Here is a 112779-nt window from a genome sequence, read left to right on the forward strand (position 1 = left end):
GCTCGGGCCGCTTGAACAGCCGATCAGCGATCCTCGAGGTCAGCGCCGTGAGCTCGGTATCCCAGGACACGACCAGATCGTAGGTGAGGCACAAGATCACTCGCAGACCATCACCGATACACCAGCAGTCACGCTGGCGAACGACTTAAAGATCTACCGATGTAGTACAGGTACCGGGTCCTGCTCGGCAACAAGTTCTGGGTAGCGGTTCAATGACCTATTTCGGGGACGTCGTCGGAGCGGCGTCCCCGAAATACCGCCTTCCAGCAGGAGAAAATGAATGAGACAGTCGGAGAGGCTTTGGCACCTCGCCTACAAGTACCGCATGGGGATGTCTTTCCATGGTCTGTGGGTGGAGAACACCGACCTTGCCCAAGTTGCCGCGCAGATCGGCGCGGACCCCGCATCAGGAGTCATGTGCAAATGGGAAGACCTGGCCAGAGGGTTGGATATCGGCGAAAATACCCGTCTTGCATGGATGGGAAGTATCAACAACAGCTGGACGCAGATCGTGGGCGACCCAACGCCGTTCGACGCTTTGCCCGCCTTATCGGCTGGAAATCGTCGCGCTCTGCGGGTCGCCTGGACGGTTGATGGTGTCCACGACATCTACTATGCGGTTGGCGGACACTACGTCACCGCCTTCGGCGTGACAAAGCCGGATGCACGCAAGGGTCAAGACCCGCACGCGCTCGACAGTTACGCCACCGGCCTCCAGTTCGATATCCAAGACGCCTCCTGGGAAAGCGATCCCGATCTATTGCCGGGTTGGCATGAATACTCCGCCTGGAAGGAGACGCTCTACGACTTGCCAGACGACGACATGGTCGACGACGCGTACGAGAGCATGCCGCCAGAATGGAGCCACCTGCTGGATCTCTCTCTGAACGGCTACAGCCCGCAATTGGCCACATGTATCACGTCGGCGCTGATTCTCGTAGGGCGCGTAACCGGCCGGGAACTCGACGAGACGTGGATGGAGGGTCACCACACCCGATACACCATCAGCTGAACCGCGAGGTGCAAGGTGCCCGCGCTTGTCCTGAAGCGGCCAGGGCACCTGCACGATCTCATGACTCAGCAGGAGCAAGACCCGCCCAGGGGGCTGCTGGCATACTGGCGTGTCTCTACGGGCAACTTTCCCCAGCACTCCGGACACTTGGCGTGACCTCGTCCACCGATCGAGTGCAAGCCACAGCTGACATCCGTCGGCGCACACCGCGAAGGAGGGAATGCCACAGACGGCAGAGATTCATGTGCAGATCAGCAGGCGATGCGGCTTTGTCGATGCGGAGACGGCGCCGGTTGTCACCTGCGACCACGGTACGAATCCACGCCACCATGCAGACTGCGCTGAACGCAACGGTGCGCGCCCGGTTGGTTTCGGTCAACCCGGCCAACGATGCCGAGTTGCCCCATCCCCGGCGACGCATCCGGTGGTCCGGACCGCCGGGCGGACCGCCCGACGGCAGCAGCGCGAAGAGCGTCGACCGTAGCGGTCAGGACTAAACAGCAGTTTGCGACCTTCCTGGCCGGTGTCACGCAGGACCGCCTGTATGCCGCCTGGTGGCTGGCCGCGCTGCGCGGCCTGCGCCGGGATGAGCTGACCGGGCTGCGCTGGACGGACATCGACCTGCAGACTGCGGAGCTGGCGGTCACGTAGCAGCGAGTGCACGCCGACGGCCAGGTCGTGGTCGGGCCACCGAAAAGCGCCGCCAGTTGCCGGGTGGTGGCCCTGGATGCGGAGACCGTACGGGGGCTGACCCGGCACTATGAGCGCCAAGGGGAACTGAGCGCGGCGGCGGTCACCCGCTGACGAGACTCGGGCTACGTGTTCACTACCGTGGATGGGGTGCCGTTGCGGCCGGACTACCTCACTGGCCGGTTCCGCCGGCTGGTGGCCGCCTCCGGACAGCCACCTATCCGGCTGCACGACCTGCGACATGGCGCCGCCACCCAGGCGCTGGCCGCGCACACCGACCTGAAGGTGGTGCAGGCCAAGCTCGGGCATGCCAGCATCGTGCTGACCGCAGACACCTACGTCTCGGTGCTGCCAGAGGTGGCCCACCACGCGGCCCGGGAAACGGCCCCGGCTGGTGCTGAAAGCCGCGTCCGCGCTGGAGCGGCCACTCGGCGGCTGACTCAGCTTCGCCTCACATCTGCCCCAGGCCGCGCCGGCGCGCGGACACAGCTGAGGTTTCCGCTAGTGAAAAGCGCGCCCTGCAGGATTCGAACCTGCGACCGTCGGATTAGAAGTCCGGTGCTCTATCCAGCTGAGCTAAGGGCGCTCCCGCCTTATTGTGCATGATCCGGCGACATGTCACGCACACGTTTTCCTCGTGTCAGTCTGTCAGGCCGATCACACCCCACATGAGCAGCGTGCCGAGGACGGTGGCCGTGAGCGTCCAGCCGGTGGAGCGGCGGGGCGTGTGGGCCTCTGGGAGGATATCGGAGGTGGCGAGGTAGAGGAGGAAACCGGCGAAAAGGCCGAGGTAGGCGCCGAGGATGCCGTCGGGGATGGCGAGGAGGACGGTGAGGGTGGCGCCGGCCACCGGGGCCAGGGCGTCCAGGGTGAGGAGGGTGAGGGCGCGGCGGCGGGTGTTTCCGTACAGGGAAGTGATCGTGTACGTGTTGAAGCCGTCCGTGAAGTCGTGAGCGATTACTCCTATCGCCACTGCCACCGCCAGGGAGGCGTCGGTCTGGTAGGCGGCGCCGATGGCGGCCCCGTCCAGGAGGCTGTGGATGACCAGGGTCGTGCCGGCGGTCAGGCCTACGCCTGGGCGGTGGCGTGTATGGGTGGTGGTTTCCGTGGGGGCGTGGGCGTGGTGGTGGGTGGCGTAGTCGGACTCGTGGGTGGCGTGCATCGCGACCGAGCGTTCCACGATGTGGATGGCGAGGAAGGCCAGGGCGAGGGTCAGCATCGGTACGGGGACGCCGTGCACGTCGTACGAGTCCGCTGCCAGTGCCTCCGGGAGCAGGTCGAAGGCCACCACGCCGAGCATGATGCCGCCCGCGAAGCCGAGGACGAGGTGGCGGCGGCCGCCGATGCGGTCCGCGACGAACCCGCCCAGGAGTGTCATGACGAAGGCCGCCAGCGACAGGAGGATCGGCATGAGGTCGCAGGGTAGCGGGATCGGCTTGGGTGGGGCGGGTTCGGAGCGGGTCGGGCGAGGGTGGGGCGAACGGGACTGAGAAGGCAGGTAAGGGCTGAGGAGGTGCCCGCTACCGGAGTGTCCCGGCAACTCACCGACCCACCGGCTCGCCGGCTCACGCGGGTGGGGTCGTGGGTCCGGAATGAGCGGACGCGGGCGGGTGAGCTGGGTCGGAAAGTGGACGTGGGTGGGGTTACGGCCTCGGGGCAAGGCGGGCGCGGGTGGGGCAGCGGGTCAAAGCGCGGGGGCGGATGGGATTGCGGGTCCAGGGCAACGCGGGTGCGGGTGGGGTTGCAGGGGTGGGGTGGGTGGGGTGGTGGGGGCGGAAATGGGGGTTTCGGTCTGGGGGTTGGTGGGGAAAGGGCGGGCGGGGGCGTGCGGGCGGGGCTAAGCTGTCTTGGCATGGTCGCGACGCTCCTGCATGAGATTCCCCTGCAGGGCGGGGATGTGACAGACGGGGTGGTGCGCGTCGGAGACACCGTGCGCAGACCGGCCAGTACGTCGACGCCCGCCGTGCACGCCCTGCTCAGACACCTTGAGGCCGCCGGGTTCGACGGGGCTCCCAGGGTGCTGGGGTTCGATGGGTTCGGGCGCGAGGTGCTTACTTTTCTTCCTGGTACGACCGGGTTGCGGCTGGAGAGCGTGAGTGATGAAGCGCTGGCCGGGTTGGCGGAGTTGGTGCGCCGGTTTCATGATGCGACCGTGGGGTTCCCGCTGACCATGGAGGGGTGGGAAGGGGGGTCGAATGACGACACAGCGCCGGAAGTCATTGGGCATTGTGATCTAACGCCGGAAAACGTGATATTTCGCGCCACTGACCCTGCCTCCCCCTACGCGCTCATCGACTTCGACCTGGCAAGGCCCACGACCAGGCTCTTCGACATCGTCACCACCCTCCGCCATTGGGCGCCCATCGCCGACCCCGTTGACCGCACGCCGCTGCTCCGCGCGGTGGACGTAGGTGCGAGGTTGCGGCTGTTCTGCGACGCGTACGGCCTGCCGCCCCGCGACCGGCGGCGGCTGCTGGAGCTGGCCAGGCTGCGTTTCCACCGCTCGTACACGGTCATGCGCACCCGCGCCTCCTCCGGTGGCAACTGGGCCAAGATGTGGTCGAGCGGGGCAGGTGAGCGCATCCGGCGAGCCGCGGCATGGCTGGATGTGCACGAAGATGAGCTTCATGCGCATTTGGTGTGATCCTCTCGGCCTGGCCCTCGGCGTGGCTCTTGACCGGATTTTTGGTGATCCGAGAAGTTCCGCCCATCCCGTCGCTGTGTTCGGGCGGGCTGCGGGGCGGCTGGAAGGTGTGCTGTACAAGGACGACCGGGCACGCGGGGTCGTGCACGTCGCGGTGTGTGCCGGCGGGGCGGCGGCGCTCGGCGTGCTGGCGGTCCGGATTGCGCCGCATCGTGCCGTACGTACGGGACTGACCGCCCTGGCCACCTGGGCCGTGCTCGGCGGCACCACGCTCGCCCGGGAGGGCGAGTACATGGCGGACGCGCTGGAGGACGGCGACCTCGAACGCGCCCGCGAACGCCTCCCCCACCTGTGCGGGCGCGACCCGCGGCACCTGGAGGCGTCCGAGCTGGCGCGGGCCACGGTGGAGTCGCTGGCCGAGAACACCTCCGACGCCGTCGTGGCGCCGCTGCTCTGGGGGGCGGTGGCGGGGGTGCCCGGGCTGCTGGCGTACCGGGCGATCAACACGCTGGACGCCATGATCGGGCATCGTTCACCCCGGTACGAGCGGTTCGGCTGGGCGGCGGCCAAGCTCGACGACCTGGCCAACTACGTCCCGGCACGGCTCACCGGCGTGCTCACCGTGCTGACCGCGCCCGACCCCGGCGGGGCGCGAGCCGTGCTGCGCCGGGACGGGCACCGCCATCCGAGCCCGAACGCGGGCCGGTGCGAGGCCGCGTTCGCCGGCGGGCTGGGGGTGACGCTGGGCGGCACCAACGTCTACGAGGGCAGGACCGAGGAGCGGCCCACCATGGGTGACGGGCCGCGGCCGCAGGTCGAGGACATCAGGCGGGCGGTCAGGCTGACCCGGGCGGTGGGGCTCGCCGCCGCAGGAGTCGCCGTCGTCACGGCCTGGGGGCTACGCCGCCTCACCCGCCCTTGACCCCCGCCATCATCATGGCTTGGGCGCTCCGCCGCCTCACCCGCCCCCGAGCATCGCGGACCGAGGAAGGGCGCCCCCGCGGCCCGGGCAGGGGGCGCCGAACGGGTCACATGACGCGGTTGAGGTTGAGGACGAGCCAGACCACGAAGATCGCGATGAGCGTGATGCCGACCAACGACTTCGCGGCGTTGTTGGCGACGACTTTCCTGGCCGTGACCTGCTTGGCGCTCTGCTTCCACACCTGACGCATGAGGATCATCGTCTGGAAGCGGCGACCGAGGGCGAACACGGCGATGGCGATGAGGATGAAGAGGATGACACGGCCGTCTGCAGGTTCCACGGGCTTTCCCCCCTGTGGTCCTTTGGAACTCCCTGATCCCCCGAAACTTGAAGGCACAGAATACTCGCACGACCGCGTTTCGTGACGGTGATTATTCGTCGAGATCGACCACGATCGGCGCGTGATCGGACGGGCCCTTCCCCTTGCGGGCCTCGCGATCGACATACGCCGACCGCACCCGCCCCGCGACGTCCGCGCTGGCGTAGACGAGGTCGATGCGCATGCCCTTGTTCTGGTGGAACATCCCGGCCCGATAGTCCCAGTACGTGAACGGGTGCGGCCCCTTCATCGGCGTCGGCACCACGTCGTGCAGCCCCAGCTCGCGCAGGGAGGCGAGGGCACGGCGTTCGGGCGGCGTCACGTGGGTGGCGCCGGCGAAGAGGGAGGGGTCCCAGACGTCGGCGTCGGTCGGGGCGACGTTGTAGTCGCCGCAGGCCACCAGCGGGCCGCCGGGCAGCTCGGCGGCCAGCGCGTCTCTTAGCGCGGCGAACCAGGCCAGCTTGTACGCGTAGTGGGGCGAGTCGACGGTACGGCCGTTGGGCGCGTACAGGGACCAGACCCGCAGCCCGCCGCAGGTGGCGCCGATCGCGCGGGCCTCGGGACGGGCGGCGCCGACCCCGTCGAGCTCGCCGAAGCCCGGCTCACCGGGGAAGCTCGGCGTCACCTCGTCCAGGCCGATCCTGGACAGCACGGCGACCCCGTTCCAGCGGCCGTCGCCGTGCGCGGCGGCGGCGTAGCCGAGCGCGCCGACCTCCGCCACCGGGAACGCCTCCGCGGCGCACTTGGTCTCCTGGAGGCAGACGACGTCGGGCTCGACGGCGGCCAGCCAGTCGAGCAGGCGGGGCAGCCGTGCCTTGACCGAGTTCACGTTCCACGTAGCCAGGCGCATCCTCCCAGCCTGCCACGCCACCCCCGGATCAGGCGTCGAGGGCTTGCCGGATCCTGGCGGCCAGGGCGGCGGCCTCCTCGGGGGTGTGCTCGACGACGCCGTTCTCCGCCATCAGCGCGTGGTACTGCTGCCGCTCGTACGGCACGCCGGGCGGCAGGGCGGCGATGTGCCAGTGCAGGTGGGCGTTGCCCTGCTGGCTGCCCAGGGACAGCAGGTACGTGCGCTCGCAGGGCACGCTCGCCTCAAGGGCCAGGGCGACCCGGCGCACGACCCGCATCACGGCCAGGAACCGGTCCTCCGTGAGGTCGCGGACGACGTGCTCGACGTGGGTCTTCGGCGCCACGAGGACGTAGCCGGGCAGGGAGGCGAAGCGGGCGAGGAACGCGATGTGCTCGCCGTCCTCGTAGACGACCTCCTCGGGCTGTGCGGGGTCGCGGGCGACGATGCCGCAGATGAAACACGGCCCCGTACGGGAGCGCCGGATGTAACTCTCCACATCGAACGGCACCCGTTTGATGGGTTCTGTCATGAAGTGATCATGTCAGCAACAGGAGCCGGGCGGCAGCGTGGAGGGGGTACGCGGCCACCCGGCGGTCTCACGGCGTCAGCGGCTGGTCCAGAGCGGCTTGTTCGCCTTGGAGTAGATGATGATCCGCCCGTCGTCGGTCACCGCGAGCCAGGCGCCGGGGTTGCCGGCCGTCTTGGTCGTCCACAGCGCCTTGTCGTCCCGGCCGACGACCACCCAGTTGCCCTCGGCCTGCATGATCGAGCGCGCGCCGGGGTGCCCGGCCGTGGGGGTGGTGAACAGGCCGCGCTGCCCGTCGTACAGCACCGCGTTGCCCTCGTCCTGCTGGATCAGCCGGTAGCGGCCGTTGGCCGACTGCACGACCTCGCCCGGCCGCAGCACGTGGCCGGAGGGCAGCTTGCCGATGTACGCCTTCGACGACCACAGCGGCTTGTCGTCCCTGGAGTAGATCACCAGGTTGCCGCTCTGCTTGGGCAGCAGCAGGTACGCGCCGGGGTTGCCGGCGGTCGGCGTGGACCACAGCGGCTTGTTGCCGGGCCCGTAGATGACGAGGTTGCCCTCCTTCTGCATGGTGGCGCGCGCGCCGGGGTGCCCCGAGGTGGGCGAGGTCCACAGGGCCTTGGTGCCGTCGTAGAACACCAGGTTGCCCTGCGCCTGCTGGACGAGCTTGAACCGGCCGGAGGTCAGCGCCTGCCCGGGCAGCAGCCACTGGCCGGGCAGGAGCCGGTCCTTGGCGGCGGCCTGGACGGTGCCGGCGGTGGCGGTGGCGGTGGTGGCGGTGGTGGCGGCGGCGGTGGCCGGCTGCGTCAAGGCGGTGACGGCGACCGGTCCCGCGAGGAGCGCGCCGGCCATGGCGGCGATCGCGGCCTTCTTCGTGATCAACTTTCGTCTCTTCCTTGTATGGGCCTGCATCGGTGAAGCCACAGAACCTGGCACGGGGCGTTGGCGTTCCCTTGGTGCGCACCCTCTGAAGTCGTGTTTAGTCCGTATTTAGTGGGGTGCAGCATGCTGCTCTGGATGGATCGCATGGAGTTTCGCCTGCTCGGGTCCATTGACGCAGGTGTCGGGGGACGCCGCCTGGAGCTCGGGCCGCGTAAGCGTCGTTATGTCCTGGCCGCGCTGCTGCTGGACCTGAACCGTCCGGTGCCGGTGGAGCGGCTGATCGATGCCGTGTGGGACGGCGCTCCCCCGGACAGTGCGCGGATCACCGTGCAGGGACACGTGTACCGGCTGCGCCGCGCGCTCTGCGGCGCCCGGCTGGAGACCACCTCGTCCGGTTACGTCCTGATGGCCGACCCCGACGAGGTGGACGCGCTGCGCTTTCGCCGGCTGGTCGCCGCGGCGCGCGGGGCGGACGACGCGGCGGGGGCCGACCTGCTGGAGGAGGCGCTCGGGTTGTGGCGGGGGCCGGCCCTGGGCGGGCCAGGGGGCGGCAAGGAGCTGGAGATGGCGGCCATCGAGCTGGAGGAGGCGCGGCTGGCGGCCGTCGAGAACCTGGCCCGCCGGCTGCTGCGGCTGGGCCGGCCCGAGCGGGCCGTCGCGCCGCTGCGCTCGGTCGTGTCGGCCGCGCCGCACAGGGAACGGCTGGTGTCGCTGCTCATGACGGCCTTCTCCCGGCTGGGACGCCAGGCCGAGGCATTGGAGCAGTACGAACGCACCCGCCGCTGGCTGGCCGACGAGCTCGGCATCGACCCGACCCCCGAACTCCGCGACACCTTCACCACCCTCCTCAGCGCACAACCGTGAGCCCGGGGCCCGGCGCAGAGGCCAGGCGCGGAGGCCGCGGGGTCTGGCGCGGGGTGCTCATCCGAGCATGGCCGCAGCGGTCTCCGCGTCGAGGCGGTGGCCGTACGTGCGGTGCAGCTCGACCGCGCGGCGCGCGTCGCACAGGCGCTCGGGGCAGCAGCGGGCCAGCGCGGTCAGCGCCTGGCCCTCCAGCCGCCGCATCCCGTGCCGGACGGCGGCGTCGCGGGCCTCGCGGGCGTGCCCGGCCGCCTCCTCGGCCCGCCCGCCCTCCAGCAGGACCTCGGCCAGCCACAGGCGGGCGCGGGTGTCGAGGTGGGGGTGGGCCTGGTCGCGGTACTCGGCCAGCACCTCCGACAGCAGCGCGACCCGTTCGTCCAGGCCGGGCGTGGCGTCCACCCGGGCGAGCGTGGCGCGGGCCTCGGCCAGCTCGCTGCCCAGGCCGCGCTCGCGGGCGGCGCGTACGGCCCGCCTGGCCAGGTCGGCGGCGTGCTCGGTGTCGCCCTTGAGGTGGTACGCCATGGCGGCGCTGGACAGTGCCCCCGCGTTCCGCGCGCCGTGGGGGTGCTCCAGGCTCTGCTCGAAGAGCCGGACCGCCGCGTCCAGGTCGCCCAGCGCGAGGTGGACGTCGCCGAGCACCGCGTACGCCCTGGGCTGCCACCCGGGCGGCTGCCCCAGCGACCGGCGCAGGCCGATCGAGCGGACCTGCCGTTCGAGCGCCTCGCGCGGCCGCCCGGCCCACAGCAGCTTGATGGCGTAGTTCTCCAGCGTGGCGGCCAGCTTCAGCGACGGCTCGACCTTCTCCCACAGCCGGACGACCCGCTCGTGGGCGGCCATACTCTCCTGGAGGTCGCCGAGCCTGGCGCTGAGGGCGACGATGTTGGTCAGCGTCGCGAGCCTGCCGGTCTGCCAGCCGACCTCGTCATAGAGGCGGGCGGCTGCCTCGTAGTGGTGGATGGCCGGGCGGGGGTCGTCGAGCACGTAATGGGCGTTGGCCAGCGTGTGGTGCATGCCGGCCCGGCCGGCGGTGTCGCCCGCGCGGTCGGCCTCGGCCAGGGCGCGAGCGGCCAGCTTGACGATCACGTCGGGCGGGTGGCCGCCGTACATGAAGGCGCGCAGCGTCTCGGTGAGCCGCCACAACATGCGCCCCCGAGCGTGCTCGATCACGGCGAGCAGGTTGTGCTGCTCGGCGGTGAACCAGGCGCGGGCGGCGGCGAGGTCGGCGAACTCCGCGGCGGCGGCGCCGCGCGGCGGGTCGTCGGCGGTCAGCGGGAGCAGCTCGACCGTGGGCGCGAGCAGCGCGGCGGCGGCGCGGGCGGTGTGCAGATAGTACGCGTGCAGCCCCGCCGGATCGTCGGCGCCGCCGGTGCAGTGCTCGCGGGCGTAGAGGGCGACCAGGTCGTGCAGGCGGTAGCGGCCGGGCGCGTGCTCCTCGACGAGGTGGGCGGAGGCGAGCCTGGCCAGCAGCCGGGTGGCGGCGGCCGGGCCGGTGCCGGCCAGACCGGCGGCGGAGCGGGCGGTGAAGTCGCAGCCAGGGACCAGCCCGAAGCGCCGGAACAGCACCTGGGCGTCGGGCGGCAGCGCCGCGTACGAGCCGGCGAACGCGGTGGCGACCGTGGCCTGCGTGTCGCCCTCGACGGCCAGCGTGCTCCAGCGGTCGGCGTGCAGCTCCTCGATGTACGCACGCAGGCCGGCCCTGCCGAGCAGGTTGGCGCCGGCGATGGCCAGCGCCAGCGGCAGGTGGCCGCAGAGCTCGGCCAGCTCGGCGGCGGCCTCGGGGTCGGCGCTGATCGGGTCGCGGCCCACGAGGTCGGCCAGCAGGTCGCGGGACTCGGCCGGGGTGAGGGTGCCGAGGCGTACGCTCCGGGCGCCCTGCAACGCGAGGCCGCGCAGCGCGTCGCGGCTGGTCACGAGCACGCCGCAGGAGGAGCCGCCGGGCAGGAGGGGACGTACTTGGGCGGCGTCGGCGGCGTTGTCGAGCACGAGCAGCACGCGGCGGGTGGCCAGTGTGGAGCGGTACAAACCGAGCTGCTCGGCCGTCCCCGAGGGTGCGGGCACGCCGAGCGCGCCGAGCAGGCGGGGCAGCACCCGCTCGGGCGGCAGCGGCTCGCCCTGGCCATGACCGCCGAGGTCCACGTGCAGCTGGCCGTCGGGGTAGTCGGCGGCGACCCGGTGCCCGACGTGCACGGCCAGCGCGGACTTCCCGACGCCCGCCACCCCGGTCACCACCGCCACCCGGCCGTCCCGCAACAGCGCCAGCAGCCGCTCCACCTCGTCCCGCCGCCCGGCGAAGGCGGCCACGTCCCGCGGCAACTGCCGCGGCACGACCGGCCGGGGCCCCTCACCGACGCGCTCCGGCGGGCCGTCGGAACGGCCTCCCCCGACGGCGGGACGGCGCCGGTCAGCGGGATGACGCTCGTCGCCGACGCGCTGCGGGTCGCCGGGCGAACGGGGCGGCTCGTCGGGGCGGCGGCCTTCGACGATGCGCTGGTGGAGGTCGCGGAGCCGGGGGCCGGGGTCGACGCCCAGCTCGCCCGCCAGCAGCCGCTGCACCTCGTGGAAGAGCTCCAGCGCCTCGGCGGGCCGGCCGTCGTGCCAGAGCGCGGTCATGGCGAGCGCGTGCGGCGTCTCCCGCAGCGGCTCCTCGTCGCGCAGCTCCTGCAGCAGCGCGGACACCTCGCGGTGGCGGCCCAGCTCGATCAGCGCGGCGGCGTACTCCTCGACCAGGTCCCACCGCTCGCGTACGAGCGGCGCGCGGACGCGCTGCTCGACCCAGTCGGTGCCGAGCCCCTGCAGCGGCTGCCCGCGGAACAGCCCGAGCGCCCGCTCCCAGGCCGCGACGGCGTCGGAGGGCCGCCCGGACGCGCGGCCCTCGGCGGCCAGCCGCCGGAAGCGGACCAGGTCCACCTCGTCATCGGGCGTGACCAGCGCGTAGCCGGCCGTGCCGCTGGCGATGCGCTCCCCCAGGGTCTTGCGCAGCTGCGACACCTTGAGCTGGACGATGGTCTTCGCGGTCTTGGGCGGCTCGCCCTCCCACAGCGCCTCGATGAGCAGGCCGACCGGCACGTACGAGCCGTGCCTGGCCGCCAGCACGCCGAGCACGCACTGCTGCTGCGCCCCCTCGACGGGCACCGGAGCCCCGTCGTCGCACACCTCGACGGGGCCGAGCACGCGGATGTCCATCCCGACCGAGCATAATGGGCGCCCCCAAACTCAGGTCCTGGTGCGCTCGACCCCCACGGTGATCTCGTTGTTCAGCCGGCGGCCCAGCAGCAGCTCCAGGTCGTCGCCGCTCCAGAACCTGCCGGGGTCGTACCAGTTGGGCCGCCGCCCGGCGGGCAGCAGCCCCATCTCCTCGTACGTGATCGCCACGACCTCGGCGCAGTAGGCGCTCTCCAGGTTCCGCTGCTTCGTCAGCCGGCCCGGGATGCGCCCCCTGAACCAGCGGGCGGCCAGCCGGGCCGTGGACGGGAACGGCGTGCCGTCGAGCCTGGCGACCGTGCGCAGGGCGGCGTCCTCCATCTCGGGGGTGGCCTCGGGGTCGAGCTGGCGCAGCCAGGCGCGCTGGCCGTAGCGGTCGGCCCAGACGGTCACCGCGTCGCGCAGGTCGTGCAGCTGCACGCCGCGCTGGTGGGTGCCCGACCACAGGTCGGGCAGCGACCTGCCCAGCTCGGCGTGCCACATCATGGGGGGCAGGTCCTCGATGACGATCGCCATGCCCACGTGGTTGACCGGGCTGTTGGTCATCGTCTGGATGGCGCGGTCGGGGACGGAACGCCCGCGGAAGATCCACAGGTCGCCGGTCCGCGTCACCCGGACGGCCTCGTCGAGTGTCAGCACAGGGCTTAGCCTAGGCACCATGCGCTGGTGGAAGTGGCTGGGTTTGGCCGGAATCATGGGCGTCGCCGCCACGGGGGTGGTGATCGCGCGGGCCGAGCGGCGGCGCCGCGCGTACACACCCGAGGAGATCAGGGCGCGGCTGCGTGAGCGCGCCGGGGAGGCTCAGGCCGCTCAGCCCGACGGTTTGAGGTCGTAGACGAAGACCACGTCAGGGTAGGCGGGGTTGTCGTCGTAGCCCTGGATGCCGCCCAGGAAGGCGCGGCGCGACTTGACCACCCAGGGCATCGCGGCGGCGGCCCGCTGGTCGAGCACCCGTGCCGTGGCGCGCTCGTAGACGCGCTGCGCGGCCGGCTTGTCGGTCACGGTCAGCTCGGGCACGGTGTCGAGCATCGCGTCGAGCTGCTGGTCGTTGAGGTACGACAGGTTCATGACGGGCGGGTTGGCGCTGTGGAAGACCTGCCCGAAGTAGGAGTAGCCGTCGGCGTAGTCGGGCCACCAGTACATGACGAAGATGTCCTGGCCGCGTTTCTTGCCCAGCTCCCATTGGGAGTTCCAGTTCATGCCGCGCACTTCGAGGGTGACGTTGAGTGCGGCCAGCGCCTTGCGCAGCCGCCTGGCCAGCACCTCCTCGTCGGCCTCGCCCTCGCCGTAGGTGAGCACCAGCCGCAGCGGCTTGCCGCCGGGCCCGTAGCCGGCCTGCTGCAGCAGCCGGGTGGCGGTCGCGAGGTCCTGCTTGGGCACCCGGTTCGGCACGTGGCCGAGCAGCCCTTCCGGGACGACGCCGCTGGCCGGCATGACCGAGCCGCCGAGCGCCTTGACGATGCCCCGGTAGGGGACGGCCTTCTGGACGGCCTTGCGTACCCTGATGTCCTTGAGCGGCCCTGAGGCGGTGTTGAACAGCATCACGGCCGTGCTGAACGAGGGCCGGTCGGAGGTGCGCAGGCCGGGCGCGGCCTGGGCGCGCGCGAACAGCTCGGGGTCGAGCCTGTCGACGAAGCTGGCCTCGCCGCGCCGCAGCATCGAGTACGCCCGCTCGGGGTCGGGCACGACGCGGTACTTGATCGTGTTGTAGTGCGGTCTGTTCCACCCGCCCCAATAGCCGTCGTACGCGCTGAGCGTGAGCTCGTCCTCCTTGCCCTTGTTCCACCGCGTCACCGTGTATGGCCCTGACCCGGCGTCCCTGCCCTGCTGGAACCACTTGGTGAGGTCGGGGGCGGCCTTGGTGTCGTAGATGTAGGCGGCGTACCCGGCGGAGGCGACCAGGTCGAGCGGCACCGGATATTTCAGCGCGAACGTGACGGTCAGCGGCCCCTCGACCCGGATGGAGGAGACGGCGTCCCAGATGTAGCCGGCGCCGGCCTTGCCCTTGATCGTGCGCTCGATCGACGCCTTGACCGCCTCGGCGTCCAGCGGCCTGCCGGTGTGGAAGGTGACGCCGGAGCGCAGCGTGAACGTCCAGGTGCGGCCGTCGGCCGTGGAGCGCCACGAGGTGGCCAGGCGCGGCGCGGACTTCTTGGTGACGGGGTTCCAGTAGGTCAGGGTCTCGTAGACGTTCTGGAAGGCGATGATCTCGTTGGAGTAGGAGCGGCTCGGGTCCCACTCGGTGACGACGTCGGTGTTCTTGACGTAGACGAAAGGCGACTGGCCGGCCGGGGCCCGCTGCTCCTCCTGAGGCGGGGAGCAGGCCGCGAGCACCATCAGTGCGACGGCCGCTGCGAGTGGACGGCGCAACGCATCTCCCTCTGGTGGCCTGACGTACCCGGGAAACCTACTCCAAGATCAACCCGGAAGGCGCCACGGTGTCCAAAAGTGCCGAAAAATTGGGCATTCCGGTGATCGTATTGCTATCCTCGGGGCTTGTCCCGTCCGGGGTTGCCAGCAAGGGACCGACCGGAGTGAGGTGCCATGGGTCGTAGCCGAACGATCCGCATGAAGATCATCGGTCTCCTTCTGGTGCCGCTGGCCTCCATGGTGGTGTTGTGGGGGGTCATCACCGCCGTCACCGCTACCGAGAGCTTGGAGCTGCGACAGTACAAGACAGTCTGGACGAACCTGCGCCTTCCCGCGTACAAACTGATCAACGAGATTCAGCGTGAACGTCTCGTCTCGGCCCAGCTTCTCAAGAGCGCCGCGACCAAGACCGCCCTGGCCACGCAGCGCACGCGCACGGACGCCGCCCGGGAGTCGTTCAGGCAGCTCTCCAGCAACTCCAAGGACAGATCGGAAGAGATCCGCAAACAGGTGGACGCGGTGAACACGGCAATCGACAGGCTCGACGCGATCCGGGGAGAGATCGACACGGGCCTGTCCGACCGTCTGCACACCGTGGAGTCGTTCAACGCGATGATCGACACCCTGTTCGGGCTGCACCGGCGGGTCGCGCTGATCGACGACATCCCGATCTACGAGCAGTCGCGCGTGATCATCGACATGGGCTACGCCAAGGAGCTGCTGACCAGGGAGCAGGCCATCGGGCTCGGCACGCTGGAGCCGGCCGAGCGGCGGCTGTTCACGCAGATCGTCGGCAACCGGCGCTTCCTGCTCGACCAGGGCCTGGCCGAGCTGGACCCGGAGCTGCGCGACCCCCAGGTCGCCCTCATCACCTCGCCCGCCTACCAGCGGATGCGGATGATGGAGGACCAGATCATCGCGGGCGGGTCCGCCAGGAGCTGGCTGGGCACGACGGAGGTGCTGGCCAGGGCCTTCCACGAGGCGCAGATGCGGGCCAGCACGACGCTCAACCAGCGCGCCGACCCGATCGCGGACCAGGTGCTCGTGCGGGCGCTCGCGCTCGCGGGCACCGCGCTGGTGATGGTGATCGTGTCGATCGCGTTCTCGCTGCGGCTGGGCGACCGGCTGTCGAAGGAGCTGGCCGCGCTGCGGCTGGCCGCGCTCGAGGTGGCCCAGGAGCGGCTGCCGCACGTGGTGGCCAAGCTGCGCAAGGGCGAGAAGGTCGAGATGCCGGAGCTGTCGGTGGCGAGCACCACGGTCGAGATCGACGACGTGGGGCAGGCGTTCTCCACCGTGCAGCAGACCGCGGTCGAGGCCGCGGTCGGGCAGGCGCAGCTCAGCGAGGGCGTGGGGCACGTCTTCCGCAACCTCGCCAGGCGCAGCCAGACGCTGCTGCACCGCCAGCGCATCCAGCTGGCGGACATGCAGCACCGCGCCACCGACCCCGAGCAGCTCGACGACCTGTTCAAGCTCGACCACCTCACCACCCGCATGCGCCGGCACGCCGAGGGCCTGATCATCTTGTCGGGCGCCACGCCGGGGCGCGGGTGGAGCCGTCCGGTGCCGCTGCTCGACGTGGCGCGCGGCGCGGCGGCCGAGGTGGAGGACTACCAGCGCGTCGTCGTCGAGCCGATGCCCGGCCAGCGGCTGGCGGGGCCGGTGGTCGGGGACATGATCCATCTCATCGCCGAACTGATCGAGAACGCCACCGTCTACTCCCCCGCGCACACGTCGGTCATCGTGCGCGGCGAGGCGGCGGCCAGGGGCTTCGCCATCGAGGTGGAGGACCGCGGGTTCGGGATGGAGCCAGAGGAGCTGGCCGACTACAACGAGCGGCTGGCCAGCCCACCGGAGTTCGACCTGGCCGACAGTGACCGGCTCGGCCTTTTCGTCGTCTCGCGCCTGGCCGCCAGGCATGACATCCGCGTGACGTTGCGCGGTTCACCATATGGAGGGACCACCGCGATCGTGTTGATCCCGGAAGAGCACGTGGCCGAACCCGAACCCGAGGCCGAGGCTCCGAAGAAGGAGCCGGTCCGCCCGATGCGGGTGGTGCGAAGTGACTGAAGAGCGCTGGCTGGACGAGGACGCGGGTCCGATCGTCCCCGCCTATCTGCTGACCAGGGGCCGTACGGTGCCCGCGAGCGAGGCCATCGACCTCATCGCGGTGATCATCACGGCGGGCGGCCTGGCGCCGCCGCGCGGCCTCGACCCCGAACATCTGATCATTCTGCAGAAGTGCACCCAGCCCACCCGGCTCGTGGACGTCGCCGCCGAGCTGAACCTGCCGATCGGCGTGGTCCGGGTCCTGGTCGGCGACCTGCACGCCCAGCAGCTCGTGCAGGTCGAGCTGCCGCCGCCCGCGCCGGACGCGAAGGTGCTGCTCGAGGTCATCAGCGGCCTCAAAGCGCTGTGACGGCCGCCTGAACCCCTCACGGGGTCTCAGGCGGCTTCATGCTGCCAGGACGTCCTCGGCCCGGTGACAGGCCACCTGGCGGCCGCCCAGGTCCCGCGGCTCCGGCGCCTGCTCACACCTCTCGACCGCCATCGGGCAGCGCAGCCGGAACGGGCAGCCCGTCGCCGCCGGCACCGCCTCCGTCCTCCCCCTCGCCTGCGGCGGCTCCCCTCCCAGCTTCGGTACGGCGTCGCGCAGCGCCCTGGTGTACGGGTGCGCCGGGCTCTTCAGCAGCTCGGCGGTCGGCCCCGACTCGACCACCCGGCCCGCGAACAGCACGTGCGAGGTCCTGCAGAGCCGCTCGACGACGGCCAGGTTGTGGGTGATGAGCAGGCGCTCGGTGTCCAGGGACGCGAGCAGGTCGAGGACCCTGGCCTGGACGGTGACGTCGAGCGCGCTCGTGGGCTCGTCGAGGATGAGCAGGCGGGGGCCGACGGCCAGGGCGCGGGCGATCACCACGCGCTGGCGCTGGCCGCCGGAGAGCTGGTGGGGGCGGCGGTCGGCCAGCTCGGGGGCGAGGCCGACCTGTTCGAGCAGTTCGCCGGCGCGGGCGCGCTCGGCGCGCGGGAGCGCCTCGGCGATCGAGCGGCCGACGCGCATCCTGGGGTCGAGGGCCTCGGCCTGGAAGACGGGCTGAACGTCCTTCCTGAACGCCCTCATGTCCACTTTTTTCAGCGTTTGGTCGCCGTACCAGATATTTCCGGACATTGGGGTGAGGAGGCCGAGGAACGCGCGCGCCAGCGTGGTCTTGCCCGACCCGCTCTCCCCGATCAGCCCCACGCCGCCCTCGCTGATCTCCAGGCTGACGTCGTGGACGACCGGGCGGCGGGCGTACCCGAGGGTCACCCGCTCCGCCCTGAGCACGGGTCCTGTCACGGCAGCGCCTCCAGCAGCTCGCGGGTGTAGGGATGGGACGGCTCGGCCAGCACCCGTGCGGCCGGCCCCGACTCGACCACCGCGCCGTCCTTCATGACGAGCACCCGGTCGGCGATCGTCGAGACCAGGGCGAGGTCGTGGGAGACCAGCAGCAGCGCGAGGCCGCGTTCCGCGCGCAGCCGGCGCAGCACGCCGACCACCTCGGCCTGCACGGTCACGTCGAGCGCGCTGGTGGGCTCGTCGGCGAGGATCACCTCGGCGCCCAGGGCGATGGCGAGCGCGATGGCGAAGCGCTGCGCCTGGCCTCCGGAGACCTCGTGCGGGTAGCGGCGCAGGATCGCGGGGTCGAGCAGCACCGCCTCGACGGCCTCCGCCATGGCCCGCTCGGAGTCGTCGCGGCCGTGCAGCCGCAGCGCGCGGCGCATCAGCGTGCCGAGCCTGGTGGCGGGGCTGAGCGCGGCCTGGGGCGACTGCATGACCAGGGCCGCCCTGGCGCCGCGCAGCTCGCGCAGGGCCTTCTGCGAGGCCGTCATGACGTCCACGCCGCACACCTTGACCTGCCCCGAGACCTCGGCGTGCTCGGTGAGCCCGAGCAGCGAGAGCAGCGTCGTGGACTTGCCGGAGCCGCTCTCCCCCACGATCGCCACGCACTCCCCGGCGGCGACGTCCAGCTCCGGCACCTCGGCGACCGGCCGGCCGCCGTAGCTGACCCGCAGGTCGCGTACCTCGATCACCTGACCGCCCTCCGCGGGTCGAGCGCGTTGCGCAACCCCTCGCCCAGCACGTTGAACGCGAACGCCGTCACCAGGATCGCGAGACCTGGGAAGGTGACCACCCACCAGTTCGTGGTGAACAGCGTCTGCCCCTGCTGCACCATCAGCCCCCACTCCGCCGTCGGCTCCTGCGCGCCCAGCCCCAGGTACGACAGCGCCGCCGAGGTCAGGATCACCCCGCCCGCGTCCAGCGAGATCTGCACCAGGACCGGCGTGAGCGAGTTCGGCAGCACGTGCCGCAGCATGATCAGCGGGGCCGGCACGCCGAGGCAGCGGGCGGCGTCCACGTAGGGGCGGGTGGCGATCGAGGCGGCCACGGACGCCGACAGGCGGGTGTACCAGGGCCACCAGGTCGCCGCGATGGCCAGGATGACGGTGTTGACGCTGGGCTGCAGCACGACCGCGAGCGCCAGCGACAGCAGCAGCGCGGGGAAGGCCAGGAAGACGTCCGTGACCCGCATGATCACGTCCCTGATCCAGCCGCCCGCGTAGCCGGCGACCACGCCGAGCGTGACGCCGACCACCGCCGACACGGCCAGCACCGCCACGGCGATGAACAGCGAGGTGCGGCCGCCGTACAGGATCCTGGTGAGCACGTCGCGGCCGACCTGGTCGGTGCCGAACCAGTGCGCGGCGCTCGGCTCCATCAGCCGCTCCAGCGGGCGCGGATCGTCCGCCGGGTACGGCGCCAGCCACGGCGCGAGCACCGCGGCCAGCACGACGAGCACGATGAGCACGGCGCCGAACGCGGCGAAGCGGTCGGGGACGCGCGGCAGCGTGCGCCGCAGCGGCTGCGCGTCCTGAGTCTGCTCCTTGGTGCTCATCGGGTCCTCGTTCTGGGGTCGACGAAGCCCTGGAGGATGTCCACGACCAAGTTGGCGAGGACGTAGACCAGGGCGACGAGGAGGGTGACGCCCGCGATGGCCGGGGTGTCCAGCGAGCGGATCGACTCGGCGGCGTAGCGGCCCAGGCCGGGCCAGTTGAAGACGGCCTCGACGAGGAAGCCGTTGACGATCGCGTACGCGAAGACGAGGGCGATGAGCGACAGCACCGGGTTGAGCGCCGGCCGCAGGGCGAACGTGGTCAGGATGGACGTCTCGCCGAACCCGAGCGCCCGCTCCAGCCTGGCGTGGTCCTGCCCCGACTCCTCGATGAGCGCGGCCCTGGTCATCTGGGCGATCACGCCCGCCGGATAGGCGGCCACGACCAGGGCGGGCAGCACGAGGTGCTCCAGCGTGCTGGTGAGGATGGGCCAGTTGCCGGTGATGAGGGCGTCGACGGCGGTGATGTTCGTCCAGAGGGTGAGCGGGCTGGTGGTGTCGAGCGAGGAGTCGTACTCGCCGGCGACGGGGAACCAGCCGAGGTTGCTGGCGAAGACCGTCTGGAGTGCCAGGGCCAGCCAGAAGACGGGGACGGAGACGGCCAGCATGCTGCCCAGCCGTACCCCGAAGTCCGGAAATCTCGTCTTGTAGCGGGCGGCGAGCACGCCGAGCGGGATGCCCGCCGCGATCGCCAGCAGCAGCGCCGCCCCCACCAGCTCCAGCGAGGCGGGGAAGGCGAGATAGAGGTCGTCCAGCACCGGCTGCCTGGTGCGCAGGCTGATCCCCCAGTCGCCGCTCAGCAGGTCGCGTACGTAGGCCAGCAGTTGCATGGGCAGCGGGTCGTCCAGCCCGAACCGCGCCCGCGCCTCCGCGAGCTGCTCGGGCGTCGCCTTCGGCCCGGCGAAGGCGACCGCCGGATCGCCCGGCACCAGCCGCATGACCACGAACGTGAGCACGACCACGCCGGCCACGACCAGGAGGGCCTGGCCGAGCCGGCGGGTCAGGTAGCGGAGCATGGCCTAGCGCGTGAGGTCGTAGAAGAAGACCACGTTGGGATAGGCGGGATTGTCCGTGTACCCCTGGACGTCGGACGACAGCGCGCGCTGGTACGTCTGCACGTACGGCACGGCCACCGCCGCCTCCTCCTGGATGATCTTCCGCTGCAGCTCCTCATAGGAGTCCGCGGCGGCCGAGACGTCCGTCGCGGTCAGCTCGGGCAGCTTGTCGATGGCCGCGTCGATCTCGGCGTTCTTCAGGTAGGACAGGTTGAACTGCGGCTTGTCCGCGCTCTTGAACACGTTGAGGAACCACGAGTAGGCGTCCGGATAGTCCGGATACCAGTACATGACGAAGATGTCCTGGCCGCGCTTCTTGCCGAGGTCCCACTGCGCGCTCCAGTTCATGGGCTTGGCCTGGAGCGTCACGTTGAGCTTCTGCAGCGCCGAGCTGAGCAGCGTGACCAGCAGCTTCTGGTCCTCGTCGCCGATGCCGTAGGTGAGGCTGAGCTCCAGCTCGGGGTTGTCGGGGCCGTACCCGGCCTCGGCCAGCAGCTCCTGCGCCTTGACGAGGTCCTGCTTGGGCTGCATGTTCTCGGCGTGGCCGAGCAGGCCGGGCGGCACCAGGCCGCTCGCCTTGTGCCCGGCGCCCTCCAGCGCCGCCGCCAGGCCGTCGTAGTCGATGGCGAGCTGCAGCGCCTGCCGGATCCTGACGTCCTTCGCCGGGCCCTCGGCGGTGTTGAAGAGCACCAGCAGGTTCTGGAACGACTCCGTCTCCTTCACCTGCACGCCCTGCGTGTCGCGCGCCTGGTCGAACAGCTGCGGGTTGAGCCGCTCCACGAAGTTCACCTCGCCGCGCTGCAGCAGCTGCCAGGCGGTGGTGATCTCGGGCGTGACGCGGAAGGTCACCTTCTTGTACTGCTCAGGCTTCCAGCCGCCCCAGTAGTCCTCGAACGCCTTCAGCGTGAGCTCGTTCTCCTTGCCCTTCTGCCAGGAGTCGATCGTGTACGGGCCCGTCCCGGCGGTCTTCTCGCCGTCGGCGTCCACCGCGTCCACGTCGTAGATCCAGGCCGCGTAGCCGGAGGCGGCGACGAGGTCGAGCGGGGCGGCGTACTTGAGGTCGAAGACGACGGTACTCGCGTCGGGCGTCTCGATCTTCTCGACCGGGTCCCAGATGTAGGCGGCGCCGCCCTTCTTGTCCTTCGTGCGCTCGATGGCCTTCTTGACGGCCTCGGCGTCCATCGTGGCGCCGGAGTGGAACGTGACGCCCTGCCGCAGCGTGAACGTCCACTGCTTGCCGTCGCCCGACGACTTCCACTCGGTGGCGAGGCGCGGCTTTGCCTGCTTGGCCTGCGCGTCGTACCTGGTCAGGCCCTCGTAGATGTTGGACAGCGCGATGATCTCGTTGGAGTAGGAGGTCGCGGGGTCCCAGTCGGTGACCACGTCGTGGTTGGGGGCGTAGACGAACGTGCTGTCGTTGGTCTGCCCGCCCGCCGGGGCGCCCGTGCTCGCGCGGGGCTCTGGGGTGCCGCCGGCGCCGCGTACCTGGCCGCCCGCGCACGCCGACGCGGTCAGAGCCAGGACACCGGCCACCCCGGCGACGAACAGTCGCTTGTGCCAGCGCATGGGGGGATCCTTTCGATATTCACCGGGCGAGGGGTCCGGCTGCTTTGACGTGCACCCGCACGGCGGGCTCGGAGAGATAGCTCAGCGGCACCTCGAGGAGGTCCACGATCTCCACCGTGGAGGGGTCGGCCCCCGCCGCCACAGCCCGCGCCCGCGCCTCCTCTTTAGCGCTTTCGATGGCCTGTGTCCGGCTTTCTCCCGCAGGCAAGATCGTATCGACTCTGCCGCTCGCGAGCGCGATGGCGGCCCCCACCGCGTTGGCCACCTCGGCGTGCTCCGGCCTCATCACCCGGCTCACCCCGGGGATCTCGGCGGGCAGCAGGAACGCGCCGCCGCCCACCGCGACCAGGGGACGGTCGGCGCGGCCGAGCGTCATCCTGTCCACGGCGTCGGCGACCAGCTCGTCGGCGATCGCGACCGCACCCGTCAGCACGTCGTCACCTCGCAGGCGCTCCCGCCAATCGTCGGCGCCCGGCGGCACGCGGCCCGCCGCGACGGCGGCGTCCGTCATCGTCGCCGTCGTCCCGCCGAACACCAGCGCCTCCGTGGCGATCCGGTAGCCCACCGAGTCGGGGCCGAGCCCGCCGGGGCGCACCACGGTGCCGCCGCCGAGCGCGATGGCCAGGATGTCCGGCATGCGGAAGTTGGTGAGCACGCCGCCGATCTCGGTCGCCGCCGCCGACTCCCTCGGGAACCCGCCGACGAGCACCCCCAGGTCGGTGGAGGTCCCGCCGACGTCCACGACGATCGCGTCCGGCACCCCCGACAGGTACGCGGCGCCGCGCAGCGAGTTCGCCGGGCCCGAGCCGATCGTGGAGACCGGCAGGCGGGCGGCCTGCTCCAAGGTCATCAGGGTGCCGTCGTTCTGCGCCAGGTAAGGGCGTGCGCTCAGCCCGCGCTCGGCCAGCGCCGTGACCAGGGCGTCGGTGACGTGGGCGGCGACGCCGTACAGGGCGGCGTTCAGCACGGTCGCGTTCTCGCGTTCGAGCAGGCCGAGCGAGCCGATCTCGTGGCTCACCGACACCGGCAGCCCGTACTCTGCGGCCACCAGCTCCGCCACCCGCCGCTCATGGGCGTCGTCGGCCGGGCTGAACACGCCGGTGACCGCCACCGCGTCCGCCTCGACGCCGTCGAGGAAGCGGCGCACGGCGTCCAGGTCGAGCGGGCCGATCTCGCGGCCGTCCACGTAGTGGCCGCCCGGCACGATCGCCTCGCCGGCCGAGACGACCTTGCGCAGGTCGTCCGGCCAGTCCGACAGCGGCGGCACCGCCGTGGTGGCGGGCGCGCCGAGCCGCAGCACGGCCACCCGGCCGAGCGCGCGGCGCTCCAGGATCGCGTTCGTGGCGTGCGTGGTGCCCAGCATGACCCGCGTGACGTCGGAGCGGTCCTGGACCTGCTCCAGCACGGCGTCCAGCGCGGCGCGCAGGCCGTCGGTCACCTCGGGGGTGGTCGGCCGCTTGGCCTTGGCGAGCACCCGGCCGTCCGCGTCCAGCACCACGGCGTCGGTGTTCGTGCCGCCGACGTCGATCCCGATGCGCAGATCAGCCACGCGCGTTCAGCTCCTCAACGGGGACGTAGTCCAGGTCGTATCCGAAGGCACGCGGGCCGGCCGTCTCCAGGCCCTTGCCCGTACGCCAGAGCGGGTCGCAGGGCCAGGCGAGGACCGTCACGCGCTGGCCGTACCTGAGCGCCTCGGTCTGGATCGCGGCGGCCGTCTCGGTGTCCACGACCGTGATGAGGTCGGGCACCATGGCGCGGGCGCTGCCCTCCTCGATCGCGACGAGGTTCTCGTTCTGCAGCTCCAGGCTCAGGCGGCGGCCGCGGTCGTCGCCGGTGCCCTCGATGACGGCGGTGCCGCGGACGAAGCCGCCCGTCGTACGCCGCTCGACGTCGGTCAGCTTGCCGGTGATCAGCCGGACCGCGCCCAGACGCTCGCGCAGCGCCTCCAGGGGGTCCGACGCGCCCTGCGCGGCCCTGCCGACCTCCAGGGCGCGGGTCACCGTACCCTCGATGACCGCGCCCCTGGCCGTGGCGCCGGTGAGGATGAAGTCGGCCATCAGCGCGTGCGAGCCCACGGCCACGCACACGGCCCGCGCGATGCGCTCCGACCAGAGGCCGTCGAGCGGGCGGATGGTGACCACGTTGCCCGCGACGTCCGACATGATCACGATGTCGGCGGGGACGCCCGCGACGTACATGGAGATCATCTGGACCTCGGGGAACGCGCGTCCCATGCCGTCGGCGTCGAGCAGCGGCAGGCCGAGCTGGGCCGCCCAGGCGACCGGCGCGACGCCGTTGGCGCCGCCGATCTCCGACGACATGATCGCGCTCGGCGGGCGGCCGAAGACCCGCTCGACCTCCTCGGCGATGCGTTTGGGCTCGTCCTCGCCGTGGATCATCTCGTGGCTCACCGTCGGGGCGCCGATGCCGGACAGCGGCACCACGAGGGCGTCGTCCGCCAGGTCGTCCAAGGTGACGAGCGGGACGGGGCCGTGCTCGCGGATGGCGCGCATCGCGGCCAGCGATCCTGAACGGACGTCGCCCCCGCCGCCGGTGCCGAGCACGGCACAGCCACGGGCGAGAGCCTGGATGTCACTCACATCAATCCTCATTGGCGACACAACCAACCACATGGGCGCACATTCCGCCAGTCCAGCACGTTTCGCACGGGTGAAAACGATCCCCATGCACCGATTCCGTTGTCCTGGTATGTGTGGGGGCGAGGGATGGAGGTCCGCATGCGCATTTCGGTGGCCGCCGACAGCAAGGACGGCGTGGCCGAGCGGGTCGTGGCGGAGCTGCGCGGGCGCGGCCACGACGTCGTCACGCACGGCGCGCTCAACGACGACGAGCGCGACGACTGGGCGTGGGCCTGCGAGCTGACCGCGCGCGACGTCGCCGAGGGACGTGCCGAGCAGGGCGTCGTCTGCTGCTGGACCGGCACGGGGGCGTCGATCGCGGCCAACAAGGTGCCGGGGGTGCGGGCGGCGCTGTGCGTGGACGCGTACACGGCCGACGGGGCCCGCAAGTGGAACGACGCGAACGTGCTCGCGCTGAGCCTGCGGCTGACGTCGGACGTGGTGCTCGGCGAGATCCTCGACGCCTGGTTCGCCGGCCGTCCCAGCGACGACCCCGCCGACCAGGCCAACATCACCCACGTCGGCCACATCTGACCGGCCGCGGGCGTCAGGGCCGCCGTCGCGGAGAGGCTCCTCCCCGCATCTCCGGCCGGGAGGACGGCCGGAGACGGTCCTGTCACCACGGACGCCGGGAAATCGTCGGTCCCTGGCCGTAGGGTGCTGGGCATGACCCTCGTCCTGCTCCGCGGCGGGCTGGTGTGGCGGCCCCGCCGGCCGGCCCTCGAGCCCGCCGACCTCCTGGTGCGCGACGGGCGCATCGCGCAGGTGGCGCCGCGCATCGAGGCGCCGCCGCAGGCGCGGGTCGTCGACGTCACGGGGCAGGTGGTGCTGCCCGGCCTGGTCGAAGCCCACTGCCACCTCGACAAGACGCTCTACGGCGGCCCCTGGGTGCCCCACTCGGCCGACGACACGCTCGCCGGCCGCATCGGCAACGACCTCGGCCGCCGCGCCGAGCTGGGCGTCCCGAGCGTGCCGCGCGTCAGGGCGCTGCTGGAGCGCATGATCGCCTTCGGCACCGCCCACGTGCGCACCCACACCGACATCGATCCGCAGGTGGGGCTGCGCGGCGTCGAGGCGGTCCGCGAGGCCGCCGCCGGCCTGCCGATCGACGTGCGCCAGGTCGCCTTCCCCCAGCACGGCGTGCTCACCAACCCCGGCACGGCCGAGCTGCTCGAAGAGGCGCTGAAGAACGGCGTGGAGGCCGTCGGGGGGCTCGACCCCGCAGGCATCGACCGCGACCCTGTGCGCCACCTCGACGTCGTCTTCGGGCTGGCCGGGCGCTACGGCGCCCACCTCGACATCCATCTCCACGACGGCGGCACCTTAGGCGGGTGGGAGCTGGAGCTGATCATCGAGCGCACCCGCGTGCTCGGGCTGGGCGGCCGGGTGGCCGTCAGTCATGCGTACGCGCTGGGGCAGCTCGACGACGCCGCCCAGGGCCGGCTCATCGACGGGCTGGCCGATGCCGGGGTGGCGCTCGTCACCGCGGCGGTCTACAGCTTCCCCGTGCCGCCCGTGAAACGGCTGCGGGCCGCGGGGGTCACGCTCGCGTGCGGGCACGACGGCATCCGCGACCTGTGGGGGCCGTACGGCAGCGGCGACATGCTGGAGCGCGCCATGCATCTCGCCTACCGCAGCACCTTCCGCAGAGACGACGACATCGAGCTGGCTCTTGAGGCCGCCACCACGGGCGGCGCCCGCCTGCTCGGCCTCGGCTCCTACGGCCTGGCCCCCGGCGACCGCGCCGACCTGGTCGTGGTGCCGTGCGGGAGCGCGGCGGAGGCCGTGGTCGTTCACCCTGCGCGCACTCTGGTCATGAAGGACGGCGTCGTCCTGCACAATTGACCGGCGGGACCATCGAAAGGCAGGCAAGTGCTCTCTATTCACCAGCGGATCGCCGCAGAGCTCGGCGTGCGCGACGGCCAGGTGCAGGCGGCCGTCGAGCTGCTCGACGGCGGCGCGACCGTGCCGTTCATCGCGCGATACCGCAAAGAGGCCACCGGCGCTCTCGACGACGCGCAGCTGCGCACGCTGGAGGAGCGGCTGCGCTACCTGCGCGAGCTCGAGGAGCGCAGGACGGCGATCCTGGAGTCCATCGAGTCCCAGGGCAAGCTCGACGACGAGCTGCGCGAGCAGATCATGGCGGCCGAGACCAAGGCCAGGCTCGAGGACATCTACCTGCCCTACAAGCCCAAGCGGCGCACCAAGGCGCAGATCGCCCGCGAGCTGGGGCTCGAGCCGCTGGCCGACAAGCTGCTCGCCGACCCCTCGCTCGACCCCGCCGCCACCGCCGAGGGCTTCGTCACCGAGGGCGTCGCCGACGCGGGCGCGGCGCTCGAAGGCGCGCGGGCCATCCTCATCGAGCGCTTCGCGGAAGACGCCGACCTCATCGGCGGCCTGCGCGAGCAACTGTGGACCCGTGGCCGGCTGGTGTCGAAGGTCCGCGAGGGCAAGGAGGAGGCGGGGGCCAAGTTCGCCGACTACTTCGACTTCGGCGAGCCGTTCCCGAAGCTGCCCTCCCACCGCATCCTCGCCATGTTCAGGGGTGAGAAGGAGGAGATTCTCTCCGTCACGCTCGAGCCCGACGACAGCCCCGACTACGAGATGCGCATCGCCGCCAGGTTCGGCATCTCCGACCAGGGGCGCCCGGCCGACAAGTGGCTCAACGAGACCGTGCGCTGGGCGTGGCGCACCCGCATCCTCGTCCACCTGGGCATCGACCTGCGCATGCGGCTGTGGCAGGCCGCCGAGGACGAAGCGGTCCGGGTCTTCGCCGCCAACCTGCGCGACCTGCTGCTCGCCGCGCCGGCCGGCGCGCGGCCGACCATGGGGCTCGACCCCGGCCTGCGCACCGGCGTCAAGGTCGCGGTCGTCGACGCCACCGGCAAGGTCGTCGACACCGCCACCATCTACCCCCACGAACCCAAGCGGCAGTGGGACCAGTCGCTGGCGGTGCTCGGCGCGCTCGCCCAGCGCCACGGCGTCGAGCTGATCGCCATCGGCAACGGCACGGCCTCCCGCGAGACCGACAAGCTGGCCGGCGAGCTGGTCAAGCACATGCCGGGGCTCACCAAGATCGTGGTGTCCGAGGCCGGCGCGTCCGTCTACTCCGCCTCCCCCTACGCCTCGCAGGAGCTGCCCGAGCTAGACGTGTCGCTGCGTGGCGCCGTCTCCATCGCGCGGCGGCTGCAGGACCCGCTGGCCGAGCTGGTCAAGATCGACCCCAAGTCCATCGGGGTCGGCCAATACCAGCACGACCTCGCCGAGTCCAAGCTGTCCCGCTCGCTCGACGCCGTCGTCGAAGACTGCGTCAACGCGGTCGGCGTCGACGTCAACACCGCCTCGCCTCCGCTGCTCACCCGCGTGTCCGGCATCGGCGCCACGCTCGCCGAGAGCATCGTGCGCCACCGCGACGCCAACGGCCCCTTCCGCACCCGCTCCGCGCTCAAGAGCGTGCCGCGGCTCGGGCCCAAGGCGTTCGAGCAGTGCGCGGGCTTCCTGCGCATCAGGGGCGGCGACGACCCGCTCGACGTCTCCGCCGTGCACCCCGAGTCCTACCCGGTGGTGCGCCGCATCCTGACCTCGGCCAAGACCGACCTCAAGTCGCTGATCGGCAACACGGCGGCGCTGCGCTCGCTCGACCCGCGCGCGTTCACCGACGACACCTTCGGCCTGCCGACCGTCACCGACATCCTGCGCGAGCTGGAAAAGCCCGGCCGCGACCCGCGTCCCGCCTTCAAGACGGCCACCTTCAAGGAGGGCGTCGAAAAGCTGTCCGACCTGACGGCCGGCATGATCCTTGAGGGCGTGGTCACCAACGTGGCGGCGTTCGGTGCGTTCGTCGACGTCGGCGTCCACCAGGACGGCCTCGTCCACGTCTCGGCCATGTCCCGCACGTTCGTCTCCGACCCGCGCGACGTCGTCAAGCCGGGCGACATCGTCCGCGTCAAGGTCCTGGGGGTCGACATCCCCCGCAAGCGCATCTCCCTGACCTTGCGCCTGGAAGACGAGACCACCCAGGAAGGCACCGACGCTCCCCGCCGGGGCACCGGCCGCCAGGGCCCCCGCGACGGATCCCGCGACGGATCCCGCGGCGAAGGCGGACGCGGCGACGGATCTCCCGGCGCCGGCGGACGCGGACGTGGCGACGGCGGACGCGGTGAAGGCGGCCGCGGAGATGGCGGCCGCGGCCAGGGTTCACGTGGCGAGGGCGGCCGTGGCGACGGAGGCCGCGGACAGGGCGGACAGGGCGGACGCGGCCAGGGCGGCAACGGCGGCGGACGCGGACGCGGCGACGGAGGCCGCAGCGGCCAGCGCCGCCAGGATCGCCCGGCCCCGACGGGCGCCATGGCCGAAGCTTTGAGAAAGGCCGGCCTCGGCGGCGACTCCCGCTGACAACCAAACGGCGGTCCCGCCCCAAGCCCACGCTCCGGCCGGGACCGCCACCATGCAGCCCCTGACCAGCCCCAACCCACATCCACGCTGGTGCCCGCACTCAGGCTCGGGATTGGGCTCGGGCTTGTGGCTCGGGCCCGAGCCGAGTTCGCCGCAACGCAGGGTCGGCCCCCACCCACACACACACCCGCACTCAAGCCCGCGATCGCCCCAAGGTAGGGCTTGGCCGGCGAACCGTGGCGGGAAGTTGGGTGAGCCTGAGGTCTCTCGGCTGGTGGCGAACGTGGGGCTGGGCGGGCTGGTGGCAAGGCGCGTGGCGATACGGTCTAAGGGTGAGCAGCACTGCGTTCGATACGGCGATCACCCAGGCTCGCGACCTGCTCAGGTGGCGCTCTCCGTTGCGTACCGAGCTCTGGGCGGCCAGGCTCACGGCCGGGCTGGAGGGGCCGGGGCAGGTGGAGGAGTTTCTGCGGCGGGCGGCCGAGGACGGCGGGATGGAGGCTCGTCTCGCTCTGACCGCTCTCGCCGCGGTCAACCGCCCTACCGACGCCCCTGCCTGGGGTGACGAGGGCGAGGGCACGACTTCGCCTGGCGACGAGGCCGAGGGCTCGGTGTCTTCTGCTGCTGTAAGTGAGGGCTCCGTGGATTCGGCGGGAGGTGCTGAGGGCGCTCCGGACGTGAGTGGGCTGTTCGCGGTGGCTGGGCGTGGGGTGGCCGACACTTTGGCCGGGTGGGTGCGCCGGATGGGGCGGGTTCGGTGCGAGGGCGGCTGGTACGGGAAGGCCGATCCCTACGGCGAGCAGCTGCTGGCGGTGCTGTCGTTCCGGTACGACAACGGCAAGGAGCCGCACATCCTCGTCGTCGGCATCGACCAGCCCAGCGGCGGCCTGGCGGTGGACGCGCTGGTGGAGGAGGTGAAGTTCCTCGACGAGCTGGATCTGCGGCCGACGCCTCCCGAGAGCGTGGCGGCCAGGATGCTGGATGCGTTCGCGCTCACCGACCGCGTCATGGGGGCGCAGGTGGCCGACACCCTGCCGGAGGTGCGGCCGTTCGCGATCACACGGGCTCGCACCGTACTGGAAGGGGCGCGCCTTCGCGCCACCGGATCGGCTGCCGGCCCGCAGCATGACGTGTCCGGCTCCGGAACGGGTCCGACTGCCGAAACGGCCCACAGCACTGAGACGGCGGCACCCGCCGAAACCACCGGCTCGGCTGGAGTGGCGGGAGAGCCTGGGCCTGGGCCGATGCCGGAGGGGTCCGGCGCGCGGGAGGCGTTCGAGGTGTTGATGGAGTTCGTCGGTGAGCGGACGTTGTGGTGGAGTCCGGCGCGGGTGTCGCAGTTCCTGACGCAGTGGCTGCCTCGGGAGGCCATCCTGTCCGACGCGGCGATCGAGGCGATGCCCGAGGTGGTGCGGGCCTGGACGATGCGTCAGGGCGGCCACTCGGCCGTGTTGCGGCAGATCGACCTCGATGCTCCGCGCCTGCCGGCTCTCATGGCGGATGAGTCTCTCGCCTCGCTCAACAAGCGCCTCGCTCTGGCCGCCCGAGAGGGTTAGCCCATCAGCGAACGGTCCTTGCATGACAGGACAGTGTGGGCAGGCAAGAGCCGACAGGACAGTGTGGGCATGCAAAGGCCGACAGGACGGCGTGGGCAGTCAGAAGGCCGGCAGGACGGCGTCGGCTTGGGCAGTCAGAAGGCTGACAGGACGGCGTGGGCGGCTAGAAGGGCTAGAAGGCGTAGCGGATGGTGCAGTAAGGCAGGCGGGCGTTGATGAGGTCGGTGAGGGCTGCGACGTAGCGGCCCTTGTGGCCGGTGCGGTAGCGGACGTTCCAGCCGCCCGTCTGGGAGCGTTTGGGCTGCTGGAGGTCCGGGCGCCACAGCACTTCCTCGGCCTTGGGGTGCCAGCCCAGGTTGACCTCGTGCAGGCGGTCGTTGTGGGTCAAAAAGATGATCTCGGCGGCGAGCTGGGCGCGGGCCTCGGGGCTGAGGGCGTCGTCGAGGTGGGTGAGGAGTTCGGCCCAGTCGTCGAGCCACCCCTCGCGTACGACGACAGGGCTGAAGTTGACGTGCACCTCGTACCCGGCGGCCACGAAGTCGTTGATGGCCTCGATGCGGTCGGCGACGGGCGAGGTGCGGATGTCGAGCAGCTTCGAGTCGGCCGCCGGCATGAGGCTGAACCGCACCCGGGTGCCGCCGCGCGGCTCCCAGGAGAGCAGGTCGCGGTTGACGTACTTGGTGGCGAAGCTGGCCTTGGCGTTGGGCAGCCGCCCGAAGAGGTCCACCAGGTCGCGCACGTTGTCGGAGATGGTGGCGTCGACCGAGCAGTCGGAGTTCTCGCCGATGTCGTAGACCCAGTCGCGCGGATCGACCTGGTCGGGCTCGGGTTTGACGCCCTGCCGCCCGGCGTGGCGCTCGACGTAGCCGAGGATCTTGTCGATGTTGGCGAAGACGGTGATCGGGTTGCTGTAGCCCTTGCGGCGCGGCACGTAGCAGTAGGCGCAGGCCATGGCGCAGCCGTTGGCGGTGGACGGCGCGATGAAGTCCGATGAGCGGCCGTTGGGCCGGGCGGTGAGCGACTTCTTGACGCCGAGCACGAGCGACTCGGTCTTGATGCGCACCCAGCGGCTGACGTTGGTCTCGTCGCCGTACAGCTCGGGGATGCGGTGGTGGCTTTCGACCTCGATCAGCTCGGCCCCGGGGAAGCGGGCGAGGATCTCCTGCCCTCGTGGCAGCTCGGCTGCGGCCGGTTCGAGGTAAATGCGGCGGATATCCAGCAAAGAGTTACTGATCGTGATTGCCATTTCACTTCCAGGTTACCCGGGCTGGTCCACTGGACAGGCGTACGCGGTCCGGGAGGCGAGCTGCCAGGTCACGACGGCGGCGCCGCAGCGGCGGCAGTGCTCGCGCTTGTAGACCCAGCGCTCGTCGGGCGCCGCCGGGTCGCTCACCACCTGCCCCGCGTCGCGCCCCAGGGCCATGTACGTCCGCGCCGCCTCCCACAGCCGCCCGGCCGTGGCGGCGTCGAGGTCGCGGTCCCCGGGATGCAGCCCGGTCAGGAACAGCAGCTCCGCCCGCCACGCGTTGCCGACGCCCGCCCACACCTTCTGGTCGAGCACGGCCGCGCCCACCGGCCCACGGAACGCCCGCAGCCGCCGTACCGCCTCCTCCTCCTGGGCGTCCTCGCGCAGCGGGTCGGGGCCGAGGGAGGTGCGCAGCGCGGCGACGCCGTCCGCGTCGAGCTGCTCGCAGGTAGAGGGGGCGATGAGGTCGTACGCGACGTCGTCCGTGGCCAGCCGCAGCCGGGTGCCCGCCCGGGCCGGGGTGCCGGGGTCGGGGTAGCGCAGGAAGATGCCGCGCATGCCGAGGTGCACGTGGACGGCCGGGGCGCCGTCGAAGTGGTAGAGCAGGTGCTTGCCCAGTGCCTCGACCGACTCCAGCGCCCGCCCGTCGTACGGCCTGGCGTCGAAGCGCCCCTGCGGCCCGGCCGCGCGCACGACCCTCCCGCCCAGGTCGGCGTGCTGTTCGCGGGCGTGGCGGTGGGTCAGATGTCCTTCCGGCATGCCGGAGTGCCTACCCGGATCCCGGTCTCGCCGCGCCGGGCAGGCGGGCGAGCTTACCGGCCGCGCCGGACGAGCGGGCGAGCTGGTCGGCCGCGCTGGACAGGAGCATGTCCAGCGCTGTCGGGTAGGCGCTGTCGTTCATGCGGGCCACCAGCAGGGGTGCGGTGGCGGCGATGTGGGGGTGGGTGGCGGCGGGGAGGCGGGCGTACGTGTCGCGCCAGACCTCCTCGTCGGCCTCGCGGGCGGCCGGGGGCAGGGCCAGGGTGGCGGCGTCGAGGATGGAGAACGCCAGACTTTGGTCAATGAACGCGTGATAAATCCGGACCGCGTCCTCATCCCCGAACCCCGCCTCCCGCAGGATCCCCAGGATCATCTCGTCCCCCGCCACCTCGTTGGGCCGCCCCGTGACCCGCGACGCGGTCAGCAGCGCCGCCTGCGGATGCGCCAGATAGGCGTGGTGGATGCGCAGCCCCAGCTCCCGCAGGTCGCCCCGCCAGTCGCCGGTCGGCTCGAAACGGTTGACGGCGTGCCCGAACAGCTCGTCCGCGATCGCCAGCACCAGGTCGTCCATGCCGCGGAAGTACCGATAAATGGTGCTCGCGTCGGCGCCGAGCGCCAGCCCGAGCCGGCGCGCGGTGAGCCCGGCGGCCCCGTGCTCGTGCAGCATGCGCAGCGCGGTCTCGACGATGAGGCCGTGCGTGAGCACCTGCCCCTGTTTGGTGGGACGCCGCCGCCGGCGCGCCGTCTCGGGCACCACCCGCTTCGCCATCCAGGTCTCCCTCCTTATGCCAACGCCATTGACGTTGTTCAGCGTACGGGCGTTGGATGAGCGGACACACCCCCAAAAAGCTGTTAAAAGGGGATCTTTCGTCATGCGTATCCTTCTCGTGGGAGCAGGCGGTGTGGGCACCGCCATCACCCGGATCGCCGCCCGCCGCCCGTTCTTCGACCACATGGTGGTCGCCGACTACGACCTCCCCCGCGCCAAGGCCGCCGTCGCCGCCCTCGGCGACGCGGCGAAGAGGTTCACCCCGGCCAGGATCGACGCCGCCGACGCGGAAGCGGTCACCGACCTGCTCGCCGAGCACCGCTGCGACGTGCTGCTCAACGCCACCGACCCGCGTTTCGTGCTGCCGCTGTTCGACGCCGCGCTCGCCGCGAACGCCGATTACCTCGACATGGCGATGTCGATGTCCAGGCCGCACCCAGAGCGCCCGTACGAGGAGGTCGGTGTCAAGCTGGGCGACGAGCAGTTCGCCAGGGCGAGCGCGTGGACCGAGCGCGGCAGGCTGGCCCTGGTGGGCATGGGGGTGGAGCCGGGCCTGGCCGACGTCTTCGCCCGCCACGCCGCCGACGAGCTGTTCGACGAGATCGAGGAGATCGGCATCAGGGACGGCGGCAACCTGACCGTCGAGGGCTACGAGTTCGCGCCCTCGTTCTCGATCTGGACCACGATCGAGGAGTGCCTCAACCCGCCGCTGATCTACGAGAAGGACCGCGGCTGGTACACCACCGAGCCGTTCAGCGAGCCCGAGGTCTTCGACTTCCCCGGCGGGATCGGCCCCGTGGAGTGCGTGAACGTCGAGCACGAGGAGGTCGTGCTGGTGCCGCGGTGGATCCCGGCGCGGCGGGTGACGTTCAAGTACGGCCTGGGCGAGGAGTTCATCGGCGCGCTGAAGACGCTGCACGCGATCGGCGTGGACCGCACGGACCCGGTCGAGGTGCGCACCGGGGACGGCACGGTCGAGGTGTCGCCGCGCGACGTGGTGGCCGCCGTGCTGCCCGACCCGGCCGGGCTGGGCGAGCGCATGCACGGCAAGACGTGCGCGGGCACGTGGGTCAAGGGCGTCAAGGACGGGCGGCCGCGCGAGGTGTACCTGTATCACGTGGTGGACAACCAGTGGACGATGCGCGAGTACGGCAGCCAGGCCGTCGTCTGGCAGACCGCGGTCAACCCGGTGATCGCCCTGGAACTGCTGGCCGAGGGGGTCTGGAAGGGCACGGGGGTGCTGGGGCCCGAGGCGTTCGAGCCGCGCCCGTTCCTGGATCTGCTGGTCGCGTACGGCTCGCCGTGGGGCATGCGCGAGCAGTGAGGGGGCCGGGCGACGGCACGGAAACGGGACGTTGGATCATAAAGGGGCCTCGACCCGTACCTGGGAGGAAGACCCCTTGAGCATCGCCGACGACCCCGACCGCGCACCGGCCCGCTCCCACCTGTACGCCATGGGCCTGTCGGAGGAGGAGATGCGCCGCCCCGTGGTGGGCATCGCCTCCACCTGGACCGGCACCATGCCCTGCAACCTCAACCACCGCGACCTGGCCGAACACGTGGCGGAGGGGGTGCGCGCGGCGGGCGGCCTGCCGATGGAGTTCAACACGATCGCCGTCTCCGACAATCTCACCATGCACACGCCCGGCATGCGCACGTCGCTGATCAGCCGCGAGGTGATCGCCGACTCGATCGAGCTGATGGGGCGGGCCCACCAGTTCGACGCGCTGGTGGCCATCGTGGGCTGCGACAAGACCGTACCGGCCGCCATCATGGCGCTGGCCAGGCTGGACGTGCCGTCGGTCGTCCTCTACAGCGGCAGCATGATGCCGGGCCGCTGGCGGGGACGTGACGTGACGATCCAGGACATGTGGGAGGCGCTCGGCGAGCGCGAGGTGGGCCGCCTCGACCAGGCCGACCTGGACGACCTGGCCAGGCACGCCTGCCCCGGCGCGGGCACCTGCGCCGCCCAGTACACCGCCAACACCATGGGCGCGGTCGCCGACTTCCTGGGCCTCGCGCCGTTCGGGATCGGCGACATCCCGGCGGTGGCGGAGGAGAAGAACGCTGCGGCCCGCCGCATCGGCGAGATCGCCATGGACGCGCTCGCCCGCGACGCCCGCCCCTCGCGGGTGCTCACCGCCGACGCGCTGCACAACGCGATCGTCTCGGTGGCGGCCATGGGCGGCTCCACGAACGCGGTGCTGCACCTGCTGGCGATCGCCCGCGAGGCGGGGCTGCCGCTGGAGATCGACCGCATCGGCGAGGTCTGCCGCGAGGTGCCGATCATCACCGGGCTCAAGCCGAGCGGCGGCGACGCGACCGCGCTCGACCTGTGGCGGGCCGGCGGCACGTCGCTGGTGGTGCGCCGGCTGCTGGAGGCGGGGCTGCTGCGCGAGAACGTCACGCTGGTGGACGGCCGCACGCTGCCCGAGGTGGCCGAGGCCGCGGTGGAGACGCCGGGCCAGCGGGTGGTGGCGAGCGCGGACCAGCCGTTCAAGAAGCGCGGCGCGCTGGCCATCCTGCGCGGCTCGCTGGCGCCCGACGGGGCGGTGCTCAAGCTGGGCGGCAAGGACGACTTCCGGCACGAGGGCCCGGCGAAGGTGTTCGACTCGGAGAACGACTGCTACGTCGCGATCCAGGAGGGCCGCATCGTGCCGGGCGACGTCATCGTGGTCAGGTACGAGGGCCCGGCGGGCGGCCCCGGCATGCGCGAGATGCTGTCGATCACCGGGCCGCTGGTCGGCCGGGGGCTCGGCACCTCGGTGGCGCTGGTGACCGACGGCCGGTTCAGCGGCGTCTCGCACGGCCTGGTGATCGGGCACGTGGCGCCTGAGGCGTACCACGGTGGGCCGATCGCGCTGGTGCAGGACGGCGACCCGGTGGTGATCGACAGCGCGGCCGGCACGCTCGACGTGCTGGTGCCGGAGGACGAGCTGGCTCTGCGCAGGGCGGCGTGGCGGCGGCCTGAGCGGGAGGTCGAGCGCGGCGTCCTGACCAAGTACGTCGCCTCCGTCCGCTCCGCCTCGGACGGCGCGGTCACCGCCTGAACCAGGAGGGTGGGGGCACGCCCCGGGGACCGGGCAGCCGCCCGGGACGGCTATGCTGCGCAGTGACGTTTCGCGTGCCCTCACCTGAATGGAGACCTGCCCGATGATGAAGGAGTTCGCCGCCGAGGTCGTGATGTGGCTCGTCCCGGTCGTGGTGCTGATCGGGGTGGCACTCCTCGTCACCGCCTGAACCCCCGGCGAGTCCCCTCAGTAGATCCAGGCAGGCCCAGGAGAGCTTCACGACGCCCAGGCCAGCAGCGGCCCTCCTTGTCTGAGCCGCTTCAGCGCCTGTTTCTCCAGCTGCCTGATGCGTTCCCTGGTCAGGCCCAGATGCGCGGCGATCGCGGTGTAGCTCTGGGCCTGCTCGCCGCTCAGCCCATACCTCAGATTGATCACGAACGCCTCGCGCGGCGGCAGCGACGTGACCATCTGGCGCAGCTCGGCGCTGAGCGCGCGGCGCTCGGCCAGCTCCTGCACCTCGAGCCCGTCCTCGTCGGCGATCATGTCGCCGATCCTGCTCTCGCCGTGCTCGCCGACGGGCAGGTCGAGGCTCACGGTCTCCTGGCCCAGCCGGCGTAACGTGGCCACCTGCGCGGGCGTGCGTTCCGCCGCCGCGCTCAGCTCGGCGTCCGTCGGCTCCCTGCCCAGCTCGGTGGCCAGGCGCCGCTCGACGCGCAGCAGCCGCGACAGCTCCTCGGCGACGTGGGCCGGCAGGCGTACGGTGCGGCTCTTGTCGTGGATGCCGCGCTCGATGGCCTGCTTGATCCACCACATCCCGTACGTCGAGAACTTGAAGCCCCGCCGGTAGTCGAACTTCTCCACCGCCCTGATCAGCCCCAGGTTGCCCTCCTGGATGAGGTCGAGCAGCGGCAGCCCCCGGTAGGAGTGGCGTCTGGCGACCGCCACCACCAGCCGCAGGTTCGCCCCGATCAGCTTCTCCTTGGCGCGCCGCCCGTCAAGGACGATGTGTTCGAGCTCGGGCGTGCCCGCGCCGCGCTCGATGAGATGGCCCGCGTACAGGCCGGCCTCGATCCGCCGGGCGAGGTCGACCTCGTCGTCAGCGGAGAGTAAGGGGGTCCTGCCGATCTGCTCCAAGTACGTGCCGAGCAGGTCGGGCTCTTCTGCCGCCATGTACGGGCACTACCCGGTAAACGGCGGCGAATTCCCTGCTTCGTTGAGTTCGGCGATGGCCAGCTCGGCCGTGCTGCGGATGTCGAAGAACTTGTCGAGCGCGGTGATCGCGAACAGGTGCTTGCACCGGCCGTTGAGCCCGGACAGCAGCAGCCGCCCGCCGGAGGCGGTGACCGCTTTGTGGAGGTAGACCAGCACCGACAGGCCGGAGGAGTCGCAGACGCTCACGGCCTGCATGTCGATGACGAGCAGCGGCGGCTGGGTGAGATCGAGGGCCTTGGTCACGCGGTCTCGGACCTCGGCGGCGGAGCCGAAGTCGAAGTCCCCCGTCAACCGTGCGATGACGCAGGGTCCTTGGAGTCCGAGGCTTATCGACAAGGCCTGCTCCGAAGTCACCCAGTTCCACCTACCCGCGTCGCTCTCCCGATCCAACCACTCTATGAGAAGTAGCGCTTCGGGTTGAACACCAGCATCTGCTCAATCTGGTCGTCGGTCACACCCGAGTCCTGCAGTGCGGCCAAGACATCGTCGTGAATGTGATCGTAGCGCCAGTTGGGCGCGACCGCGTCGCGGGTCTCGTCCCAGGGCCCGCCGAAGTAGTCCATGAAGCAGGCCGTGTCGTGGCTGAGGACCATGCGGTCGGCGTAGCCGCGGGCGGCGAGCGCGGCGACCGTGGCCACCCGCTGCGGGGTCGGGTTGTAGAGGTCGAGGCCGAAACGGTCCATGCCGAGGACGGCGCCGGTGTCGGCGAGGCGCATGAGGTAGTCGAGGTCGTTGCTGTCGCCGGCGTGCCCGATGACCACCTTGGTCAGGTCGACGCCCTCCTTGCCGAACAGGTCGAGCGCGAGCAGCCCGCTCTGGGTGAAGGAGTTGGTGTGCACGGTGATCGGCGCGCCCGTGCGCAGGTGGGCCTGGGCCACGGCCTTGCAGATGCGCTCGACGCCGGGCGTGAGCCCCTTGGCCTCGACCACGCACTTGAGGAAGGCCGCCTTGATGCCGGTGCCGGCGATGCCCTCGGTCAGGTCGCGCACGAAGTCGTCGATCATGGGGTCGGGGCAGTCGATGAGCAGGCCGGGGCCGCGGTGCTCGTACTGGTGGGGCACCTCGTCGTAGGAGTAGAGGCCGGTGGCGGCGATGATGTTCAGCTCGGGCACCTGGTCGGCGACGCGCTTGACGCGCGGGATGTAGCGGCCGAGCCCCCACACGGTCGGGTCGACGATCGTCCGCACGCCCTTGGCCGCCACCGCGCGCAGCTTGCTGACCGCGTCCGCCACCCTGGTCTCCTCGTCCCACCAGGCGCCCGCGCCGTAGTTGTCCACGTGCTCGGTGGCGAGCACGAAAACGTGGTCGTGCATCAAGGTCTGACCCATCGTGTTGACATCGACGGGGCCGCGAAGGGTTTCGACAGTGGGCATGCGCGCCTCCATACCAGGTGGTCGGTTGCGCGCAAACCTAAGGCGGACAGTCAAGATCGTCAAACGCCGCTGCGCGGGAACAACGGGCGTGGTTTCGCCAGCCGTTCACCGCCGACCGCCGCGGCCACGCGGCGGGCCGCCGTCGGCAGGAAAGGCTCCAGCTGATCGGCCAGCTCCCTGCACGCTCCGACCAGCCGGCCCAGCGACACCTCCTGCCGGGCGCGCGGCTGCGCCCACGGCCTGGCGCTCTCGACGTACCGGTTGGCCTCCTCGACGATGCGCCACACCTCGATCGCCGCCCGGCGGAAGTCGAAGTCCGCGAGCGCCGCGTCCACCGAGACCTCGGCCAGCGGTTCGTCCTGCGGCGGTACGTGGCCGTCGAGGAAGCGGTGCACCATGGTCGCGACCCGGCTGACCAGGTTGCCGAGGCCGTTGGCGAGGTCCTCGTCGGCCCTGGCGCGCAGCCGTTCCTCGGTGAAGTCCACGTCGCCCACGCGCGGCACCTCGCGCAGCAGCCACCACCGCACCGCGTCCACTCCGTACACCGCCACCAGCTCCGCCGGATCGGCCGTCCCGCCCGCCGACTTGCTGATCTTGCGACCGCCCGCCGTGATGTAGTCGTGCACGAAGACGGCGGTGGGCAGCGGCCGCCCGGCCGACAGCAGCATGGCCGGCCAGTGGACCGCGTGGAACCGGATCACGCCCTTGCCCACGATGTGCACCTTGTCCTGCTCGCGCACCCACCACCGCTCGTACGCGCCGGGCTCGTCCAGCGCCGTGACGTAGTTGGCCAGCGCGTCCCACCACACGTAGATCACCTGGTCGGGGTCGCCCGGCACGGGGATGCCCCAGCCGCGGGCGCGGGCTGCCGAGCGGGAGACGCTGATGTCGGACAGCCCGGCCGCTACGAACGCCAGCACCTCGTTGCGCCGGGCCGCCGGCTCGACGCGCAGCCGCCCGCTGCCGATGAGGTCGAGCAGCGCGTCCTGGTAGCGGGAGAGCCGGAAGAACCAGTTCTGCTCCGAGACCGTCTGCAGCGGCCCAGGGTGTCCGTCGGGGCAGGGGCCCTCCTGGTAGAACTGCTCGCAGCCCACGCAGTAGAGCCCCTCGTAGTGGCGCCGGTAGAGGTCGTGCGCGATCTCCTTCCAGATCCGCTCGACGCCGGCGCGGTGCGCGGGGTGCGAGCTGGTCCTGATGAAGGCGTCGAACGACACGTCGAGCGGCCCGCGCAGCGCCTCGAACGCGGCGGCGTTGCGGTCGACCAGCTCGCGCACCGGCACGCCCGCCGCCTCCGCGGCCAGCACGTTCTTCAGCGAGTTGTCGTCGCTGCCGGTCTGGAACCGTACGGGCGCGCCGCGCCGCCTGTGGTGCCTGGCCAGAACGTCGGCCTGGACCAGCTCCAAGGCGTGGCCGAGGTGCGGCCTGGCGTTGACGTAGGGGATGGTGGTCGTGACGTACATCGGATGCCTCCCGAAGGGGCCCCGGACACGAAGAGAGGCCCCGGCTAGCAGGGCCTCAACGTGGACGTGCCGGTGAAACCCCCTAGGGGGCCATCATTCGGCGGCACGTCGCGATCATGCCGACACTATACGTCGTTTCACCCGTCCTTGCGGGGGCCAGGGACGACCAGCACGGGCCGGTGCGCGTGGTGCAGCACCCGGTCGGACGTGCTGCCCAGCAGCAGCGAGCGCACCCCGCCCAGCCCTCTGGTGCCGGTCACGATGAGCGAGGCGTCCAGTTCCTCCGCCACGTCCACGATGGTCGACCAGACGGCCACGGAGTCCACGTCGCAGCGCGGGGTGGCGTCCAGCCCCGCTTCCCTGGCCAGCTCGGCGCCCTGCATGGCCAGCTCGCTCATCGCCTGCCCGATCGCCTCGTCCTCGGCGCCCGCCTGGTCGATCGTCACCATGAGCCCGGCCGACGCGCGGGCCGAGGTCATCGCCAGCCGCTCCCACACGGTCAGCACCACGGCGTGCTCCCCCGGGAACATCCGGCCCGCGAACTCGATGGCGGCCTTGGCGTCGTCGGACCCGTCGTACGCGATCAGAATCGTCATCTCCTCCCTCTTCCCAGAGTGCGGCTTTCACGCCTGACAATGTGATCTAGGCGAGGGCCGGCACGCGGCGCACGGACGTCCGCAGCATCGCCAGACCGGCCAGCGCCAGCACGCCCAGCTCGGTGACGACCACCACGCGCTGGGTCAGCCCGGCGGGGATGTCGTCGTTGGACAGCGGGATGCCGAACATGCGCACCACGTACGGGACCACGACCAGCAGCAGCGCGCCGACGGCGACCACGCTGAGCACGCGCAGCGCCTTCGCGTAGCGGACCCGCGCCTTGGCCAGCAGCAGCCCGGCGAGCGGCATCATGACGAAAGCGGCGAACGCGGCATACCGGTGGATGCCCCCCGACATCGACAGCGGCAGCCCCGGCCGGTCGGTCGGGAACGCGCCCACCAGGAACATGCTCGCGCCCCAGCCCAGCAGCAGCAGGACGACCCAGCGGTTCGCACCGGCCCGGCGCAGCGCCTCCGCGATCAGCGCGGAGCCCACGGCGAACAGGGTCAGCGCGGCGGGCAGCAGCCAGCCGGCCGACTGCCAGACGTACTCACTGATCACGGCGTGCATGGGGTCCAGGTTCGAGGCGGCGTGCAGCGTGAGCATCGCGCCGCTGCCGGCGCCGATGGCCGCGAATCCACTGACGAGCAATCCCTTCATGCCTTCAAAGCTCGTGGAAAGCGGCTTTTCCGAACATCGGAGATCGGCCCGAACTCGCCCTGAAGGATCCCCTAATACCTTGGGTTGACCTGCCCCTAGCCGTGGCCGTTGAGCTGGCGTTTCATGACCCTGGGTAGGGCCGGCCCCCTCAGGGTGCGGGTGGGCGTCCCCACGCCCGGGCGGGGGTCAGGAGGCGAGGGTCAGGGGGCGGGGTCGAAGTACGCGCGTACGGTGGTGGCGCCCGGGCGGGTGTGGACGCGTACGAGGTCGCTGAGCAGGTTGACGATCAGCAGGCCCCGCGAGCCCGCCTGGCGCGGATCGACCGGGCGGCGGCCCACCAGCGGGTCGGTGATGTGGCCGCGGTCGCTGACCTCGCACACCAGCCGCCCGTCCGCCTGCCACACGCGCAGCAGCCCGGCGCCGCCGCCGTGGTCGAGGCTGTTGGCGCCCAGCTCGGCCACGGTGAGCCTGATGTCGTCGAGCCGGTCACCGGTGAACCCGCAGGCGGCGGCCTCGCGGGCGGCCAGGGCCCGCGCGGCCGACAGGTTGGAGCCGTCGAAGTGCAGCGAGACGCAGCTCTCCGGCTCGTCCAACGGCCGGTTGTGGCCCTCGATGACCTGCTCGGGCGCGTAGTCGGCGCTCGTCCACGACCCCGATGCGTCGCGCAGCACGGGGTGGGTGCGCGCGGCCTCGGCGATGACCTCGTCGTTCAGCGTCCGCACGTCGTACGGGCACATGATCGTCACGGGCCGCCCCGCGAACGACAGGTTGATCAGCGCCTCGTGCTGCGCGCAGGCGGGGTACTCGTCGCGCGTGCGCTCCGGCCAGATCGGCTCGCCGATGATCCGCACGTGGCGGCCGGGATGCCGGTCGGCGAAGCCGCGCAGCACGGCGGGGATGATGCGGCCCGGGTTGCGCCCCGCCTCGGTCATGTCGAGCATGAGCACGTCGCGGGCGGCGGCGCCGAGCGAGCCCTCGATGAGCGCGAGCCTGGCGCCGGGGACGGCCACCGCGACGGGGTCGCCCGCGGCCAGGCCGTCGGCCACGAAGGTCGTGGTGGCAGCCACATATTCCCCATCACTCCGATAGAGCAGCGCGGGATGGTGGAACGGGTCTGCCGGCATCAGCCACAGGCTACCTAAGGTTGGTGTCTTCAAAGCCATCCGATGGGTACCTATTGGGTGTGAAGAGAGTCCAGGTGATTCAGCGCCCCCGTCCAGGACACCGTCCGTTGCCCCTCGATCTCCGCACCCCATCAGGGCGGCAACTCCCCTTCTGAGTCAAGCGACCTATGCTCAGGACATGTCGGAAATGCGGATGCGCGTCTCGGATGAGGACCGCGAGCAGACCGCCCAGCGGCTGCAACGCGCGTTCTCCGAGGGCCGCCTCACCCACCCCGAGCTCGACGAGCGGCTTGAACGCGCGCTCACCGCGAAGACGTACGCCGACCTGCTGGCCCTGATCGACGACCTGCCCGCGGACGAACCGCGGGTCGGCGACGTCGTGGAGCTCTCGCAGGCCAACGGCGCCGTCAAGCGCTCAGGCGACTGGGCGGTGCCCCGCCGCCTGCGGGCCGGCAGCAAGTACGGCGCCGTCGACCTCGACTTCTCCGATGCCGTGATCCCGCACCAGGTGGTGGAGATCGAGCTCGACCTCCAGTACGGCAACGCGAGGATCACCGTGCCCGAGGGCGCGGTGGCGAACATCGACGGCTTCGAGAGCACCTGGGGCGCCACGCGGACCGACGACGTGCCGAGCAGGCCACGGCCAGGCGCCCTCTCCTTCGTGATCACCGGCCGGGCGAAGTACGGCGGGCTCACCGTGCGCTATCCGCGCAAGCGCTGGTTCACCCACTGATGGAAGAGCGAGATGTGGTGCTCGCTGGGCACGAGCACGCCTCCGTCCCGGTAGGCCCGTGACGACATGCCGGGCTGGGTGCGCTCGCACGCGTCGAAGTCCTGCTCGTTGACCCGGTGGAACAGCTCGACCGACAGCGACACGTCGGCGCCCGACGCGACCACGTCGGGGTGGTAGAGCCAGTCGCACTCGACGATCGTCCGATCCACCGCCATCGGGAAGATGCGGTGCAGGATCACGTGGTCGGGCACGAGGTTGACGAACACCTGCGGCTTGACGGTGATCGCGTAATAGCGGCGGTCCTGCTCCTGCGCCACGTCCGGCAGCTTGCCGAAGCCGGGGCTGCCGTCCACGGTGAACCCCGCGGCCCGCTCGGAGAACTCGGCGCCGTGGCCCACGTAGTACTGCGCCGCGTAGCCGCCGGCGAACTCCGGCAGCACGGCGGTCAGCTCCGGGTGGATGGTGGCGCAGTGGTAGCACTCCATGAAGTTCTCGACCAGGAGCTTCCAGTTGGCCTTGACGTCGTAGACGATGCGCCGGCCGAGCGCGAGGTCCTCGACGTGGTAGCGCTCGATGGCGGCGGGGTCGCCGAGCCGTTCGGTGGCGGCCTGGGTCACGGTCTCCTCGAACGAGGGCGGCTCGGCGGCCAGGCAGACCCAGGCGTAGCCGAGCCATTCGCGCAGGTGCACGGGGACCATGCCGTACGCGACCCGGTCGATGTCCGGCATCTTGGCCAGGTTGGGGGCGGCGGCGAGCCGGCCGTCCAGGTCGTAGGACCAGGCGTGGTAGGCGCACCTGATCGTCCGCTTGACCTCGCCGGCCTCCTCCAGACATAGCCGCGCCCCGCGGTGCCGGCAGACGTTGAGGAAGGCGCGCACCTGATCGTCGCGTCCGCGTACGATGATGATGCTCTCCCGGCCCACCTGAACGGTCCTGAACGCGCCCGGCTTCGCCAGATCCGCCGACCTGACGGCGCAGAACCAGAGGTTCTCGAAGATCTTCTCCTGCTCCTCGGCGAACGCCGCTGGATCGGTGTAGGCGCTGCCTGGGAGCGTGGAGATCAGGCTGGACGTGATGGTCAACCGGCACCGCCCTTGTTGCGTATTACGCACCGAGTTGCTCTATATGCGACATAGTCAGGCGGCCTCAGGGGGCTGTCAAGAGGTAGTTGCTGTAGCGGCGCAACAACAGGGTGTAGATGCGGGTCATGAGGCCGTCGGGCAGCAGTCCGGCGATCGGCCGCTGCATGTCGGTGGCCTCCGTGGCGGCCAGCCTCGCGGGTCTGCGCACCACCTTCGACCTGGCTTTTTCGTACGCCCGCAGGTCCCCGATCGACCGGCTGAGCAGCCAGGCGTCCTCCAGCGCCTGATTGGCGCCCTGGGCCATGGTGGGCGGCATCGTGTGGGCCGCGTCACCGGCCAGCGTGGTCGGCCCCCTTCCCCAGACCTTGGGGATCGGCTGGCGGTGGTGGGGGAAGAAGTCGATGTCCGCGATCGAGGCCAGCACCTTCGGCACCGGGTCGGCCCACTCCCCGAACCGCTCCCGCAGCCGCTCCACCACGTGCGGGTCGCCGGCCCAGAACGGCCGCCCCGGCGCCGACCTGACGTCGAACCACCACAGCAGCCGCCCCCTGCCCGCCGGGATCAGCCCGCACAGCCCGTGCCTGCCCGCGATCATCACCGCCCTGCCGGACTCGGTCAGCAGGGTCGGCTCGGTGGTGAACCCCTGCCAGGTGACCCACGGGCTCAGGGTGGCCGCGTCGGCGCCCCACAGGGCCGAGCGCACCGCCGAACGGCGGCCGTCGGCGCCGACCAGCACGTCGCCGCGTACCGTGCGGCCGTCGGACAGCCGCGCCTCGGCCCGTTCCGGCACCACGTGCTCGGCGCGGGCGCCGTACGTCACCGGCACGCCGTCGGCCAGCAGCTCCACCAGCTCGCTGCGGGCGACGTGGACGACGGGGTGGCCGAAGCGGCGCTCGGGGACGGTCAGGTCGAGGGTGAGCAGGCGGCGGCCGTCGGGGGCCCACGACTCCAGCGTCTCCAGGCGGCGGCCGACGCCGGCCCAGTCCACCTTGAGCTCCTCCAGGATGGCCGTGCTGCCGGGCCAGAGCGAGACGGAGCCGCCGGCCGTGCGCGGCTCGGGCGACTCCTCGTACACCTCGACGTCGTGGCCCTTGCGCAGCAACCCCCTGGCCAGGGCGAGCCCCGCGACCCCTGCCCCGATGACGACTACTCTCATAACGACCCCTGAATAGTGAGACGCTCGATATCGGATACTTGGAGTATCACAATGCCTGCGCGCGGTCGTAAACCCGACCCCTCGGTTGATCACCGCATCAGGCAGGCCGCTGCCACGCTGGTGCTCTCCCACGGCCTCGACTTCACCATGGACGACGTCGCCGCCGCGGCAGGCGTCGGCAGGGCGAGCGTGTTCCGCCGATACGGCGGCAAACGGGACATGCTCCTCGAAACCCTCGGCACCCTCATGGACGTCCACGTCGCCGTCCCCGACACCGGGACGCTCGCCGGCGACCTGCGCGTCGTGGTCGCCGACACGATCGCGCTGTGGCGGCGCCCCGAGGTGTCGCGCCTGGCCAGGCAGGTGTACGCCGCCGCAGGGCGCGACCCGGCGATCGCGGACGTCGTCCGCACCTCCATGCGCACCCGCATGGAGCGGTCGTGGGTCGTGTACGAGCGGGCTATCGCACGCGGCGAGCTGCGGCCCGACGCGGACCTGTGGATGCTGACTGACATGTTCGTCGGCTTCATCACCTATCGGGGGATTTTCGAGCTCCCGCTACCCGAACCGGACGAGATCGTGCGGGCTTTGCTGCACGGCTTTACGCTGGGTTGATACGGGTGGTGTTACTGGGGTGCAAGTGACGATCAAGCGATCGCCCATATGGTGCTTTTCGTAAGTTGAACCAACGAAGGGCACGTACATGACTCCCCCTCGTCGCCTCGCCGCTGTGGCCGCGACGCTCACTCTTGCCGCTCTCACCACCGCTTGTGGCGCGTTCGGCCAGGCCGTCGACTGCAACTCCGCGGCCCAGGAGGCCACCACGATCGTCACCGAGTGGAGCTCGGCGATCAGCGCGAGCGCGACCGACAAGGACGCGATCGGTGAGGCCTCCAAGACGGCGGCCACCAAGACCAAGGAACTGGCCGGCAAGTACGACGGCGAGGTCGGCGCCGCGCTGAACGACCTGGCCGACGGGTTCGCCTCGATCGAGGGCGGCGACCTGTCCAAGGCCAGCGAGTTCACCGGCAAGGTCAGCGGGTTCCAGAGCAAGATCGTCTCTGCCTGCTCCTAGCAGACTCGCGGTCGCCGTGAACACCTGTGGGGGACAGGTGCTCCGGCGGCCGCGTCCCGGCCCTGCCCGGAGGGCGGCGTGACGCCACGGGGGCACCCACACCCACCCTCCACCCCGGGCCTGGGGTAAGCCCGCCACTGAGGTGGCGGGCTTTCCCCGTTTCCACCCCTTTCCACCCCAAGGACACCCACCACCAGGGTGTGCGTTCGCTACGTGGCGCGGAGGGTGAGGGCGTGGGTGTAGGCGTGGTCGAAGCCGTCGAGGACCGCTTCCCAGGAGCCGGCGGTCGGTGGGGTGGTGCGGTTGTGGGCGGCGATCGCCGCACGCAGGTCGGGGTCGCGGCACAGGCGGGCGACCGCCCTGGCCAGATCGCCCAGCGTGCGGCCCAGCAGGCCCTCGACGCCGTCCTTGACGAAGTCCGCGACGCCGCTCTGCGCCCGCGCCACCACCGGCAGCCCGGCCGCGCGCGCCTCAAGGGCGGCGATGCCGAACGACTCGCGCGGCGCCGGCGCCACGAACACGTCGGCCGACTCCAGCACCTTGGCGATCTGCTCCCGGGTGTAGCGCCCGGGAAGGGACACCCAGGACGCCATGCCGTGGCGCTCCAGGAAGCGCTCCATCTGCCCCCGTGCGGGCCCGTCGCCGACGATCGTGGCCCGGATGGGGATGTGGGCGGGCACCTGGGACCGGGCCGCCAGCAGCAGCTTCAGCAGGCGTACCGGCTGTTTGCGCGGAGCCAGTCGTCCGACGGCGACCACGTGCACGCCGGGCCGGGAGTCTGGCGCGCCGGGCGGCGGCGCCCAGCCGGACAGGTCGAGCCCGTTGGGGACGACGCGGACCGGCACCAGCGGCCCGGCCACCGCGCGGATCGGGGCGGCCGCGGCATTGCTGACCGTGGTGGCCACCAGCCGCCACCGCTCCCACCCGTACGCCAGCCGCAGCAGCCGATAGAGCGCCCGCGTCACCGGATCCCACATGCTGTGCACGGTCACCACGCACGGCACCCCGGCGCGATGCGCGGCCCGCACCCCCATCCACGCGAACGGCGACACCGCCCCCGCGTGCACGTGGACGACGTCGGGACGCGCCGAGGTGATGCGCCGCGTGAGATGCCCCACCCCGAACGGGTGGACGGGCAGGTCGAACGGCATCGGGGCGACGATCCTGTGCACACCGGGCAGCGGCTCTCCCCTGGTCGCCGTGGCCACCGACACCTCGTGCCCGGCCTCCCGCTGCACGCGCACGAGATCGGCGACCTGGACCTCGATCCCCCCGAGTCGCGGCAGGTAACAGTCAGTCACGTGAAAGATCCGCACCCCTCCCAGACTAATCTGGGCCTGTGCCTCCACGTACCGCTGTGTTCTTCCATGCCCACCCCGACGACGAGGCCCTGCTGACGGCGGGCACCATGGCGATGCTCGCGGCCGAAGGACACCGCGTGGTGCTCGTGGTGGCCACCGCGGGCGAGCGCGGCCTGGCCGAGATGGAGCCGGGCGACGAGCTGGGCGAGACCCGGCTCAAGGAGCTGTACGAGTCGGCCGCGCTGCTCGGCTGCGCCCGCGTCGAGTGCCTCGGCTACGGCGACTCGGGCCTGAGCCCGCAGGGCGGCGTCGCCGACGAGCGCCCCGACAACGCCTTCATCGACGCCGACACCGAGGAGGCCGCCAAGGCGCTGGCCGCGATCCTCCAGGAGGAGCGGGCCGACCTGCTGACCATCTACGACCCGGCGGGCGGCTACGGGCACCCCGACCACGTGCAGGTGCACCGGGTGGGCAGGCGGGCGGCGAAGATCGCGGGCACGGAGATCGTCCTGGAGGCGACGGTCAACCGCGACCCGCTGGTCCGGCTGCTGAAGCTGGCGGGGAAGGTCTACCGGTTCCCGCCGGAGTTCGACGTCCGCACGTTCGAGAGCGCGTACTCACCGGGCGAGGCCATCACCCACCGCGTCAACGTCCGCCGCTACGCCCGCCAGAAGCGGGCCTCCATGGCCGCGCACGCCTCGCAGGCCAGCGGCGGCGACAGCGACCGCACGCTCGCCGTGATGCTCAAGGTCCCGCGCCCGCTCTACCGCTTCGTCTTCGGCACCGAGTGGTTCGTCCGCCGCGACCTGCCGCCGGGCGCCCGCCTGCGTCATCCCTTCGACGGGTGGCCCGCTTGATACCCACGCCTCATACCTGGGGGTGACGCGCGGCCCGCTGCCAACCGGCAGACTGGACCCCGATGAAGAACAAGTGGCTGCAGATCGCCTTGTCCGTGCTCTCGCTCGGCCTGGCCGTGCTGCTCGTGGTCTACCTGCCGGAGATCGTGCGGGCGCTGACCGGCAAGCCGGTCTCGTGGAGCGAGATCGGTGCGCTGTTCGCCACCCTCGGCGGCGGCGAGATCGCGCTGATGACGGCGCTGTGGCTGCTCAGCCTGCTCTCCTACACGTTCGTGCTGACCAGCTCGCTGCCGGGGCTCAACAACCTCCAGGGCCTGACGCTCAACGCGGCGGGCAGCGCGGTGAGCAACCTCCTGCCGTTCGGCGGGGCGGTGGGCGTGGCGCTGTCGTTCGCGATGACGAAGGGCTGGGGGTTCACCAGCCGGGCGTTCGTGGTGATGACGCTGGTCAGCGGCATCTGGAACACGTTGTTCAGGTTCGTCCTGCCGGCCGTGGGCATCATCGCGCTGCTCGCCGCGGGCAAGGCGCCCAACTCCACCGTCGCCAACGCGGGCTGGACGGGCGCGATCTCCATTCTCGTGCTGTGCCTGGTCGTGGCCGCCGCCCTCTACTGGGACCGCGCCGCGCGGGCGCTCGGCAGGGCGCTCGACGGCGTCACCCGGCTGCTGCGGCTGAAGGTGCACGCCTCGGAGGCGTTCCACCGGCTGCGCGCCGACACCGCGGGCGTCGTACGCACCCGGTGGCCCGGGCTGTCGCTCGGCATGGTGTTCTTCCTCGGCTTCCAGTGGGCCATCATGGCGGCCTGCATGTCGGCCACCGGCGCCTGGCCCGGCCTCGCCGAGTCGATCGCCGTCTTCGCGCTGTCGCGGGTGCTGACCAGCGCCCTGATCACGCCGAGCGGCGCCGGGATCATGGAGAGCGGGGTGGCCGCGCTCCTCATCGCCTTCGGCGTGGGCGCCACGCCCGCCATCGCCACCGCACTGCTTTTCGGCTTCTGGACTTACACTATCGAGATCCCGTTCGGCGGCCTGGCTCTCGGCGCCTGGGCACTGCTGCGCAGGCGCGGCGGCCGGGACGCCGGCGCGGAGCCCCCGTCCGCGATCTCGAAGGCCACCTAGTGACAATCCCAAACCCATCGCGTGCTAATCGACCACGGCCCTTGTGCGTGATTCGTAGGCCCGCATAGCGTGGCGGCTGACATGGTGGCGTTCCGAGTTCTGGGGCCAGTCGAGGCGTACGAACACGACGACGAACTCGACCTCGGCGGGTTGCGACAGCGGGCCGTCCTGGCCCGCCTGCTCGTGGCCAGAGGTCAGGTCGTGCCCGTTGACACACTTCTTTACGATCTGTGGGACGACGACGCGGCAAAGGGCGCGCAGTCGGGCCTGCAGGTCTACATCTCGCGCCTGCGCAGGGTGCTGGAGCCGGGCCGCCCGCGCGGCGGCCCCAACCGGCTGCTGGTGACGGTCGCGTCCGGCTACGCGCTGCGCGTGGCGTCCGACCAGGTCGACGCGCTCAGGTTCGAGCAGCTCGTCCGCGCGGCCGGCGAGCACCTCGAAGAGGGCGACCCGCAGGCCGCCAGAGGCCGCCTGGAGAAGGCGCTCGGGCTGTGGCGCGGCACCCCCTACTCCGACTTCGCCGACCAGGCGTGGGCGGAGGCCGAGGTCAACCGGCTGACCGAGCTGCGCCTGGTCTCCCGCGAGCGCCACGCCGACACGGGGCTGCGGCTCGGGCTGCACGCCGAGACCGTCCCCGACCTCGAGGCGCTCACCACCGAGCATCCGCTGCGCGAGGAGGGCTGGCGGCTGCTGGCGCTCGGCCTCTACCGCTGCGGCCGGCAGGGCGACGCGCTGGCCGCGCTGCGCAGGGCGCGCAACATCCTGGCCGACGAGCTGGGCATCGACCCCGGCCCCGCGCTGCGCAAGCTGGAGTCCGACATCCTGGCCCAGTCGCCCGAGCTCGACCTCGCCCTGCCCGCCCGCGCCGCCAGGCCCGCCGCGCCCGTCACCGACACCTGGCCGCCGCGGCCCGCCGCCCACATCGAGCCGCCGCCGCTGGAGCCCGAGCCGTTCGTCGGCCGCGACGCCGAGCTGGCGAGGCTCACCACCGCGGCCTCGCGCACCGGCAGGTTCCAGGTCGCGGTCGTCACCGGCGTGGCGGGCGCGGGCAAGACGACGCTGCTGCGCCAGCTCGAAGGCAAGCTCGCCGCCGACGGCTGGACCACCGCGTCGGGCGCCTGCCCCGACTCCAGCGCCACGCCGCCGGGCTGGGCGTGGGTGGAGATCCTGCGCACGCTGATCGACATGACCGGCGCGGGCGAATACGCGCAGCTGCTCGCGCCGCTGCTCGACGACGCCGCCCCCGACCCCGACGAGGACGAGGCGTCCGGCGGGTTCCGGCTGCACCGCGCGGTCGGCGGCTACCTCGCCGGCGTGGCGCGCCGGGGGCCCGTGCTGCTGACGCTCGAAGACCTCCACTGGGCCGACGACCAGACGCTCGCGCTGCTGCGGGCGCTGCCCAGCCTGCTCGCGACCAGCCGGGTGCTGCTGGTGGTGACGTGCAGGGAGAGCGAGCTCGACGACCGCCAGTCCGACGTGCTGGCCGCGCTGGCCCGGCTCGGTCCCGTACGCGTCGGCCTGTCCGGGCTCGACCCGAAGGCCGTGGCCGAGCTGGTCAAGGCCACCTGCGTACGCGAGATCGACGAGGACGCGGTCGAGTCCATCGTCGAGCGCACGGGCGGCAACCCGTTCTTCGTCCGCGAGACCGTGCGCCTGCTCGACTCCGAGGGCGCGGCCGACCGCGCCAGCGCCACCGAGGTGCTCTCCCAGGTGCCGTCCGGCGTGCGCGACGTGCTGCGGCGGCGCATCTCGCGGCTGCCCGCGGGGGCGCAGCAGATCCTGCTGCAGGCCGCGGTCATCGGCCGCGACGTCGACCTCGACGTGCTGATCGCGGTGGCCGGCGACGAGGACGCGGTCATCGAGGCCGTCGAGGCGGCGCTGCTGGCCGGCCTGGTGACCGAGCCTGGCCCTGGGCTGCTGCGCTTCGACCACGACCTCGTCCGCGACACGATCTACTCCGACGCCTCCCGGCTGCGCCGCACCCGGCTGCACGCGGCGGTGGCGGCGGTCATCGAGCGGCACACGCCGTCCGACGTGGCGGCGCTGGCCCACCACTACTTCCTGGCCGACGCGGCCGGCAAGGCCGTCCACTACGCGGGCCTGGCCGCCGAGCAGGCCGAGCGGCGCTTCGCCCACCGCGAGGCGGCCACGCTGTGGGAGCAGGCGATCGCCGCGTTCGACCGCTCACGCGCCGACGACCAGGGCGACCAGGCGCCCGAGCGGGCCAAGGAGCGGCTGCACCTGATGCTGCGGCAGATCAGGGCGCTCGCGCTGTGCGGCGACATGCACGCGGCGCGGCTGCTGCGCCGCCAGGCCATGGACGCCGCGCTGCCGCTGGGCGACCTCGAGATCACCGCGAAGGTGGCGGCGTCGCTGGCCGTGCCGCACAAGGGCATGGCGCGCGACTTCACCCGTACGGCGTGGGAGATCGTCGACGTCACCGAGAAGGCGCTCATGGAGCTGCCGGCCGGCGAACAGCGGCTGCGCGCCAGCCTGCTGACCACGCTGGCCCTTGAGCTGGAGGGCTCCTCCTCGCCGGAGCGGGGCAGGCAGGCCTCGCTGGAGGCGCTGGAGCTGGCCCGGCAGAGCGGCGACCCCGCGCTGATCGCGGCGGCGCTGAGCGGGCGGCTGCGGCAGTCCTACGACATCCCGGCCGTCGACTCGCGCGAGAGCATCGGGCGGGAGCTGCTCGAAGTGGCGCAGCGTTCGGGGCAGATGGCCACCCAGGCGCTGGCCCACCTGGTGCTGCTGGAGTGCGCGGCGGCCAGGGGCGAGTTCGCCGCGGCCGACGAGCACGCGGCGGCCGCCGACCAGCTCGCCAAGCAGTACGACCTGTCCGCGCCCGCCGCGGTCGTCGTCTGGTACGCCGGGCAGCGGCTGATGATCTCCGGCGACTACGAGGGCGCCGAGCGGGCCTACCGCGACGCGGCCCGCATGACCGAGCGGGCCGGCATGCTGGAGGGCCGCCAGGACCTGCCGCTGATCACCTCGTTCTGCCTGCACCTGGTGGCGGGGAGGGCGGCGGAGATGGTCGCGCCGCTGGCCGAGGCGCACCAGCGGGGCGCCAAGTGGACGCTCGACGCGTACGCGCTGGCCCTGGCCTCCGCGGGGCGGCTCGACGACGCCGGGGCCGTGGCCGCCACCCGGCCTCCGGTGCGGCCCGACTTCCTCTACGAGCTGGTCATGACCTGGCGGGCGCTGGCCGGCATGCTGCTCGACGACCGCGAGCGGATGGTCGACTGCTACGACAAGCTCAAGCCGTTCGCCGACCGGGTGGCGGGCGCCGGCACCGGCGTGGTCGCGCTGTGGCCGGTCGCGCTGACGCTCGGCGACCTGGCGATCCGGCTGGGGCAGCCCGACGCGGCCCGGCAGCACTACGAGAAGGCGCTGGAGGTCGCCGAGCGCATCGGCGTGCCGCGCTGGGTCGACGCGGCCCGGCAGTCGGTCAGCAGCTCACTGCGAAACGGCGGCTCTTGACGGTCTCGGCGCCCTCGGCCGACAGCTCGACCCGATACCAGCCCGGGGTGCCGTTGACCTCGGCGCGCCACTCGACGGTCCTGCCTGCCGTGGCGAAGCCGTCGTGATCCGACAGGTAGGTGCGCCAGGTCTTGGTGGCGGGGCTGTAGCGGGTCAGCTTCCAGCGGTAGAGGACGGTGTCGTCGGGGTCGGGGTTGGCGAGGAAGGTGCGGGCCACGTACGACCTGGCGCAGCCTTCCGTGGGCAGGGCGCTCACCGTGAGGGCGCCGGGCTCCCCTGCGATGCCGCCGGCCGGCTGCTCGGAGGCGGGCATGGAGGCAGGCATGGAGGCGGGCATGGAGGCAGGCATGGCGCGGGCGGCCAGGGAGATCGTGGCAGGCTCGGCGGCCTTCCGCTGCTCGGTCGTGCCGGCGTTACTGTAGGCGGAGAAGCCGACGTACGCGCTGGTGAACGCCAGAGCGGCCACGAACAGCTTCGCGGCGTTCGACGTTCCGCTGGTCAGGACGGTTGCGCTTCTCGTCGGCATGGTCAACACCCCTTTTGCTCACCCATAGAGTGAGACCGGGTGGTTGAGTAGCGGTTGTCGGTGAGTTGCACCCGTTGCGCGCTGCTTGCAACCCGGCATGGCGCCGGTCGGCGGCGTGAATTAAGGTAAGGCTGGCCTAAGGATTTCGGAGGGGGTGGGCCCATTGATGCGGCACGCGCTGATGTCCGTTCCCGCCCCTGCCGAGCCGTTCTGGTTCGGGCTGCCGTACTGGCTGGTCGGGGCCATCCTCATCCTTGCCCTGTTCGGCGCGTTCCAGGTCTACTACTGGGTCGGCCGCAGGCTCGGCGAGAAGCTGTACGAGTCGCGCGTCGGGGTCAAGCTCGGCCGCGACCGCATCGCGAAGATCGAGAGTGTCGTCGAGCGCTGGGGCGCGCTCGCCGTCTACGGCTGCTTCTGGGTGCCGATGCTGCGCCACACGCTGCCGTGGGTGGCAGGGGCGCTGCGCGTCTCCTACCCCTGGTACGTGGTGGCGAGCGCGCTCGGCTGCCTGACCTGGGCGCCTTTGTGGTGGTTCGGGCTTACCGCCGTCGTGTGGGGGTGGCTGGAACTGGCCGCGCGGTCGCCCATCACGGCCGCCGTCGTCGCGGTGGTGGCCGTCGCCGGGGTGACCTGGTTCATGATCCGCCGCCGCCGGCGCCGCCGCACCGCCGACGACCAGCCCTTGGTGGCGCAGGACTCGTAACTACCCGGTAGCGGCCTGACTCGTCGTACGGTCTTCGATCGCCGCCTCCGGGGCGTTCCTGCGGAGGGTCTCGATGCCGTTTACGCATGCCACTTTGCTGGGGTATCCCTCCCCCACCGCCAGGGTCTGCCCGTTGTTCGCGACGAGCGCGAACCGGTATCCGCCCTGCTCATCCTCAGTGATGACGAACTTTCCCGCCATGGCCACCGCCCCCCGCCATATCAGATCTATGAAGGATTTACCCCCATCTGAGGGCGACGCGTGGCCTGGTTAGGCAAACGAATCCTTGATCTCCTGTCACCATGATTGTCATGCGTATTGGGGGTTTGATCAGCTCTGCGGTGGTCGCGCTGGTTGTCGGGTTCGGCAGCACTCCGGCCCAGGCCGCCAACGAGCCCGCCGTCAAGGCGAAAGAGGCGTACATCGTCGATTCAGCAGGAACGGTCCACCTCGGCAAGCGGGAGACGAGGCGGGTGCCGGTGGCCAGCCTGGTCAAGGTCATGACGGCGTACGTCGTGCTGCGTGAGGCCGACCTCAGCGACGTCATCACGATCAGCGCCGCCGACGTCAAGTACGCCGCCAAGGGCGGCGCCGCGACCGCCGGGCTGCGCAAGGGCGAGCGGTTCACGGTCAGGGATCTGCTGTACGCGCTCATGCTGCCCTCGGGCGCCGACGCGGCCAACGCCCTGGCCCGCCACTACGGCCCCGGCAAGACGGCCTTCATCGCCAAGATGAACCGCACCGCCCGCTCGCTCGGCCTCACCGACACCCGCTACACGAACGCGGACGGCATGCCCACTCCCGCCAACGGCGGCTACTCCACCGCCGCCGACCAGGCCAAGCTGGCGCAGTACGCGCTGCGCAGCAGCATCTTCACGACCGTCGTCGGCACCAAGGTGCACAAGGTGTCGAAGACCGCCGTGCACCGGGCGCACACCTGGCGCAACACCAACAAGCTCCTGTCGCGGGCGGACGGGGTGCTGGGCGTCAAGACCGGGTACACGAACGCCGCCGGCTACTGCCTGCTGTTCGCGGGCGAGCGCAATGGCCTGCAGATCGTCGGCGTCCTGCTCGGCGACCAGAACGAACGCCGCTTCTCGACGGCGGAGAAGCTCCTGGACTACGCCGGCGAACAGGTCGCCTTCGGCTGACCGGCCGACACCATCACGAGGCTCTCGGCCGACCGGCTACGGGTCGGCGGCCGAAGGTGCTTGCGGGCGCTACGGCCGACCGGCTACGGGCTTGCGGCCCGAGGTGCTTGCGGGCGCTTCGACTGACCGGCGGGCGCCCGCCGGGGCCGGTCAGTCGAAGGTGATGGTGCCGTGGCCGGGGTAGGCGTGCAGGCCGCTGGCGGCGCAGCCGAGGATGGCGGTGGGCGGTGCGATGCCGCCCCTGGCCCGCCGCCCGGCCAGCCAGCCCGTGCGTACGGTGCCGGTGAGCAGCGTGTCGGCCGGGTGCCTGGCCACCAGGCGGTCGGCCTTGATGCCCAGCTTCGAGGTGCCCGCCGGGCGTCCCGTGGCGCCGAACCAGGTGATCCTGGCGGTGCCGCGTACCCGGCGGGCGGTGGCGCAGGACGCCTGGGCGGTGGCCTTGACGTTCACCCAGCCCGACCGCAGGAACGTGGCCGAGCCGTCGGGCGAGGTGCACCCGGTGAACTCCAGGTAGCCGCGCGCCGAGATGCGCCGCGTCGTCAGCCCCACCCGAGGCGCGAACGTCAGCGGCCGCCCCGATGGCGTCGACACGGCACAGGTCAGCGCCCCGCTCCTGGCCCTCTCCCCCGGCCGCCGGGCCACCCTGGCCTCCGACGCCTCCCCGAACACCGTTCCCAGGGACCGGCCGAGCGCCGCCCCGAAGTCCGCCCCCGCGGACCGGCCGACCGCCGCCCCGAACGCCGGCCCGAACCCCCGTCCCGCCGAGAACCCGAACGCCGGCCCGCCAGGGGCACCGGCCGTGGCCGGCCAGAAGGGCGCCGCCAGCCGGAAAGGCGCCGCCGCACCCTCCGCGGAACCGGTAGGAGACGCCGTCGTGGCGTGTGGCGGCGAGGCCAGCAGCCCCGTGGCGACGGTGAGCGTGATGATCCAAGCCCCGTTCATGGACCCTCCGGCCTGCGCGATGGACGCACGTACGGTAATCGAAGGATTACAGTGTGCCTCATCGACCACGCCGTCCGCCCTCGTCTGCGGCCCGACGCCCCGCCACGACGCCGCTGTACGTTTTCCGATGGATTCGGCCCGCCGTCCGTTGCCGAGTAGGGTGAGCCACACACCCCTCCCTAAGGACACCCTGATGGCGGAATTCTTCGAGGTCCGCACCCTGATCGAGGGTCACGAGGCGGCGGCCGAGCTGGCGCACGGCATCCTGCTCGCCGGACTGGCCACGTCGATCGACATCGCCGAGGTCCCGCACCCGTCCGCGGCCGACGCGACGACCTGGCAGCTCACCCTCGTCACGACCGGGCAGCAGGTGCCCGCGCTCGAACGTCACATGCGCAGCATCGGGGCGCGCCACCCCATCGACCGCGAGCCGATCGCCCACGACTTCAACGGCTACCCCGACTGGCTGAGCGACGACAGCCAGTGACGGGGGCTCACCGCCGCCGCTGAAAGGTCTTGGCCCCCGTACGCTGAACCGCGGCCCTGACCACCCCGAAAACGGCTCCTTGCACGGCGGCGGCGACGAGCACCTCGGTCCACCCCCGGCTCAGATCATCGGCATCGGGCGCCTCATCCTGCCCCGACACCATCGCCCAGGCCCGCCTGAACAACGCAGCGGCCACCGCCCCGCTCACCAGGCTCATCCCCAGCGACGTGACTTTCTCCACGGGCTGCATCCCCACTCCTTACGCTCGCGTGGCGTATGCCCGTGCCCTATGGACCGCACTTAAACGTCCCGCTGGTTAGGCATAGCGAAAAAAACCTGCCTCCATGAAAACCGGCGTGTCTGTCGGGGCTTCCCCGCAGGAGGATCGGCCCTGTCAGCACGTCACTCGCCCGCGCTGGTGCGGCTCCGGTTCGGCGCGGAGCCCTGGAAGCCCTCCGAGACCTCCAGGGTCATCGCGGTGTACGACAAGCACGACCGCCCGACCTGCGGGCTCATCGAGCAGCAGGAGCACACGTTCCTCTGCGACTGCATCGAGGGACACGCCTGGCACGTCAGCGTCTGGGCCTATGCCGAGGTCACCGACGATCAGGTCGCGGAGCTCACAGCAGCGGAGGGCGCGGCGTTCGCCGCCGCCGTGGACCGGGCGCTCAGAAGAAGGTCAGTGGTGGCGGCCCTTGCCGTGGGTGACCGGCTGATCCGAGCACCGAACTCAGGCTGAGCTCTGTGATGGATCTGCTGCTCGCATCAGGCCGTGGCAGGCTATTGCGGCGGCGGCCACGACGTTGAGCGAGTCGACGCCGGCGGCCATCGCGTCGGGGCTCATCGGGATGCAGACCGTCTCGTCGGCTTCCTGGAGCCAGTGGGAGGACAGGCCGTCGCCTTCCGAGCCGAGAAGCAGGGCCACGCGGTCCGTGAGGCGGGCGCGGTCCATGGGGGTGGCGTGCTGGTCGGGGGTGAGGGCGAGGGTGTGGTAGCCGGCTTCGCGCAGGCGGGTCAGGCCCTCGAACCAGTCGTCCATGCGGGCGTACGGGATGGAGAAGACGGCGCCCATCGAGACCTTCACGGCGCGGCGGTAGAGGGGGTCGGCGCAGCGGGGTGACAGGAGGATGGCGCCTACGCCCAGGGCTGCCGCTGAGCGGAAGATGGCGCCGACGTTGGAGTGGTCGACCAGATCCTCCAGGACGAGGATGCGGCGGGCCGGGCCTTTGAGGAGGGTGTCGACGGAAGGGAGAGGGAGGCGTTCCATGGAGGCGAGGGCGCCGCGATGCACCTGGAAGCCGGCGATGCCGGACATGAGCTCGTCGCTGACGACGTAGACGGTGGCGTCACCGAGGACGTCCTGCAGCGGGGTGAGCCAGCGGCGGGTGGTCAGGACGGAGCGGGTCGGGTAGCCGGCGCCGATGGCCCGCCTGATGACCTTCTCGCCCTCGGCGAGGAACAGGCCGCGCTCGGCCTCGAGGCTTTTTCGCAGCTCGACGTCCCGCAGCCGGGTGTAGTCGGACAGGCGGGGGTCGCCGGGGTCGGTGACGTACTCAAGCACCTTCCGATACTGCCATGCGCCGCCTGACCTGCCAGACCAGCGCATAGCAGGCGAGGACCAGGCAGAGGCCGACCACGGTGCCCGCGCCGGTCTTGGTGATGACGCCGGCGATGCCGTAGCGGGGGTTGGGCTCGTCGATGAGCGGCCACACGAGGGCGCCGGCCAGCACGCCGAGCCCGGCCACGGACAGGACGGCGGCGCGGACGCGCGCGGACAGGCGCAGCCGCTCGGGTACGGGCGCCGCCGGCATCCCGGACAGACCCCGCCATCCCCACCAGACCACGACGGCGAGCCCGACGGCGGACGAGACGTACTGGAGGAGGCGGAAGAGGTTGATCACCCCCAGCACGCTCACCGACAGCCAGGCCCCCCACTCGACGACGCCGGTGGAGTGGGTGAAGGAGTCCCACAGGACGTGGGTGGCGGCCCCGGTCACGGCGCCGGCCGCCATCGGGAGCAGGCGCAGCCGCTCGGGGGCGAGGAGCGCGGCCCGCCCGGCGAGGGAGGCGGGCAGCAGCGCGATCAGCGGGTCGCGCAGCACGAGGTGGAAGAACGGCAGCAGGATGAGCACGGCGAGCGGGTCGATGGTGACGACGCCCAGCCAGGAGTGCCAGTCGCTGTAGTCGGGCAGGAACGGCAGGAAGAGCGGCAGGTCGGGCACCATGGCGCCGAACGCCAGCGCCCAGGGATCGAGGACCCTGCGGATCCGGGCCGACGGCCCGACGAGCGGTAAGACGGCGGCGATGTGGCTGGGCGTGAACGGCAACAGGACCTCCCCCTCATGATCGACCCTCATTATGCGGGCGAATCTTGATCAGGCTTTGCCGCCGCCATTCCTGGTCACGCTCCGCAGTGGGTACGGTACGTATCGCTGTCGACGGCCGGATAAGCCGGAGTTCGGGGGTTCATGGTGCCTGATCAGCGGATTCATGAGCGTCCGGCCGCGTCAGCGGACTGGCTGCGCGCGGCCCGCGCCGCTCGTACGCTCTCGCTGGTCACGCTGGCCTGGCTGGGCGTGGAGAGCGCGCTCGGCCTGGCCGCGGGGCTCGCGGCGCATTCGGTCGCGCTGATCGGCTGGGGGCTGGCGGCCCTGGTGGAGGCGGCGGCGAGCCTGATCGTGGTGTGGCGGTTCACCGGCACGCGGACGCTGTCGCCGCACGCGGAGCGCACGGCCCGCCGCGCGGTGGCGGTGAGCTTCTGGCTGCTGGCCCCCTACCTGGTCCTGCATGTGGCGCACGACCTGGACGCGGGACACCGGGCGACGCCGAGCGTGCTGGGCATCGTCGTGACGGCGGTCAGCCTGGTCAGCATGCCGGCGCTGGGCCTGGCGAAGCGGCGGCTGGGGGCGCGGCTGGCGTCGGCGGCCACGTCGGGCGAGGGCACCCAGAACCTGATGTGCGCGGCCATGGCGGCCGGGGTGCTGGCCGGTTTGTACCTGAACACGCTGGGGTGGTGGTGGGTCGATCCGGCGGTGGCGGTGCTCCTCGCGGCGGTCGCCGTACGCGAGGGGCGGCGCGCCTGGATCGGTCACACTTGTTGCCATTGACGGCCACCCTGCGTCATCGTCGCACCAAAAGGGCTGTTTTGCCACAGAGACCGCACCGAGTATCGTTCCCGGAGTATTGCGGAGCATCTCCCGCTAGGGTCTCCGGACGGTCTCTAGAACACCTAAGAGGACATCGTGGGGCGACACCGCACAGACGATCTCGATGGCGACTACAGAGCCGGCGAACCCGTCCCGCGCAGACGGCCGAGGAACGGCCGTGGCAGGGTGCTCGTCCCGCTGGCCGGCGCCGTCGCCATGGCCGTCCTGCTCGGTGTCGCGGCGTTCGTCATCTTCACCCGCGACCACGACTGCTCCGGCGGCAAGCTGCCGTTGAAGGTGGTCGCCGCCCCTGACATCCAGCCCGCGCTCAACAAGATCGCCGGCCGCTACAACAAGGCGCTGCACTCGATCGACGGCAAGTGCGTCGAGGTGACGGTGGCCAAGGAGGCATCGGCGCGGACCGCGAACGCGCTCGCGGCCGGCAAGGTCACCGCCGACTTCTGGGTGGCCGACTCCAGCCTGCTCATGGAGAGCATGCGCCAGACCCCGGCCGGTGAGGCGCTGCCGCAGGTGGAGGGGTCGATCGCGACGTCGCCCGTGGTGCTGGCGGCGGCCAAGTCGGCGGCCGGCAAGCTGTCGGGCGCGCTCCAGCCGAGCTGGACCTCGATGATCGCCGCCGCGAACGTGGCCAACGTGGACGGCCCCGGCAGGAAGGTCAGGGTGCTCGCCCTCGACCCGCAGAAGAACTCCGCCGGCCTCGCCGCGCTGCTGGCCGCAGCCGGCACGGCCAAGGAGTCCGGCCAGGACAAGGCGCTGGTGGGCGCGCTCAAGGAGCTGTCGGGCCAGCTCGCCGCCGACTCGAACGCGCTGCTGGCCAGCCTGACCGTCAAGCCGGGCAGCAAGGTGCCCGTCGGCGTCACCTCCGAGCAGGCCATCTACGCGCACAACAACAAGAAGCCGGACGCGCCGGTCGTCGCCCTCTATCCCAAGGAGGGCACGCTCAGCCTCGACTACCCGGTGACGATCCTGACGAAGGACCCGGAGGTGCTGAAGGCCGCCGCGGACTTCAAGCAGGACCTGTCCTCGGAGTCGGCCAAGCGGACGCTGCGCGAGGCGGGTTTCCGCGGCACCGACGGCAAGCCGGGCGACGTGCTGGCGGAGGACGACGGCTTCACCCAGGACACGCCGACCGCGCTGGACCCGCCGGACGGCGCGACCGTGGCGCGCATGGTGCAGACCTGGACCCGGCTGAACCTCGGCACCCGCCTGCTCACCCTGCTCGACGTCTCGGGCACGATGGCGCTGCCGGTGCCGGGCACCGGCATGACCCGCATGCAGGCCATCAACAAGATCGCCACGGAGGGGCTCGCGCTGTTCCCCGCCGGTTCCGAGATGGGTCTGTGGACGTTCTCCACGCACCTGGACGGCAAGGGCAGGGACTGGAAGGAGAACGTCTCGCTCGGGCCGCTCAGCGAGTCGATCGACGGCACGCTCCGCAAGGAGGTGCTGGCCAGGACGTTCGCCCAGATCAAGGCCAAGGCGACGGGCGACACCGGGCTGAACGACACGGTCAAGGCGGCCTACACGCAGCTGACGAAGACGTACAAGCAGGACAAGGTCAACACCCTGCTCATCCTCACCGACGGCGCAGGCAACGACGACCCGGACGGCGGCGTCGAGAACGCCGAGCTGCTGCAGTTCCTGGAGCAGACCTACAACCCGAAGCGGCCGATCAGCATCCTGCTCATCGCGTTCGGCCCGGACGCCAAGAAGGGCAAGCGGCAGATGGAGGCGCTGGCCAAGGCGACGGGCGGCGAGGCGTACATCGCCGAGGACATCCTGCAGGTCCGTGACTTCTTCCTGCAGGGCATGGAACGCCGCCTCTGCACCCCGAACTGCGACGGCTGACCCTTTCGCCCTTCATGCCCATTGGGCATGGAGGGCGAACCGGTACGAACCAGACCGCGTCCTCTCCGCGTGGGGCTCGAGTGCCCGTACTACCCGCGGGGAGGGAAATCCGTGCCTGGATGGCCGACCATCGATCGCGCCGACGACCAGGAGCTGATCGAGGCTCTGCGGCGTGCGGACCCCGAAGCTCCCGCCACGCTCTACGACTCCTACGGCGAGCGCCTGTACGACTACGCCTACGCGATGGCCGCCGACCGCGACCTCGCCGCCGACTCCGTGCACGACGCGCTGGTCACCGCGCAGGGCTGCGTCGAGCGCCTGAAGGAGCCCGCCAAGCTGCGCGCCTGGCTGTACGCGCTGACCAGGTTCCAGGTACGCGCCCGCCTGGCCCACCGCCCCGGCACCCCGCCCGCCGGGCTGAGCCTGCCCGACCCGGCCGAGCAGGACGACCCCGAGCTGGCGGATCTGGTGCACGAGACGCTGGGCGAGCTGCGCAGGGGCGAGCGCGAGGTGCTGGAGCTGTCGCTGCGCCACGGCCTGACCCCGGCGGAGGTCGGCGCGGTGCTCGGGCTGACCGGCCGCCAGTCGGCGAACCGGCTGAGCCGGGCCCGCGACCATCTGGAGATCGCGGCCGCGGCCGTCGTGCTGGCGCGGACCGGACGGGCGCACTGCCCCGACCTGTCGGCGATGGTGGACTCGTGGGAGGGCCCGCTGACCCCGCTGCTGCGGCGGCGGCTGTCGGGGCACATCGGCGGGTGCGAGGTGTGCACGGAGGGGCGGCACCGGCAGGTCTCTGCGGCGCGGCTGCTGGACCTGGTGCCGGTGGCGTACCCGGGGATCTCGCTGCGCCGGCGGGTGATCGACACGTGCGTCAGTCCCGAGCTGGACCAGACGCGGGAGCTGATCACCGACCGCGGTGACAGCTTCGACCGCGGCGGGTTCCCCGTGGTGGCCGAGTCAGGCCCGCGCCGGCGCCGCTCGCGCCGCGTGGGTCCGCTCGTGCTGGCAGGCGCCTGCCTGCTGGCCGCGACGGGCGCGGTGGTGGTGATCAACGGCTCGAACGCCTCCGACGTCGGCACCGCGGCCCCCCGGCCGACCGTGACCACGCCGCCGCCCGTTGAGGAGAGCCTGGAGCCGACGGAGGACCTGGAGATCGACGAGGTCGAGCCGACCCCGACGCCGTCGCCCAGCCGTACGCCATCGGCCACCGCGTCCTCGCGACCGGCCTCGCGCCCGGCCTCACGACCTGCGGCGGGCCCCCCGAGGAGCAGGCCCGCCCCGCCGACGGCCACCCGCCGCCCCGCGCCCGGCGCCCGGCTGGTCACCACGTGCCCGAAGGCGATCACCGGCGCCGGCGAGATCGGGCTGCGGGCCCGCAACGCGGCGGTCTCCTGGGTGGCGACCGCCTCGCAGGGCCTGGACGTGGTCCCGGCCAGTGGTTCGATCAAGGCGGGGGCCGCCGCGACGGTCATGGTGACGGTCGCCGACCCGTACGAGCCGGGCACCGGACGGGTCGCGTTCACCTCGAACGCGGGCACCGCCACGTGCGCGCTGTCCTGGCAGGGCGAGGAGCTCCCCGAGCCGCCGACCGACCAGCCGACGGTGAGCGAGGAACCGTCCCCCGCACCCACGTCGGGGGTGGCCACCTCATCCGCCAATGGGACGGATGCCGAGGGCCTGCGCAAAGCAGACGTCAACGCGCAGTAGATTGCCTAATGTGATCGACAAACGGGTATAAATCGGACCCTGGCTCGAAGATCCTAGGCCACATAGGGCATTCTGGTGTGCTTGGGGACCGCTTCGAGGTGGGCGATCACTTGACCGTGTGCTGAAGGTCACACGAAAGACCCCGCCTGCCGGTAAACCGGCGCGCGTCGCCAAGCGTCGGCATTGACGTGTCCAGGCGCCGATTGGTCCCATGATTGCGATCGTTCGGCGTCCTAACCAGCAAGGGCAGGAGAGAGACAGGAGATGCTCAAGCAGCACCGCAGAGCGCTGGCCTGGCTGGTCGCGCTCGCCTGCATCGCAGGAGCGGTCATCGCGCTGTTCGATATCGAGACACCGCTGCGCCCGTTCCTGATCTCCTTGTTCCTCCTGGTCGTGCCAGGGGCGGCAGTGGTGGGACTGTTGCGTGATCGTGACCCCCTTGCCGCACTCTCCGTGGGAGCAGCCGCGAGCCTTGTGCTCAACGTACTGCTCGCCCAGGCCATGCTGCTCTTCAACGCGTGGTCGCCCCGGGCCGGTGTCGCGACGGTCGCCGTGCTCGGTGGGTTCATGTACGTGCTTCGGGTGTTGTACCGGGGGAAGAGCATGCAGACCGAACAGGGGGCCAGGGCAAGGTGAACATCCAGGTAGTCCGGCCCAGAGAACTCGGCGACTCCGAGCGCGCGCGCTGGCGCGAGTTGCAGAAGGCCGACCCGAATCTGGACAACCCGTTCCTGTCGGTCGAATTCGCCGTGGCGATGGATCGTCTGCGCGACTACGTGAGGGTGGCGGTCATCTCCGACGGAGGCCGCATCGTCGGGTTCTTCCCGTACGAGCGGCACAGCTTCGGCATCGGCAAACCCCTCGGCGGCTTCCTCACCACCTGCCACGGCCTGATCTCGGTCCCCGACCTCAAGCTCGACGCCAAGGCCCTGCTGCGGGCCTGCAAGCTCAGCGTGTTCGACTTCGACCACCTCGTGGCCGGCCAGCCGACGTTCGCCGCGTACGAGGCCGACGTCAGGCCCGCGCCCGTGATGGACTTCACCGCCGGCTTCGACGCCTGGCTGGAGCAGGTCAAGTCCAACTCGCCCAAGAACCTCAAGACGGTCAGGTACAAGGAACGCAAGCTCGGCAGGGAGCACGGCGAGCTGCGCCTGGAGTGGGCCTCGCCCGACCCCGAGGTGCTGCGCACCCTGCTGGCGTGGAAGTCCGACCAGTATCGAAGAACCGGCCGGGTGGACAGATTCGCCCAGCCGTGGATCGTCGAGCTGACCGACATGATGCATGCCGAGAACTCATCGGACTTCGCGGGCGTGCTGACCATGCTCTATGCCGGAGACGTGCCGGTAGCCGGGCATTTCGGCCTCCGTACGGCGACCACGCTTGTAGGGTGGTTCCCCGCCTACGACACCGAGTTCGGCCGCTATTCGCCGGGCATCGTGCACCATCTCCAGATGGCCGAGGCCGCCGCGAACGCCGGCCTGCACATGGTGGACATGGGCAAGGGCGGCAAGGAGTACAAGGACTGGCTCAAGAGCGGCGTCCTGTACGTCGCCGAAGGCCGCATCTCACGGCCGTCGCCGTCGGCGGCGGTCCACTGGATGGGCCGAACTCCTTTCAACAAGGCCCGAACAATTGTCATGGACCGGCCGTCTCTCTATAGGGCGGCCGACCGTGTGCTCAAGGGCTTCGGTCGGGTGCGCACCTCGATGCAACATCAGGAGCCATCCAATGCGGTAAGTCAGGAACCAACGGGAACGCGTTAGACCGCTCCCGGGCAAGACCCCCCGGCACAGCACCAACACCCTCACTCCACTGGATCCACCGAATGCATCGTTCGCCGGTTTCACCGTTCCCGCAGCACCCGGGAAGGGTCCGTGCCCGGCGCGTGATGCGGGGTCCCGGAAGGAATTCCCTCGCTATGAGTCCCGAGATAACCAAGCACAACGGCAAGGTCCACTCCGCACCCCTGCGGTCGATGCCTCCGCCCACCAGCTTCACGCCGGTCACTCCGCACCTGGCCATCTCCCCGACGGTCAGCGTGGTCGTGCCGGCGATGAACGAAGCCGAGAACCTCCCTCATGTGTTCGCCACCATCCCGCAGTGGGTGGACGAGATCGTGCTCGTCGACGGCAATTCCGTCGACGACACCGTGGCCGTCGCCAAGCGGCTGCGGCCCAACGTCAAAGTGGTGACCCAGACGGGCAAGGGCAAGGGCGACGCCCTGGCCGCCGGTTTCGCCGCGTGCACCAGCGACATCATCGTGATGATCGACGCCGACGGCTCCACCGACGGCCGCGAGATCATCAACTTCGTGGGCGCGCTGGTGACGGGCGCCGACTTCGTCAAGGGCTCGCGCTACGCGGCCGGCGGCGGCAGCGACGACCTGACGCTCAACCGGCGCCTCGGCAACAAGATCCTCACGGGGATCGTCAACGTGATGTACCGCACCCAGTACACCGACCTCTGCTATGGCTACAACGCGTTCTGGGCGCGCCACCTGGACGTGCTCGACCTCGACTGCGACGGCTTCGAGGTGGAGACCCTGATGAACGTGCGGGCCGCCAAGGCGGGGCTGAAGGTGCACGAGGTGCCGAGCCACGAGCGCAATCGCATCCACGGCGAGAGCAACCTGCACGTCGTACGGGACGGCTTCCGCGTGCTCAAGACCATCCTGAAGGAGTGGCGTCGCCAGCCCACTCCCCCTCAGCCTGAGCCCGCCGCCACTCCCGCCGCTGACCGAGGCGTCGCTTAAAAAAGGATCTCTGTGAACACGTCTGTTGTCATCTGCGTCTACACCGAGGAGCGGTGGGAGGACATCAGGCAGGCAGTCGAGTCGGTCGAGAACCAGACACGCCCGGCACACGAGCTGATCCTGGTGGTCGATCACAACCCCGACCTGCATCTCAAGCTCAAGCGCGAGTACCCGCAGGCCATCGTGGTGGAGAACACGCACGAGCAGGGGCTGTCCGGTGGCAAGAACACCGGGGTGGCCACGGCCAACGGTGAGATCGTCGCGTTCCTCGACGACGACGCCGTCGCCGATCCCGGGTGGCTGGAGGCTTTGGAGGAGGGCTTCCAGGAACCCGGTGTCGTGGGCGTGGGCGGCCGCACCGACCCCTTGTGGGCGTCGGGGCGGCGGCCCTCGTGGTTCCCGTACGAGTTCGACTGGACGGTCGGCTGCACCTACCGCGGCATGCCCGCGGTCAGGGCGCCGATCCGCAACGTCATGGGCGGCAACGCCGCCTTCCTGCGCGACGCGGTGTCCGAGGTGGGCGGTTTCCACAGCGGCATCGGCCGCAGCGTGCAGGGGCGCAAGTCGCGCCCGCTGGGGTGCGAGGAGACCGAGTTCTGCATCAGGCTCTCGCAGCGCAAGCCGGGCTCGGTCATGCTCTTCGAGCCGCGCGCGGTGATCGGGCACAAGGTGTCCAGGCAGCGTGAACGGTTCGCGTACTTCAGGTCCAGGTGTTACGCGGAAGGGCTGTCGAAGGCGCTGGTGACCCGCGAGGTCGGCACCCAGGACGGGCTGTCGAGCGAGCGGGCGCACGCCATGAAGACGCTGCCGCTCGGCGCGCTGCGCGGGGTCGGCGAGGCCCTGCGCGGCGACCTGGGCGGGCTCGGCAGGGCCGCCGCCATCGTCATCGGGCTGGCCTGGACGACCTGGGGTTACGTCGTCGGTTCCGTACGGCTGAAGGTGGCCCGAGAGGGGGCGGGGTCATGACCCGCGTACCGATCCTGATGTACCACTCGGTCACCGACACGCCCAACGACGACACCAAGCCGCACGCCGTGCGGCCGTCCGATCTGGCCGAGCAGCTCGCCTACCTGAAGGAGAGCGGCTTCACCCCGCTCACCCTGGGCGACCTGGTGGCCGCGCTCAACAAGAACAACGGCCGCTCGATGCCGGACAAGCCGGTCGTGGTGACGTTCGACGACGGGTACGCCGACTTCCACAGCCGCGCCCTGCCGCTGCTGGACCGCTACAACTTCCCGGCCACGGTCTTCCTGACCAGCGGCTGGGTCTCCGACGCCGGCAAGGACGCCGCGGGCCGGCCCCTGGACGACATGCTGTCCTGGGGCCAGGCCCGCGAGGCCGCGCAGACCGGCATCGAGATCGGCGGCCACAGCCACAGCCATCCGCAGCTCGACCAGCTCCGCATCGAGGACCTGCGGCAGGAGCTGCGCAGGAACAAGGGTCTGCTGGAGGAGAAGATCGGCGCGCCGGTCGCCACCATGGCCTACCCGTACGGGTACTCCAGCGCCCGCGTACGCCGTGAAGTGCGCAAAGCCGGATACTTCGCCGCTTGCGCCGTGAGCAACACGATCGCCGCCGATCGTCACGACATGCTCGCCATCCCCCGGTTGACGGTCGGCAAGGGCACGACCATCAACATGTTCAAGCGCGCCGTCGAAGGCACCGCCGTACCTCTCATCTACCTGCGCGAGCGCATCCTCACCAAGGGGTACGCGGTCGTGCGCAGGACGAGGTACGGGCTGCAGCGGGTGCGCGGAAATGTCTAGGGTCTGGGCGAGAGTCGTCACCGATTTGCGTAACCCGTTGTTCCGGCAGGGCTACGCGCTGATGGCCAACACGGTCGTCACCGGCGTGCTCGGCATGGGCTACTGGCTGCTCGCCGCCCATTTCTACACGCCCGAGGAGTTCGGCCGCGGCCAGGCGGTGATCACCGCGATGCGGCTGTTCGCCTCGCTGACGGCGCTGGGCTTCGTGGGCGCGCTGGCCCGCTTCCTGCCGATCGCCGGCCGCCGCACGCCCGAGCTGATCCTGCGCGGGTACGGCCTGGCCGCCGCCACCGGCGGGGTCGCCGCGCTCGGCTTCCTGCTGACGCTGCCGTTGTGGGGCAAGACGTACTCGGTGCTGGCCGGGTTCGGGCCCGGCCTGTTCTTCCTGGCGTCCGTGGTGGTGTGGGCGGTCTTCACGCTCCAGGACGTCGTGCTGACCGGGCTGCGCAGGGCGCCGTTCGTGCCGCTGAACAACCTGGTCTTCGGCCTGGTCAAGATGGGCCTGCTGGTGGCGCTCGCCGGGGCGCTGCCCTCCGGCGGGATCTTCGTCTCGTGGGTCATCCCGACCGCGCTGGCGCTGATCCCGGTGCAGTGGCTGATCTTCGGCGTGGTCGTACGCCGGCACGTCCGCGAGTCGGACCCCGTGAAGGAGCCGCCCAGGCTGCGCGAGGTCGGCCGCTTCCTGGCCGGTGACTTCCCCGGCACGCTGTCCATCCTGGCCATCGTCTACCTGGTGCCCGTGGTGGTGGCGACGCAGGTGGGCGAGGCCACGTTCGGCCGCTTCTCGATGGCGCACACGCTGGCCAGCATGATCGAGCTGCTGGCCATGAACATGGCGGTGTCGCTGACCGTCGAGGGCTCCTTCGACCGGGCGGCGCTGGCGGAGAACTGCCGGCGGGCGCTGCGGCGGGCGTTCATGATCGTGGTGCCGATCATCACGGTCGCGGTGCTGGGTGCGCCGCTGATCCTGCGCATCTTCGGCTCCGAGTTCGCCGAGGAGGGCACGTTGCTGCTGCGCCTGATGGCGCTGGCGGTGCTGCCCCGGGTGCTGATCGAGGTGTACCTGAGCGCGCTGCGCGCGCAGAGCCAGGCGCGGACGCTGGCCGTCGTGCAGATCGGGCTCGCCGTGCTGGTGCTGGTGTCCACGTTGCTGCTCTTCCCGTACTTCGGGGTGAACGCGGTCGGATACGGTCTGCTGTTCAGTGAGGTGCTCGTCGCACTTGTGATCTTTGGAAATCTCCGCAAGATACTCAAAGTGGACGAAACTGGTCGGTCGCCTGTCACCCAGGGGTCGTCCGGGGCCGCATGATGGTCAACGTGAGGCAACGGGACGGCGATGGCAAGACCACGGGAACCAGTTCCCCGGACGTTCGTGGTGACAAGGAGGAGTCGGACGTGCCCTTCGATCCGGACGCTACGGGTGTCATCCCGAAGCTGACGTTCGAGCCCCCGTCCGGCGAGGGCGCGAACGCGGCCGAGGAGGCCCCGAAGAGCGCCGAGGACGAAGGCGCCGAGACCGAGGGCACCGAGGAGAAGGGCTCCACGGACAAGGGCGCCGCGGACAAGGGCGCCGCCGACGAGGGCGCCGCCGACGCGGAAACGACCACGGCGATCCGGCTCCCCCTCCCGCTGCCCGCCCCTGACGCCACCTCCACCGACACCACCGACACGAACCCGGCCGGCGTCAAACCCCCGGTCGTCGCGGAGCCCCCGAAGCCGCCCGCCTCCGGTGCGGGCGAGGAGGTCGGGGGCACGCAGCCCATGAAGGTGCAGCCTTCCAGGCCACGGAAGCCCGCCGACGCGCCCAAGCCCGCGGACGCGCTCAGCACGACGAGCGCCACGACCGAAGGCTCTTCCGACACGCCACCCGCCGGAGGGGCGGCCGCGCCGTCCGGCGGCGCGCCGGCGGCCTCCCAGGCACCCGGTGGGGCGCGGAGTCTGGCGGACCTCGTGCAGCCGATGACCGTCCCTGGGCCGCCCGGTGGCGGGGTGGCGGTGCAGAGCCCGCCGGTGAGCAGCCCGCCGCTTCCTCAGCAGGCGCCCTACGGCGGGCCCCAGCGGCAGCAGGCGCCCAAGAAGGGGATCGGGGCGCGGCTGGGGGCGCTGGTCGCCAGCGCGCCCAAGTGGCTGCCCGTCCTGCTGGTCCTTGAGGGCCTGGTCATGTACGTCCTCGCGCTCAAGGTGCCCCCTGGGCCTTGGCGTGGGGTCGATCCCGCCGACATCGACGGGCTCGGGCTGATCTCGGCGCTGCCGGCGACGGCGTTCATCGCCATCCTCATCATGATCGTGTCGTTCTTCGTCACGGTCTCCCAGAGCACCGACCGCAAGTTCCTGCTGCTGTTCCAGATCGCCGCCATCACGTTCGCCCTGCACGGCGCGGGCGCGCTGGTGGCCGACGAGCCGCGCTTCCCCACGGCGTACATCCATGCCGGTTTCGTGGAGTTCATCGGCAGGACCGGCGAGACCGCGATCAACATCGACGCCCGCATGGGCTGGCCGGGCTTCTTCGCGCTCTTCGCCTTCGTGACGAAGGCGGCCGGCATCAGCGACATGACGACGATCCTGCAGTGGACGCCGCTGCTGTCGAACCTGCTCTACCTGCTGCCGTTCGTGCTGATCCTGCGCCAGGTGGTGGCGACGACGCGCGCCAGGTGGTTCGCGGCGCTGCTGTTCGTGCTGGTGCAGTGGATCGGCCAGGACTACTTCTCCCCGCAGGGCTTCACGTTCGCCCTCTACCTGGCGTTCGTGGCGATCCTGCTGCGCTGGTTCGGCCGGGTGGAGCAGCGGACGAAGCCGGTGCCGCCCAAGGGCCTGCGCAAGTGGATCGGCAAGCTGGACGCGATGACGCCGGGCGAGCTGGCCAACACCGGCACGTTCCGCGCCGACAAGCTGCTGATGCTGATGATGCTCATCGCGCTGTTCCTGGCGTCGGTGGCCTCGCATCAGATCACGCCGTTCATGATGCTGGGCGTGGTGACGGCGTTCCTGCTGTTCAAGCGGACGACGCTGACGTGGGCGCTGCCGTTCTTCCTCGGCCTGATCGTGCTGGCCTGGATCAGCTACATGACGGTCGGGTTCTGGGCCAGCCAGATCGACACGATCTTCGGCGGCCTCGGCAACATCCTGCAGAACCTGCGCAGCAACACCGGCGACCGCATCGAGGGCACGGACCCGGCGCACGCGATGGTGCTGCAGTCCCGCCTCGGCATCCTCGCGGTGATCCTGGCCTGCGCCGCGGCCGGGTTGTTCCGCCGGCTGCGGCGCGGGGTGTTCGACCGCTCGGCGCTGATCCTGCTCTGCGTGCCGGTGCTGGCGCTGGGCCTGCAGAGCTACGGCGGCGAGATCGGGCTGCGCATCTACATGTTCGCGCTGCCGGGCGCGTGCCTGCTGGCCGCGTACGCGTTCTTCCCGAACCTGCCGGCCGACAGCGCGGACGTGCGCGAGGAGACGGTGCCGCTGCGCAAGCGGAACGTGCGCTTCAACCCGCAGCTCACCAAGCGGATCTCGCTGGTGCTCGCGGCGTGCTTCGCGGTGGTGTTCGCGATGGCGTTCCTGCTGGCGAGGTACGGCAACGAGAAGTTCGAGCGGGTCACCACCGGCGAGGTGGCGGCGCTCCACTACGTCTACGACCACGACAAGCCGAGCGCCCGCGTGCTCTACCTGGTGCCGAAGGAGGGCCCCGAGGTCACGCCGACGCTGCCGTGGGGCGAGCGGGACATCGAGCGGGTGAGCTTCTCCGAGCAGGCGCTGGTGTTCAAGGACCCGTCCAGGATCGAGAACGCGGTGGCGAAGCTGAAGAGCGCGCCGCGCAACTCATACCTGATGGTGAGCCGGGGCCAGGTGAGCTACCTGCAGCTCAACGAGGGTTTCCCGGCCGACTGGGGCGAGCGGTTCCGCGCGGCCCTGGACAAGTCACCCGACGTCAAGCGGGTCTACGCCAACCAGGACGCGGCGCTCTACACGTGGAAGAAGTTCGTCAGAGGCACGGAGATCCCGGAGCCGAACCCGTACGAGGGCAGGGGCGACCCGACCTCGCCGTGGACGCCGGTGGGCATCGCCGCGCTGGCGGTGACGTGGGTGGCGCTCTTCAGCTACGAGATCATCCGCCTCAACGGCCCCAACCGGGCGCCGCGGGCCCGCAAACGCCTGTTGTTCCTGGCCGTGCCGGCGTTCGCGGTCGCGCTGGCGGTGATCGTGGAGAGATTCCTCTACATCGCGGCGAACAACTGAGCGGTGTAGTACCTGAGGGGTACGTTCCCGGTCCACTCCGCGGCGTGACGACGATGACGGGGGGCGCTTCGTAGCTTCGGCTGCATGCGCTTCCCGTTTCGCCGCAGCCTGCTCATCGCGTCTCTGGCGGTCTCCTTAGCGGCTCCGCTGTCCGGTGCCGAGGTTCCCGCTCCCGAGCCCGTCCAGCCGCCTTCAGGGCTGTCCGAGGCCCGTTACGCCGCCGTCCGGCAGGGCATCGTGGCGGCCGGGCGGATGGCGGCCGCGCACGGGCACCGGCGCCGTGCGGAGGTGCTGCGGGCGATGGCCGATCCCGCGCGGCGGTTCCTGTTCTTCGACGGGCGGGACGGTGGCAGGGCGGCGGAGGTGTTCGGCGATCCGGCCACGGCCGAGCGGGTCGCGGTGCTGGTGCCGGGCTCCGACACGAGCATCGATCGGTACGGGCGGCTGCGTTCCGGTGCTTCTGCGCTGCATGAGGAGCTGGGCGGGCGGGCGGCGGTGGTCGCGTGGCTGGGGTATCGGACGCCCGGCACGTACGAGGCCGCTCTGCTCACCCCCGACCGGGCCGACGCGGCGGCGCCCGCGCTGCGAGCCCTGGTGGAGGAGCTGGTGGACGAGCTGGGGCCGGCCCGGGTGTCGCTGCTCTGCCACTCGTACGGCGCCGTGGTGTGCGGGCGGGCCGCGCCTGATCTGGGCGGGGTGGCGAGCATCGTCCTGTTCGGCGCTCCCGGCACCGGCACCGCCGGCCCGCTGCGCACCCAGGCCCCGGTGTGGGCGGCCAGGGCCGGCGGCGACTGGATCGCCCGCGTGCCGCACGCCCGGTTCGAGCTGCCGTTCGTCACGCTGGGCCTGGGCCTCGACCCGGTCGATCCGGCGGCCGGGACGCGCGTCTTCCCGGCCGGGAACGGCGGGCACAGCGACTACCTGCGGCCCGGTTCCCCGGCGTTGCGTGCCATCGCGCGGATCGTCTCCGGCGATGCGTGAGCTCCTCGAGCGCGTCGAGCGCGCCACCCCGGCGGGCCGGGACCGGGCGGTGGACGGGCTGCGCGCGCTCGCCATCGGCGGCGTGGTGCTCGGCCACTGGCTGGTGACGGCCCTGGTCGCCGACTCCGGCACGCTGCGCGGCGCGAGCCCGCTGAGCGCGCTGCCGCAGCTGGCCCCGGCGTCCTGGCTGTTCCAGACGCTGTCGGTGTTCTTCCTGGTGGGCGGGCTGGTCGCGGCGCGCGGCTGGGCCCGCTCCGCCGAGCGCTACCGCGTGTGGCTCGGCCGGCGGCTGGCGCGCCTGTTCGGGCCGGTCGCCACCGTGGCCGCCGTGTGGACGGTGGCCGCCGTGACCATGCCGGCCTCCGGGGTCTCCCTGGACGTCGTGCTCGCCCTGGCCAGGCTGGTCTGGTCACCGCTGTGGTTCCTGCTGGTCTTCGGCGTGCTGACGGCACTGACTCCCCTGGCCGCCAGGCTGCATCCGGCGTGGCCGGTGGCGGTGGTCGCGCTGGTCGACGGGGGCCGGTTCTTCGCGGGTGGGCCTGGGTGGCTGGGGTGGGTGAACGTGATGGCGGGGTGGTTGGTGCCGTACTGCCTCGGGGCGTCCTGGGCGGGTGGGATGCCGCCCCGGCGTACGGGGTGGGTGCTGCTGCTGGGTGGCGGCGCGGCCACCGTCGCTCTCGTGCTCGCGGCCGGTTATCCGGCCTCGATGGTGGGTGTGCCGGGGGCGGCGGTGTCCAACCTCGATCCGCCCACGCTGGCCGTCGTCACGTTCGGGCTGGCGCAGTGCGGGGCCGCGCGGCTGCTGGCCGATCCGTTACGCCGGGCGCTGCGCCGCCCCCTGGCCTGGGCCGTCGTCGCCGTGGTGAACGTGCACGCGATCACGATCTTCCTGTGGCACCAGACCGCGATGATCGCCGTGACGGCGCTCGGCCTGCTCAGCGGCCGGGTGCTGCCCGGCCTGCACACCGCCCCGGAGTCGGCGGCCTGGGTGGCGGCCAGGCTGACCTGGCTGCCGGCGTTCGGGGCGGTGCTGGTGGCGTGCTGCGCGCTGGCGGGGGTCAGGCGCCGCCGCGCCCCGACCACTTGATCTCGTACGGCCGCAGGCTGACCTGCCGCCCGTCCACGGTGGCCGTGACGCTCTTGTCGCTGGTGTTGACCATGACGAGCTGCTGCTCCTGCCCGATCGCCTTGACCTTCGGGTCGGACGAGGTCACCTCCTCGGCCTTCACCCCGACGGGGAACCACTTGGTGAAGCCGCTGAGCAGCCCCGCCATCGGCATCTCACCGCCGACCTTGGGCGCCCAGAGACAGCCGGGGCACTCACCCTCGCCGTCCTGCTGGGGGTTCCAGTAGAGGGCGGTGGTGACGCCGCTCTTGACGAACTCCATCAGCGCGCTCGCCTGCACGGCCGTGCGCTTGTCCTCGCTCCATCCGGAGTTCTCCGGCTCGACGTACCACTCGGCCCACCACACCGGCTTGTCGCCGCTCTTCTGCCGCAGCCAGGTGGTGATCGCGCTGAACTTGGCCTGCGCGCTGAAGTCGTCGGGCACGTTGCCCTTGTCGCCGGTCATCGAGGCGCCGTCGACCACGATGAAGTCGGCGCCCTTGTTGTGCTGGATCCAGTATTCGATGGCGTCGAGCGCCCGCTGGTCGACGGTGCCCCAGGGCCCGGTCAGCTCCGACGGCCCGGTGCCCGACAGGGTGCCGATCGGGACGTAGGGCCCGCCGACCTTGATCTCGGGATCGACCTTCTTCAGCGCGTCGTAGACCTTGTTGTACAGCTCGGTGTAGCCCTCGGCGTCCCAGCGGTTGGTATCGGCGTTCCAGAAGCCCTTGAACTCGTTCCAGACCATGTAGTGCTTGACCGTCGGGTACTGCTTCGCCACCCGCGCGGCGAGCTTGGCGAAGTCGTCGAAGTGCTCCTTCTTGGGCGCGACCGTGTGGTTCTTGCTCCAGTCGGTGCGGCCGGCCTGCCCGCCCTTCATCCAGTCGGGGGCGCAGCACAGCGTGATGACCGGCATGGCTCGCGAGGACGCCATGAACGTCAGCCGCCGGTCGAGGTCACGGAAGTTGAACTGGCCAGGGCTCGGCTCGGGGTTGCCCACGCCCCAGCCCATGATGTGCTGGTTCTGCAGCATGGGGACCCGGCCGAGCACGCCCCTCGCCTGCTCGGCGACGTGCTCCGGCTCGTTGTCGGCGCTGAACTGGGTGTGGGTGACGCCCCAGCGCGGCCACTTGTCGAACGCGGGCGGCGCCTCCAGCGTGGGGGCGGGCTGGGTGGGCACGGACGTGGCGACGTCGCTGCCCTTGAACTCGCTGCGGGCCTGAGTGCGGATGGCGGCGTAGATCATGATGCCCGCCACCAGCACGACCGCGAGCGCGCCCGCCCCGAGCGCGATCGGCCACGGCGATCGCCTGCGCGCGTGTCGGCCGTCGGTCGGAATCACTGAACGCTCCTCATCCTCGCGAGACGTTAGGGGGAACAACGAACTTACAAGGTCCGGAAAGTGAGGGGGGCCGGGCGGCGTGCCCGGCCCACCTCACGGTAGTGGTCCCGCTCGCGGAGCGCCTGCCGTTGATCTGGACTCGTCAGCCGGCGTTCGGCGGGCGCTGCCCGGTGGCGGGTCCCGGCACGCCGGCGTACCGGTACGGCACGGGCTGCCGCCCCGGCTGCACGACGAGGAGGGTGCCTGGGGTGTCGGTGTAGAAGGCGCTCTCGACGGCGGCGGCGACGTCGTCGGCCGTGAGCAGGGGGAAGCCGGCGTTGGCGAACAGCTCCCGGGCGTCGGCCACGAGCGGCGTGTCGGTGAAGCCCGGGCAGACCGCGCCGATGCGGACGTTCTGGGCGGACAGCGGCTCGGCCAGCGCCCTGACCAGGCCCACCACCGCGTGCTTGGTCATCGTGTAGACGGGGTCGCCGGCGAAGCCCACCAGCCCGGCCAGCGAGGCGGTGGCCACGATGGCGCCGCCGCCCGAGCGTACGAGCAGCGGCACACTGGCCCGCACGCCGAAGACCACGCCGTCCACGTTGACCCCGACCACCTTGCGGTAGCGCTCGGCGTCGAAGTCCGCGAAGTCCACTTTGCCGGTGATGCCGGCGTTGAGGTGCACGAGGTCGAGCCGGCCGTAGCGGCGCTCGGCCAGCGCGACGGCCTCAAGCGACGCCTCCTCCTGGCTGACGTCGGCGGCCAGCCAGGCGCCGTCGACCTCCTTGGCCAGCCGCTCCACGCCCTCGGCGTCGAGGTCGACCAGGACGCAGCGGGCGCCGCCCGACGCCAGGCGCCGCGCGACGGCGGCCCCGATGCCGCTCGCCGCTCCGGTGATGAGTGCGACAGTGCTCATGACGCTCCTTGCCTGGGGGGTCGAGGCGTTCAGTGCTGGTCGAGCATGCGATGGGCGCGCGAGATCAACGTGGGCACGGCCGCGCCGATGCGGTCGAAGCCCTCTCCCACGGTCTTACCCTGACGGAAGCGCGCGTGGATACCCTCCACGATGACGGCGAGCTTGAAGTTGCCGAACGCCACATAGAACCCCAGGTCGGATATCTCGCGACCCGACACCTTGGCGTAGTGTGCGGCGAACTCCGCCGCGTTCATGAACCCCGGCGCCACCGTCACGTCACCGGCCACGGGGATGCGCGCCCGCTCCTCGTCGTCCCTGTCATGCCAGTACGTCAGCGTCAGCCCCAGATCGGCCAGCGGGTCACCGAGCGTGGACATCTCCCAGTCGACCACCGCCGCGATCTCCAGGTCGCCGAGCCGCAGCAGCGTGTTGTCCAGCCGGTAGTCGCCGTGGACCAGCGTGCCGGGCGCCTCGGCGGGCAGCCGCGCCCGCAGCCGCTCGACCAGGCGGTCGTAGTCGGGCAGGTCGGCCGTCTTCGAGCGCTCCCACTGCTGGCACCAGCGGTCGAGCTGCCTGGCCATATAGCCCTCCGGCCGCCCGAAGTCGCCGAGGCCGACCTCCCTGTAGTCGACGGCGTGGATGGCGGCGAGCACCTCGGCCAGCCGCTCCGACAGCCGCTGGACGCGCTCGGGCGCCGGGTCGCCGAGCTCGTCGCGGGTGCGTACGGCGGCGCCCTCGACGTACCCCATGAGGTAGAACGGCGCCCCGATCACGTCCTCGTCGGCGCAGAACGCGACCGGCTCCGGCACCGGGACGGGCGTCGGCGCGAGCGCCGAGATGACCCGCCACTCGCGGCGCATGTCGTGGGCGGTGGGGAGCACGTGACCGAGGGGCGGCCGGCGCAGCACCAGCCGGCGTCCCGGGGCCTCGACGAGGTAGGTGAGATTGGACCTGCCGCCCGAGATGAGCGAGACGGAGCCGGGCTCGCCGGCGTCGGGCACGTTCTGGCCCATCCAGGCGACCAGACGGGGGTGGTCGATGCCGGGCACGGTCCCAGATTCGGTCATGAACACACATTAGAACGTCACTCGGTCCTGAGCGCTAGCTGGGAATCTTGTAACGTTCCGGAGCTGCGGCGACCGCAGGGGGCCAGATCCTTTACTCTGGGTAATACACCCCTGGCCACATGCTGGACAGAGTGCATGCCGACAGTAGGAGCCCATGCGCGTCACCCTTGCCCTGCCTCGTGAACTGGGTCAGCCGGAAGTGACCCGATGGCGTGCCCTGCAGGAAGCGGACACCGCCTTCGACAACCCCTTCCTATCCCCAGAATTCACTCTCATCGTGGGCGAACTCCGAGACGTCGTACGTGTCGCCGTCATTTACGACGGTCCGGAAATAGTGGGATTCTTCCCCTTTGAACGGCATCCGCTCGGCATCGGGAAACCGGTGGCCGCCGGGCTCACCGACGCCCAGGGCCTGATCTACGCGAAGGACGTCGAGATCGACCCGATGCGGCTGATCAAGGCGTGCGGGCTCTCGGTCTACGAGTTCGACCACCTGGTCGGCGGGCAGCCGCTGCTCAACGCGCGCGCCGAGCGCCATCCCTCGCCGGTCATCGACCTGCGCGAGGGCTGGGAGCCCTACACCGAGACGCTGAAGAAGCAGTCCGGCAAGACCTACAAGTCCACCCTGGCCAAGTCGCGCAAGCTGCAGCGCGAGATGGGCACGCTGCGTCACGACTACGCGACCACCGACCTCGCGCCGCTGCGCACGCTGCTGGGCTGGAAGACCGACCAATACCGGCGCACCGGGCGCACCGACAGGTTCGCCCACAAGTGGATCGTCGAGCTGGTCGAGCGACTGCTGGCCACCCGCACCGAGACGTTCGCCGGGGTGCTCGACATGGTCTACGTCGACGACCGGCCGGTGGCGGGCCACTTCGGGGTGCGCACCCGCACCACGCTGGCCGGCTGGTTCCCCGCCTACGACACCGCGTTCGCGAAATACTCCCCCGGGCTCATCCACCACCTGGCGATGGCCGAGCGCGCCGCCGCCGACGGCATCCAGATCATCGACATGGGCCGGGGCCAGAAGGAGTACAAGGACAAGCTCAAGAACGGCCAGCTTGAGGTGGCCGAGGGCCGGGTGGCCAGGGCCGGCGTGGCGGCGGGCGTCCACTGGATGATGCGGGTGCCGGTGCGCAAGACCAGAGCCACGGTGATGGCCAATCCGGTGCTGCTCAAGACCGCCGACAAAGCATTGAAAACGTACGGGAGACTGCGTACTGTCCTACAAGGGTGAAACGCATCGCAGAGCGTACAGACCGTCGCTGTCTGTCGCTTCCGTCCAACCGGCTGGGGCTCTACCTCGCGCTGCGTCACTGGTGCACCCCCGGCCAGCGGCTGCTGATGTCACCCATCTCGGCGGACGAGATCCTCTTCCTCGTGCTGGCGGCCGGCCTGCTCCCGGTGATCGCGCCGCTGTCACCCCGTGACGGCAACATCGACACCTCGCGCGTCGACCTCGGCGGCGTGGACGCGGTGCTGACCACCAACCTGTACGGCCTGCCCGACGACGTCCCCGCCTTCGCCGGGAAGATCCTCATCGAGGACGTCGCCCACGCCATGGAGACCGACCTCGGGGGCCGCCCGCTCGGCACGTTCGGGCAGGCCGGGGTCTTCAGCCTGTCGAAGCACCCGTCCGCCGGCTCCGGCGGCGTGCTGGCCGTCGAGCACGAGTCCGACCTCAAGGCGCTCACCCGCGCCCGCGACGCGCTGCTCGCCCCCGGCTCGCTGCGGGCCGACGTGCTGAGCGTGGCCACCTCCATGGCCCGCCAGGCGGCGCTCAAGCTCGACCTCGTCCGCCCCGCGCTCGCGCTCGCCCGCCGCCTCGGCCTGATGGAGCCGCGCGACGGCTACCGCATCCCGCTCGCCGCCGACCGGCTGAAGGAGGCGCTCAAGCAGGTGCCCGTGCTGCCGCCCTTCGACCCGTGGGTCCGCGCCGACCTCCACCACTACCGGGCACGCAGGAGCCGCCTGGTGCGGTGGTACCAGGCCAGGCGGGTGGAGCGGGTGCCGCGCGACCGCGCGCGCCGGCTGGCGGGCGTGCAGCGCCTGGCCGAGCTGCCCACCGTCGCGCCCGCCGTGCTCGACGACCTGTCCAGGCCGTTGTTCCGGGTGCCGCTGCTGGTGCGCGACCGCGACGCGGCGATCGCCGAGCTGGAGCGGCGCGGGGTCTCGACCGGCTACCTGTACGACCCGCCGTACGACGACTACGCCCCCGGCTTCACCGACCCCTCCCCCGACCCGCTGCCCGCGCGCTGGTGGGCCCGTCACGTGCTGCCCGTCGACCCGATGTACACCTTCCGCTCGCTGCCCGTCCTCAGCCGGCTGGAGCCACCGGAGCGCGGCCCGCACGGCTGACCTGCTCAACTGGCCGACTCAACTGACCGGCTCAACCGGCGTCGCGGATCAGCTCGGCGATGATCCGGCAGCCGCGCCGCACGTCGGCCAGGGACGCGGAGCCGTACCCGATGACCAGGCCGTGCAGGCGTGGCTCCGCGTGGTGGTGGCGGAGGGTGGAGTCGAGCAGCACCCCGCGCCGCGCCGCCCGCTCGATCACCACGGGCACCAGGTCGGGCGGCAGCTCGGCGAGCACGTGCAGGCCCGCCGTGTCGCCGCGCAGCCGGCAGAGCGGGCCGAGCAGCTCCACCACGGCGGCGCGGCGGCGCGCGTACTCCAGGCGCATCCTGCGCAGGTGGCGGTCGAGGTCGCCGCGCTCGATCAGCGTCGCCACCGCCTGCTGGACGGGGCCGCTGGTGCGGTCGGCCACCGCCACGCGCAGCGCGGCCACCTCGGCGAGCAGCTCAGGGGTGCCGACCAGCCAGCCCACGCCGACGTCGGGCGCCAGCGTCTTCGACAGCGTGCCGAGCAGCACGACGCGGGCCGGGTCGAGGCCGTAGAGTGCGGGCAGCGGGGCCACGTCGTAGCGGAACTCGGCGTCGTAGTCGTCCTCGACGATCGTCGCGCCCGTGCGCCTGGCCCAGGCGAGCAGCCGCTCCCTGCGCGGGATCGGCAGGCGGCCGCCCAGCGGATATTGATGCGCCGGGGTGGTGTAGAGCAGGCGCAGGTCCGTAGGCAGGCGATCGACGATCACGCCGTCCTCGTCCACCCGGCACGGCACCACCTCGGCGCCCCTGGAGCCGAAGATCACCCGAGCCGCCGGGTAACCCGGGTCCTCCACGCCGGCCTTCGTGCCGGGCTCCAGGAGGATGCGCGCGACCAGGTCGAGCCCGTTGCCGGTGCCCCTGGTGACCAGGACGTTCTCCGGGCCGACGACCATGCCTCTGGCCCGCCTGAGGTGCTCGGCGAGCAGCTCACGCAGGCGCGGCAGGCCGTACGGGTCGGGCGAGGCGCTCGGCGGCAGGTCGGCGGCCTTGCGCCAGGCGCGCTTCCACGCCGCCTGGTCGTAGTCGCGCACCCAGGGGCTGCCGGGCGTGAGGTCGATCGCGCCGGCCGGAGGCGGCGGCGCGGCCGGCGCGCGGGGACGCTCGACCGGTCCCGCCTCCTGCGGGACTCCAGGGGTGAGGTCGGCCACGAAGGTGCCGGAGCCGTGCCGGCCGTCCAGCCAGCCCTCCGCGTAGAGCTGCTGGTACGCCTCCGTCACCACCGTCCTGCTCACCCCGAGCTGCACGGCCAGCGCCCGGGTGGACGGCAGCCGCTCCCCGGGCGCGAGCGCGCCGTCCAGCATGGCCCGGCGCAGCCGCCCGGCGAGCTGGGCGGTCAGCGGCTCGGCCGACGTGCGGGAGAGGGAGAGCGGCAGGTCAACGGGCGTACGCATGCAAGTGGTCTCTAGGAAGGCGGCGATAGTGGCCCTACAGCGTAGGTCCACTTCGTGGCTACGGTCGAATCATGCTCTCCACCACTCCGCGGACCACGCTCGGGCGCTCCAAGGAGCGCGGCAGCACCGACAGGAACGACCTGTACGAGGTGCTCGACACCGGCCTGATCTGCCACCTCGGCGTGATCGTGAACGGCCACCCGATGGTCGTGCCCACCGGCTACGGCCGCATCGGCGACACCCTCTACCTGCACGGCTCCACCGGCGCGACCTCGCTGCGGGCGGGCGAGGAAGGGGAGGTCTGCGTCACGGTCACCCACCTCGACGGCATCGTGCTGGCCCGCTCGATCTTCCACCACTCGGTCAACTACCGCTCGGCGATCATCTACGGCCGGGCGCGGCCGGTGACGGACCCCGACGAGCGCATGGAGGGCCTGCGCGCCCTCTCGGAGCGGCTCGCGCCCGGCCAGTGGGACTACGTCCGCCGCCCCTCGCGCAAGGAGCTGGCCGCGACCGCCGTCCTCGCGCTGTCGCTGGAGGAGGCGTCGGTGAAGATGCGCAGCGGCGGGCCGAAGGACGAGGAGGAGGATTACGCGCTGCCGGTGTGGGCCGGCGTGCTGCCGCTGGTCACCTCGTGGGGCGAACCCGAGCCGGATTCGGTGCTCCCAGAAGGTATCGCCACGCCTGTTCACATCCTCCACCGGGAGTAGTTCCATAATTCCGGAACCACCTGGCAAACCAGACCCCTTGATCGTACGTCTCATCAGGTGGGCCGGCTCCTGATGGGAGAGGCATATGGAGTGGAGCGCTCCCGGTTATACAGAGGTCAAGCAGCTCGGGGCGGGTGCCGGCGGGCGCGTCGCGCTGGCCGTGCACGACGACACCGGGCTCGAAGTAGCGATCAAATATCTGTCCCGCAACCTGCTGCGCGATCCCGCGGCGCTGGCCAGGTTCCAATCTGAGGCGCGGCTGCTCACCACGCTGCGCGATCCCCACATCGCCACGATGTGGGAGTACATCCAGGACGCCGGCGGCGCCGCCATCGTCATGGAGCTCGTCAACGGCGTCTCCTTACGCGCCCTGTTACGCGAGAGCGGCACCACCGAGCCGGAGGCGGCGCTCGTCGTGCTGAAGGGCTCGCTGCTCGGCCTGGCCAAGGCGCACGCGCTGGGGCTCGTGCACCGGGACTACAAGCCGGAGAACGTGATCGTCCGCGACGACGGCGTCAGCAAGCTCGTCGACTTCGGCATCGCGGTCCGCCAGGGCAGCGCGACCAGGGCGGAGGGGACGCCGCCGTACATGGCGCCCGAGCTGTGGGAGAACGGGCCCGCCTCGCCCGCCACCGACGTGTACGCCGCCACCGCCGTCTTCTTCGAGTGCCTGACCGGGCACCGCCCCTACCGCTCGACCGAGCCGAGCGTCCTCGGCTACCAGCACCTCCACGCCCCCGTGCCCTTCCACGACGCGCCCCAGCCGGTGCGCGAGCTGATCAGGCGCGGGCTGGCCAAGGACCCGGCGCGGCGGCCGGGCAGCGCCCTGGAGTTCGTGGCCGAGCTGGAGTCCACCGCGCGGGCCGCGTACGGGGAGGACTGGGAGGAGCGCGGCAGACGGCGGCTGGCCGCGCTCGTGGCCCTGCTCGCGCTGCTGCTGCCCAGGCCGCAGGCGTCCACCCCCGAGGTGACGACCTCGCTGGCGCGGACCGTCTTCCGCGGCATGCGGTCGAACGCGCGGCGGCTGACGATGGGCGGCGCGATCGCCGCCGCGGCGGCCGTGGCCGTGGTGGTCGTGCTCATCAACCGGCAGCCGCCGGTCGAGGAGGCGGCCGGGGCGGCGGCGGTCGTACCGCCGAGTGAGATCGCGACGCAGCCCGCCACCGGGCCGCCCGCGACACCTGCCGAGACCGAACCGACGCTTGGGCCGACGCTTGGGCCGACGCTTGGGCCGACGCCTGAGCCGTCCAGCCCGGGACCCGAGGCGACGCCGCGGGTCGTGCCGCAGGGCTCGCCGGAGTCCGGCGAGCCGGAACGGGCCAGGCCCACGCGGAGCGCCCGCGTCCCCGGACCGGACGACGCGCGGCCCACGCGCCCGTCGTCCTCCGCCCCCACCGACACCGAGACGACCGAGCCCCCCGTCACACCCACACCCACACCCACACCCACGCCCACCCCGACCCCTACGCCCACCCCCACCCCGACGGAGACCGGCGAGCCCGTCACCTCCGTGCAGGCCGTGTCGCTCGGCCGGATCACGCTCGGCTCGGACGGCGTCGCCCGCAGCACGCTTACCCTCCGCACCAGCGGCGAGGGCCGCGTCACCGCCACCGCCGCCTGGACGGCCGCCGGCGAGGACGGGCGGACCCAGCGCGTCAGGCTCAGCGGCGCGCGCACCTACACCCGCACGCTGACCTGGTCGATGGGCGAGCGCCCGTGCGGTAAGCGGGTCTCCCTGGCCGTCACCACCTCGCCCGCCGCACCTGGAGGTCCCGCGACGGCGACGGTGGCCGTGCCGCCCTGCCCGACCCGGCTGACCGCGCTGAACGTCACGCTCGACCTGCCCGCGGCACCCGCGCGCACCGCCACGGCCCGGGTCAGGGTCACGGCGAGCGGCACGGGCGTGATCCCGGTGCGGGCCAGGTTCGCGGTGAACGGGGAGTCGATGGGGACGCGGACCGCGCGGTTGTCGGGACGCACGTCCTACGCCGAGTCGTTCGCCCTCGTCCTGCGCTCCCGTCCCTGCGGGTCCACGCTGTCGGTCCAGGTGAGCGCGGGCGGCAGGACCGACACCGCCCGGGTCGCGGTGCCCTGTCCCCCGCAGGTGCGCGGGGTGGCCATCGTGGCGGCGGGCGCGGACGGCGGCCTGCGCGCACAGGTCAGGGTGACCACCGCGAACACCCGGCCGGTACGGCTGACGGTCAGGTTCGCGGCCGGTGAGGGCGGTGGCGCGCAGACGGTCACGCTGTCGGGCGCGACCTCCTACAGCCTGTCCTTCAGCCACCCGGCCAAGCTGCCCTGCGGCACGCGCTGGTCGATCACGGCCGTCACCGCTCCTGCGGCGGCGGGCGGCGCGGCCACCCGTAGCGGCAGCACACCGCCCTGCCCCAGGGAGGAGGAGCCCGAGCCGCAGTCCTCTCCCGTACCGCAGGACAGCCCGTCCAAGGAGCAGCCGCCGGCTGAGCGCACCCCCTCAGAGGAGGCCCGTCCCAGGTGAACGCGGTCGCGGGCGGCTGCGTGAGCGCCGCCGCCCGCCGCGCGCGATCCGGCGGTCAAGGCATGATCAAGTGATATTTCTCCGCATGTCTGGATTTAGGTAGCGGGATAGTGCTCGCTTCTGGTTAAGCTACGGTCCGTTTGATGAGGGTGGGGGCCCAACAGACTCCAGAGGAGACCGTTATGCACGGTGATGGGCCATGGGGGGTCCCCGGGTACACGGAGGTGCGCGAGCTGGGCTCGGGCGCCGCCGGACGGGTGGTCCTCGCCAGGCGCGATTACGACGGCGTCGAGGTGGCCATCAAGTACCTCAGCGACGAGCTGAGGTCGGACGTCTCGTTCGTCGCCAGGTTCCGGCATGAGGCGCGGCTGCTGGCCACGGTGCAGAGCGCGTACCACGCCAGGCTGATCGACTACGTCGAGTCCGGTCACGGCGCGGCGATCGTCATGGAGCTGATCGACGGCGCCTCGCTGCGCGAGCTGATCAGAGCCGAGGGGCCGACGGGGCCCGAGGCGGCGCTGACCGTGCTCAAGGGCTCACTGCGCGGCCTGTCGTCGGCGCACACGATCGGCATCGTGCACCGCGACTTCAAGCCCGAGAACGTCATGGTGCAGCGCGACGGCACCAGCAAGCTCGTGGACTTCGGCATCGCGGTCAGGGTCGGCGAGGGCGCGAGCGCGGCGGGGACGCCGCCGTACATGGCGCCCGAGCAGTGGGCGGGCGCCCCGGCGAGCCCCGCGACCGACGTGTACGCCGCCACCGTCGTCTTCTTCGAGTGCCTGACCGGCAACCGGCCCTTCCGCGCCCAGAACGTCGCGGCCCTGGCCCGCCAGCACCAGAGCGCCGCCCCGCCGGTGGGCGACGTGCCCGAGCCGCTGCGCGGGCTGGTAGAGCGCGGCCTGGCCAAGCGGGCGGACGACCGTCCCGCGTCGGCGCAGGCGTTCCTGGCCGAGCTTGAGGAGATCGCGGCGGCCGCGTACGGGCCCGACTGGGAGGAGCGGGGCCGCCGCCGCCTGGCCGCCCTGGCCGGCGCGCTGGTCGCGCTCTTCCCGACGTCGCCGGCCGACGAGCCGGCGCAGGCCGACACCTCGCTCGCCGAGACGCGCTTCCCCGAGCCGAAGGGCCTGCTCAGCAAGCTGCCCGCCAAGATCGCGGTCGCCGTGGTCGGCGTGGGCGTGATCGTGGGCGCCGTGGTGTTCGCTGTCGGGAACAGGTCGGACGAGACCGTCCTGCAGGCGCAGACCACGGAGGTCACGCCGACCACGGCCGAGCCGGGCACGCCCGAGCCGGTGGAGACGGAGCCCGAGGAGGAGCCGAGCGAGCCGGCGGAGACCGAGGAGGCGCCGCCCACGTTCGCGGAGGAGACGCCGGTGACCGTCCCGACCGTGACGCGGACCCAGGCGCCGCCCGTCGTGCGGCCCACCAGGACGCCGAAGGCGACCCCGACCAGGACGCGGCCGACCCGCCGCCCGGTCAGGACGCCCGCTCCGAAGCCCACGCCGACGAGCACGCCGACCGACGAGCCGGACGAGCCCGGCGAGCCGCGGATGACCGGCGACATCGACGACCCCAGGGGCGTCACGCCGGACAGCACGCCCACGCAGACGTCGAGGCCCGCCCCGACGATCAACCCACCGACCCGCGACCCCGATCGGCCCACCAGCCGGCCGACGCAGACCGGCGGGACGTCCCCTGAGCCGCCGCGCGTGCAGACACCGACGAAGGACGACGTCCCCCGCTGAAAGGCGGGCACGGAGAAACCTGCACGGAGAAACCTGCACGGAAAGCTGCAGGGGGAAGCTGCACGGGCTCGCCCTCGTGACGAGGGGCGCGCCACCGGTCACACTTGCGGTGAAGGGCCGCAGGACGGGACCAAGCCGAAACAAGCGTTGATGGGCGCCGGGGGGCACGAACGGCGATGAACAACCCTGGAAACGGTATCGCCGGGTTCCGGCTCACCGAGCACACGTGGATGACCGAACTCGGCAACTGGATCGACGCCATCTCGCCCGACGGCCGACGGGCGGGCGCGCTGCTGTTCGATCCCAAGATCATCGGCCTGCCCGGCGTACGCGACCGCGTGGTGCAGGCCGTCATGACGGATCAGCGGCTGGTGATGTCCGGGATGGGCGGGCTCATCCCGGTGGCCGACGTGGTGGCGGCCGGCGATCAGGTGTGGCTGCTCACCGCGCAGGCGGTCAGCCCCACGCTGGCCGACCTGCTGGCCGCCGGGCCCGTCGACCCGAACGGGGCCGCCTCGCTGCTGGTCGAGACCGCTCAGACGTTGCAGGCGCTGCACGCGTCCGGGGTGACGCACGGCTCCGTGCACCCCGGCACGGTGGTGGTGACGGCCGAGGGCGTTTCGCTGTTATCCGAGCGCGGGCTGTCGGACGCCATCCGCGCCCGCGTCTCGCCGCCCGAGCGGGACGCGGCCGGCTGGGCGTCGCTCGCGCGCGGGCTCGCGGCCTCGCTAGGTCCCGGCGCGCCGGCCGACCTGTTCGAGCGGGCCGCGGCCGCCGCGACCACCCTGGGGCTGGGTGCGGCCAGGGACCTGCTGGTCAACGAGCGGGGCAGGCTGCCGGGCGGGCGGATCAGCAGGGACGGCCTGGCGCGGGCGGCGCGCGGGCGGTCGGCGTTCGCGCAGGCCCCGTCGTACGCGCGGGCACCCGTGCCCGTCCCCCAGGACGAGGGCGACATCGTCACCCTCCTGCACGTTCCGGCGGGATCGGTGCAGCCTGTCCACTTCGGTCCCGGGGTGGGCGCCGAGACCGGCACCCAGCCGCAGCGGCCGGAGACGCCGGTCGAGCGGATCTGGCGGGAGGGCCGCGACGAGGCGGCCACCCTGCAGCGCACGGAACGCCAGGGCAGGGCCGCGCGGGCCAGGCGGCGGCGCACGATCCTGGCCGGGGTGCTCTTCGCGGTCATCATGTCCGGGGCCGTGCTGGCCTGGCTGCGACTGGGCGACGCACCCGACCTCGCCGTCACGTCGGTGAACGTGGTGGCGCCGAAGAAGACGCAGGGCTGCGACAGCGCGGTCCTGGTCACGGCGACCGTGGTCACCAACGGGGCGCCGGGTGAGATCACGTACGAGTGGCGCAAGAACCTGGACGACGAGGTGGTGAAGGGGACGTTGCGCACCGAGTCCGACAAGACGTCGTACAAGGTGCCGCTGCGGTGGACGTTGCAGGGCAAGAGCAACGTCAAGGCCACGGCCACGCTGCGCATCCTCACCCCTGGCCCGGTGCGCAGCGACAAGGCGAGCTTCACGTACAAGTGCTGATCACCGCCCCGTGCGTGGCCAGGCGAACCTGACTAATCTGGCGACCATGACCACGCAGACCCCCGCGGGCTGGTACCCGGACCCCTATGGAGAGCCGCAGCTCCGCTGGTGGGACGGCACCCAATGGACGGACGCCACGCACGCCCAGGAGCCGGGTCCGGCCCAGCAGCCCTCCGGTCCCCCGTCGCCTCCCTCCCGGCCCCAAGCACAGACAGGGCCCCAGACGGCGCTCCCAGCAGCGCCCCAGACTGGGCCCCAGACTGGGCCCCAGACTGGGCCGGGATGGGCGACGACACCGGCCAACCCCACGTTGCAGTTCGGCCAGCCGACGTACGGGCAGGCCGCCTACGGCGCGCCGGCGCAGCAGCAACCGCCGTCGGGCGCGCACTGGGGCGGCACCCCGCTGCCCGGCCCCGGCTACGGGCCGCCGCCCAAGCAGAGCAACCCGCTGCCGTGGATCTTCGGCGGGCTGGCGGCCCTGGTGGTGCTGGCGCTGATCGTGGTCGCGGGCATCTTCTTCATCAACCGCGACACCACGCCGAGCGCCGCTCCGACGCCGACGTTCGAGCCTGAGCGCCCACCGTCGGAGCCCCCGTCGCAGGAGCCCCCGTCGCAGGAGCCCCCGTCGCAGGAGCCACTGCCCAGCCAGGGCGCCCAGTTCCCGCAGCCGTCCGGTGACCGCATCACCGACGCCCGCGCCGGCGTCTCGTTCGAGGTGCCCGAGGGCTGGACGGTGCCGCGATGGGAGGCGGTCAACAACGGCAGCCCGGTGGAGCAGCAGTTCTCCGCGGCGGTGCAGAGGATCGCGCAGGAGAACTACCGGGGCCAGTCCGACTGGGTGGGCAACGTCTACACGGGCGTGCTCAACGAGCTCTATCCCTACAACGGCGTCTCCGGCATGAGCGACACCGCCAAGGCCGTCTTCGTGCACTTCACGACCCAGTACTACGGGCCCGCCCACGAGAGCAAGGTGGTCGCCGACAAGGCCATGAAGATCGGCGACAAGGACGCGTGGGTGCTGGAGTTTCAGCTCGACTTCACGAAGGTCGCCGAGGACAACGGCTACAAGTGGAAGAAGGAGAACGGCGCGATCGTGCTGATGGACCGGGGTGCGGGCCAGAGCCCGGCCATCGTGTACGTCTCCGTCCCCGACAACCTCGGCGCCGGCGTGGTCGGCGAGGTTCTCGACTCGCTCAAGCCCGCCTGACAGGTGGCACTAGGCTGGTGGATGTAACAAGCGGGCGGATTGCTCCGAGCCGCTGGGCGAGGAGATCGAATGAGTGACTTGCTGGTCTGGATCGACTGCGAGATGACCGGGCTCGACCTGAGCCGCGACGCGCTCGTCGAGGTGGCGTGCGTCATCACCGACAGCGAGCTCAACCAGTTGGACGAGGGCGTCGACGTGGTCATCAAGCCGCCGCCGGAGTCGCTGGAGCAGATGTCCGAGGTCGTACGCGAGATGCACACGGCCTCCGGGCTGCTGCCCGAGCTGGCGGGCGGCGTGACGTTGTCGGAGGCGGAGTCGCTGGTGCTCGACTACATCCGCCGCCATGTGCCCGAGCCGAAGAAGGCGCCGCTGTGCGGCAACTCGATCGGCACCGACCGCACGTTCATCGCGCGCGACATGCCCGGGGTCGATGGTTATTTGCACTACCGGATGGTCGACGTCTCCTCCATCAAGGAGCTGGTGCGCCGGTGGTATCCGCGGGTCTACTTCGCGGCGCCGGAAAAGCAGGGCGGACACCGTGCTCTGGCGGACATCACGGAGAGCATCAGGGAGCTGCGCTACTACCGCGCGGCCATCTTCGTGGGTCAGCCGGGGCCCGATTCCGCGACCGCCCGAGCACTCGCCGAGCGTGTCACGGGCTAAAGGAGTGGCGTAAAGACTCCCGAACCCCGCTACACTTTTCCTGTGCCGCTTCTCCGCGGGCGGCCATGGTGGGTGTAGCTCAGTTGGCAGAGCGCCAGGTTGTGGTCCTGGATGTCGAGGGTTCAAGTCCCTTCACTCACCCCATGTGGGCGAGGTTCCGCACCTTGTGACCTGAGAGATCGTCTCGGTCGCGGGTTCGGGCCTCGCCCTTTTCGTTGTTCCGGCCATCGCCCGCGTTTTTCCCGGGCAACACCCCCAAAACATGACAATGCGGGTTATGCTCGCTGTCTACTGCCAACGCCGGGAGCACGGGGGCCATCGGCGATCACCGTCCGCGCGCGCCCTCGGAGGCCGGATGAGAGTCGACGACGCAGCGTTCGAAAGCGTGTTCACGTCCCTGAGCAAACGCGAGGCCGAAGTCATGGACCTGATCGCGACGGGTCAGTCCAACGGGCAGATAGCCCAGCGGCTGTTCCTGAGCGAGAAGACGGTCAAGAACCACGTCAACCGCATCTACGCCAAGCTCGGCGTCGACTCCCGGGTGACGGCCATCGGGCTGTGGCTGTCACGCCAGGAGTGACACCGGGCGCCTGAGACGGCGCGGCCACCCCCGGGCCGCGTCGCTCCCGCCTCGTCAGGGCGTGCCGGGCCGCACGCCCCGCACCCACGCGCGTCCCGCGGCCGGTGGGTCACCGACTTTTGACTCCGCACTGGTCTGTTTGCGGGAACGTCGCGGAAAGCAGACCAGGCATGGGAGATATCACGCGGTCGTGGTGGTTGCTGCTGGTTCGCGGCATCGCGGCGGTCATCTTCGGCATCCTCGCGCTCATCTGGCCAGGGCTCACCTTGCTCGCCCTGGTCATCTTCTTCGGCGCGTACGCCCTCGTCAGCGGGATATTCGCACTGTTCGCCGGGTTCCGCCACGGGGCGCGGTCGCGGGCCTGGCTGATCTTCTCGGGGATCATCGGCATCGTGGCCGGCCTCGTGGCGCTGGTTTGGCCCGGCATCACCTCGATCGCGCTGCTCTTCGTGGTCGCCGTCTGGGCGATCGTCTCCGGCGTCTCCGAGATCGTGGCCGGCATCCAGCTGCGCAAGCAGATCGACAACGAGTGGCTGCTCATCCTCGGCGGCGCGCTGTCGGTGATCTTCGGTGTGCTGCTGCTCGCGCGGCCGGGCGCGGGGCTGCTCAGCCTGGCGTGGCTGATCGGGATCTTCGCCGTCCTGTACGGCATCGCGATGATCGCTCTGGCTTTCCGCGTGAAGAACTTCACTTCTGGCGCTCCCGTACCGTAAATTTTGTATACGTGACGGCGTTCCTCAAGAGGAATGTCAGAATCGCTGTGGAGGCGCCATGGACGTACACACCCGCCTTGCCCGCCACCTGCTCGTCGACGGCTACCGTCTCGTGCTCGACCTGGAGCTCAGCCGGGGATCCTGGCTGGTCGACGCCCGCGACGGTCGTCGATATCTGGACTTCTACACGTTTTTCGCCTCGGCCCCCTTGGGCGTGAACCCCCCGTTCGACCCCGACTTCGCGCAGCTCCTCGGCCAGGTCGCGCGGAACAAACCGGCCAACCCCGACATCTACACCGAGCACCTCGCCGACTTCGTCGACACCTTCAGCCGCGTGCTCGGCGACCCCGACCTGCCCCACCTGTTCTTCGTCGAAGGCGGCGCCCTCGCCGTGGAGAACGCGCTCAAGACCGCCTTCGACTGGAAGAGCCGGCGCAACGAGGCCGCGGGACGCTCGCGCGACCTCGGCACCAAGGTCATGCACCTGACCAAGGCCTTCCACGGCCGCAGCGGTTACACACTGAGCCTGACCAACACCGAGCCGGGCAAGACCGACCGCTTCCCCACGTTCGGCTGGCCGCGCATCGACGTGCCCGCCATCCACTTCGGCGACGTCGAGGCCGCCGAGGAGCGGGCGCTGGCGCAGGCGCGGGAGGCGTTCGAACGCGACCCGTACGACATCGCCTGCTTCATCGCCGAGCCGATCCAGGGCGAGGGCGGCGACAACCACATGCGGCCCGAGTTCCTGCGCGCCATGCAGGACCTGTGCCACCGCTACGACGCGCTGTTCATCCTGGACGAGGTGCAGACCGGCGGCGGCACCACCGGCACGCCGTGGGCCTACCAACAGCTCGGCCTCGAGCCCGACGTCGTCGCCTTCGCCAAGAAGGTGCAGGTCGGCGGCATCATGGCGGGCCGCAGGGTGGACGAGGTGCCGGACAACGTCTTCCAGCGGAGCGGCCGCATCAACTCGACGTGGGGCGGCGGGCTGGTGGACATGGTCCGCAGCCGCGGCCTGCTGGAGATCATCGAGCGCGACGGCCTCATCGAGCGCGCCGGGACCCTCGGCGCCACGCTGCTCGAACGCCTGACGAAGCTGGAGGCCGAGCACCCCGAGACCGTCTCGAACGTACGGGGCCGCGGCCTCATGTGCGCCTTCGACCTGCCCGACGCGGGCGCCCGCGACGCTCTGATCACCCGGCTCAGGGAGGAGCACGGCGTGCTGGTGCTGCCGTGCGGGCCCACGTCCGTACGCCTGCGCCCGGCGCTCAACATCCCCGAGGCCGACGTGGACCACGGCCTGGCCGCCCTGTCGGCGGCCCTTTAACCGGTCCTACTGCGTGACGCTGGCCCTGCTGCGGTGCGGGCCGGCGTACCGCCAGAAGAAGTTGAGCAGCACGCCCGCGCGGTTGCGGCCGCCCAGCAGGTACGCCACGTGCACGAAGATCCACACCAGCCACGCCGGCAGGCCGCGCATGGTGAGCCCGTTGGCCAGCTGCAGCACCGCCTCCGCCTTGCCCACGGTCGCCATGATGCCGGGGTCGCGGTAGGAGAACGGCTGCAGCGGCCTGCCCCGCCAGGCCGCCGCGATCTGCTTGCCCACGTGCTTGCCCATCTGGATCGCCGGCTGGGCGAGCTGGGGCAGCACGTCGGGCGGCGCGGCCAGGTCGCCGACCACGAAGATCTCCGGACGGTCCGGCACGTTGAGCGCGTCGGTGAGCGTGACCCGCCCGCCCTTGCCCTGCGGCAGCCCCCACGAGCCCACCTCGGGCGGCGCGGTGACGCCGAGCGCCCACACGGTGACGTCGCTGGGCAGGCGGGTGCCGTCGGCCAGCACGACCGCGTCGGGCTCGACCGAGGCCACGGTGGCGCCGAGCCGCAGGCGCACCCCGCGCCTGCGCAGCGCCTCGGCGGCGGCGTCGCGCAGCCGCGGCTTGTACGGCGCCAGCACGTAATCGAACCGCTCGACCAGCGTCACGCTGGTCTGGTCGTCGCGCAGCTCAGGATGCGTCAGCGGGATCGTGTTGCGGCGCAGCTCGGCCAGCGTGCCGGCCATCTCGACGCCGGTCGCGCCCGCGCCCACCACCACGACGTGCATGCTCTCGCGCCGGCCCGCCGCGGTGTCCTCCAGGCTGTGCTGGAGACGGCGGCGCAGCACGGCGGCGTCGCCGAGCGAGTAGATCGGCAGCGCGTTCTCGTGGGCGCCGGGGACGTTGAGCCAGTTGGTGGTGACGCCGGTGGCCAGCACCAGGTAGTCGTAGTCGAGCGAGGTGCCGTCCTCGAACTCCACCCGCCGGTCATCCGCCAGGATCTTGCTCAGCGAGCCCCGCCTTGCCCGCACGTTCGGCCAGCGGGCGGCGTACGTGCGGGTCGGGTAGGACACGTCGGAGGTGCTCATGCCGGCCGTCGCGACCTGGTAGAGCAGCGGCTGGAAGGTCGCGTACGGGTTGCGGTCGACGAGCGTCACCAGCGCGCCGCTCCTGGCCAGCTCGCGTGTCGCGGCCAGCCCGGCGAAGCCCGCGCCCACGACGACGACCCGTGCTCTCTTGCCCATGACAAGGTCCTTCCCCCTGAGAAGCGTCATGGATGCCTATGGGCGCGCCAGCTTCTCTTAAACCAAGGGCCGGACAAGTCGCAGGTCACTGCGTCAGACGTGGGAGTAGACCACGATCGACACCGCGATGTACTGCACGAGGTAGGCCGCCACCGTGAACGCGTGGAAGACCTCGTGGAAGCCGAACCAGCGGGGTGCCGGGTCGGGGCGGCGCAGGCCGTACACGACGGCGCCCGCCGAGTAGAAGACGCCGCCGACCGCCACCAGCACGACGGCGGCCACGCCCGCGCCCTCCAGGAGCTGGGGCATCACGAAGACGGCGGTCCAGCCGAGCGCCAGGTAGAGGACGGTGTAGAGCCAGCGGGGGGCGTTCATCCAGAACACCCGGAACAGCACGCCGGCCAGGGCGCCGCCCCAGATCACCGACAGCACCGCCACCCGTGGGGTGCCGTCGAGTGCCAGCAGGGCGAACGGGGTGTAGGTGCCGGCGATGATCAGGTAGATGTTCGCGTGGTCGACCCGGCGCAGGAACTCCGCGAGGCGGGGACCGAGGGTGCTGCGGTGGTAGGTGGCGGAGATGCCGAACAACAACGCCGAGGTGATCGCGTATATGGCGGAGGCCAGCCGGGCCTGCAGGGTGGGGCCGAGCGCCACGAGCACGAACCCGGCGACCAGGGTCACGGGCAGCGCTCCGGTGTGCAACCAGCCTCGCAGCCTGGGCTTGGCGGTGATGGTCGTCATGTAACCTACGGTACCGTAGGTTACTAGCCGGAAAGGTATCGGGACCCGTAGAAAAGGGCGAAACGCTTGCGCCGCCGGGGAGCGCCTTACAAGCCGCTGAAGAAGCGGGCGGCGATCGGGACGGCGGCGGAGCGGCCCGAGCCGCCGTGCCTGACGAAGACGCAGAAGGCCAGATCATCGCGGAAGCCGATGAACCAGGCGTGCGACGTGCCGTCCGGCACCTCGGCGGTGCCCGTCTTGCCCGAGACGTCGGCGGGCAGTCCCGCGCCGCCGGCCGTGCCGTGGTCGACCACGGCGGCCATCATGTCGCGCAGCGCGGAGACCAGCCGGGAGTCCATCACCACGTCGCCGTGCGGGACGCCGTCGATGCGGCGTACCTGCTCCTTGGACAGCAGCCGCGGCGAGCGCCAGGTGCCGCTCTCGACGGCGGCGGCCAGCGCGGCCATGCACAGCGGGGTGGTGACCACCTCGCCCTGCCCGATGGCGTCGGCGGCGAGCATGTCGGGATCGTCGGTCTCCGGCACCGCGCCGCAGCTGCCGCCGATGCCGGTCGCGATGGACCGGCCGAACCCCCACTCCTCGGCGGCGGCGCGCAGGTCCGCGCCGGTCAGCCGGGTCGTCGTCTGCTCGACGAACGTCGTGTTGCAGGAGTGCGCGAACGCGTCGGTGAAGGTGACGACGCCGCGGTCCACCTCGCCGTCGTTGCTGTAGAGGCGGTGGAACGGGATCTGGTACGTCCCGGGGCAGCCGACCTGGGCCTGCGGGTCGAGCCCGCTCTTGAGCAGGGCCGCCGCGGTGATCGTCTTGAACACCGAGCCGGGCGGGAAGACGTCGCGCACAGCGCTGTAGTTGTCCTCCAGGCGGTCGGCCAGCGCCAGGATCTCGCCGGTGCTCGGCCGGATGACGATGATCGTGGAGTCGTCCACGCCGTCCAGCGCCCGCGCGGCCGCCGCCTGCACCGGGCGTGACAGGGTGGTGCGCTCGACCTCGGCCTCGGGTTTGCGGGTGAGCAGCCGCTGGTCGGGGCGTCCCGGCGCCTTGGCGACCAGCGCCCAGCCGTGGTTGGCCTGCTCGAACTCGGGCCTGAGCGGTTCGAGATACGCCTCCGCGTAGCTGTCGACCGGGATCTTGTCGCCCTCGCTGGTGACCAGCTCGGCCGGGGAGGCGTCGATCTCGGTCAGCTCCAGCGTGCCGCCGTCCTTGAGCAACGGGTGCAGCGTCTCGGGGGCCCACAAGACCTTCCACGCACGGTCGCGTACTGCCAGGCGTAGGACCCCGTCGAACGGCCACTCCCCCAGCTCCGCCAGCATCCGCACCCCCGAGAACGGCACCTCGGCGCTCTCCTCCCCCGTGCCGCGCAGCGCGCCCGGGGTGAGCTGGAGCGACTCGACGTGCAGGTCCTCGCTCAGCTCGCGATGCCGTACGGAGAAGTCGCCGGGAGGCTGGTGGACCAGCCGCGCCATGGCCAGCAGGTCCCCTTTGCCCCAGGCGGCGAAGTACGCGGCGGCCGCCTGAGCAGCGCTGCCTTTGATCCGGTTGGATGCGATGACGGCGAAAGCACCTGCCCCAACTACCGCGACAACGGCGATAACGAGCACAATCAGCCTTCGACGTCGCATACGGTGCTCCCAGGAGGCGATGAGACGTGGCACGTGGACAGCGGGAACCTATGCCCGGCCGTTATCCGGTGACGTTCGGAGAGATCGAGCTGCTCCGAGACCTCGACCGGCAGGACGGCTGGGTGCTGTCCAAGGATGGCGTACCGCAGTCGTATGTTGATCTACAAGACCCGACATTTCTCGAATTTGAGTATGTACGACTCATGGCGGATGTGATCGACCTTTTGCCGGAAGGGCCGCTGAGCTGCGTCCACGTCGGCGGCGGCGCCTGCACGATCCCCCGCTACGTCTCCGCCACCCGGCCCGACTCCCGCCACATCGTGATCGAGCCCGACGGGCTGCTGGTCAACCTCGTACGCGAGCAGCTCGACCTGCGCTCGGTGCCCAAGCTGAAGGTCATCGTCGCGGGCGGGCGCGAGGGCACCGGCAAGGTCTGGGACACCACCGCCGACCTGGTGGTCCTCGACGCGTTCAGCGGGGCGACGATGCCGGTCGAGCTGGCCACCGCCGAGTACATGGGCGACATCGCGCGCGTGCTGCGGCCCGGGGGCACGCTGCTGATCAACCTGGCCGACGGCAAGGGGCTCGCGTTCGCCAAGCGGCTGCTCGCCACCGTGACCGCCACGTTCCGGCACGTCGCGCTGCTGGCCGAGCCCGGCGTCATGCGGGGGCGGCGGTTCGGGAACCTCATCGTTGCGGCCTCGCGTACCGAACTGCCGACCGACCTGCTCACCCGGCGCGCGGCCGGCGGGCTGACGCAGGCGCGCTGCGTGCACGGCGAGGCGCTGACGAACTTCATCGCCGGCGCCGCCGCCATCAACGACGGCGACCCCGTGCTGGCCCCGGTCCCGCCGCCCGCCGTCTTCGGCTGAAAACCGGTTTCGCGCCTTCGATGGCCGGGCCGAGACTGGCCGCCATGAATTCTCAGGACGTCCTGCTCATCGGCGGCCGGGCCGGCTCCGGCAAGTCCACCACCGGCTACGAGGTGTCGCGGCTGCTGCGCGCCGCCGACGTGGCCCACTGCCTCATCGAGGGCGACAACCTCTGCGAGGCCCACCCCGCACCGGACGGCGACCCGCACAGGACCGCGATGACCGAGGCCAACCTGGCCGCCGTCTGGGCGAACTACGCCGCGCTCGGCTACCGCCGGCTCATCTACACCAACACCGTGAGCGTGCTGGAGGCCGACCTCATCACACGCGCGATGGGCGGCGGCCCCGCCCGGGTCATCGGCGTCATGCTGACCGCCGCCGACGGCACCGTCGCCGAACGGCTGGGCGGGCGAGAGCGCGGCTCAGGCTTCGAGGAGGAGCTGCACCGCAGCGCACGCGGCGCCCACCTGCTGGAACGGGAGGCAGGCGACTGGGTCGCACGGGTCCCCACGGACGCCCGCAGCGTGGCCGAGATCGCCGAAGAGATCGCGGCGCTCACGGGCTGGCTCAAAGAAGTCAACCCCCCGGCCTGACCGCCGGCCACCTGACCACGAAACACCCGAGCCCCGACCACCTGGCCACCAAACACCCGCCACGACCGCCAGGCACCCGCACCCCACCACCCCACCACCCGGGCGTCCGCTTCCGCGCTCGCGTCCGAGCGCGGAAGCGTCGCCGCAAGAGGGGTTTCCTCTTCTCGCGAAAAGTGATATCACTTTGCTAGCAAGGTGAAGTCACGTAGAAGGGGACGAGATGATGGCGGAGACATCGGGCGGGGTCGCGCTTGAGGGCACCGTCGTGGAGATGCCGGCCCCGCGCACGAGCGAGCGCCCGGTCAGGGCGGCCAACGGGTTCGCGATGCTCGCGGTCTCGACGCTGGTGTTCCTGGCCGGCGTGGCGCTGCTGGTGGTGGGGATCTCGCTGCTCGCCTCGGGGGCCGGGCAGGGCGGGCTGTTCACGATGATCGCCGGCGCGCTGGTGATGACGATCGGATTCGTGATGTTCTTCGGGCTGACGGCCGTGGCGCCGGGCGAGGCCCGGGTGGTGCAGCTCCTCGGCCGGTACGTCGGCACGCTGCGCACCCCCGGCTTCCAGTGGGTCAACCCGATCACCGCGCGCCGGCGCGTGTCCACGAGGATCCGCAACCACGAGACGGACGTGACGAAGGTCAACGACGCCGACGGCAACCCGATCCAGATCGCGACCGTGGTGGTCTGGCAGGTGGAGGACACCGCCCAGGCGGTGTTCGAGGTGGACGACTTCCTGGAGTTCGTGGCGATCCAGGCCGAGACGGCGGTCCGGCACATCGCGGGCAGCTACCCGTACGACGCGCACGGCGAGCCGCGGCTGTCGCTGCGTGACAACGCCGACGAGATCAACGAGCGGCTGTCGGCGGAGATCGCGGCGCGGGTGTCGTCAGCCGGAGTCAAGGTCATCGAGTCGCGCATCATCCACCTGGCCTACGCGCCGGAGATCGCCCACGCCATGCTCCGCCGCCAGCAGGCCGGCGCGATCGTGGCGGCCAGGCAGCGGATCGTGGACGGCGCGGTCGGCATGGTCGAGATGGCCCTCGACAAGCTGGCCGAGCACGAGGTGGTCGAGCTGGACGAGGAGCGCAAGGCGGCCATGGTGAGCAACCTGCTCGTCGTCCTGGTCGGCGACCGCGACACCCAGCCCGTGGTCAACGCCGGCACGCTCTACCAGTAGCCCGTGGAACGCAAGAAGATCCTGCTCCGGCTCGACCCGGTGGTGCACGACGCGCTCGCCAAGTGGGCCGCCGACGAGCTGCGCAGTACGAACTCCCAGATCGAGTTCCTGCTGCGCAGGGCGCTGGCCGAGGCGGGACGCCTGCCGGACGGGGTGGGGCGGATGCGCCCGCGCGGCCGCCCGCGCAAGACCCCTGGCAGCGAGAGCCCCGACGAGGAGGAACCACCCGATGCAGACGCCGGTCAAGCATCATGAGCCGCTGACCCGCTCGGCCTTCCTGCTGGCCTTCGACCTGCGCAAGGACCGGCTGGTGCAGCGCATGGAGCTGGGCCACCTGCTGCGCGCCGCCGCGCTCGCGGAGCTGCTGCTGCAGGGCAGCCTGGCCGACGACGAGGGCCGCGCCAAGGCGGTGCACCCGCCCGCCGGCGCCGCTCGCGGCTCGCTGCCGGCGGTCGTCTGGAAAGAGATCTCGACGTCGCCACCACGCTCCTGGCGGCGCTGGATCCGCAAGGACCACACGAAGGCGGTCACGCTGGTCCGCGACGAGCTGGCCGCCGGCCGGCTGATCCGGGTGGAGCGGCGGCGGGTGCTGCTGTTCCCGGTGGAGCGGGTCGTGCCGCGCCGGCCGTACGTGTCACGCCGGCTCGCCGAACAGGTGGGCCGGGCCGTACGCGCCGGCCGGCCGGTGAGCCGCATCGAGCAGGACGTTCGGGTGCTGGCGGCGCTCGCGGCGGCGGCCCGGCTCAGAACGGTGGTCAGCGCCCGCGACGCGCGGGCCAACCGCGACCGGATCGAGCAGCTCGCCCAGCCCGTCGAGCCGATCGCCACCGCCCTGCGCAAGACCATCGATCAGGCCAAGTACTCCAGCCACCCCAGCGAGGGCTGACCCGCTCCCGGGCCCGCCGCCCGGGCCCCACCACCTGGCCCTCCCGGGCCCACCCAGGCCCGCTATCTGGTCCGCCCGGGCCCGCCGCCTGGCCCGCCCGCTGGGGCGGCCTTCTCGGAAGGCCGCCCCAGCGGGACGGCCTGCGGCGCACGTCCCGAACCCCGCGCACGACGACCTCGGCGACCGCCGCCCCTCCAGGAGGCCGAGCCGCCATGAGCACGACGACATCCCTGAGGGGGAGCTCCATGACCATGTCCACGCAGGCACCGGCCGCACCGGCGGGCACCGCCCGGCGGGCGCTGGCCCCCGACCTGGCCAGGGGCGCGATGTTGCTGGCCATCGCGTTCGCGCACGCGCCGCTGTTCATCGACGGCACCAGCAAGAGCCCGCCCATGGCCGGCGTCGTCACCGACGTCTTCCACTTCCTGTTCGTCAACAACCACGCGCGGCCGCTGTTCGCGTTCCTGTTCGGCTACTCGCTGGTCCAGCTGCTCGACCGGCTGCTCGCGCGCGGCTCCGACTGGGTGGGGGCGCGCAAGCTGCTGCGCCGCCGCGGCTGGTGGCTGGTGGTGTTCGGGCTGGCGCACACGGCGCTGCTGGTCCCGATCGACATCCTGGCCGGCTACGGCGTGGCCGCCCTCATCCTGGTCCCCCTGCTGCGCCGCTCGGACAAGGCGCTGCTGTGGACGGCAGGGCTCACGCTGGTGCCCGGCACGCTGCTGGTCGGGGCCGCCATGTGGCTGCCGATGTCGCAGGGGCAGCGCACGTACGAGGTGAGCAGCGTGGCCGTCGAGCCGGGCGTCTCCTACGCGGCCGGGATCGTCGAGCGGGTCTCCGTGTGGCCGCTCGCGCTGCTCATCGAGCTGCTCATCGTGATCCCCGGCGTGGTGCTCGGCATGTGGGCGGCCCGCCGCCGCTTCCTCGACGAGCCGGAGCGGCACCGCCCGTTCCTGGTGCGCGCGGCCGTGCTCACCACCGTCGTGTCGATCGCCGGCTCGCTGCCCGCCGCGCTCATGCACGCCGGCGTGTGGACCGATCCGTCCGGGGCGGCGCTGTGGGCGGCGGTGCTGGCCCAGCCGCTCACCGGGTACGCCGGCGGCATCGGCATGGCGGCCATCGTCGCCCTCATCGCGATCAGGGCGGCGAAGCGGCGCGGCCGGTTCACCACCATGGTCGAGTCGCTTGGCCAGCGCTCGATGAGCATGTACCTGGTCCAGTCGGTCGCGTTCGCCCTGCTCTTCGCCCCGTACGCGCTGGGCCTCCAGGACGACCTGGGCCGGACGGGCGCCACGCTGGTGGGCGCGGCCACCTGGGCGCTGTCGCTGCTGCTGGCCGACGTGATGCGGCGGGCCGGTCACCGGGGCCCGGCCGAGCTGCTGCTGCGCCGCCTGGCCTACCGCTGAGCCCTCAGGGCTCTGGGCCGAGGTAGGCCAGCACCGCGGCCACCCGCCGGTGCACGTCGCCGCTGTTCTCCAGGCCGAGCTTGGTGAAGATGGCGTTGACGTTCTTCTCCACCGACGAGATCGACAGGTGCAGGGCGCGGGCGATGGCGGCGTTCGTCCGGCCGCGGGCCATCTCGCGCAGCACGTCCCGCTCCCGCGCGGTCAGCTCCTCCCGCTGGCCGCGCACGTCGCGCCTGGCCAGCAGGCCCTCCACGACCTTGGGGTCGATGACGGAGCCGCCCGCGGCCACCGCCTGGATCGCGCCGAGCAGCTCGTCCAGGTCGCCGACGCGGTCCTTGAGCAGGTACGCGTACCCCTCGGTGCCGTGCTTGAACAGCTCGAACGCGAACAGGGCGTCCGAGAATTGCGACAGCACCACCACGCCCACCTCGGGGTGGGCGGCGCGGATGCGGTGGGCGGCGTCGATGCCCTCGAAGCCCTGCCGCCACTGCCCGCCGGGCATCCTGATGTCGGTGACGACGACGTGGGGGCGCAGGCGGCGTACGGCGTCGAGCAGCTCGTCGGCGTCACCGACCGCGCCGACGACGCTCACCTCGCCCGACAGCTCGAGCAGCCGCCTGGTGCCCTCGCGCACGAGGTAGTGGTCGTCGGCCACCACCGTGCGGATCTGCTCAGCCATCGACGGGCACCCATGCGTCCATCCGCGTCCCCTTCCCCGGTTCGCTGTCCACGGTCAGTCCGCCGCCGAGCGCGTCGAGGCGGTCGGCGAGGGTGGCGAGCCCTCTGCGGGCCGCCGTACGCGGGTCGAAGCCCGTGCCGTCGTCGGCCACGGTGGCGCGCAGGCGTCCGTCGTCCTGCGACAGGCGCACGTCGATGTGGCCGGGTGCGGCGTGTTTGAGTGCGTTGGCCACGGCCTCGCTGACCGTGAAGTACAAGGCGCCCTCGATCTCGTCGGCGAAGCGGCGGGCGCGCAGCGGCGGCGGGGCGCTCACCGTCGTACGGACGGGCAGCCGCGAGCAGCGCTCCTCCACGGCCTCGACCAGCCCGCCCTGGCTGAGCGATGACGGGTGGATGCCGGCGGCCAGCTCGCGCAGGTCGTCGAGCGTCTGCCGGGCCTGCTCGCGCAGATGGGTCAGCATGTCGGGGCCGGCGCCCGTGGCCCTGGCGAGTTCGAGCCCGGCGATGAGGGCGACGAGCTGCTGCTGCACGCCGTCGTGGATGTTGCGCTCGATGCGGCGCCGCTCGGCCTCCTGCGCGTTGACCAGGCGGGCGACGAGCCCGGCGCTCTGGATGGCGAGCCCGGCGGGCACGGCGAGCGCTTCGAGCAGGCGCCGGTCGGTACGCGTGAGCGGCCCGCCGTCCCTGGGCCCGCAGGCGATACGGCCGAGGTCGCCGGGCACGGGCAGCTCAAGGGCGGGCGGCCCGTCCTCCTCGCCGGCGACCACGCGGGTGCCGTCGGCCAGCGTGACGGCCGCCCACCTGAGGTCGAGCCCGGCGCGGATGGCGGCGGCGAGTCTGCCGAGCTGCTCCACGGGCTCGGAGGTGCCGGCGAGCGCGGTGCCGAGGTCGGACAGCACCTCGTCCGCGGTCGGCCGCAGGTCGAACACGAGGTGCAGGCGCGAGCCCCTGAGGCCGACGCGGACGTCGAGCAGCCGGTGCCGGAAGATCGCCACGGTGATCGCGGCGGGCAGCGCCCCGACGATCGCCAGCAGCCCGACCATGATGACGGGCCAGGCCTGCTCGCGGGCGCCGAGGGAGCCGCCCAGGCCGAAGAAGAGCGCGACCACGCCGGCCAGGGTGGCGGCGGTGCCGCCGACGATCCAGGCGTACTGGCCGCGCTCCCCGGACGGGCTGCGCCGCCAGCGCACCACGAGCCCGCAGAACACCACCACCGCCATGATGATCACGACGAGCTGCCCGGCCGCCTGCACGAGCGCGACGGCGAGATCGCGCGGCGTCATGGGGCCGCCTGGCGGGCCGTAGGGGTTCTCGGCCACCAGCACGGTGCCGGCGGTGTGCACGACGAGCGCGGCGGCGGAGATCCACGCCACCGGACGCCAGCGCCGCGAGGGCAACCGGCCGTCGGGGAACAGCAGCGGCACGAAGATCCAGGTCAGCGCGTAGAAGGGGGCGTAGAGGGCGGTGAGCGGGACGACGACCAGGTCGGATGCGCCGCGCGCGGACAGCCCGACGCCGAGCCCGGCCAGCCCGAACAGCAGCGCGGCGGTCAGCAGCAGCGGGCCGTAGCGCAGCTCGGGCCGCCGCACGGTCAGCAGCCAGCCCAGCGCGGGCAGCGGCAGCGTGATCACGACGTAGACCCACTGCGTCGCCGGGGCGGGCAGGCCACTCTCCAGGAGCGCGCCCGTGGTGGCGGTCGCGGCCGCGGTCAGCGCCGTCAGCCCGGCCAGCGGCCTCGAACTCATAGGCTCCCATCGTGGCGAGCGTGCGGGTGGGCGTCTATGAGGTTATCCGCATATTTCGTACGGCCATCCGCACCTGCCACGACGGTGGCTCACACGGTGGTCCCCGGCCGGGCGACGGCGATCGAATGGTGGTCACGTAGCCGACCCCCGAAGGAGGGTGCATGACCACCCGATCGAAGCCCGCCCGGTTCCTCGCCGCCGCCACGCTCGCGGCGACCATGACGGTGACGACGACGGTGACGACGACGGCGGCTCACGGGAGCGCCGCCGTACCCGCCCAGGCCGCCAGCACCTCCGCGGCGGGCGCCGTCGCGGCGCCGGCGATCCCGGACACGCCGGCGGGCAAGCAGCTCGGCTGGGTGCTGGAGGCGGTGTCCCGCGCGCCGCTCCCCGAAGCCGAGCTGCGCGCGCACTTCGCCGCCGGTTTCCTCGCGAGCATCCCGCCGGCCCAGCTCAACCAGGCGCTGGCGGCTTTCAAGGGCATGAAGCTGGAGCGGCTGACGTCCGCGCAGGACCGGCAGCTCGTGGCCCGCGCGCTGGTCGGCCGCACCCCGATCGACCTGGCGCTCACCGTCGACGGCGGCGGCCTGATCGACGGGCTGCGGTTCGGCGCGCCCGAGGTGCGCAGCTGGAGCGAGGCCGACCGGCGGCTGCGCGCGATCGCGCCGCGCACCGGCTTCCTGGCGGCCGAGCTGACCGCCGGCGGCGGGTGCCGTCCCGTGCACGCCATCGCCGCAGGCAAGCGCCTGCCGCTCGGATCCATGATCAAGCTGTACGTGCTCGGCACGGTCGCCCAGCAGATCAAGAGCGGCCGGTTCGGCTGGGACACCGAGCTGACGATCACGCGGGAGCTGAAGAGCCTGCCGGGCGGCGAGCTGCAGGGGCGGCCCGACGGCAGCAAGGTCACCGTGCTTGAGGCGGCCAAGCTGATGATCTCGATCAGCGACAACACGGCCACCGACCTGCTGATCCACAAGGTGGGCCGCGAGGCGGTCGAGCGGACGCTGCGCTCCTGGGGCGTGCGCGACCGGCGCAACGAGCCGCTGCTGACCACCAGGGACCTGTTCGTGCTCAAGGGCGTGAAGTATCCGCGCCACGCCTCGAAGTATCTGGCGATGAGCGACGCGAAGCAGCGCTCCTACCTGGAGAAGGTGGTGGCCGGGCAGGACCTGTCGGCGTTCGAGCCGTACACGGCGCCGCGCGAGCTGGACACCGTGGAGTGGTTCGCCTCCCCCAAGGACATCTGCCGCGCCTACGCGGAGCTGGTGAAGCTCGGCGACGAGCACATCGGGCAGGTCATGTCGATCAACGACGCCGGGCTCGGGCTGGACAAGAAGGCGTGGCCGACCGTGTGGTTCAAGGGCGGGTCGGAGCCCGGCCTGTCGGACCTGAGCTTCCTCGCGCGGACGGCCGGCGGGAAGACGTACGTGGTGGTGGCGATGGGGGTCGACGGGAAGGCGCCGATCAGCGGGGCGGCGACGCTCGACCAGGTCGCCGTGGCGCGCGGCGCCTTCACCCTCGCCAACCGCTCCTGACCCACCCAGACCAGAACGGCCGGGCGCCCCGCCTCGGACGAGCATCGCTGCGGGCCTCCAACGGCCAGACGCCCGGCTCGGGGCGGGCGTCTGGTCCGGGCGGCTCTACTTCAGGGTCAGGCAGGCGACGCGGTCGCCGGCGGTGCCGACCTGGGGACCCGACTTCTTGGTGGCCTTGGAGTGGATGACCAGCGAGCCGGGCAGCTTGGCACGCTCCAGCGCCCAGTCGTTGCGGGCGGCCGAGCGGCCCTGGCCCTCCTCGTCGGTGGTGAAGTCGAGCCACACCTCGCTCACCGGGTCGATCTGGCCGGGGTGGTGCTGGTAGTGGGGGCCGGCGGCCTCCGGGTCGGTGCCGCACGGCTTGGCGTGCAGGTGGGCGCCGTACGTGCGGCGCGGCAGCAGCCCTTCGACCACGAGCGAGGTGCGGGTCTGCCCGCCGGACGACTCGACGGTGACGCTGGCCTGTGCCCCCTGGGGGGCGAGCTTGCGGTCGTAGACGATGGCCGCGGTGTCGTCCTTGGAGAACTCGCCCGCCGCGCTCAGGTTGATCGTCTCGTCGGGCGCGGTCTTGGCGTTCTGGACCGGCGCGGACGGCCCCGCGCACGACGTGATGGAAGCCGCCACAGTGGCGGTCGCCGCCAAGCTGAGCAGGAACGCGGACACACGCATGAGACCCCCCATGAATCCGAGCCCATCCGGCACGCGGGCTCCGAGAGGCACCCACTCTAACGAGTGACCGGGCCGCTACGTATCGTCATTCCGCTGCAGCGCCATGTTTTGCCACGATCTCGTCGATTTGTGCCGCCAGTGTGACGTCCTTGTCCGTCAGGCGGCCCGCCGAGTGGGTGGTGAGCGCCAGGTGCAGCGTGCGCCAGCGGATGTCGATGTCGGGGTGGTGGTCGAGCTCCTCGGCCCGTACGGCGATCTCGTCCACGATGCGGATCGCGGTCGGGAAGTCGGGCGCGGTGACCGTACGCCTGATCTCCTCGCCCACGCGCTGCCAGGCCGGCACGGTGGCGAGCTTGCTCTCGATGTCCATGGCACCACCGTACGGCGGCGCCCCCGTGAGCGTCCGGAGGCGCCGTCGTGGCGTCAGCCGAAGTGCGCCCTGGTCTCCGCGAACGCCTGGTCGGTGCCCTCCAGCGCGACCGCAACGTCCTCCTCGGTGTGAGCGGCCGACAGGAACCAGTTGTGCCAGGGGTGCAGGTAGACGCCGTGCCGCAGGCAGGCATCGGTCCAGTGCATGGCCACCGACAGGTCGGCGTCGCCGTCGAAGCTGAGCCACGGGATCGTCACGGGGCCGGTCTGGTTGATCGTGAAGCCGTGGGACTTGGCCTGCGCGTACAGGCCCTCCCTGAGCTGGGTGCCGGCCCGCTCCATCGCGGCGATGCCGTCGGTGTCGCGCAGGGTCTCGATCGTGGCCTTGGCCGCCGCCATCGCCACCGCCGAGAACCAGAACGAGCCGGTCGAGTAGAGCTGCTGGGCCGCGCCGCGCAGCGCGTCCGTGCCGGTGACGGCGGCGATCGGGTAGCCGTTGGCCATCGCCTTCGACCAGGCGGTCAGGTCGGGGCGCACGCCGTACGGCTCCCACGACCCGCGCAGGTCGATGCGGAACCCGGCGCGCACGTCGTCGATGACCAGCGCCGCGCCGATGCGGTCGGCCAGGGCCCGCGCGCCGCGCGCGAAGGCGGGCTCCACCAGCTCCTGGTCCTCGAACGAGTCGTGCTTGAAGGGCGTGACGATGATCGCCGCCACGTCGCCCTCGACGGTGGCGGCCGCGGCCTCCAGCGACTCCAGCGAGTTGTAGGCGAACTCGACGAGGTCGGCCCGCTCGTTGGGGGTGGTGCCGGCGGGCGACGGCGTGCACCAGGGGTCGGCCCCGTGGTACGCCCCGTGCGCCATCAGCACCTTCGTCCTTCCGGTCGCGGCCCGCGCGACCATGAGGGCCTGGGTGGTGGCGTCGGTGCCGTTCTTGGAGAACATCGCCCAGTCGGCGCTGGGGATGGTGTCCACCAGCAGCTCGGCCAGCTCCACCATGATCGCGCCAGGCCCGTTGAGGCAGTCGCCGAGCGCGGCCTGCCGGGCGGCGGCCTCCTCGACGCGCGGGTGGTGGTGGCCCAGCACGACCGGGCCCCAGCTGCACATGAAGTCGATGTACGCGCGGCCGTTCGCGTCCCACTGGCGGCAGCCTTGGCCGCGCTCGAAGAACTGCGGGAAGCCGGGGGCGAACAGGGCGGCGTTGAGGTGGCCGTACATGCCGCCCGGGACGACCTTGAGTGCGCGCTGACGAAGCTCTGCGTCGGTCATGGGAGTGAGTCCTTGAGGAGGGAGACGCCCCTTTTAAAGGAGGGCGAGGGTGGAGTCGAGATCGGTCAGCCCGGCGTCGGAGCCGAGGCCGGTGGCGACGCGGGCGGCCGCGGCGGTGCCCCAGCGGGCGGCGGTCAGCACGTCGCGGTCGTGGAGCAGCCCGGTCAGGAACCCGGCGCAGTACGCGTCACCGCACCCGGTCGTGTCGGCCACCTCCGTCTTGAGCGCCGGCACCCGCTCCTCGGCCTCCGCCGTGACGACGAGGCTGCCCGCCTCCCCCTGTGTGACGAGCACGCCACGGGGGCCGTCGGCCAGTAATGCCCGCGCGGCGGAGGCGACGTCGGGTTCGCCGGTCATGAGCAGGGCCTGCGACTCGTTGGGCAGGACGTAGTCGACGTGCGGCAGGAACGCCCTGGCCATGCCCAGCAGGTCGGGCATCTCCGACAGCAGGTCCATCGTGACGACGGTGCCGGCCGCGCGCAGCTCGTCGAGCAGGGCGAAGAAGGCGGGGTCGCCGAGGCCGAACGTGACGTCCATGCCGCCCAGGTGCACGGCCCTGGCGCGGCGCAGCACGGCCACGTCGAGGTCGGCGTAGGCGACGGTGAGGTTGGCGCCCGGCACGTGGAAGCTGGGGCGGCCGCCGTCCGGCCTGATGGGCAGGATCGAGGCCGCCGTGCGCTCCCCTGCCCTGCGGACCAGCGCGGAGGTGTCGACCCCGCGCTTGGCCAGCACCATGAGCAGGAAGTCGGCGAGCTCGTCGTCGCCGACCGCTCCCATGGTGACCACGTCGTTGCCCAGTTTGACCAGATCGACCGCGGTGCCCGCGGCGGCGCCCGCCGCGGTCAGGCGGATCTGGTCGACCAGCACGGTGTCCTGGCCCTCGGGGATGTGATCGACGGGCCTGGCGAGGATGTCGACGATGTGGACGCCGACGGTGACGACGGTCATAGTCTAAATAGACAGACGTCCGAATAAAAAGTCAACGGAGGGACCGATGCCGAAGATCGTCGATCACGACGAGCGCAGGCGCGAGGTCATGTCAGCGGCGCGCCGGGTGATCGTCAGGGACGGCATCGACGCCGCCACCACCCGCGCCATCGCCAAGGAGGCGGGCTACTCCAACGGGGTCCTCGCCCACTACTTCGCCGACAAGGACGAGATCCTGCTCTCCGCGCTGCGGCAGTCGCACGAGCGCATCCGCGCCCGCCTGACCGCCAAGGTCGAGGGGGCCTCCGGGCCGCTGGCCGCCCTGCGCGAACTGCTCCTCGACAACCTGCCCCTGGACGCCGACCGCGCCCAGGAGACCCGCCTGGAGGTCAGCTTCTGGAGCCGCAGCCTCGCCGCCGAAGAGCTGGCCGAGGTCCAGCGCGCAGAGGCGAGCGACCTACGAGCCGCCGTCCGCGCCCTCCTCGACCGCGCCCATGAGGCGGGTGAGCTGCGCGGCGACCGGACCCTCGCCGACAACCCGGACGACCTCGCCGCCCCTGACACCCCGAAGGCCCCCAGCACACCCCACGACCTCGCCGCCCCCGACACCCCGAAGGCAACCAGCGCATCCGACGACCTCGACGACCTCGCTGAGGAGTTGCTGGCGCTGGTCGATGGGTTGAGTTTGCATCTGCTGCTCTATCCCGGGCGGTTGAGCCGGGAGCGGGCCGAGCGGATCATGCTGGGGGCGATCGAGCGCCTGTGATGGACTACATTCCCGGCATATGACCTTTCGCGAGCAATTGTGCGAGTACGGCCGCCGCGCCGTCGAGCTGGGCCTGGTCATCGGGACGTCCGGGAACCTCAGTGTGCGCGAGGGCGACCGGATCGCGGTGACCCCGTCGGGCGTCGCGCTCGACCGGCTGACCCCCGAGATGTGCCCGATCGTGGACCTGGCGGGCCGGCTCGTCGAGGGCGACCTGCAGCCGTCCAGCGAGACCCCCATGCACCTGGCCGTCTACGAGACCACCGACGCGCGCGCCGTGGTGCACACGCACTCGGTCTTCGGCACGGTGGTGGCCACGACGATGACCGAGCTGCCGCCGGTGCACTACAACACGCTGCTGCTCGGCGGGGTGGTCAGGGTGGCGCCGTACGCCACGTACGGCACGCCCGAGCTGGCCGCGAACGTGCGCGCCGCCCTGGAGGGCAGGCGGGCCGCCCTGATGGCCAACCACGGCGGGGTGAGCATCGGGGCGACGCTGGAGGAGGCGTTCGAGGCCACGCGGGTGCTGGAGTGGCTGTGCGAGGTGTACGTGCGCGCGTCCGGCGTCGGCAAGCCGGCCGTCCTGACGGACGAGCAGCTCACCGCCGTGGTCGAACGCGCGCTCAACCCGCCGGAGTTCCCCCGGGCCTGACGGCGTCACGCCAGCGCGACCTGCTCGGCGAGGCCGAGCGGGAGCCCGCCGGAGCCCGCGATGCGGTCGTGGAACTCCTTCAGGGTGCCGCGGAACGACGCGCGGATGCGGTCGATCTCGATGGCGCCCGTCAGGTAGGAGGGGGCCTGCGTCGGCCAGGCGCAGTAGCGGTTGACCTCGCCCTGCGCGGTGCCGGGCGACAGCGACGACTTGGTCGACATGAACGTCTCCGCCTCCTCGATCGACATGTCCTCGCAGTGCAGCGCGGTGTCCACGATGATGCGGGCGGCCCGGAACATCCGGAAGTCGAGGTGCGCGAGCAGGGTGGCCGGGGTGTCGAAGTAGCCGTGCTCCTGCAGCAGCTTCTCGACGTAGAGGGCCCAGCCCTCGGTGAAGTACGGCGTCCTGAAGACCTTCCTGACCGTACGCGGGTTCTCCGCGATGTACGACAGGTGCCAGTGGTGCCCCGGGTACGCCTCGTGCACCGCGATCGACGGCATCTGGGCGTGCGCGTTGGTCCGCAGCCGCTGGCGTACCTGATCGGGGGTGAAGTCGTCCGGCGTGAACGGCACGAAGAAGACGCCCTGGCGCGAGGCGCTGAGCGGCGGGGGCGCCATGTAGTGGGCCACGGACAGCACCGGGCGGTTGTACTCGGCGGACGGCAGCACCAGGCACTTCTCGCCGTCGGCGAAGGTGACCAGGTCGTGCTCGCGGACGAATGCCTGGGCGCGCCTGGTCTCGGCCTCGTACTCGGCGCGCATCTCGTCGAGCGTGGCCGGGTGGTCGTCCATGAGGAACTCCATGGCGGCCCGCCAGTCGCGGCTCCCGTTGACCTGGACCGCGACCTCCTGCATGCGGGCGTCCAGCTCGGCCCAGGCGGCCCTGCCCTTCTCGTGCAGCTCGGCGGCGCCGTAGCCGAGCATCTCGCGCTCGCGCAGCAGCGTGGAGTAGAGCCGCTCCCCCATGCGCCAGGTGCCGCCGCACTCGAAGGTCTCGAGGAAGGTGACCAGCTCGTCGAAGGCGCGCGCGGCCGGCTCGGCGGCCTCGGCCAGGCGGGCGCGCAGCCCGGGGTCGTCGACCATGGACGGGATCGTGCGGGTGAGGAAGTTCCGGCCGGTACGCGCCTGCCCGAGCCCCCGCTTGACCAGCAGCGGGGCGGCCAGGTCCGGGTCGAGGTTGGCGCGGCAGGCGGCGAGCACGCCGGGCACCTCGGCCAGCCGGGACAGCGCGGCGCTCACCAGATCGGGCTCGGGCTTGAGCCGGTGCTGGAAGGGGGCGTACATGGAGGTGAAGATCGCGCCGAGGTAGACGCTCGGGTCGCGGCGCCACTCGGGCCAGGCGGCCTTCGCGATGGCACCTCTGAGCTGCGACAGGACGAGGTCCCTGTCGATCGCGTCGTCCAGGGTGGAAGCTTCTTGGGCCGAGAGGCGTTCGAGCCAGCGGACCTGCTCGCGTTCGCGGTTGTGCCAGGCGTCAGCGGTCCAGTCGCCGAGTGTGTGATCGTAGCCCTCGGCTCCCAGCGTGGCGGCGACGATCGGCTGGTCGGAAAAGTACCACTTGAGAAACTCGTCCACCGGTGCACCATATCCTGAGCAAATGCCCCTCCAGATCACTGGCGCGCTAGGTGACCCTGACCTGATCCGCCTCCCCTGGGAAGTCCCGCTGCAGGACTGGCCGCAGCACCATCTGGTCGATCTGCCGCGCGGCATCTCGCGGCACGTGGTCCGCTTCGCCCGGCTCTCCGGCAAGGTGTACGCGATCAAGGAGATCAGCGAGCGCTACGCCAAGCGGGAGTACCAGCTGCTGTGGGACCTGGCCAGGCTGGACGCGCCCGCCGTCGAACCCGTGGCGTACGTCACCGGCCGCGAGGACGGCCTCGACGCCGCGCTCATCACCCGCCACCTGCAGTTCTCGCTGCCCTACCGCGCGGTCATGTCGGGCACCCTGCGCCCCGACACGCTCACCCGCCTGCTCGACGCGCTGGCCGTGCTGCTGGTGCGGCTGCATCTCAACGGCTTCTACTGGGGTGACTGCTCGCTGTCGAACACGCTGTTCAGGCGGGACGCGGGCGCGTTCGCGGCGTACCTGGTGGACGCCGAGACCGGCGAGATGCACCCGATGATCAGCGAGGGCCAGCGGCTCGGCGACATCGACACCGCGCACACCAACATCTTCGGCGAGATGCTCGACCTGGAGGCCGGCGGGCTGCTGCACCCGTCGATCGACCCCATGGAGACCGCCGAGGACATCGTGGCCCGCTACCACCGCCTCTGGAACGAGATCAACGAGAGCGAGATCATCGAGGAGGTCGACTGGCACCGCGTGGAGCAGCGCATCAGGCGGCTCAACCTGCTGGGCTTCGACGTCGCCGAGATGATGGTGCGGCGCAAGGTCGGCACAGGACGGCTCATCGTCCGCCCCAAGGTCGTGGACGCCGGGCACCACCAGCGGCGGCTGCTCAGGCTGACCGGCCTTGACGTCGAGGAGAACCAGGCCAGGCGGCTGCTCAACGACCTCGACGGCTTCCGGGTGGCCAAGGGCCTGCGCCACGAGGACGAGGCCATCGTGGCGCACCGGTGGCTGGCCGAGGTGTTCCAGCCGACGGTCGAGGCGATCCCGGCCGAGCTGCGCGGCAAGCTGGAGCCCGCGCAGCTCTTCCACGAGATCCTGGACCACCGGTGGTACCTGTCGGAGCAGGCGGGCGCCGACGTCGGGCTGGCCAAGGCGGTGGAGTCGTACGTGGACAACAT

Annotated in this window: 104 protein-coding genes, 2 tRNA genes and 1 pseudogene (1 of these 107 only partly in view); 58 read left to right on the forward strand and 49 right to left on the reverse strand. The window is 71.5% G+C overall.

Annotated features, from left to right (window positions below; genetic code table 11):
• Positions 1-352 precede the first annotated feature (352 nt).
• Both AB0K12_RS17160 and AB0K12_RS17165 read left to right on the forward strand, forming a co-directional pair.
• A complete protein-coding gene (locus AB0K12_RS17160; RefSeq protein WP_364561473.1) occupies positions 353-1012 on the forward strand; it encodes a hypothetical protein in 660 nt (219 codons plus the stop codon).
• Positions 1013-1831: 819 nt separating this feature from the next.
• Positions 1832-2038: pseudogene (locus AB0K12_RS17165) on the forward strand (tyrosine-type recombinase/integrase); the annotation flags it as partial.
• 176 nt (positions 2039-2214) lie between these two features.
• Here the strand turns inward: AB0K12_RS17165 and AB0K12_RS17170 are convergent.
• Both AB0K12_RS17170 and AB0K12_RS17175 read right to left on the reverse strand, forming a co-directional pair.
• Positions 2215-2288: transfer RNA gene (locus AB0K12_RS17170), tRNA-Arg, on the reverse strand.
• 54 nt (positions 2289-2342) lie between these two features.
• Entirely contained in the window at positions 2343-3113 is a 771-nt protein-coding gene (locus AB0K12_RS17175) for a ZIP family metal transporter (RefSeq protein WP_364561476.1), read from the reverse strand.
• A gap of 441 nt (positions 3114-3554) precedes the next feature.
• Between AB0K12_RS17175 and AB0K12_RS17180 the strand changes: the two genes are divergently transcribed.
• Together AB0K12_RS17180 and AB0K12_RS17185 are read left to right on the forward strand one after the other, a co-directional pair.
• Positions 3555-4346, forward strand: coding sequence for an aminoglycoside phosphotransferase family protein (locus tag AB0K12_RS17180; RefSeq protein ID WP_364561479.1), 792 nt, complete (start codon positions 3555-3557; stop codon positions 4344-4346).
• On the forward strand, positions 4330-5268 hold the full coding sequence (locus AB0K12_RS17185; protein ID WP_364561482.1) for a cobalamin biosynthesis protein: 939 nt from the start codon (positions 4330-4332) through the stop codon (positions 5266-5268). The genes AB0K12_RS17180 and AB0K12_RS17185 overlap by 17 nt, the downstream gene beginning before the upstream one ends.
• Before the next feature lie 106 nt (positions 5269-5374).
• Here AB0K12_RS17185 and AB0K12_RS17190 read toward each other — a convergent pair whose 3' ends face one another.
• The 4 genes from AB0K12_RS17190 to AB0K12_RS17205 all read right to left on the reverse strand — a co-directional run bounded on the left by AB0K12_RS17190 (position 5375) and on the right by AB0K12_RS17205 (position 7905).
• Positions 5375-5608 carry a hypothetical protein gene (locus tag AB0K12_RS17190; RefSeq protein ID WP_364561485.1) on the reverse strand — a complete coding sequence of 78 codons (234 nt, stop codon included), beginning with the start codon at positions 5606-5608 and terminating at the stop codon, positions 5375-5377.
• 91 nt (positions 5609-5699) lie between these two features.
• Positions 5700-6497: an exodeoxyribonuclease III gene (locus tag AB0K12_RS17195; protein ID WP_364561488.1), complete on the reverse strand. Its 798-nt coding sequence runs from the start codon at positions 6495-6497 to the stop codon at positions 5700-5702.
• Between the two features lie 28 nt (positions 6498-6525).
• On the reverse strand, positions 6526-7026 hold the full coding sequence (locus AB0K12_RS17200) for an HIT family protein (RefSeq protein ID WP_364561491.1): 501 nt from the start codon (positions 7024-7026) through the stop codon (positions 6526-6528).
• A 75-nt stretch (positions 7027-7101) separates the two neighbouring features.
• Positions 7102-7905 (reverse strand): hypothetical protein, encoded by an 804-nt coding sequence (locus AB0K12_RS17205; protein ID WP_364561494.1) that lies wholly within the window; start codon positions 7903-7905, stop codon positions 7102-7104.
• A 135-nt stretch (positions 7906-8040) separates the two neighbouring features.
• Here AB0K12_RS17205 and AB0K12_RS17210 point away from each other — a divergent pair, with 135 nt between their 5' ends.
• On the forward strand, positions 8041-8769 hold the full coding sequence (locus AB0K12_RS17210; protein WP_364561497.1) for a BTAD domain-containing putative transcriptional regulator: 729 nt from the start codon (positions 8041-8043) through the stop codon (positions 8767-8769).
• 57 nt (positions 8770-8826) lie between these two features.
• Here the strand turns inward: AB0K12_RS17210 and AB0K12_RS17215 are convergent, their stop codons facing one another.
• Together AB0K12_RS17215 and AB0K12_RS17220 are read right to left on the reverse strand one after the other, a co-directional pair.
• A complete protein-coding gene (locus AB0K12_RS17215) occupies positions 8827-11949 on the reverse strand; it encodes a BTAD domain-containing putative transcriptional regulator (protein WP_364561500.1) in 3123 nt (1040 codons plus the stop codon).
• A 30-nt stretch (positions 11950-11979) separates the two neighbouring features.
• Positions 11980-12627 (reverse strand): hypothetical protein, encoded by a 648-nt coding sequence (locus tag AB0K12_RS17220; protein ID WP_364561503.1) that lies wholly within the window; start codon positions 12625-12627, stop codon positions 11980-11982.
• On the opposite strand from AB0K12_RS17220, the gene AB0K12_RS17225 reads away from it, so the two are divergent.
• The gene (locus AB0K12_RS17225; protein WP_364562719.1) at positions 12626-12802 is read left to right on the forward strand and encodes a hypothetical protein; all 177 of its coding nucleotides are present in this window, start codon (positions 12626-12628) and stop codon (positions 12800-12802) included. The genes AB0K12_RS17220 and AB0K12_RS17225 overlap by 2 nt on opposite strands.
• Here AB0K12_RS17225 and AB0K12_RS17230 read toward each other — a convergent pair.
• Positions 12778-14337 (reverse strand): ABC transporter substrate-binding protein, encoded by a 1560-nt coding sequence (locus AB0K12_RS17230; RefSeq protein ID WP_364561506.1) that lies wholly within the window; start codon positions 14335-14337, stop codon positions 12778-12780. The two genes, AB0K12_RS17225 and AB0K12_RS17230, sit on opposite strands and share 25 nt — an antisense overlap.
• Before the next feature lie 198 nt (positions 14338-14535).
• Here AB0K12_RS17230 and AB0K12_RS17235 point away from each other — a divergent pair, with 198 nt between their 5' ends.
• Together AB0K12_RS17235 and AB0K12_RS17240 are read left to right on the forward strand one after the other, a co-directional pair.
• Positions 14536-16404: a nitrate- and nitrite sensing domain-containing protein gene (locus AB0K12_RS17235; protein ID WP_364561509.1), complete on the forward strand. Its 1869-nt coding sequence runs from the start codon at positions 14536-14538 to the stop codon at positions 16402-16404.
• Positions 16397-16753 carry a DUF742 domain-containing protein gene (locus AB0K12_RS17240; RefSeq protein ID WP_106249159.1) on the forward strand — a complete coding sequence of 119 codons (357 nt, stop codon included), beginning with the start codon at positions 16397-16399 and terminating at the stop codon, positions 16751-16753. Before AB0K12_RS17235 ends, AB0K12_RS17240 begins: the two co-directional genes overlap by 8 nt.
• 36 nt (positions 16754-16789) lie before the next feature.
• On the opposite strand, the gene AB0K12_RS17245 is transcribed toward AB0K12_RS17240, so the two are convergent.
• From AB0K12_RS17245 to AB0K12_RS17275, 7 genes are read right to left on the reverse strand one after another with little or no spacing between them, the layout of a single operon-like run.
• Positions 16790-17668 carry an ABC transporter ATP-binding protein gene (locus tag AB0K12_RS17245; protein ID WP_364561513.1) on the reverse strand — a complete coding sequence of 293 codons (879 nt, stop codon included), beginning with the start codon at positions 17666-17668 and terminating at the stop codon, positions 16790-16792.
• Entirely contained in the window at positions 17665-18402 is a 738-nt protein-coding gene (locus AB0K12_RS17250) for an ATP-binding cassette domain-containing protein (protein WP_364561516.1), read from the reverse strand. Before AB0K12_RS17250 ends, AB0K12_RS17245 begins: the two co-directional genes overlap by 4 nt.
• Complete coding sequence (locus AB0K12_RS17255; RefSeq protein WP_364561520.1) at positions 18399-19265, reverse strand: ABC transporter permease; 867 nt, start codon at positions 19263-19265, stop codon at positions 18399-18401. The genes AB0K12_RS17250 and AB0K12_RS17255 overlap by 4 nt, the downstream gene beginning before the upstream one ends.
• Positions 19262-20278 (reverse strand): ABC transporter permease, encoded by a 1017-nt coding sequence (locus AB0K12_RS17260; RefSeq protein ID WP_364561523.1) that lies wholly within the window; start codon positions 20276-20278, stop codon positions 19262-19264. Before AB0K12_RS17260 ends, AB0K12_RS17255 begins: the two co-directional genes overlap by 4 nt.
• A 3-nt stretch (positions 20279-20281) precedes the next feature.
• Positions 20282-21883: an ABC transporter substrate-binding protein gene (locus AB0K12_RS17265; protein ID WP_364561526.1), complete on the reverse strand. Its 1602-nt coding sequence runs from the start codon at positions 21881-21883 to the stop codon at positions 20282-20284.
• Between the two features lie 19 nt (positions 21884-21902).
• Positions 21903-23432: a hydantoinase/oxoprolinase family protein gene (locus tag AB0K12_RS17270; RefSeq protein ID WP_364561528.1), complete on the reverse strand. Its 1530-nt coding sequence runs from the start codon at positions 23430-23432 to the stop codon at positions 21903-21905.
• Positions 23425-24483, reverse strand: a complete 1059-nt coding sequence (locus tag AB0K12_RS17275; protein WP_364561531.1) for a DUF917 domain-containing protein — start codon at positions 24481-24483, stop codon at positions 23425-23427. Before AB0K12_RS17275 ends, AB0K12_RS17270 begins: the two co-directional genes overlap by 8 nt.
• Positions 24484-24621: 138 nt before the next feature.
• Here AB0K12_RS17275 and AB0K12_RS17280 point away from each other — a divergent pair, with 138 nt between their 5' ends.
• From AB0K12_RS17280 to AB0K12_RS17295, 4 genes are all read left to right on the forward strand, one after another.
• On the forward strand, positions 24622-25056 hold the full coding sequence (locus tag AB0K12_RS17280; protein ID WP_364561533.1) for an RpiB/LacA/LacB family sugar-phosphate isomerase: 435 nt from the start codon (positions 24622-24624) through the stop codon (positions 25054-25056).
• 132 nt (positions 25057-25188) lie between these two features.
• Positions 25189-26367, forward strand: coding sequence for an amidohydrolase (locus tag AB0K12_RS17285; RefSeq protein ID WP_364561536.1), 1179 nt, complete (start codon positions 25189-25191; stop codon positions 26365-26367).
• Between the two features lie 27 nt (positions 26368-26394).
• Entirely contained in the window at positions 26395-28917 is a 2523-nt protein-coding gene (locus tag AB0K12_RS17290) for a Tex family protein (protein ID WP_364561539.1), read from the forward strand.
• A 332-nt stretch (positions 28918-29249) separates the two neighbouring features.
• Positions 29250-30473, forward strand: a complete 1224-nt coding sequence (locus tag AB0K12_RS17295) for a hypothetical protein (protein WP_364561542.1) — start codon at positions 29250-29252, stop codon at positions 30471-30473.
• Positions 30474-30645: 172 nt separating this feature from the next.
• Here AB0K12_RS17295 and AB0K12_RS17300 read toward each other — a convergent pair whose 3' ends face one another.
• From AB0K12_RS17300 to AB0K12_RS17310, 3 genes are read right to left on the reverse strand one after another with little or no spacing between them, the layout of a single operon-like run.
• Positions 30646-31695: a spore photoproduct lyase family protein gene (locus AB0K12_RS17300; RefSeq protein ID WP_364561545.1), complete on the reverse strand. Its 1050-nt coding sequence runs from the start codon at positions 31693-31695 to the stop codon at positions 30646-30648.
• A 36-nt stretch (positions 31696-31731) separates the two neighbouring features.
• On the reverse strand, positions 31732-32478 hold the full coding sequence (locus AB0K12_RS17305) for a DNA-formamidopyrimidine glycosylase family protein (RefSeq protein WP_364561548.1): 747 nt from the start codon (positions 32476-32478) through the stop codon (positions 31732-31734).
• Between the two features lie 10 nt (positions 32479-32488).
• Positions 32489-33247, reverse strand: coding sequence for a TetR/AcrR family transcriptional regulator (locus tag AB0K12_RS17310; RefSeq protein WP_364561551.1), 759 nt, complete (start codon positions 33245-33247; stop codon positions 32489-32491).
• Between the two features lie 103 nt (positions 33248-33350).
• Between AB0K12_RS17310 and AB0K12_RS17315 the strand changes: the two genes are divergently transcribed.
• Both AB0K12_RS17315 and ilvD read left to right on the forward strand, forming a co-directional pair.
• Complete coding sequence (locus AB0K12_RS17315; protein ID WP_364561554.1) at positions 33351-34571, forward strand: saccharopine dehydrogenase C-terminal domain-containing protein; 1221 nt, start codon at positions 33351-33353, stop codon at positions 34569-34571.
• A 76-nt stretch (positions 34572-34647) separates the two neighbouring features.
• Positions 34648-36297: a dihydroxy-acid dehydratase gene (gene ilvD / locus AB0K12_RS17320; protein WP_364561556.1), complete on the forward strand. Its 1650-nt coding sequence runs from the start codon at positions 34648-34650 to the stop codon at positions 36295-36297.
• Between the two features lie 237 nt (positions 36298-36534).
• Here the strand turns inward: ilvD and AB0K12_RS17325 are convergent, their stop codons facing one another.
• From AB0K12_RS17325 to AB0K12_RS17355, 7 genes are all read right to left on the reverse strand, one after another.
• Positions 36535-37428: a sigma-70 family RNA polymerase sigma factor gene (locus tag AB0K12_RS17325; protein WP_364561559.1), complete on the reverse strand. Its 894-nt coding sequence runs from the start codon at positions 37426-37428 to the stop codon at positions 36535-36537.
• Between the two features lie 9 nt (positions 37429-37437).
• Entirely contained in the window at positions 37438-37824 is a 387-nt protein-coding gene (locus AB0K12_RS17330; protein ID WP_169789150.1) for an STAS domain-containing protein, read from the reverse strand.
• A 41-nt stretch (positions 37825-37865) separates the two neighbouring features.
• Entirely contained in the window at positions 37866-38843 is a 978-nt protein-coding gene (locus tag AB0K12_RS17335; protein ID WP_364561563.1) for a phosphotriesterase-related protein, read from the reverse strand.
• Positions 38844-38902: 59 nt separating this feature from the next.
• Positions 38903-40303: a methionine--tRNA ligase gene (locus tag AB0K12_RS17340; RefSeq protein WP_364561566.1), complete on the reverse strand. Its 1401-nt coding sequence runs from the start codon at positions 40301-40303 to the stop codon at positions 38903-38905.
• 137 nt (positions 40304-40440) lie between these two features.
• The gene (locus tag AB0K12_RS17345; protein WP_345388735.1) at positions 40441-40899 is read right to left on the reverse strand and encodes a universal stress protein; all 459 of its coding nucleotides are present in this window, start codon (positions 40897-40899) and stop codon (positions 40441-40443) included.
• Positions 40900-40945: 46 nt separating this feature from the next.
• Positions 40946-41560: a DUF998 domain-containing protein gene (locus AB0K12_RS17350; protein WP_364561570.1), complete on the reverse strand. Its 615-nt coding sequence runs from the start codon at positions 41558-41560 to the stop codon at positions 40946-40948.
• Between the two features lie 200 nt (positions 41561-41760).
• Entirely contained in the window at positions 41761-42684 is a 924-nt protein-coding gene (locus AB0K12_RS17355; RefSeq protein ID WP_364561573.1) for an anti-sigma factor RsbA family regulatory protein, read from the reverse strand.
• Positions 42685-42862: 178 nt separating this feature from the next.
• On the opposite strand from AB0K12_RS17355, the gene AB0K12_RS17360 reads away from it, so the two are divergent.
• Positions 42863-43417: a DUF1707 domain-containing protein gene (locus AB0K12_RS17360; RefSeq protein WP_364561576.1), complete on the forward strand. Its 555-nt coding sequence runs from the start codon at positions 42863-42865 to the stop codon at positions 43415-43417.
• Here the strand turns inward: AB0K12_RS17360 and AB0K12_RS17365 are convergent.
• Together AB0K12_RS17365 and AB0K12_RS17370 are read right to left on the reverse strand one after the other, a co-directional pair.
• Complete coding sequence (locus AB0K12_RS17365) at positions 43387-44499, reverse strand: aromatic ring-hydroxylating dioxygenase subunit alpha (RefSeq protein ID WP_364561579.1); 1113 nt, start codon at positions 44497-44499, stop codon at positions 43387-43389. The two genes, AB0K12_RS17360 and AB0K12_RS17365, sit on opposite strands and share 31 nt — an antisense overlap.
• Before the next feature lie 64 nt (positions 44500-44563).
• Positions 44564-45655, reverse strand: a complete 1092-nt coding sequence (locus tag AB0K12_RS17370) for an NAD(P)/FAD-dependent oxidoreductase (protein WP_364561582.1) — start codon at positions 45653-45655, stop codon at positions 44564-44566.
• Between the two features lie 51 nt (positions 45656-45706).
• Between AB0K12_RS17370 and AB0K12_RS17375 the strand changes: the two genes are divergently transcribed.
• Complete coding sequence (locus tag AB0K12_RS17375) at positions 45707-46270, forward strand: TetR-like C-terminal domain-containing protein (RefSeq protein ID WP_364561584.1); 564 nt, start codon at positions 45707-45709, stop codon at positions 46268-46270.
• Positions 46271-46358: 88 nt separating this feature from the next.
• Positions 46359-46730 (forward strand): hypothetical protein, encoded by a 372-nt coding sequence (locus tag AB0K12_RS17380; RefSeq protein ID WP_364561587.1) that lies wholly within the window; start codon positions 46359-46361, stop codon positions 46728-46730.
• 209 nt (positions 46731-46939) lie between these two features.
• Here AB0K12_RS17380 and AB0K12_RS17385 read toward each other — a convergent pair whose 3' ends face one another.
• Complete coding sequence (locus tag AB0K12_RS17385; protein ID WP_364561590.1) at positions 46940-48031, reverse strand: glycosyltransferase; 1092 nt, start codon at positions 48029-48031, stop codon at positions 46940-46942.
• Between the two features lie 38 nt (positions 48032-48069).
• Between AB0K12_RS17385 and AB0K12_RS17390 the strand changes: the two genes are divergently transcribed.
• From AB0K12_RS17390 to AB0K12_RS17400, 3 genes are all read left to right on the forward strand, one after another.
• Positions 48070-48888, forward strand: coding sequence for a PIG-L family deacetylase (locus AB0K12_RS17390; protein WP_364561593.1), 819 nt, complete (start codon positions 48070-48072; stop codon positions 48886-48888).
• A gap of 62 nt (positions 48889-48950) precedes the next feature.
• Positions 48951-50006: a lysylphosphatidylglycerol synthase domain-containing protein gene (locus AB0K12_RS17395; protein WP_364561596.1), complete on the forward strand. Its 1056-nt coding sequence runs from the start codon at positions 48951-48953 to the stop codon at positions 50004-50006.
• An 81-nt stretch (positions 50007-50087) separates the two neighbouring features.
• Entirely contained in the window at positions 50088-53483 is a 3396-nt protein-coding gene (locus tag AB0K12_RS17400) for a BTAD domain-containing putative transcriptional regulator (RefSeq protein WP_364561599.1), read from the forward strand.
• Here AB0K12_RS17400 and AB0K12_RS17405 read toward each other — a convergent pair.
• On the reverse strand, positions 53452-54009 hold the full coding sequence (locus AB0K12_RS17405) for a hypothetical protein (protein ID WP_364561601.1): 558 nt from the start codon (positions 54007-54009) through the stop codon (positions 53452-53454). The two genes, AB0K12_RS17400 and AB0K12_RS17405, sit on opposite strands and share 32 nt — an antisense overlap.
• A 154-nt stretch (positions 54010-54163) precedes the next feature.
• Between AB0K12_RS17405 and AB0K12_RS17410 the strand changes: the two genes are divergently transcribed.
• Positions 54164-54712 carry a VTT domain-containing protein gene (locus AB0K12_RS17410; RefSeq protein WP_364561604.1) on the forward strand — a complete coding sequence of 183 codons (549 nt, stop codon included), beginning with the start codon at positions 54164-54166 and terminating at the stop codon, positions 54710-54712.
• Here AB0K12_RS17410 and AB0K12_RS17415 read toward each other — a convergent pair whose 3' ends face one another.
• Complete coding sequence (locus AB0K12_RS17415) at positions 54713-54913, reverse strand: DUF1508 domain-containing protein (RefSeq protein ID WP_364561607.1); 201 nt, start codon at positions 54911-54913, stop codon at positions 54713-54715. It lies immediately after the preceding gene.
• 110 nt (positions 54914-55023) lie between these two features.
• On the opposite strand from AB0K12_RS17415, the gene AB0K12_RS17420 reads away from it, so the two are divergent.
• Positions 55024-55863 (forward strand): serine hydrolase, encoded by an 840-nt coding sequence (locus AB0K12_RS17420; protein WP_364561610.1) that lies wholly within the window; start codon positions 55024-55026, stop codon positions 55861-55863.
• 150 nt (positions 55864-56013) lie between these two features.
• On the opposite strand, the gene AB0K12_RS17425 is transcribed toward AB0K12_RS17420, so the two are convergent.
• Positions 56014-56805 (reverse strand): hypothetical protein, encoded by a 792-nt coding sequence (locus AB0K12_RS17425; RefSeq protein ID WP_364561613.1) that lies wholly within the window; start codon positions 56803-56805, stop codon positions 56014-56016.
• Positions 56806-56998: 193 nt separating this feature from the next.
• Between AB0K12_RS17425 and AB0K12_RS17430 the strand changes: the two genes are divergently transcribed.
• Positions 56999-57292 carry a hypothetical protein gene (locus tag AB0K12_RS17430; protein WP_364561615.1) on the forward strand — a complete coding sequence of 98 codons (294 nt, stop codon included), beginning with the start codon at positions 56999-57001 and terminating at the stop codon, positions 57290-57292.
• A 7-nt stretch (positions 57293-57299) separates the two neighbouring features.
• Here the strand turns inward: AB0K12_RS17430 and AB0K12_RS17435 are convergent, their stop codons facing one another.
• Complete coding sequence (locus AB0K12_RS17435; RefSeq protein ID WP_364370180.1) at positions 57300-57542, reverse strand: DUF4235 domain-containing protein; 243 nt, start codon at positions 57540-57542, stop codon at positions 57300-57302.
• A gap of 168 nt (positions 57543-57710) precedes the next feature.
• Here AB0K12_RS17435 and AB0K12_RS17440 point away from each other — a divergent pair, with 168 nt between their 5' ends.
• On the forward strand, positions 57711-58031 hold the full coding sequence (locus AB0K12_RS17440; protein WP_364561619.1) for a hypothetical protein: 321 nt from the start codon (positions 57711-57713) through the stop codon (positions 58029-58031).
• Here the strand turns inward: AB0K12_RS17440 and AB0K12_RS17445 are convergent.
• Positions 58023-58898 carry an RNA methyltransferase gene (locus AB0K12_RS17445; protein WP_364561622.1) on the reverse strand — a complete coding sequence of 292 codons (876 nt, stop codon included), beginning with the start codon at positions 58896-58898 and terminating at the stop codon, positions 58023-58025. The genes AB0K12_RS17440 and AB0K12_RS17445 overlap by 9 nt on opposite strands.
• Positions 58846-59619 (reverse strand): DUF4184 family protein, encoded by a 774-nt coding sequence (locus tag AB0K12_RS17450; protein WP_364561625.1) that lies wholly within the window; start codon positions 59617-59619, stop codon positions 58846-58848. Before AB0K12_RS17450 ends, AB0K12_RS17445 begins: the two co-directional genes overlap by 53 nt.
• A 141-nt stretch (positions 59620-59760) precedes the next feature.
• On the opposite strand from AB0K12_RS17450, the gene AB0K12_RS17455 reads away from it, so the two are divergent.
• The 12 genes from AB0K12_RS17455 to AB0K12_RS17510 all read left to right on the forward strand — a co-directional run bounded on the left by AB0K12_RS17455 (position 59761) and on the right by AB0K12_RS17510 (position 74830).
• Positions 59761-60399 (forward strand): hypothetical protein, encoded by a 639-nt coding sequence (locus AB0K12_RS17455; RefSeq protein WP_364370168.1) that lies wholly within the window; start codon positions 59761-59763, stop codon positions 60397-60399.
• 225 nt (positions 60400-60624) lie between these two features.
• Positions 60625-62307, forward strand: coding sequence for a substrate-binding domain-containing protein (locus AB0K12_RS17460; protein WP_364561628.1), 1683 nt, complete (start codon positions 60625-60627; stop codon positions 62305-62307).
• Positions 62308-62418: 111 nt separating this feature from the next.
• Positions 62419-64014, forward strand: coding sequence for a sigma-70 family RNA polymerase sigma factor (locus tag AB0K12_RS17465; RefSeq protein WP_364561631.1), 1596 nt, complete (start codon positions 62419-62421; stop codon positions 64012-64014).
• Between the two features lie 264 nt (positions 64015-64278).
• Positions 64279-64650: a hypothetical protein gene (locus AB0K12_RS17470; protein WP_355418680.1), complete on the forward strand. Its 372-nt coding sequence runs from the start codon at positions 64279-64281 to the stop codon at positions 64648-64650.
• Complete coding sequence (locus tag AB0K12_RS17475) at positions 64647-65777, forward strand: GNAT family N-acetyltransferase (protein ID WP_364561634.1); 1131 nt, start codon at positions 64647-64649, stop codon at positions 65775-65777. Before AB0K12_RS17470 ends, AB0K12_RS17475 begins: the two co-directional genes overlap by 4 nt.
• Before the next feature lie 155 nt (positions 65778-65932).
• A complete protein-coding gene (locus AB0K12_RS17480; protein ID WP_364561636.1) occupies positions 65933-66766 on the forward strand; it encodes a glycosyltransferase family 2 protein in 834 nt (277 codons plus the stop codon).
• Between the two features lie 12 nt (positions 66767-66778).
• On the forward strand, positions 66779-67732 hold the full coding sequence (locus AB0K12_RS17485; protein ID WP_364561639.1) for a glycosyltransferase family 2 protein: 954 nt from the start codon (positions 66779-66781) through the stop codon (positions 67730-67732).
• Positions 67729-68532, forward strand: coding sequence for a polysaccharide deacetylase family protein (locus tag AB0K12_RS17490; RefSeq protein ID WP_364561642.1), 804 nt, complete (start codon positions 67729-67731; stop codon positions 68530-68532). The genes AB0K12_RS17485 and AB0K12_RS17490 overlap by 4 nt, the downstream gene beginning before the upstream one ends.
• Positions 68525-69841: a polysaccharide biosynthesis C-terminal domain-containing protein gene (locus AB0K12_RS17495; RefSeq protein ID WP_364561645.1), complete on the forward strand. Its 1317-nt coding sequence runs from the start codon at positions 68525-68527 to the stop codon at positions 69839-69841. Before AB0K12_RS17490 ends, AB0K12_RS17495 begins: the two co-directional genes overlap by 8 nt.
• A gap of 86 nt (positions 69842-69927) precedes the next feature.
• Positions 69928-72762, forward strand: coding sequence for a hypothetical protein (locus tag AB0K12_RS17500; protein WP_364561648.1), 2835 nt, complete (start codon positions 69928-69930; stop codon positions 72760-72762).
• Positions 72763-72846: 84 nt separating this feature from the next.
• Complete coding sequence (locus tag AB0K12_RS17505; RefSeq protein WP_364561650.1) at positions 72847-73743, forward strand: alpha/beta hydrolase; 897 nt, start codon at positions 72847-72849, stop codon at positions 73741-73743.
• Entirely contained in the window at positions 73736-74830 is a 1095-nt protein-coding gene (locus AB0K12_RS17510) for an acyltransferase (protein WP_364561653.1), read from the forward strand. The genes AB0K12_RS17505 and AB0K12_RS17510 overlap by 8 nt, the downstream gene beginning before the upstream one ends.
• On the opposite strand, the gene AB0K12_RS17515 is transcribed toward AB0K12_RS17510, so the two are convergent.
• From AB0K12_RS17515 to AB0K12_RS17525, 3 genes are all read right to left on the reverse strand, one after another.
• Complete coding sequence (locus AB0K12_RS17515; RefSeq protein ID WP_364561656.1) at positions 74802-76190, reverse strand: xylan 1,4-beta-xylosidase; 1389 nt, start codon at positions 76188-76190, stop codon at positions 74802-74804. The genes AB0K12_RS17510 and AB0K12_RS17515 overlap by 29 nt on opposite strands.
• Before the next feature lie 142 nt (positions 76191-76332).
• Complete coding sequence (locus tag AB0K12_RS17520; RefSeq protein ID WP_364561659.1) at positions 76333-77085, reverse strand: SDR family NAD(P)-dependent oxidoreductase; 753 nt, start codon at positions 77083-77085, stop codon at positions 76333-76335.
• A 29-nt stretch (positions 77086-77114) separates the two neighbouring features.
• Positions 77115-78152, reverse strand: a complete 1038-nt coding sequence (locus AB0K12_RS17525; RefSeq protein WP_364561662.1) for a phosphotransferase family protein — start codon at positions 78150-78152, stop codon at positions 77115-77117.
• 277 nt (positions 78153-78429) lie between these two features.
• Here AB0K12_RS17525 and AB0K12_RS17530 point away from each other — a divergent pair, with 277 nt between their 5' ends.
• Entirely contained in the window at positions 78430-79389 is a 960-nt protein-coding gene (locus tag AB0K12_RS17530; RefSeq protein ID WP_364561665.1) for a GNAT family N-acetyltransferase, read from the forward strand.
• On the forward strand, positions 79386-80510 hold the full coding sequence (locus AB0K12_RS17535) for a DegT/DnrJ/EryC1/StrS family aminotransferase (protein WP_364561668.1): 1125 nt from the start codon (positions 79386-79388) through the stop codon (positions 80508-80510). Before AB0K12_RS17530 ends, AB0K12_RS17535 begins: the two co-directional genes overlap by 4 nt.
• Before the next feature lie 31 nt (positions 80511-80541).
• Here AB0K12_RS17535 and AB0K12_RS17540 read toward each other — a convergent pair whose 3' ends face one another.
• Positions 80542-81927 carry a PLP-dependent aminotransferase family protein gene (locus AB0K12_RS17540; RefSeq protein ID WP_364561671.1) on the reverse strand — a complete coding sequence of 462 codons (1386 nt, stop codon included), beginning with the start codon at positions 81925-81927 and terminating at the stop codon, positions 80542-80544.
• Between the two features lie 71 nt (positions 81928-81998).
• Between AB0K12_RS17540 and AB0K12_RS17545 the strand changes: the two genes are divergently transcribed.
• The 10 genes from AB0K12_RS17545 (at position 81999) to lat (ending at position 92904) form a co-directional block, all read left to right on the forward strand.
• Complete coding sequence (locus AB0K12_RS17545; RefSeq protein WP_364561674.1) at positions 81999-82637, forward strand: pyridoxamine 5'-phosphate oxidase family protein; 639 nt, start codon at positions 81999-82001, stop codon at positions 82635-82637.
• 85 nt (positions 82638-82722) lie between these two features.
• Positions 82723-85134 carry a protein kinase gene (locus AB0K12_RS17550; protein ID WP_364561677.1) on the forward strand — a complete coding sequence of 804 codons (2412 nt, stop codon included), beginning with the start codon at positions 82723-82725 and terminating at the stop codon, positions 85132-85134.
• Positions 85135-85316: 182 nt separating this feature from the next.
• Positions 85317-86876, forward strand: a complete 1560-nt coding sequence (locus AB0K12_RS17555) for a serine/threonine-protein kinase (RefSeq protein WP_364561680.1) — start codon at positions 85317-85319, stop codon at positions 86874-86876.
• 176 nt (positions 86877-87052) lie between these two features.
• Positions 87053-88414: a hypothetical protein gene (locus tag AB0K12_RS17560; RefSeq protein WP_364561683.1), complete on the forward strand. Its 1362-nt coding sequence runs from the start codon at positions 87053-87055 to the stop codon at positions 88412-88414.
• 46 nt (positions 88415-88460) lie between these two features.
• Complete coding sequence (locus tag AB0K12_RS17565) at positions 88461-89621, forward strand: DUF2510 domain-containing protein (protein ID WP_364561685.1); 1161 nt, start codon at positions 88461-88463, stop codon at positions 89619-89621.
• Between the two features lie 69 nt (positions 89622-89690).
• On the forward strand, positions 89691-90284 hold the full coding sequence (gene orn, locus AB0K12_RS17570) for an oligoribonuclease (protein WP_364561688.1): 594 nt from the start codon (positions 89691-89693) through the stop codon (positions 90282-90284).
• A gap of 68 nt (positions 90285-90352) precedes the next feature.
• Positions 90353-90428, forward strand: a tRNA-His gene (locus AB0K12_RS17575).
• 211 nt (positions 90429-90639) lie between these two features.
• On the forward strand, positions 90640-90864 hold the full coding sequence (locus AB0K12_RS17580) for a helix-turn-helix transcriptional regulator (protein WP_347699805.1): 225 nt from the start codon (positions 90640-90642) through the stop codon (positions 90862-90864).
• Positions 90865-91034: 170 nt separating this feature from the next.
• Positions 91035-91577: an HdeD family acid-resistance protein gene (locus AB0K12_RS17585; protein WP_364561691.1), complete on the forward strand. Its 543-nt coding sequence runs from the start codon at positions 91035-91037 to the stop codon at positions 91575-91577.
• Between the two features lie 58 nt (positions 91578-91635).
• On the forward strand, positions 91636-92904 hold the full coding sequence (lat, locus tag AB0K12_RS17590; RefSeq protein WP_364561693.1) for an L-lysine 6-transaminase: 1269 nt from the start codon (positions 91636-91638) through the stop codon (positions 92902-92904).
• A gap of 6 nt (positions 92905-92910) precedes the next feature.
• Here lat and AB0K12_RS17595 read toward each other — a convergent pair whose 3' ends face one another.
• From AB0K12_RS17595 to AB0K12_RS17605, 3 genes are all read right to left on the reverse strand, one after another.
• Positions 92911-94131, reverse strand: coding sequence for an NAD(P)/FAD-dependent oxidoreductase (locus AB0K12_RS17595; RefSeq protein WP_364561695.1), 1221 nt, complete (start codon positions 94129-94131; stop codon positions 92911-92913).
• A 93-nt stretch (positions 94132-94224) separates the two neighbouring features.
• A complete protein-coding gene (locus AB0K12_RS17600; RefSeq protein WP_355418726.1) occupies positions 94225-94872 on the reverse strand; it encodes a hemolysin III family protein in 648 nt (215 codons plus the stop codon).
• A gap of 86 nt (positions 94873-94958) precedes the next feature.
• The gene (locus AB0K12_RS17605; protein WP_364561698.1) at positions 94959-96491 is read right to left on the reverse strand and encodes a penicillin-binding transpeptidase domain-containing protein; all 1533 of its coding nucleotides are present in this window, start codon (positions 96489-96491) and stop codon (positions 94959-94961) included.
• Between the two features lie 50 nt (positions 96492-96541).
• On the opposite strand from AB0K12_RS17605, the gene AB0K12_RS17610 reads away from it, so the two are divergent.
• From AB0K12_RS17610 to AB0K12_RS17635, 6 genes are all read left to right on the forward strand, one after another.
• Entirely contained in the window at positions 96542-97363 is an 822-nt protein-coding gene (locus AB0K12_RS17610; protein WP_364561701.1) for a fused MFS/spermidine synthase, read from the forward strand.
• Between the two features lie 44 nt (positions 97364-97407).
• Positions 97408-97956, forward strand: a complete 549-nt coding sequence (locus tag AB0K12_RS17615; RefSeq protein WP_364561704.1) for a hypothetical protein — start codon at positions 97408-97410, stop codon at positions 97954-97956.
• A 325-nt stretch (positions 97957-98281) separates the two neighbouring features.
• Positions 98282-99130 (forward strand): SPFH domain-containing protein, encoded by an 849-nt coding sequence (locus tag AB0K12_RS17620; protein WP_364562680.1) that lies wholly within the window; start codon positions 98282-98284, stop codon positions 99128-99130.
• Positions 99131-99133: 3 nt separating this feature from the next.
• Complete coding sequence (locus tag AB0K12_RS17625) at positions 99134-99385, forward strand: hypothetical protein (RefSeq protein ID WP_364561707.1); 252 nt, start codon at positions 99134-99136, stop codon at positions 99383-99385.
• The gene (locus AB0K12_RS17630) at positions 99360-100016 is read left to right on the forward strand and encodes a GPP34 family phosphoprotein (protein ID WP_364561710.1); all 657 of its coding nucleotides are present in this window, start codon (positions 99360-99362) and stop codon (positions 100014-100016) included. Before AB0K12_RS17625 ends, AB0K12_RS17630 begins: the two co-directional genes overlap by 26 nt.
• 245 nt (positions 100017-100261) lie before the next feature.
• A complete protein-coding gene (locus tag AB0K12_RS17635; RefSeq protein WP_364561713.1) occupies positions 100262-101419 on the forward strand; it encodes a DUF418 domain-containing protein in 1158 nt (385 codons plus the stop codon).
• A gap of 4 nt (positions 101420-101423) precedes the next feature.
• Here the strand turns inward: AB0K12_RS17635 and AB0K12_RS17640 are convergent, their stop codons facing one another.
• The gene (locus AB0K12_RS17640; protein ID WP_364561716.1) at positions 101424-102098 is read right to left on the reverse strand and encodes a response regulator transcription factor; all 675 of its coding nucleotides are present in this window, start codon (positions 102096-102098) and stop codon (positions 101424-101426) included.
• A complete protein-coding gene (locus tag AB0K12_RS17645) occupies positions 102091-103842 on the reverse strand; it encodes a sensor histidine kinase (protein ID WP_364561719.1) in 1752 nt (583 codons plus the stop codon). Before AB0K12_RS17645 ends, AB0K12_RS17640 begins: the two co-directional genes overlap by 8 nt.
• 161 nt (positions 103843-104003) lie before the next feature.
• Here AB0K12_RS17645 and AB0K12_RS17650 point away from each other — a divergent pair, with 161 nt between their 5' ends.
• Complete coding sequence (locus AB0K12_RS17650) at positions 104004-105377, forward strand: serine hydrolase (protein WP_364561722.1); 1374 nt, start codon at positions 104004-104006, stop codon at positions 105375-105377.
• Positions 105378-105482: 105 nt separating this feature from the next.
• On the opposite strand, the gene AB0K12_RS17655 is transcribed toward AB0K12_RS17650, so the two are convergent.
• From AB0K12_RS17655 to AB0K12_RS17670, 4 genes are all read right to left on the reverse strand, one after another.
• Complete coding sequence (locus AB0K12_RS17655; protein WP_364561725.1) at positions 105483-106046, reverse strand: superoxide dismutase family protein; 564 nt, start codon at positions 106044-106046, stop codon at positions 105483-105485.
• A gap of 85 nt (positions 106047-106131) precedes the next feature.
• The gene (locus AB0K12_RS17660) at positions 106132-106416 is read right to left on the reverse strand and encodes a 4a-hydroxytetrahydrobiopterin dehydratase (protein WP_364561728.1); all 285 of its coding nucleotides are present in this window, start codon (positions 106414-106416) and stop codon (positions 106132-106134) included.
• A gap of 53 nt (positions 106417-106469) precedes the next feature.
• Positions 106470-107684 carry an aminotransferase class III-fold pyridoxal phosphate-dependent enzyme gene (locus tag AB0K12_RS17665; protein ID WP_364561730.1) on the reverse strand — a complete coding sequence of 405 codons (1215 nt, stop codon included), beginning with the start codon at positions 107682-107684 and terminating at the stop codon, positions 106470-106472.
• Between the two features lie 33 nt (positions 107685-107717).
• Positions 107718-108632 (reverse strand): carbohydrate kinase family protein, encoded by a 915-nt coding sequence (locus tag AB0K12_RS17670; RefSeq protein ID WP_364561733.1) that lies wholly within the window; start codon positions 108630-108632, stop codon positions 107718-107720.
• Positions 108633-108678: 46 nt separating this feature from the next.
• Between AB0K12_RS17670 and AB0K12_RS17675 the strand changes: the two genes are divergently transcribed.
• Positions 108679-109377, forward strand: a complete 699-nt coding sequence (locus tag AB0K12_RS17675; protein ID WP_364561735.1) for a TetR family transcriptional regulator C-terminal domain-containing protein — start codon at positions 108679-108681, stop codon at positions 109375-109377.
• Between the two features lie 19 nt (positions 109378-109396).
• A complete protein-coding gene (locus tag AB0K12_RS17680) occupies positions 109397-110029 on the forward strand; it encodes a class II aldolase/adducin family protein (protein ID WP_364561738.1) in 633 nt (210 codons plus the stop codon).
• Positions 110030-110034: 5 nt separating this feature from the next.
• Here AB0K12_RS17680 and AB0K12_RS17685 read toward each other — a convergent pair whose 3' ends face one another.
• Positions 110035-111603: a DUF885 domain-containing protein gene (locus AB0K12_RS17685; protein ID WP_364561740.1), complete on the reverse strand. Its 1569-nt coding sequence runs from the start codon at positions 111601-111603 to the stop codon at positions 110035-110037.
• Positions 111604-111625: 22 nt separating this feature from the next.
• On the opposite strand from AB0K12_RS17685, the gene AB0K12_RS17690 reads away from it, so the two are divergent.
• Positions 111626-112779, forward strand: partial view of a DUF4032 domain-containing protein gene (locus AB0K12_RS17690; protein WP_364561743.1) — the 5' portion only. Its footprint extends 55 nt past the window's final position; the window shows 1154 of its 1209 coding nt (coding positions 1-1154); its start codon is at positions 111626-111628; its stop codon lies off the right edge, out of view.

Origin of the sequence: Nonomuraea sp. NPDC049419, from assembly GCF_040676995.1 — a bacterium.
GTDB classification, from domain to species: Bacteria; Actinomycetota; Actinomycetes; order Streptosporangiales; family Streptosporangiaceae; genus Nonomuraea; species Nonomuraea salmonea.

What these genes read in the sequence shown, in the direction of transcription:
- AB0K12_RS17370 (WP_364561582.1), bottom strand. Translation starts at nt 45,655, where the DNA reads ATGAGAGTAGTCGTCATCGGGGCAGGGGTCGCGGGGCTCGCCCTGGCC.
- AB0K12_RS17585 (WP_364561691.1), top strand. Translation starts at nt 91,035, where the DNA reads ATGGGAGATATCACGCGGTCGTGGTGGTTGCTGCTGGTTCGCGGCATC.
- AB0K12_RS17665 (WP_364561730.1), bottom strand. Translation starts at nt 107,684, where the DNA reads ATGACCGACGCAGAGCTTCGTCAGCGCGCACTCAAGGTCGTCCCGGGC.
- AB0K12_RS17555 (WP_364561680.1), top strand. Translation starts at nt 85,317, where the DNA reads ATGCACGGTGATGGGCCATGGGGGGTCCCCGGGTACACGGAGGTGCGC.
- lat (WP_364561693.1), top strand. Translation starts at nt 91,636, where the DNA reads ATGGACGTACACACCCGCCTTGCCCGCCACCTGCTCGTCGACGGCTAC.
- AB0K12_RS17605 (WP_364561698.1), bottom strand. Translation starts at nt 96,491, where the DNA reads ATGCGACGTCGAAGGCTGATTGTGCTCGTTATCGCCGTTGTCGCGGTA.
- AB0K12_RS17415 (WP_364561607.1), bottom strand. Translation starts at nt 54,913, where the DNA reads ATGGCGGGAAAGTTCGTCATCACTGAGGATGAGCAGGGCGGATACCGG.
- AB0K12_RS17525 (WP_364561662.1), bottom strand. Translation starts at nt 78,152, where the DNA reads ATGACCGAATCTGGGACCGTGCCCGGCATCGACCACCCCCGTCTGGTC.
- AB0K12_RS17675 (WP_364561735.1), top strand. Translation starts at nt 108,679, where the DNA reads ATGCCGAAGATCGTCGATCACGACGAGCGCAGGCGCGAGGTCATGTCA.
- AB0K12_RS17430 (WP_364561615.1), top strand. Translation starts at nt 56,999, where the DNA reads ATGGCGGAATTCTTCGAGGTCCGCACCCTGATCGAGGGTCACGAGGCG.
- AB0K12_RS17505 (WP_364561650.1), top strand. Translation starts at nt 72,847, where the DNA reads ATGCGCTTCCCGTTTCGCCGCAGCCTGCTCATCGCGTCTCTGGCGGTC.
- AB0K12_RS17615 (WP_364561704.1), top strand. Translation starts at nt 97,408, where the DNA reads ATGAATTCTCAGGACGTCCTGCTCATCGGCGGCCGGGCCGGCTCCGGC.
- AB0K12_RS17595 (WP_364561695.1), bottom strand. Translation starts at nt 94,131, where the DNA reads ATGGGCAAGAGAGCACGGGTCGTCGTCGTGGGCGCGGGCTTCGCCGGG.
- AB0K12_RS17545 (WP_364561674.1), top strand. Translation starts at nt 81,999, where the DNA reads ATGCTCTCCACCACTCCGCGGACCACGCTCGGGCGCTCCAAGGAGCGC.
- AB0K12_RS17635 (WP_364561713.1), top strand. Translation starts at nt 100,262, where the DNA reads ATGACCATGTCCACGCAGGCACCGGCCGCACCGGCGGGCACCGCCCGG.
- AB0K12_RS17235 (WP_364561509.1), top strand. Translation starts at nt 14,536, where the DNA reads ATGAAGATCATCGGTCTCCTTCTGGTGCCGCTGGCCTCCATGGTGGTG.
- AB0K12_RS17540 (WP_364561671.1), bottom strand. Translation starts at nt 81,927, where the DNA reads ATGCGTACGCCCGTTGACCTGCCGCTCTCCCTCTCCCGCACGTCGGCC.
- AB0K12_RS17325 (WP_364561559.1), bottom strand. Translation starts at nt 37,428, where the DNA reads ATGGCGGCAGAAGAGCCCGACCTGCTCGGCACGTACTTGGAGCAGATC.
- AB0K12_RS17455 (WP_364370168.1), top strand. Translation starts at nt 59,761, where the DNA reads ATGGTGCCTGATCAGCGGATTCATGAGCGTCCGGCCGCGTCAGCGGAC.
- AB0K12_RS17400 (WP_364561599.1), top strand. Translation starts at nt 50,088, where the DNA reads ATGGTGGCGTTCCGAGTTCTGGGGCCAGTCGAGGCGTACGAACACGAC.
- AB0K12_RS17565 (WP_364561685.1), top strand. Translation starts at nt 88,461, where the DNA reads ATGACCACGCAGACCCCCGCGGGCTGGTACCCGGACCCCTATGGAGAG.
- orn (WP_364561688.1), top strand. Translation starts at nt 89,691, where the DNA reads ATGAGTGACTTGCTGGTCTGGATCGACTGCGAGATGACCGGGCTCGAC.
- AB0K12_RS17395 (WP_364561596.1), top strand. Translation starts at nt 48,951, where the DNA reads ATGAAGAACAAGTGGCTGCAGATCGCCTTGTCCGTGCTCTCGCTCGGC.
- AB0K12_RS17560 (WP_364561683.1), top strand. Translation starts at nt 87,053, where the DNA reads ATGAACAACCCTGGAAACGGTATCGCCGGGTTCCGGCTCACCGAGCAC.
- AB0K12_RS17360 (WP_364561576.1), top strand. Translation starts at nt 42,863, where the DNA reads ATGTCGGAAATGCGGATGCGCGTCTCGGATGAGGACCGCGAGCAGACC.
- AB0K12_RS17180 (WP_364561479.1), top strand. Translation starts at nt 3,555, where the DNA reads ATGGTCGCGACGCTCCTGCATGAGATTCCCCTGCAGGGCGGGGATGTG.
- AB0K12_RS17405 (WP_364561601.1), bottom strand. Translation starts at nt 54,009, where the DNA reads ATGCCGACGAGAAGCGCAACCGTCCTGACCAGCGGAACGTCGAACGCC.
- AB0K12_RS17260 (WP_364561523.1), bottom strand. Translation starts at nt 20,278, where the DNA reads ATGCTCCGCTACCTGACCCGCCGGCTCGGCCAGGCCCTCCTGGTCGTG.
- AB0K12_RS17350 (WP_364561570.1), bottom strand. Translation starts at nt 41,560, where the DNA reads ATGAAGGGATTGCTCGTCAGTGGATTCGCGGCCATCGGCGCCGGCAGC.
- AB0K12_RS17510 (WP_364561653.1), top strand. Translation starts at nt 73,736, where the DNA reads ATGCGTGAGCTCCTCGAGCGCGTCGAGCGCGCCACCCCGGCGGGCCGG.
- AB0K12_RS17335 (WP_364561563.1), bottom strand. Translation starts at nt 38,843, where the DNA reads ATGCCCACTGTCGAAACCCTTCGCGGCCCCGTCGATGTCAACACGATG.
- AB0K12_RS17680 (WP_364561738.1), top strand. Translation starts at nt 109,397, where the DNA reads ATGACCTTTCGCGAGCAATTGTGCGAGTACGGCCGCCGCGCCGTCGAG.
- AB0K12_RS17645 (WP_364561719.1), bottom strand. Translation starts at nt 103,842, where the DNA reads ATGAGTTCGAGGCCGCTGGCCGGGCTGACGGCGCTGACCGCGGCCGCG.
- AB0K12_RS17435 (WP_364370180.1), bottom strand. Translation starts at nt 57,542, where the DNA reads ATGCAGCCCGTGGAGAAAGTCACGTCGCTGGGGATGAGCCTGGTGAGC.
- AB0K12_RS17255 (WP_364561520.1), bottom strand. Translation starts at nt 19,265, where the DNA reads ATGAGCACCAAGGAGCAGACTCAGGACGCGCAGCCGCTGCGGCGCACG.
- AB0K12_RS17305 (WP_364561548.1), bottom strand. Translation starts at nt 32,478, where the DNA reads ATGCCGGAAGGACATCTGACCCACCGCCACGCCCGCGAACAGCACGCC.
- AB0K12_RS17285 (WP_364561536.1), top strand. Translation starts at nt 25,189, where the DNA reads ATGACCCTCGTCCTGCTCCGCGGCGGGCTGGTGTGGCGGCCCCGCCGG.
- AB0K12_RS17380 (WP_364561587.1), top strand. Translation starts at nt 46,359, where the DNA reads ATGACTCCCCCTCGTCGCCTCGCCGCTGTGGCCGCGACGCTCACTCTT.
- AB0K12_RS17265 (WP_364561526.1), bottom strand. Translation starts at nt 21,883, where the DNA reads ATGCGCTGGCACAAGCGACTGTTCGTCGCCGGGGTGGCCGGTGTCCTG.
- AB0K12_RS17490 (WP_364561642.1), top strand. Translation starts at nt 67,729, where the DNA reads ATGACCCGCGTACCGATCCTGATGTACCACTCGGTCACCGACACGCCC.
- AB0K12_RS17195 (WP_364561488.1), bottom strand. Translation starts at nt 6,497, where the DNA reads ATGCGCCTGGCTACGTGGAACGTGAACTCGGTCAAGGCACGGCTGCCC.
- AB0K12_RS17310 (WP_364561551.1), bottom strand. Translation starts at nt 33,247, where the DNA reads ATGGCGAAGCGGGTGGTGCCCGAGACGGCGCGCCGGCGGCGGCGTCCC.
- AB0K12_RS17670 (WP_364561733.1), bottom strand. Translation starts at nt 108,632, where the DNA reads ATGACCGTCGTCACCGTCGGCGTCCACATCGTCGACATCCTCGCCAGG.
- AB0K12_RS17220 (WP_364561503.1), bottom strand. Translation starts at nt 12,627, where the DNA reads ATGGTGCCTAGGCTAAGCCCTGTGCTGACACTCGACGAGGCCGTCCGG.
- AB0K12_RS17375 (WP_364561584.1), top strand. Translation starts at nt 45,707, where the DNA reads ATGCCTGCGCGCGGTCGTAAACCCGACCCCTCGGTTGATCACCGCATC.
- AB0K12_RS17610 (WP_364561701.1), top strand. Translation starts at nt 96,542, where the DNA reads ATGCCCGGCCGTTATCCGGTGACGTTCGGAGAGATCGAGCTGCTCCGA.
- AB0K12_RS17655 (WP_364561725.1), bottom strand. Translation starts at nt 106,046, where the DNA reads ATGCGTGTGTCCGCGTTCCTGCTCAGCTTGGCGGCGACCGCCACTGTG.
- AB0K12_RS17425 (WP_364561613.1), bottom strand. Translation starts at nt 56,805, where the DNA reads ATGAACGGGGCTTGGATCATCACGCTCACCGTCGCCACGGGGCTGCTG.
- AB0K12_RS17495 (WP_364561645.1), top strand. Translation starts at nt 68,525, where the DNA reads ATGTCTAGGGTCTGGGCGAGAGTCGTCACCGATTTGCGTAACCCGTTG.
- AB0K12_RS17345 (WP_345388735.1), bottom strand. Translation starts at nt 40,899, where the DNA reads ATGACGATTCTGATCGCGTACGACGGGTCCGACGACGCCAAGGCCGCC.
- AB0K12_RS17650 (WP_364561722.1), top strand. Translation starts at nt 104,004, where the DNA reads ATGACCACCCGATCGAAGCCCGCCCGGTTCCTCGCCGCCGCCACGCTC.
- AB0K12_RS17355 (WP_364561573.1), bottom strand. Translation starts at nt 42,684, where the DNA reads ATGCCGGCAGACCCGTTCCACCATCCCGCGCTGCTCTATCGGAGTGAT.
- AB0K12_RS17620 (WP_364562680.1), top strand. Translation starts at nt 98,282, where the DNA reads ATGCTCGCGGTCTCGACGCTGGTGTTCCTGGCCGGCGTGGCGCTGCTG.
- AB0K12_RS17470 (WP_355418680.1), top strand. Translation starts at nt 64,279, where the DNA reads ATGCTCAAGCAGCACCGCAGAGCGCTGGCCTGGCTGGTCGCGCTCGCC.
- AB0K12_RS17215 (WP_364561500.1), bottom strand. Translation starts at nt 11,949, where the DNA reads ATGGACATCCGCGTGCTCGGCCCCGTCGAGGTGTGCGACGACGGGGCT.
- AB0K12_RS17280 (WP_364561533.1), top strand. Translation starts at nt 24,622, where the DNA reads ATGCGCATTTCGGTGGCCGCCGACAGCAAGGACGGCGTGGCCGAGCGG.
- AB0K12_RS17580 (WP_347699805.1), top strand. Translation starts at nt 90,640, where the DNA reads ATGAGAGTCGACGACGCAGCGTTCGAAAGCGTGTTCACGTCCCTGAGC.
- AB0K12_RS17420 (WP_364561610.1), top strand. Translation starts at nt 55,024, where the DNA reads ATGCGTATTGGGGGTTTGATCAGCTCTGCGGTGGTCGCGCTGGTTGTC.
- AB0K12_RS17550 (WP_364561677.1), top strand. Translation starts at nt 82,723, where the DNA reads ATGGAGTGGAGCGCTCCCGGTTATACAGAGGTCAAGCAGCTCGGGGCG.
- AB0K12_RS17340 (WP_364561566.1), bottom strand. Translation starts at nt 40,303, where the DNA reads ATGTACGTCACGACCACCATCCCCTACGTCAACGCCAGGCCGCACCTC.
- AB0K12_RS17660 (WP_364561728.1), bottom strand. Translation starts at nt 106,416, where the DNA reads ATGGACATCGAGAGCAAGCTCGCCACCGTGCCGGCCTGGCAGCGCGTG.
- AB0K12_RS17600 (WP_355418726.1), bottom strand. Translation starts at nt 94,872, where the DNA reads ATGACGACCATCACCGCCAAGCCCAGGCTGCGAGGCTGGTTGCACACC.
- AB0K12_RS17210 (WP_364561497.1), top strand. Translation starts at nt 8,041, where the DNA reads ATGGATCGCATGGAGTTTCGCCTGCTCGGGTCCATTGACGCAGGTGTC.
- AB0K12_RS17640 (WP_364561716.1), bottom strand. Translation starts at nt 102,098, where the DNA reads ATGGCTGAGCAGATCCGCACGGTGGTGGCCGACGACCACTACCTCGTG.
- AB0K12_RS17225 (WP_364562719.1), top strand. Translation starts at nt 12,626, where the DNA reads ATGCGCTGGTGGAAGTGGCTGGGTTTGGCCGGAATCATGGGCGTCGCC.
- AB0K12_RS17480 (WP_364561636.1), top strand. Translation starts at nt 65,933, where the DNA reads ATGAGTCCCGAGATAACCAAGCACAACGGCAAGGTCCACTCCGCACCC.
- AB0K12_RS17520 (WP_364561659.1), bottom strand. Translation starts at nt 77,085, where the DNA reads ATGAGCACTGTCGCACTCATCACCGGAGCGGCGAGCGGCATCGGGGCC.
- AB0K12_RS17200 (WP_364561491.1), bottom strand. Translation starts at nt 7,026, where the DNA reads ATGACAGAACCCATCAAACGGGTGCCGTTCGATGTGGAGAGTTACATC.
- AB0K12_RS17175 (WP_364561476.1), bottom strand. Translation starts at nt 3,113, where the DNA reads ATGCCGATCCTCCTGTCGCTGGCGGCCTTCGTCATGACACTCCTGGGC.
- AB0K12_RS17185 (WP_364561482.1), top strand. Translation starts at nt 4,330, where the DNA reads ATGCGCATTTGGTGTGATCCTCTCGGCCTGGCCCTCGGCGTGGCTCTT.
- AB0K12_RS17445 (WP_364561622.1), bottom strand. Translation starts at nt 58,898, where the DNA reads ATGCGCTGGTCTGGCAGGTCAGGCGGCGCATGGCAGTATCGGAAGGTG.
- AB0K12_RS17315 (WP_364561554.1), top strand. Translation starts at nt 33,351, where the DNA reads ATGCGTATCCTTCTCGTGGGAGCAGGCGGTGTGGGCACCGCCATCACC.
- AB0K12_RS17630 (WP_364561710.1), top strand. Translation starts at nt 99,360, where the DNA reads ATGCAGACGCCGGTCAAGCATCATGAGCCGCTGACCCGCTCGGCCTTC.